The organism is Streptomyces sp. NPDC005496, from assembly GCF_042872045.1.
GTDB lineage: Bacteria > Actinomycetota > Actinomycetes > Streptomycetales > Streptomycetaceae > Streptomyces.
Map to the genome: position 1 here is coordinate 169,604 of NZ_JBIAJQ010000001.1, position 107,608 is coordinate 277,211.

At 71.2% G+C, this 107,608-nt stretch carries 132 protein-coding genes and 2 pseudogenes (2 of these 134 cut by a window edge); 100 read left to right on the plus strand and 34 right to left on the minus strand.

Annotated features, from left to right (window positions below; translation table 11 throughout):
- The 3 genes from ACFYQQ_RS00760 to ACFYQQ_RS00770 form a co-directional block, all read right to left on the minus strand.
- Positions 1-308: the beginning of a phosphocholine-specific phospholipase C gene (locus tag ACFYQQ_RS00760; protein ID WP_355794195.1), read on the minus strand. 1,744 nt of this gene lie to the left of the window's left edge; only the first 308 of its 2,052 coding nucleotides appear in the window; it begins with the start codon at positions 306-308; the stop codon falls past the left edge of the window.
- Between the two features lie 666 nt (positions 309-974).
- Entirely contained in the window at positions 975-1,958 is a 984-nt protein-coding gene (locus tag ACFYQQ_RS00765) for a pyridoxal-phosphate dependent enzyme (RefSeq protein WP_355794565.1), read from the minus strand.
- A gap of 508 nt (positions 1,959-2,466) precedes the next feature.
- A complete protein-coding gene (locus ACFYQQ_RS00770) occupies positions 2,467-3,384 on the minus strand; it encodes a DUF6891 domain-containing protein (protein ID WP_388902715.1) in 918 nt (305 codons plus the stop codon).
- Positions 3,385-3,656: 272 nt separating this feature from the next.
- Here ACFYQQ_RS00770 and ACFYQQ_RS00775 point away from each other — a divergent pair, with 272 nt between their 5' ends.
- Genes ACFYQQ_RS00775 through ACFYQQ_RS00785 form a run of 3 tightly spaced genes read left to right on the plus strand, consistent with a single transcriptional unit; the run spans position 3,657 to position 5,823 of the window.
- Positions 3,657-4,721, plus strand: a complete 1,065-nt coding sequence (locus ACFYQQ_RS00775) for a Rieske 2Fe-2S domain-containing protein (protein ID WP_388902718.1) — start codon at positions 3,657-3,659, stop codon at positions 4,719-4,721.
- Entirely contained in the window at positions 4,718-4,888 is a 171-nt protein-coding gene (locus tag ACFYQQ_RS00780) for a hypothetical protein (RefSeq protein WP_355795378.1), read from the plus strand. Before ACFYQQ_RS00775 ends, ACFYQQ_RS00780 begins: the two co-directional genes overlap by 4 nt.
- Positions 4,885-5,823 (plus strand): PDR/VanB family oxidoreductase, encoded by a 939-nt coding sequence (locus ACFYQQ_RS00785; RefSeq protein WP_356166273.1) that lies wholly within the window; start codon positions 4,885-4,887, stop codon positions 5,821-5,823. The genes ACFYQQ_RS00780 and ACFYQQ_RS00785 overlap by 4 nt, the downstream gene beginning before the upstream one ends.
- A gap of 147 nt (positions 5,824-5,970) precedes the next feature.
- Here the strand turns inward: ACFYQQ_RS00785 and ACFYQQ_RS00790 are convergent, their stop codons facing one another.
- The 13 genes from ACFYQQ_RS00790 to ACFYQQ_RS00850 all read right to left on the minus strand — a co-directional run bounded on the left by ACFYQQ_RS00790 (position 5,971) and on the right by ACFYQQ_RS00850 (position 21,762).
- Positions 5,971-8,139, minus strand: a complete 2,169-nt coding sequence (locus ACFYQQ_RS00790) for a discoidin domain-containing protein (RefSeq protein ID WP_388902723.1) — start codon at positions 8,137-8,139, stop codon at positions 5,971-5,973.
- Between the two features lie 65 nt (positions 8,140-8,204).
- Positions 8,205-9,815, minus strand: a complete 1,611-nt coding sequence (locus ACFYQQ_RS00795) for a glycoside hydrolase family 13 protein (RefSeq protein ID WP_355788963.1) — start codon at positions 9,813-9,815, stop codon at positions 8,205-8,207.
- A gap of 39 nt (positions 9,816-9,854) precedes the next feature.
- Positions 9,855-10,730 (minus strand): carbohydrate ABC transporter permease, encoded by an 876-nt coding sequence (locus ACFYQQ_RS00800; protein ID WP_355788966.1) that lies wholly within the window; start codon positions 10,728-10,730, stop codon positions 9,855-9,857.
- The gene (locus ACFYQQ_RS00805; RefSeq protein WP_355788969.1) at positions 10,727-11,695 is read right to left on the minus strand and encodes a sugar ABC transporter permease; all 969 of its coding nucleotides are present in this window, start codon (positions 11,693-11,695) and stop codon (positions 10,727-10,729) included. The genes ACFYQQ_RS00800 and ACFYQQ_RS00805 overlap by 4 nt, the downstream gene beginning before the upstream one ends.
- An 8-nt stretch (positions 11,696-11,703) precedes the next feature.
- On the minus strand, positions 11,704-13,056 hold the full coding sequence (locus ACFYQQ_RS00810; RefSeq protein ID WP_355788972.1) for an extracellular solute-binding protein: 1,353 nt from the start codon (positions 13,054-13,056) through the stop codon (positions 11,704-11,706).
- A 694-nt stretch (positions 13,057-13,750) separates the two neighbouring features.
- Entirely contained in the window at positions 13,751-14,749 is a 999-nt protein-coding gene (locus ACFYQQ_RS00815) for a LacI family DNA-binding transcriptional regulator (RefSeq protein WP_355787902.1), read from the minus strand.
- A gap of 147 nt (positions 14,750-14,896) precedes the next feature.
- A complete protein-coding gene (locus tag ACFYQQ_RS00820) occupies positions 14,897-15,619 on the minus strand; it encodes a GntR family transcriptional regulator (RefSeq protein WP_355787905.1) in 723 nt (240 codons plus the stop codon).
- 291 nt (positions 15,620-15,910) lie between these two features.
- The gene (locus ACFYQQ_RS00825) at positions 15,911-16,912 is read right to left on the minus strand and encodes a proline racemase family protein (RefSeq protein WP_355787908.1); all 1,002 of its coding nucleotides are present in this window, start codon (positions 16,910-16,912) and stop codon (positions 15,911-15,913) included.
- A gap of 54 nt (positions 16,913-16,966) precedes the next feature.
- Positions 16,967-17,881: a dihydrodipicolinate synthase family protein gene (locus tag ACFYQQ_RS00830; protein WP_356237913.1), complete on the minus strand. Its 915-nt coding sequence runs from the start codon at positions 17,879-17,881 to the stop codon at positions 16,967-16,969.
- Between the two features lie 77 nt (positions 17,882-17,958).
- Complete coding sequence (locus ACFYQQ_RS00835) at positions 17,959-19,407, minus strand: FAD-dependent oxidoreductase (RefSeq protein WP_356237912.1); 1,449 nt, start codon at positions 19,405-19,407, stop codon at positions 17,959-17,961.
- The gene (locus tag ACFYQQ_RS00840) at positions 19,400-19,699 is read right to left on the minus strand and encodes a (2Fe-2S)-binding protein (RefSeq protein WP_355795876.1); all 300 of its coding nucleotides are present in this window, start codon (positions 19,697-19,699) and stop codon (positions 19,400-19,402) included. Before ACFYQQ_RS00840 ends, ACFYQQ_RS00835 begins: the two co-directional genes overlap by 8 nt.
- Complete coding sequence (locus ACFYQQ_RS00845; protein ID WP_356237911.1) at positions 19,696-20,847, minus strand: FAD-dependent oxidoreductase; 1,152 nt, start codon at positions 20,845-20,847, stop codon at positions 19,696-19,698. Before ACFYQQ_RS00845 ends, ACFYQQ_RS00840 begins: the two co-directional genes overlap by 4 nt.
- A 258-nt stretch (positions 20,848-21,105) precedes the next feature.
- The gene (locus ACFYQQ_RS00850; protein ID WP_355792815.1) at positions 21,106-21,762 is read right to left on the minus strand and encodes a hypothetical protein; all 657 of its coding nucleotides are present in this window, start codon (positions 21,760-21,762) and stop codon (positions 21,106-21,108) included.
- A gap of 221 nt (positions 21,763-21,983) precedes the next feature.
- On the opposite strand from ACFYQQ_RS00850, the gene ACFYQQ_RS00855 reads away from it, so the two are divergent.
- The 3 genes from ACFYQQ_RS00855 to ACFYQQ_RS00865 are packed head-to-tail and all read left to right on the plus strand — an operon-like array spanning position 21,984 to position 24,430.
- Positions 21,984-22,640, plus strand: coding sequence for a helix-turn-helix transcriptional regulator (locus ACFYQQ_RS00855; RefSeq protein ID WP_355792812.1), 657 nt, complete (start codon positions 21,984-21,986; stop codon positions 22,638-22,640).
- Between the two features lie 32 nt (positions 22,641-22,672).
- Complete coding sequence (locus tag ACFYQQ_RS00860; RefSeq protein ID WP_355792809.1) at positions 22,673-23,203, plus strand: toxin-antitoxin system, toxin component; 531 nt, start codon at positions 22,673-22,675, stop codon at positions 23,201-23,203.
- A 24-nt stretch (positions 23,204-23,227) separates the two neighbouring features.
- On the plus strand, positions 23,228-24,430 hold the full coding sequence (locus ACFYQQ_RS00865) for an MAB_1171c family putative transporter (RefSeq protein WP_356166298.1): 1,203 nt from the start codon (positions 23,228-23,230) through the stop codon (positions 24,428-24,430).
- A 36-nt stretch (positions 24,431-24,466) separates the two neighbouring features.
- Here the strand turns inward: ACFYQQ_RS00865 and ACFYQQ_RS00870 are convergent, their stop codons facing one another.
- Entirely contained in the window at positions 24,467-25,510 is a 1,044-nt protein-coding gene (locus ACFYQQ_RS00870) for an alpha/beta fold hydrolase (RefSeq protein ID WP_388902734.1), read from the minus strand.
- Positions 25,511-25,718: 208 nt separating this feature from the next.
- Here ACFYQQ_RS00870 and ACFYQQ_RS00875 point away from each other — a divergent pair, with 208 nt between their 5' ends.
- Complete coding sequence (locus ACFYQQ_RS00875) at positions 25,719-25,949, plus strand: hypothetical protein (protein ID WP_356166304.1); 231 nt, start codon at positions 25,719-25,721, stop codon at positions 25,947-25,949.
- A 45-nt stretch (positions 25,950-25,994) separates the two neighbouring features.
- Here the strand turns inward: ACFYQQ_RS00875 and ACFYQQ_RS00880 are convergent, their stop codons facing one another.
- Positions 25,995-26,687: a 4'-phosphopantetheinyl transferase superfamily protein gene (locus ACFYQQ_RS00880; protein WP_355780073.1), complete on the minus strand. Its 693-nt coding sequence runs from the start codon at positions 26,685-26,687 to the stop codon at positions 25,995-25,997.
- A complete protein-coding gene (locus tag ACFYQQ_RS00885) occupies positions 26,635-27,543 on the minus strand; it encodes a metallophosphoesterase (RefSeq protein ID WP_355780076.1) in 909 nt (302 codons plus the stop codon). The genes ACFYQQ_RS00880 and ACFYQQ_RS00885 overlap by 53 nt, the downstream gene beginning before the upstream one ends.
- A gap of 285 nt (positions 27,544-27,828) precedes the next feature.
- Between ACFYQQ_RS00885 and ACFYQQ_RS00890 the strand changes: the two genes are divergently transcribed.
- The 3 genes from ACFYQQ_RS00890 to ACFYQQ_RS00900 all read left to right on the plus strand — a co-directional run bounded on the left by ACFYQQ_RS00890 (position 27,829) and on the right by ACFYQQ_RS00900 (position 32,389).
- The gene (locus ACFYQQ_RS00890) at positions 27,829-28,977 is read left to right on the plus strand and encodes an ATP-grasp domain-containing protein (protein ID WP_355780079.1); all 1,149 of its coding nucleotides are present in this window, start codon (positions 27,829-27,831) and stop codon (positions 28,975-28,977) included.
- Positions 28,978-29,178: 201 nt separating this feature from the next.
- On the plus strand, positions 29,179-30,720 hold the full coding sequence (locus ACFYQQ_RS00895) for a carbohydrate binding domain-containing protein (protein ID WP_355780082.1): 1,542 nt from the start codon (positions 29,179-29,181) through the stop codon (positions 30,718-30,720).
- Between the two features lie 28 nt (positions 30,721-30,748).
- Positions 30,749-32,389 (plus strand): recombinase family protein, encoded by a 1,641-nt coding sequence (locus tag ACFYQQ_RS00900; protein ID WP_355780086.1) that lies wholly within the window; start codon positions 30,749-30,751, stop codon positions 32,387-32,389.
- Here the strand turns inward: ACFYQQ_RS00900 and ACFYQQ_RS00905 are convergent.
- Positions 32,316-32,861 carry a hypothetical protein gene (locus tag ACFYQQ_RS00905; protein WP_388902740.1) on the minus strand — a complete coding sequence of 182 codons (546 nt, stop codon included), beginning with the start codon at positions 32,859-32,861 and terminating at the stop codon, positions 32,316-32,318. The two genes, ACFYQQ_RS00900 and ACFYQQ_RS00905, sit on opposite strands and share 74 nt — an antisense overlap.
- Positions 32,862-32,873: 12 nt before the next feature.
- Positions 32,874-33,329 carry a hypothetical protein gene (locus ACFYQQ_RS00910; protein WP_355780093.1) on the minus strand — a complete coding sequence of 152 codons (456 nt, stop codon included), beginning with the start codon at positions 33,327-33,329 and terminating at the stop codon, positions 32,874-32,876.
- Between the two features lie 249 nt (positions 33,330-33,578).
- Here ACFYQQ_RS00910 and ACFYQQ_RS00915 point away from each other — a divergent pair, with 249 nt between their 5' ends.
- From ACFYQQ_RS00915 to ACFYQQ_RS01100, 38 genes and pseudogenes are all read left to right on the plus strand, one after another.
- Complete coding sequence (locus tag ACFYQQ_RS00915) at positions 33,579-33,803, plus strand: helix-turn-helix transcriptional regulator (protein ID WP_355780096.1); 225 nt, start codon at positions 33,579-33,581, stop codon at positions 33,801-33,803.
- Positions 33,800-33,991, plus strand: coding sequence for a hypothetical protein (locus ACFYQQ_RS00920; protein WP_355780099.1), 192 nt, complete (start codon positions 33,800-33,802; stop codon positions 33,989-33,991). Before ACFYQQ_RS00915 ends, ACFYQQ_RS00920 begins: the two co-directional genes overlap by 4 nt.
- A gap of 86 nt (positions 33,992-34,077) precedes the next feature.
- Positions 34,078-34,389, plus strand: coding sequence for a hypothetical protein (locus tag ACFYQQ_RS00925; RefSeq protein ID WP_355780102.1), 312 nt, complete (start codon positions 34,078-34,080; stop codon positions 34,387-34,389).
- Entirely contained in the window at positions 34,386-35,024 is a 639-nt protein-coding gene (locus ACFYQQ_RS00930; RefSeq protein WP_355780105.1) for a hypothetical protein, read from the plus strand. The genes ACFYQQ_RS00925 and ACFYQQ_RS00930 overlap by 4 nt, the downstream gene beginning before the upstream one ends.
- Positions 35,021-35,248: a hypothetical protein gene (locus ACFYQQ_RS00935; protein WP_355780108.1), complete on the plus strand. Its 228-nt coding sequence runs from the start codon at positions 35,021-35,023 to the stop codon at positions 35,246-35,248. The genes ACFYQQ_RS00930 and ACFYQQ_RS00935 overlap by 4 nt, the downstream gene beginning before the upstream one ends.
- Entirely contained in the window at positions 35,245-35,622 is a 378-nt protein-coding gene (locus ACFYQQ_RS00940) for a hypothetical protein (RefSeq protein WP_355780112.1), read from the plus strand. The genes ACFYQQ_RS00935 and ACFYQQ_RS00940 overlap by 4 nt, the downstream gene beginning before the upstream one ends.
- Complete coding sequence (locus tag ACFYQQ_RS00945; protein ID WP_355780115.1) at positions 35,619-36,401, plus strand: hypothetical protein; 783 nt, start codon at positions 35,619-35,621, stop codon at positions 36,399-36,401. The genes ACFYQQ_RS00940 and ACFYQQ_RS00945 overlap by 4 nt, the downstream gene beginning before the upstream one ends.
- Positions 36,398-36,964 (plus strand): hypothetical protein, encoded by a 567-nt coding sequence (locus tag ACFYQQ_RS00950; protein WP_355780118.1) that lies wholly within the window; start codon positions 36,398-36,400, stop codon positions 36,962-36,964. The genes ACFYQQ_RS00945 and ACFYQQ_RS00950 overlap by 4 nt, the downstream gene beginning before the upstream one ends.
- Positions 36,957-37,196 carry a hypothetical protein gene (locus ACFYQQ_RS00955; RefSeq protein WP_355780121.1) on the plus strand — a complete coding sequence of 80 codons (240 nt, stop codon included), beginning with the start codon at positions 36,957-36,959 and terminating at the stop codon, positions 37,194-37,196. The genes ACFYQQ_RS00950 and ACFYQQ_RS00955 overlap by 8 nt, the downstream gene beginning before the upstream one ends.
- Positions 37,193-38,101: a lambda-exonuclease family protein gene (locus ACFYQQ_RS00960; RefSeq protein ID WP_355780124.1), complete on the plus strand. Its 909-nt coding sequence runs from the start codon at positions 37,193-37,195 to the stop codon at positions 38,099-38,101. The genes ACFYQQ_RS00955 and ACFYQQ_RS00960 overlap by 4 nt, the downstream gene beginning before the upstream one ends.
- Positions 38,098-38,988, plus strand: a complete 891-nt coding sequence (locus tag ACFYQQ_RS00965; protein WP_355780128.1) for a recombinase RecT — start codon at positions 38,098-38,100, stop codon at positions 38,986-38,988. The genes ACFYQQ_RS00960 and ACFYQQ_RS00965 overlap by 4 nt, the downstream gene beginning before the upstream one ends.
- Positions 38,985-39,608 carry a hypothetical protein gene (locus ACFYQQ_RS00970; RefSeq protein ID WP_355780131.1) on the plus strand — a complete coding sequence of 208 codons (624 nt, stop codon included), beginning with the start codon at positions 38,985-38,987 and terminating at the stop codon, positions 39,606-39,608. Before ACFYQQ_RS00965 ends, ACFYQQ_RS00970 begins: the two co-directional genes overlap by 4 nt.
- The gene (locus tag ACFYQQ_RS00975) at positions 39,608-39,925 is read left to right on the plus strand and encodes a hypothetical protein (RefSeq protein ID WP_355780134.1); all 318 of its coding nucleotides are present in this window, start codon (positions 39,608-39,610) and stop codon (positions 39,923-39,925) included. Before ACFYQQ_RS00970 ends, ACFYQQ_RS00975 begins: the two co-directional genes overlap by 1 nt.
- A complete protein-coding gene (locus ACFYQQ_RS00980) occupies positions 39,922-40,137 on the plus strand; it encodes a hypothetical protein (protein WP_355780137.1) in 216 nt (71 codons plus the stop codon). The genes ACFYQQ_RS00975 and ACFYQQ_RS00980 overlap by 4 nt, the downstream gene beginning before the upstream one ends.
- Positions 40,138-40,139: 2 nt before the next feature.
- Positions 40,140-40,550, plus strand: a complete 411-nt coding sequence (locus ACFYQQ_RS00985; RefSeq protein WP_355780140.1) for a DUF6205 family protein — start codon at positions 40,140-40,142, stop codon at positions 40,548-40,550.
- Positions 40,547-41,170, plus strand: a complete 624-nt coding sequence (locus ACFYQQ_RS00990) for a hypothetical protein (protein WP_355780143.1) — start codon at positions 40,547-40,549, stop codon at positions 41,168-41,170. The genes ACFYQQ_RS00985 and ACFYQQ_RS00990 overlap by 4 nt, the downstream gene beginning before the upstream one ends.
- Positions 41,167-42,852: a DNA cytosine methyltransferase gene (locus ACFYQQ_RS00995; RefSeq protein ID WP_355780145.1), complete on the plus strand. Its 1,686-nt coding sequence runs from the start codon at positions 41,167-41,169 to the stop codon at positions 42,850-42,852. Before ACFYQQ_RS00990 ends, ACFYQQ_RS00995 begins: the two co-directional genes overlap by 4 nt.
- Positions 42,849-43,118 (plus strand): annotated as a pseudogene (locus tag ACFYQQ_RS01000) (WhiB family transcriptional regulator); the annotation flags it as partial. The gene ACFYQQ_RS00995 and the pseudogene ACFYQQ_RS01000, both read left to right, overlap by 4 nt.
- Before the next feature lie 314 nt (positions 43,119-43,432).
- Positions 43,433-43,693 (plus strand): hypothetical protein, encoded by a 261-nt coding sequence (locus ACFYQQ_RS01005; protein WP_388902753.1) that lies wholly within the window; start codon positions 43,433-43,435, stop codon positions 43,691-43,693.
- Positions 43,690-44,064: a hypothetical protein gene (locus ACFYQQ_RS01010; RefSeq protein ID WP_388902755.1), complete on the plus strand. Its 375-nt coding sequence runs from the start codon at positions 43,690-43,692 to the stop codon at positions 44,062-44,064. The genes ACFYQQ_RS01005 and ACFYQQ_RS01010 overlap by 4 nt, the downstream gene beginning before the upstream one ends.
- Entirely contained in the window at positions 44,064-44,363 is a 300-nt protein-coding gene (locus ACFYQQ_RS01015) for a hypothetical protein (protein ID WP_388902758.1), read from the plus strand. Before ACFYQQ_RS01010 ends, ACFYQQ_RS01015 begins: the two co-directional genes overlap by 1 nt.
- A 12-nt stretch (positions 44,364-44,375) precedes the next feature.
- Positions 44,376-46,151: an AAA family ATPase gene (locus ACFYQQ_RS01020; protein WP_355784900.1), complete on the plus strand. Its 1,776-nt coding sequence runs from the start codon at positions 44,376-44,378 to the stop codon at positions 46,149-46,151.
- 42 nt (positions 46,152-46,193) lie between these two features.
- Positions 46,194-46,568: a hypothetical protein gene (locus ACFYQQ_RS01025; protein WP_355784903.1), complete on the plus strand. Its 375-nt coding sequence runs from the start codon at positions 46,194-46,196 to the stop codon at positions 46,566-46,568.
- 89 nt (positions 46,569-46,657) lie between these two features.
- The gene (locus ACFYQQ_RS01030) at positions 46,658-47,245 is read left to right on the plus strand and encodes a hypothetical protein (protein WP_388902761.1); all 588 of its coding nucleotides are present in this window, start codon (positions 46,658-46,660) and stop codon (positions 47,243-47,245) included.
- Complete coding sequence (locus ACFYQQ_RS01035; RefSeq protein WP_355781191.1) at positions 47,242-47,454, plus strand: hypothetical protein; 213 nt, start codon at positions 47,242-47,244, stop codon at positions 47,452-47,454. The genes ACFYQQ_RS01030 and ACFYQQ_RS01035 overlap by 4 nt, the downstream gene beginning before the upstream one ends.
- Positions 47,455-47,498: 44 nt before the next feature.
- Complete coding sequence (locus ACFYQQ_RS01040) at positions 47,499-48,047, plus strand: hypothetical protein (protein ID WP_355781193.1); 549 nt, start codon at positions 47,499-47,501, stop codon at positions 48,045-48,047.
- Entirely contained in the window at positions 48,044-48,511 is a 468-nt protein-coding gene (locus ACFYQQ_RS01045; RefSeq protein ID WP_355781196.1) for a hypothetical protein, read from the plus strand. The genes ACFYQQ_RS01040 and ACFYQQ_RS01045 overlap by 4 nt, the downstream gene beginning before the upstream one ends.
- Before the next feature lie 69 nt (positions 48,512-48,580).
- Positions 48,581-49,549 (plus strand): hypothetical protein, encoded by a 969-nt coding sequence (locus ACFYQQ_RS01050; RefSeq protein WP_355781199.1) that lies wholly within the window; start codon positions 48,581-48,583, stop codon positions 49,547-49,549.
- The gene (locus ACFYQQ_RS01055; RefSeq protein WP_355781202.1) at positions 49,546-49,770 is read left to right on the plus strand and encodes a hypothetical protein; all 225 of its coding nucleotides are present in this window, start codon (positions 49,546-49,548) and stop codon (positions 49,768-49,770) included. Before ACFYQQ_RS01050 ends, ACFYQQ_RS01055 begins: the two co-directional genes overlap by 4 nt.
- A gap of 35 nt (positions 49,771-49,805) precedes the next feature.
- Complete coding sequence (locus ACFYQQ_RS01060) at positions 49,806-50,009, plus strand: hypothetical protein (protein WP_355781205.1); 204 nt, start codon at positions 49,806-49,808, stop codon at positions 50,007-50,009.
- Positions 50,006-50,395 (plus strand): hypothetical protein, encoded by a 390-nt coding sequence (locus ACFYQQ_RS01065; RefSeq protein WP_355781208.1) that lies wholly within the window; start codon positions 50,006-50,008, stop codon positions 50,393-50,395. The genes ACFYQQ_RS01060 and ACFYQQ_RS01065 overlap by 4 nt, the downstream gene beginning before the upstream one ends.
- Complete coding sequence (locus tag ACFYQQ_RS01070) at positions 50,392-50,625, plus strand: hypothetical protein (protein ID WP_355781211.1); 234 nt, start codon at positions 50,392-50,394, stop codon at positions 50,623-50,625. Before ACFYQQ_RS01065 ends, ACFYQQ_RS01070 begins: the two co-directional genes overlap by 4 nt.
- Complete coding sequence (locus tag ACFYQQ_RS01075; protein ID WP_355781214.1) at positions 50,622-50,792, plus strand: hypothetical protein; 171 nt, start codon at positions 50,622-50,624, stop codon at positions 50,790-50,792. The genes ACFYQQ_RS01070 and ACFYQQ_RS01075 overlap by 4 nt, the downstream gene beginning before the upstream one ends.
- Positions 50,789-51,316 (plus strand): DUF6085 family protein, encoded by a 528-nt coding sequence (locus ACFYQQ_RS01080; protein ID WP_355781217.1) that lies wholly within the window; start codon positions 50,789-50,791, stop codon positions 51,314-51,316. Before ACFYQQ_RS01075 ends, ACFYQQ_RS01080 begins: the two co-directional genes overlap by 4 nt.
- Entirely contained in the window at positions 51,316-51,753 is a 438-nt protein-coding gene (locus ACFYQQ_RS01085) for a hypothetical protein (RefSeq protein WP_355781220.1), read from the plus strand. The genes ACFYQQ_RS01080 and ACFYQQ_RS01085 overlap by 1 nt, the downstream gene beginning before the upstream one ends.
- Positions 51,750-51,974, plus strand: coding sequence for a hypothetical protein (locus tag ACFYQQ_RS01090; protein ID WP_355781222.1), 225 nt, complete (start codon positions 51,750-51,752; stop codon positions 51,972-51,974). Before ACFYQQ_RS01085 ends, ACFYQQ_RS01090 begins: the two co-directional genes overlap by 4 nt.
- A complete protein-coding gene (locus ACFYQQ_RS01095; protein WP_355781225.1) occupies positions 51,971-52,312 on the plus strand; it encodes a hypothetical protein in 342 nt (113 codons plus the stop codon). The genes ACFYQQ_RS01090 and ACFYQQ_RS01095 overlap by 4 nt, the downstream gene beginning before the upstream one ends.
- Positions 52,305-52,907 carry a DUF6221 family protein gene (locus ACFYQQ_RS01100; RefSeq protein WP_355781229.1) on the plus strand — a complete coding sequence of 201 codons (603 nt, stop codon included), beginning with the start codon at positions 52,305-52,307 and terminating at the stop codon, positions 52,905-52,907. Before ACFYQQ_RS01095 ends, ACFYQQ_RS01100 begins: the two co-directional genes overlap by 8 nt.
- A 142-nt stretch (positions 52,908-53,049) precedes the next feature.
- On the opposite strand, the gene ACFYQQ_RS01105 is transcribed toward ACFYQQ_RS01100, so the two are convergent.
- Genes ACFYQQ_RS01105 through ACFYQQ_RS01115 form a run of 3 tightly spaced genes read right to left on the minus strand, consistent with a single transcriptional unit; the run spans position 53,050 to position 53,978 of the window.
- Positions 53,050-53,214, minus strand: a complete 165-nt coding sequence (locus ACFYQQ_RS01105; RefSeq protein WP_355781232.1) for a hypothetical protein — start codon at positions 53,212-53,214, stop codon at positions 53,050-53,052.
- A gap of 31 nt (positions 53,215-53,245) precedes the next feature.
- A complete protein-coding gene (locus ACFYQQ_RS01110; protein ID WP_355781234.1) occupies positions 53,246-53,686 on the minus strand; it encodes a DUF6221 family protein in 441 nt (146 codons plus the stop codon).
- Positions 53,679-53,978, minus strand: coding sequence for a helix-turn-helix domain-containing protein (locus ACFYQQ_RS01115; protein ID WP_355781237.1), 300 nt, complete (start codon positions 53,976-53,978; stop codon positions 53,679-53,681). Before ACFYQQ_RS01115 ends, ACFYQQ_RS01110 begins: the two co-directional genes overlap by 8 nt.
- A 164-nt stretch (positions 53,979-54,142) precedes the next feature.
- Between ACFYQQ_RS01115 and ACFYQQ_RS01120 the strand changes: the two genes are divergently transcribed.
- The 8 genes from ACFYQQ_RS01120 to ACFYQQ_RS01155 all read left to right on the plus strand — a co-directional run bounded on the left by ACFYQQ_RS01120 (position 54,143) and on the right by ACFYQQ_RS01155 (position 59,259).
- Positions 54,143-54,298 carry a hypothetical protein gene (locus ACFYQQ_RS01120; protein ID WP_355781240.1) on the plus strand — a complete coding sequence of 52 codons (156 nt, stop codon included), beginning with the start codon at positions 54,143-54,145 and terminating at the stop codon, positions 54,296-54,298.
- On the plus strand, positions 54,295-54,627 hold the full coding sequence (locus ACFYQQ_RS01125; RefSeq protein WP_355781242.1) for a hypothetical protein: 333 nt from the start codon (positions 54,295-54,297) through the stop codon (positions 54,625-54,627). Before ACFYQQ_RS01120 ends, ACFYQQ_RS01125 begins: the two co-directional genes overlap by 4 nt.
- A gap of 216 nt (positions 54,628-54,843) precedes the next feature.
- A complete protein-coding gene (locus ACFYQQ_RS01130) occupies positions 54,844-55,062 on the plus strand; it encodes a hypothetical protein (protein WP_355781244.1) in 219 nt (72 codons plus the stop codon).
- Between the two features lie 82 nt (positions 55,063-55,144).
- The gene (locus ACFYQQ_RS01135) at positions 55,145-55,321 is read left to right on the plus strand and encodes a hypothetical protein (RefSeq protein ID WP_355781246.1); all 177 of its coding nucleotides are present in this window, start codon (positions 55,145-55,147) and stop codon (positions 55,319-55,321) included.
- 83 nt (positions 55,322-55,404) lie between these two features.
- A complete protein-coding gene (locus tag ACFYQQ_RS01140; protein ID WP_355781248.1) occupies positions 55,405-55,623 on the plus strand; it encodes a hypothetical protein in 219 nt (72 codons plus the stop codon).
- A gap of 22 nt (positions 55,624-55,645) precedes the next feature.
- Positions 55,646-56,572, plus strand: a complete 927-nt coding sequence (locus ACFYQQ_RS01145; protein WP_355781249.1) for a hypothetical protein — start codon at positions 55,646-55,648, stop codon at positions 56,570-56,572.
- Between the two features lie 60 nt (positions 56,573-56,632).
- Positions 56,633-58,396, plus strand: a complete 1,764-nt coding sequence (locus tag ACFYQQ_RS01150) for an FtsK/SpoIIIE domain-containing protein (protein WP_355781251.1) — start codon at positions 56,633-56,635, stop codon at positions 58,394-58,396.
- Positions 58,397-58,695: 299 nt separating this feature from the next.
- On the plus strand, positions 58,696-59,259 hold the full coding sequence (locus ACFYQQ_RS01155) for a hypothetical protein (RefSeq protein WP_355781253.1): 564 nt from the start codon (positions 58,696-58,698) through the stop codon (positions 59,257-59,259).
- A gap of 248 nt (positions 59,260-59,507) precedes the next feature.
- Here ACFYQQ_RS01155 and ACFYQQ_RS01160 read toward each other — a convergent pair whose 3' ends face one another.
- Both ACFYQQ_RS01160 and ACFYQQ_RS01165 read right to left on the minus strand, forming a co-directional pair.
- Positions 59,508-59,846: a helix-turn-helix transcriptional regulator gene (locus ACFYQQ_RS01160; RefSeq protein ID WP_355783342.1), complete on the minus strand. Its 339-nt coding sequence runs from the start codon at positions 59,844-59,846 to the stop codon at positions 59,508-59,510.
- Positions 59,843-60,094, minus strand: coding sequence for a hypothetical protein (locus tag ACFYQQ_RS01165; protein ID WP_355783345.1), 252 nt, complete (start codon positions 60,092-60,094; stop codon positions 59,843-59,845). Before ACFYQQ_RS01165 ends, ACFYQQ_RS01160 begins: the two co-directional genes overlap by 4 nt.
- Before the next feature lie 102 nt (positions 60,095-60,196).
- On the opposite strand from ACFYQQ_RS01165, the gene ACFYQQ_RS01170 reads away from it, so the two are divergent.
- The 29 genes from ACFYQQ_RS01170 to ACFYQQ_RS01310 all read left to right on the plus strand — a co-directional run bounded on the left by ACFYQQ_RS01170 (position 60,197) and on the right by ACFYQQ_RS01310 (position 83,997).
- Positions 60,197-60,586 carry a WYL domain-containing protein gene (locus tag ACFYQQ_RS01170; RefSeq protein WP_355783348.1) on the plus strand — a complete coding sequence of 130 codons (390 nt, stop codon included), beginning with the start codon at positions 60,197-60,199 and terminating at the stop codon, positions 60,584-60,586.
- A gap of 16 nt (positions 60,587-60,602) precedes the next feature.
- Positions 60,603-60,776, plus strand: coding sequence for a hypothetical protein (locus ACFYQQ_RS01175; RefSeq protein WP_355783350.1), 174 nt, complete (start codon positions 60,603-60,605; stop codon positions 60,774-60,776).
- A gap of 100 nt (positions 60,777-60,876) precedes the next feature.
- The gene (locus ACFYQQ_RS01180) at positions 60,877-61,452 is read left to right on the plus strand and encodes a hypothetical protein (RefSeq protein ID WP_355783353.1); all 576 of its coding nucleotides are present in this window, start codon (positions 60,877-60,879) and stop codon (positions 61,450-61,452) included.
- Positions 61,449-62,798, plus strand: a complete 1,350-nt coding sequence (locus tag ACFYQQ_RS01185; protein WP_355783356.1) for a phage terminase large subunit — start codon at positions 61,449-61,451, stop codon at positions 62,796-62,798. The genes ACFYQQ_RS01180 and ACFYQQ_RS01185 overlap by 4 nt, the downstream gene beginning before the upstream one ends.
- Positions 62,795-63,013, plus strand: coding sequence for a hypothetical protein (locus ACFYQQ_RS01190; protein WP_355783359.1), 219 nt, complete (start codon positions 62,795-62,797; stop codon positions 63,011-63,013). The genes ACFYQQ_RS01185 and ACFYQQ_RS01190 overlap by 4 nt, the downstream gene beginning before the upstream one ends.
- Positions 63,014-63,203: 190 nt before the next feature.
- Positions 63,204-64,709, plus strand: a complete 1,506-nt coding sequence (locus ACFYQQ_RS01195; RefSeq protein ID WP_355783362.1) for a phage portal protein — start codon at positions 63,204-63,206, stop codon at positions 64,707-64,709.
- Positions 64,706-65,722 carry a head maturation protease, ClpP-related gene (locus ACFYQQ_RS01200; RefSeq protein WP_355783365.1) on the plus strand — a complete coding sequence of 339 codons (1,017 nt, stop codon included), beginning with the start codon at positions 64,706-64,708 and terminating at the stop codon, positions 65,720-65,722. Before ACFYQQ_RS01195 ends, ACFYQQ_RS01200 begins: the two co-directional genes overlap by 4 nt.
- Positions 65,723-65,733: 11 nt before the next feature.
- Positions 65,734-67,110: a phage major capsid protein gene (locus ACFYQQ_RS01205; RefSeq protein WP_355783368.1), complete on the plus strand. Its 1,377-nt coding sequence runs from the start codon at positions 65,734-65,736 to the stop codon at positions 67,108-67,110.
- Positions 67,111-67,206: 96 nt separating this feature from the next.
- Positions 67,207-67,647, plus strand: coding sequence for a hypothetical protein (locus ACFYQQ_RS01210; RefSeq protein WP_355783371.1), 441 nt, complete (start codon positions 67,207-67,209; stop codon positions 67,645-67,647).
- A gap of 104 nt (positions 67,648-67,751) precedes the next feature.
- Positions 67,752-68,012 carry a hypothetical protein gene (locus tag ACFYQQ_RS01215; protein ID WP_355783373.1) on the plus strand — a complete coding sequence of 87 codons (261 nt, stop codon included), beginning with the start codon at positions 67,752-67,754 and terminating at the stop codon, positions 68,010-68,012.
- 24 nt (positions 68,013-68,036) lie between these two features.
- The gene (locus ACFYQQ_RS01220; RefSeq protein WP_355783376.1) at positions 68,037-68,441 is read left to right on the plus strand and encodes a hypothetical protein; all 405 of its coding nucleotides are present in this window, start codon (positions 68,037-68,039) and stop codon (positions 68,439-68,441) included.
- The gene (locus tag ACFYQQ_RS01225; protein ID WP_388902784.1) at positions 68,438-69,502 is read left to right on the plus strand and encodes a hypothetical protein; all 1,065 of its coding nucleotides are present in this window, start codon (positions 68,438-68,440) and stop codon (positions 69,500-69,502) included. Before ACFYQQ_RS01220 ends, ACFYQQ_RS01225 begins: the two co-directional genes overlap by 4 nt.
- 1 nt (position 69,503) lies before the next feature.
- On the plus strand, positions 69,504-69,890 hold the full coding sequence (locus tag ACFYQQ_RS01230) for a hypothetical protein (RefSeq protein WP_355792388.1): 387 nt from the start codon (positions 69,504-69,506) through the stop codon (positions 69,888-69,890).
- A gap of 3 nt (positions 69,891-69,893) precedes the next feature.
- Complete coding sequence (locus ACFYQQ_RS01235) at positions 69,894-70,352, plus strand: hypothetical protein (protein ID WP_355792386.1); 459 nt, start codon at positions 69,894-69,896, stop codon at positions 70,350-70,352.
- 3 nt (positions 70,353-70,355) lie between these two features.
- Positions 70,356-71,111, plus strand: coding sequence for a hypothetical protein (locus ACFYQQ_RS01240; protein ID WP_355792383.1), 756 nt, complete (start codon positions 70,356-70,358; stop codon positions 71,109-71,111).
- Positions 71,111-71,557, plus strand: coding sequence for a hypothetical protein (locus ACFYQQ_RS01245; protein ID WP_355792380.1), 447 nt, complete (start codon positions 71,111-71,113; stop codon positions 71,555-71,557). The genes ACFYQQ_RS01240 and ACFYQQ_RS01245 overlap by 1 nt, the downstream gene beginning before the upstream one ends.
- Positions 71,558-71,563: 6 nt before the next feature.
- Entirely contained in the window at positions 71,564-71,965 is a 402-nt protein-coding gene (locus ACFYQQ_RS01250; RefSeq protein ID WP_355792377.1) for a hypothetical protein, read from the plus strand.
- Between the two features lie 12 nt (positions 71,966-71,977).
- On the plus strand, positions 71,978-72,424 hold the full coding sequence (locus ACFYQQ_RS01255) for a hypothetical protein (RefSeq protein WP_355792374.1): 447 nt from the start codon (positions 71,978-71,980) through the stop codon (positions 72,422-72,424).
- Between the two features lie 129 nt (positions 72,425-72,553).
- A complete protein-coding gene (locus ACFYQQ_RS01260; protein WP_355783708.1) occupies positions 72,554-76,591 on the plus strand; it encodes a phage tail protein in 4,038 nt (1,345 codons plus the stop codon).
- 8 nt (positions 76,592-76,599) lie between these two features.
- Positions 76,600-77,106, plus strand: a complete 507-nt coding sequence (locus tag ACFYQQ_RS01265) for a hypothetical protein (RefSeq protein ID WP_355783705.1) — start codon at positions 76,600-76,602, stop codon at positions 77,104-77,106.
- A gap of 4 nt (positions 77,107-77,110) precedes the next feature.
- The gene (locus ACFYQQ_RS01270; RefSeq protein WP_355783702.1) at positions 77,111-79,975 is read left to right on the plus strand and encodes a hypothetical protein; all 2,865 of its coding nucleotides are present in this window, start codon (positions 77,111-77,113) and stop codon (positions 79,973-79,975) included.
- Between the two features lie 9 nt (positions 79,976-79,984).
- Entirely contained in the window at positions 79,985-80,503 is a 519-nt protein-coding gene (locus tag ACFYQQ_RS01275; RefSeq protein WP_355783699.1) for a hypothetical protein, read from the plus strand.
- An 8-nt stretch (positions 80,504-80,511) separates the two neighbouring features.
- Positions 80,512-81,006 carry a hypothetical protein gene (locus ACFYQQ_RS01280; RefSeq protein ID WP_355783696.1) on the plus strand — a complete coding sequence of 165 codons (495 nt, stop codon included), beginning with the start codon at positions 80,512-80,514 and terminating at the stop codon, positions 81,004-81,006.
- A gap of 1 nt (position 81,007) precedes the next feature.
- A complete protein-coding gene (locus ACFYQQ_RS01285; RefSeq protein WP_355783693.1) occupies positions 81,008-81,241 on the plus strand; it encodes a hypothetical protein in 234 nt (77 codons plus the stop codon).
- 1 nt (position 81,242) lies between these two features.
- Complete coding sequence (locus ACFYQQ_RS01290) at positions 81,243-82,085, plus strand: N-acetylmuramoyl-L-alanine amidase (RefSeq protein WP_388902793.1); 843 nt, start codon at positions 81,243-81,245, stop codon at positions 82,083-82,085.
- 2 nt (positions 82,086-82,087) lie between these two features.
- Entirely contained in the window at positions 82,088-82,471 is a 384-nt protein-coding gene (locus ACFYQQ_RS01295) for a hypothetical protein (protein ID WP_355794270.1), read from the plus strand.
- Positions 82,472-82,906 carry a hypothetical protein gene (locus ACFYQQ_RS01300; RefSeq protein ID WP_355794269.1) on the plus strand — a complete coding sequence of 145 codons (435 nt, stop codon included), beginning with the start codon at positions 82,472-82,474 and terminating at the stop codon, positions 82,904-82,906.
- On the plus strand, positions 82,896-83,273 hold the full coding sequence (locus ACFYQQ_RS01305) for a hypothetical protein (RefSeq protein ID WP_355794268.1): 378 nt from the start codon (positions 82,896-82,898) through the stop codon (positions 83,271-83,273). The genes ACFYQQ_RS01300 and ACFYQQ_RS01305 overlap by 11 nt, the downstream gene beginning before the upstream one ends.
- 61 nt (positions 83,274-83,334) lie before the next feature.
- Entirely contained in the window at positions 83,335-83,997 is a 663-nt protein-coding gene (locus ACFYQQ_RS01310; RefSeq protein ID WP_355794267.1) for an HAD family hydrolase, read from the plus strand.
- Here ACFYQQ_RS01310 and ACFYQQ_RS01315 read toward each other — a convergent pair.
- Positions 83,978-85,195: a transcriptional regulator gene (locus ACFYQQ_RS01315; RefSeq protein ID WP_388902799.1), complete on the minus strand. Its 1,218-nt coding sequence runs from the start codon at positions 85,193-85,195 to the stop codon at positions 83,978-83,980. The two genes, ACFYQQ_RS01310 and ACFYQQ_RS01315, sit on opposite strands and share 20 nt — an antisense overlap.
- Positions 85,196-85,387: 192 nt before the next feature.
- On the opposite strand from ACFYQQ_RS01315, the gene ACFYQQ_RS01320 reads away from it, so the two are divergent.
- On the plus strand, positions 85,388-85,780 hold the full coding sequence (locus tag ACFYQQ_RS01320; protein ID WP_355793813.1) for a hypothetical protein: 393 nt from the start codon (positions 85,388-85,390) through the stop codon (positions 85,778-85,780).
- A gap of 183 nt (positions 85,781-85,963) precedes the next feature.
- Here ACFYQQ_RS01320 and ACFYQQ_RS01325 read toward each other — a convergent pair whose 3' ends face one another.
- The gene (locus ACFYQQ_RS01325) at positions 85,964-86,131 is read right to left on the minus strand and encodes a hypothetical protein (RefSeq protein WP_355793811.1); all 168 of its coding nucleotides are present in this window, start codon (positions 86,129-86,131) and stop codon (positions 85,964-85,966) included.
- Between the two features lie 15 nt (positions 86,132-86,146).
- Complete coding sequence (locus ACFYQQ_RS01330) at positions 86,147-86,386, minus strand: helix-turn-helix transcriptional regulator (RefSeq protein WP_355793809.1); 240 nt, start codon at positions 86,384-86,386, stop codon at positions 86,147-86,149.
- A 227-nt stretch (positions 86,387-86,613) separates the two neighbouring features.
- Here ACFYQQ_RS01330 and ACFYQQ_RS01335 point away from each other — a divergent pair, with 227 nt between their 5' ends.
- Both ACFYQQ_RS01335 and ACFYQQ_RS01340 read left to right on the plus strand, forming a co-directional pair.
- The gene (locus ACFYQQ_RS01335) at positions 86,614-86,868 is read left to right on the plus strand and encodes a hypothetical protein (RefSeq protein ID WP_355793807.1); all 255 of its coding nucleotides are present in this window, start codon (positions 86,614-86,616) and stop codon (positions 86,866-86,868) included.
- A 6-nt stretch (positions 86,869-86,874) separates the two neighbouring features.
- A pseudogene (locus ACFYQQ_RS01340) lies at positions 86,875-87,045 on the plus strand (chitinase); the annotation flags it as partial.
- A 106-nt stretch (positions 87,046-87,151) separates the two neighbouring features.
- Here the strand turns inward: ACFYQQ_RS01340 and ACFYQQ_RS01345 are convergent.
- The gene (locus ACFYQQ_RS01345) at positions 87,152-88,489 is read right to left on the minus strand and encodes a 6-phospho-beta-glucosidase (protein WP_356166316.1); all 1,338 of its coding nucleotides are present in this window, start codon (positions 88,487-88,489) and stop codon (positions 87,152-87,154) included.
- 34 nt (positions 88,490-88,523) lie between these two features.
- Entirely contained in the window at positions 88,524-88,649 is a 126-nt protein-coding gene (locus ACFYQQ_RS01350) for a hypothetical protein (RefSeq protein WP_355784189.1), read from the minus strand.
- A gap of 260 nt (positions 88,650-88,909) precedes the next feature.
- Between ACFYQQ_RS01350 and ACFYQQ_RS01355 the strand changes: the two genes are divergently transcribed.
- The 3 genes from ACFYQQ_RS01355 to ACFYQQ_RS01365 all read left to right on the plus strand — a co-directional run bounded on the left by ACFYQQ_RS01355 (position 88,910) and on the right by ACFYQQ_RS01365 (position 93,415).
- A complete protein-coding gene (locus ACFYQQ_RS01355) occupies positions 88,910-89,698 on the plus strand; it encodes an IclR family transcriptional regulator (protein WP_388902805.1) in 789 nt (262 codons plus the stop codon).
- 148 nt (positions 89,699-89,846) lie between these two features.
- Complete coding sequence (locus tag ACFYQQ_RS01360) at positions 89,847-91,667, plus strand: long-chain fatty acid--CoA ligase (RefSeq protein WP_355784192.1); 1,821 nt, start codon at positions 89,847-89,849, stop codon at positions 91,665-91,667.
- Between the two features lie 341 nt (positions 91,668-92,008).
- Positions 92,009-93,415, plus strand: a complete 1,407-nt coding sequence (locus tag ACFYQQ_RS01365) for a glycoside hydrolase family 16 protein (RefSeq protein WP_388902808.1) — start codon at positions 92,009-92,011, stop codon at positions 93,413-93,415.
- Positions 93,416-93,466: 51 nt separating this feature from the next.
- On the opposite strand, the gene ACFYQQ_RS01370 is transcribed toward ACFYQQ_RS01365, so the two are convergent.
- A complete protein-coding gene (locus ACFYQQ_RS01370) occupies positions 93,467-94,366 on the minus strand; it encodes an AraC family transcriptional regulator (protein ID WP_355794181.1) in 900 nt (299 codons plus the stop codon).
- Between the two features lie 146 nt (positions 94,367-94,512).
- Here ACFYQQ_RS01370 and tkt point away from each other — a divergent pair, with 146 nt between their 5' ends.
- From tkt to ACFYQQ_RS01410, 8 genes are all read left to right on the plus strand, one after another.
- Positions 94,513-96,588: a transketolase gene (gene tkt, locus ACFYQQ_RS01375; protein WP_356166326.1), complete on the plus strand. Its 2,076-nt coding sequence runs from the start codon at positions 94,513-94,515 to the stop codon at positions 96,586-96,588.
- A gap of 19 nt (positions 96,589-96,607) precedes the next feature.
- A complete protein-coding gene (gene tal, locus ACFYQQ_RS01380; RefSeq protein ID WP_355788693.1) occupies positions 96,608-97,753 on the plus strand; it encodes a transaldolase in 1,146 nt (381 codons plus the stop codon).
- Entirely contained in the window at positions 97,750-99,483 is a 1,734-nt protein-coding gene (zwf, locus tag ACFYQQ_RS01385; RefSeq protein WP_355788695.1) for a glucose-6-phosphate dehydrogenase, read from the plus strand. Before tal ends, zwf begins: the two co-directional genes overlap by 4 nt.
- Complete coding sequence (gene opcA / locus ACFYQQ_RS01390; protein WP_355788698.1) at positions 99,480-100,415, plus strand: glucose-6-phosphate dehydrogenase assembly protein OpcA; 936 nt, start codon at positions 99,480-99,482, stop codon at positions 100,413-100,415. Before zwf ends, opcA begins: the two co-directional genes overlap by 4 nt.
- Positions 100,408-102,057 carry a glucose-6-phosphate isomerase gene (pgi, locus tag ACFYQQ_RS01395; RefSeq protein ID WP_388902813.1) on the plus strand — a complete coding sequence of 550 codons (1,650 nt, stop codon included), beginning with the start codon at positions 100,408-100,410 and terminating at the stop codon, positions 102,055-102,057. The genes opcA and pgi overlap by 8 nt, the downstream gene beginning before the upstream one ends.
- Before the next feature lie 15 nt (positions 102,058-102,072).
- Positions 102,073-102,951 (plus strand): phosphogluconate dehydrogenase (NAD(+)-dependent, decarboxylating), encoded by an 879-nt coding sequence (gnd, locus tag ACFYQQ_RS01400; protein WP_356171585.1) that lies wholly within the window; start codon positions 102,073-102,075, stop codon positions 102,949-102,951.
- Between the two features lie 5 nt (positions 102,952-102,956).
- A complete protein-coding gene (locus tag ACFYQQ_RS01405) occupies positions 102,957-103,562 on the plus strand; it encodes a histidine phosphatase family protein (RefSeq protein ID WP_355795347.1) in 606 nt (201 codons plus the stop codon).
- Positions 103,563-103,643: 81 nt separating this feature from the next.
- On the plus strand, positions 103,644-104,099 hold the full coding sequence (locus tag ACFYQQ_RS01410; RefSeq protein WP_355795345.1) for a TerB family tellurite resistance protein: 456 nt from the start codon (positions 103,644-103,646) through the stop codon (positions 104,097-104,099).
- A gap of 133 nt (positions 104,100-104,232) precedes the next feature.
- On the opposite strand, the gene ACFYQQ_RS01415 is transcribed toward ACFYQQ_RS01410, so the two are convergent.
- Together ACFYQQ_RS01415 and ACFYQQ_RS01420 are read right to left on the minus strand one after the other, a co-directional pair.
- Entirely contained in the window at positions 104,233-106,050 is a 1,818-nt protein-coding gene (locus tag ACFYQQ_RS01415) for a bifunctional sugar phosphate isomerase/epimerase/4-hydroxyphenylpyruvate dioxygenase family protein (protein WP_388902816.1), read from the minus strand.
- Positions 106,051-106,134: 84 nt separating this feature from the next.
- Positions 106,135-107,010 carry a shikimate dehydrogenase gene (locus tag ACFYQQ_RS01420; protein ID WP_356171569.1) on the minus strand — a complete coding sequence of 292 codons (876 nt, stop codon included), beginning with the start codon at positions 107,008-107,010 and terminating at the stop codon, positions 106,135-106,137.
- Positions 107,011-107,288: 278 nt separating this feature from the next.
- Between ACFYQQ_RS01420 and ACFYQQ_RS01425 the strand changes: the two genes are divergently transcribed.
- Positions 107,289-107,608, plus strand: partial view of a TetR/AcrR family transcriptional regulator gene (locus ACFYQQ_RS01425; protein WP_355794116.1) — the beginning only. It continues 346 nt past the right edge of the window; 320 of the gene's 666 nt are visible here — the first part of the coding sequence; the start codon lies at positions 107,289-107,291; its stop codon lies off the right edge, out of view.

The window sequence follows — 107,608 nt, forward strand, 5'->3', positions numbered from 1 at the left end:
TCGTCGGCGTCGGGGCGGAAGGGCAGGACGTCCTTGGTGCCGTCCGACTGGTACCAGACCGGCTTCTTGCCCGACGTGGTGGCCACCCGCGGGTCCCCGAAGCCGCGGACCCCTCGCAGCGAGCCGAAGTAGTGGTCGAAGGAACGGTTCTCCTGCATCAGCACGACGATGTGCTCGACGTCGGCGATCGTGCCGCTGCGATGCCCGGCGGGTATCGAGGCGGCCTTGGCGATGCTGTCGGACAACGCGGTGAACGCCGCTGTGCCGCCCGCGAGTTGGAGAAAGCGACGCCGGTTCACTGGGGGCATGTGTGGGTGACCTCTGTCCTGACGGGGCGCGGATGGCCGGATGCTGAGGGAACGTGCGCGAATGGAGTGTTCCAAGAGCACCAAACGTCAGGGAAGGGTCGCGTGGCATCCATGTGAAAGACAGCGGTACGTGCGGCCAACGCTTTCGGCCACCGTGGCTGGGGGCCGCGCACGGGGGTCACTCCGGACGCCGTGAGCGTCCCCTGGGGTGTGCCGCGAGCCCTTCGGGAGGCCCGAGGTGACCGACCGCAGGAACGCCGACGCGGCCGAAGTGGTGGGCCACTGAGACGCCGGGGTCGGCGGGGTGGCCGACGCCTCACACACCCTGCCGGGCGCGGTGAGTTGCCGCTGGAACGCCGGGGGCGGCGAAGTGGGCGACGACTGCAACGCCGGGGTCGGAGGGGTCCCCTCCGGAGCGCCTGGACTCGCGAAGCGACCGACCGCCGGCCCACCGAGCCGGCTGGCCGGGACGGTCCCGGTGACCACGTCTCGACCGGCGAGGTCACCGCCCCCTCACACGTCGACGCCGCACGATCGCCGCGGTGTCGGCCGTCCCGGCGCCGACGTGCGCGTGCGGGCCCTGGGTACGGCCGCTCGGTCAGCCGGGTCGCCGGGATGACGGGGTGGCGGGCTCGCCCGCCGTGCCGCGTGTGCCGCGGGCGTCGGTCATGCCGTCCGGTGCGCCAGCTCCGCGGCGATGTCGTGCCCGAACAGGCCCGGCAGTCCCCCGGTGTGGACGAACACGGTGCGCCGGCCCGGCCGGATGTCGCCGTCCGCGACGGCAGCCGCGAGACCGGCCATGGCCTTGGCCGTGTAGACCGGGTCCAGGATGACCCCCTCGCTCCGCGCCGCCGCCTCCAGCGCGGACGAGGCCGCGGGAGTGAGAACCCCGTATCCGTCGCCCACCTGGTCGTGGCGAAGGCGCAGCGCCGACGGTCCGACGGCGCCGTCCGACACCTCGCCCACCAGGGCGGCGACGCGCGCGCCGAGGTCCTGGACGGCGCCGACGTCCACGCCGAGGACCCGGTCCGCGCCCAGTGCGGCGACCAGCCCGGCCATGGTGCCGCCGGAGCCGCCCGCGACGACCACGTGTTCCACGTCCGGCAGTTGCCCGCGCAGCTCACGTCCGCCTTCGAGGTAGCCGAGCGCCCCGTTCCGGTCGCTCCCGCCGAAGGGCAGCACCTCGACCCGCTCGCCCTGTGCGGTCAGTTCGGCGGCGGTCTCGGCCACGGCCCGGTCCAGGCCGGCGGCGTCGACGTCACCGGCCCACACGACCCGTGCGCCCAGCAGACCTTCGAGGCTGAGGTTCCCGGTCCTGCCCTGGGGGCCGTTCCCCCGCAGGACCAGCACCGCCTTCAGCCCCAGCCGGCTGCTCGCCGCCGCCGTCAGCCGCGCGTAGTTGCTCTGCGCGCCGCCGCTCGCCACGAGGACGGTCGCCCCGCGGTCGACGGCCTGGCCGCAGCTGAACTCCAGCTTGCGCACCTTGTTGCCACCGCCCCCCAGTCCGCTGAGGTCGTCGCGCTTGAGCCAGAGGTCCTCGGGACCGAGCCCGAGGTGCGCGGCCAGTCGCGGTGCCGCCTCCAAGGGGGTCGGCCAGGTGCCGAGAAGCACCCGGGGAGCGGTGATCGGTCCACTGTCGTTGGCGGTCATGGCCGGCCTTTCACTGTGCTTGGCCTCAACAGGCCGTCTGAGGTCGGGATTTGGGTCCCGGTTGAGCAAGCCGCCGACACGGCCCGGCGAGCAGGTCGCCGACGTGGGCCGGAGTCCCGGGAGCGCGTGTCCCGCGCGGCCTGCGGTCGCCGGCGGCCCGGGGCCCAGGGAGCGGGACGGGCCGATGGCGGGTCTTCGCGACGAACCGACGTACCGGCGCGGGTCTTCGCGATGGACCCAAGCATCGACGGCTTCCGGCGGGCGTGCCGCTCGACGCCCCGGCGAGGCCGCCGTCAGGCCCCGCGCGCACGCACCCGCGGGTGGCCGGCCGGTGCGGCCTCGCGGCGGGGAAGATCGGGACACCGCCCCATCATGCCGCTCCGCCCTTCCACTCCGCGAAAGCAGCGCCGTCCCGTGCCACCCGGACACCGCCGGACCGGGAGCGGTGTCGGGACAGGTCCCGGACCCGGGTGACCGGCACGCGCCGGACCGCCCGGGGCGAAAGGCGTCAACCGACCAGACGGCGGCGCCAGTCGAGGGGCGTGACGGTGATGGCGCGGCTCGGGTCACGGTCCCAGTCGGTGCGCAGACCCACGGACTCCAGGGCCGCCACGATCTCGTGGCCGACGGCCCGGGTGGTCTCCGGCGATCCGTCGAAGCCGCCGTAGAGGAGCATCAGGCCCTGGCCGGCCGCCGCGGAGTCCGTGCACTGGGAGTGGAAGTAGACGAACCCACGGGCGTCGCCCGGGCCCTCGGCACCGATCTCGGACTGGCCGCAGGTGCGGCAGCACGTGAAGTTCTCGCGGGCGGTGATGCCGGCGTCCTGGAGGGCGCCGAAGGCACGTGTGAGCCGCTCGGGGTCGGTCTCCCCTTCCCAGGCCGCCTGCTCGGCCACCCGCTCCAGCCACATCCGGTCGGCCAGCGCCTCGGCCTGCACGCGCGACACGGGCCGGCGGTCGGCGCCGGCCAGGTACTCCTCGGCGGTCTCCGCCACCTCGGCGCGGGTGGCGTAGCCGCCGACCAGCACCTCGCGGACGCGCCGCTCCAGTTCCGCGCGCTCGTCCGTGTCCAGGTCGAGCGGCGGCACCTCGCGGACGGGTCCCATGTCCAGCGGCGACCACGCCGGACCGGCGTCCCATCCGGGCTCCTGCCGGGCCCAGCCGGTCAGCACCGCGATCACGTCCTCCCGACGGCCGACGGCCGCCTGGAAGTGCCGGTCGGCGGCGCCGTCGCGGTGCTCGACCGTGTAGTCGCCGCCGTCCTCGTGCCAGACCTGGGCGAAGACGTCCGGCAGGTCGGGTATGCGCTGGAGCACCAGGAACCGGTCGCCGCCCCCGCCGATGCGCCGGACGAGTCCGGTCAGTTCCTCCGCGGACACGCGGACATGCCGCCGCGCGCCCTCCGTCCTCACCACGATCTCGAGCATGCCCAGACTCTGGCACACCGCACTGACAACCGGACTCCCGGCATCCGGCACACGCCAGTCGCGGCGGCTGCGGCTGCGGGGAGACGCAGCGCGCCCCGGGCCTCGGGCACACGGCCCTTCTGGGCCGCCGGGCAAAACGCGCCCCGCACCGGGCTCGCGCACGCCCTGACCAATCGGTCCCCGGAACGCCTTCCGCGAGACGGAAGCGCCGTTGCGGCCCCGCGACGCGCTCCCCGACGATGCCACCACCACGAGAGACGGGAGCCGCATCCATGCCGCACATGACCGCCTTCGCCAGGAACCAGTGGTACGTCGCCGCCTACTCCGAGGAGGTCGGGCGGGAGTTGCTCGCGCGGACGGTCCTGGGCGAGCCGCTCGTCCTCTACCGCACCGAGGACGAGAGGACGGCCGTCGCGCTGGGCGACCGGTGCGTGCACCGCCGCTTCCCGCTCTCGGAGAGCCGCCTCGACGGCGACAGGATCGTGTGCGGCTACCACGGCTTCACCTACGACACGACGGGCGCCTGCGTGTACGTGCCGGGGCAGAAACGCATCCCTCGCACCGCCCGGGTCGCCGCCTACCCGCTGGTCGAGCAGGATTCCCTGGTGTGGGTCTGGATCGGCGACCCGGCCCTCGCCGACCCGCTCACGATCCCCCGGGCGACGCATCTCGCCGACCCGGGCTGGGTCACCGTCCGCGGCATGGAGCCGATCGACGCCGACTACGGCCTCCTCGTCGACAACCTGCTCGACCTCTCCCACGAGACCTATCTGCACGGCGGCTACATCGGCACCCCCGAGGTCGCGGAGACGCCCATCACCACCGAGGTCGACGAGGGCGCCGGGATCGTCCGGGTCAGCCGGCACATGGACGACGCCGAGTGCCCGCCGTTCTACGCCCGCTCGACCGGCATCGAGGGCCGGATCACCCGCTGGCAGGACATCGAGTACCACGCGCCCTGCCTGTATCTGCTGCACAGCCGGATCGCGCCGGTCGGGGTGCTGCCCGAGGCGGACGGCAGCGACCCGAACGGCTTCCACACCGAGATCACGTACGCGATCACGCCGTCGGGCGACGGTCACGTCTACGACTTCTGGGCGGTGTCCCGGGACTTCGCGCGCGACGACCACGAAGTCAGCGTGTTCCTGCGGGACTTCAACCACAAGGTCGTCATGCAGGACGTGGACGCGCTCAACCTGCTGCAGAAGGCGCTGGGTTCGGAGCGCGCGGGCTACCAGGAACTCAGCATCAACATCGACACCGGCGGTCTCGCCGCCCGCCGTATCCTCGCCCGGCTGGCCGAGGAGGGCGACAAGCCCGTGGAGAGGGTCCAGTGACGTCCCCGGCCGGCGAGGTCTACCGCGTCGACTGGCTTCCCGGCACCGACCTGCTGCACGGCACCTGCCACTGCGGCGCCGAGCACACCTCCCAGGACCCCGTCGAGATGTGGGAGTGGATGCTCTCCCACCCCGAAGGACACGCGCCCCGAGGAAACGGCCGATGACCCCGTACGAGACCGAAGTCGTCGTCGCCCGGCGGGAGTCCGTGGCCGACGGCGTCCTCGCCCTGACCCTGCGCCGGCCGGACGGCGCGGAACTCCCCGCCTGGGAGCCGGGCGCCCACATCGACGTGGTGCTCGGCCCCGGGCTGGAGCGGCAGTACTCGCTGTGCGGCGATCCGGCGGACCGGCACGGCTGGCGGATCGCGGTGCTGCGTGAGCCGGCCGGGCGCGGCGGCTCCGACCATGTGCACGCCCGGCTCGGCGAGGGGGACGGGGTGCGGGTACGCGGCCCGCGCAACCACTTCCCCCTCGAACCGGCGCCCCGCTACCGCTTCGTCGCCGGCGGCATCGGCATCACCCCGATCCTCCCGATGCTGGCCGCCGCCGAGAGGGCGGGCGCCGAATGGACCCTGCTGTACGGCGGCCGCACGCACGCCTCCATGGCGTTCACCGGCGAACTGGCCCGGTACGGGGACCGGGTCCGGATCGTCCCGCAGGACGAGTCGGGGCTGCTCGACCTCGCCGGCGGGCTCGCCGGTCCGCCCGACGGGACCCTCGTCTACTGCTGCGGGCCGGGTCCGCTGCTGGACGCGGTCGAGGAGCTGTGCCCGGCCGAGCGACTGCGCGTGGAACGCTTCAGCCCCAAAACCCCGGAAGTGGCGGGCGAGGACGGTCCGTTCGAGGTCGTCCTGGAGCGCAGCGGCCGTACCCTGACCGTCGCCGCGGGCGTCTCCGTCCTGGACACCGTGCGGGCCGCCGGGGTCGAGGTGCTCTACTCCTGCGCCGAGGGCACCTGCGGGACCTGCGAGACGGACGTCCTGGAGGGCGTCCCCGACCACCGCGACTCGGTTCTCACGGAGGAGGAGCGGGCGGCGGGCGAGACCATGCTCATCTGCGTGTCCCGGTGTCGCGGGAAGCGGCTCGTCCTCGACCTGTGACGTGCGGGTCCGCCGCCACCCGGCCACAGTTCCCGGTCGACGACGGCGTACCCCCGGCGCCGCCACGGGTCGCCCCGCGCTTCGCCGAGCCGCGGACCCGGGTGTACGAGCGGATCCGGGTGGCGAAGCGCGGGGCGACGGCGACGGTCATGACAGGTACGCCTCCACCTCACCGAACTGGGCGGCGGGCCAGCCGGTGTTGGCGGTGACGTGCAGCCGCAGGTACCGCAGGTTCGTGCCGCTCGGCAGGCTCACGGTCACCGTGTTCCCGCTCGCGGGGTCGAAGCGGTAGTCCTTGGACGCGACCACGGTCGAGTAGGCGGAGCCGTCGGTGCTGCCCTGGACGGAGAGGGTCTGGGTCCGCGCCTGCCAGGCCGCCGCCGGCGGCAGCTTCAGCACCACCCGGCGGGCGGGCTGCGCCGAGCCGAGGTCGACCGTCCAGTCCTGCGGGAAGGCGTTGTTGGCGGACTCCCAGTAGGTGGTGGCGTCACCGTCGACGGCCTTGCCGGGTGTGTAGACGTCCTGGGAGCCGCTGGCGGTGGCCGGGCGCCCCTTGGCGAGGTTGCGGGCCGGGTCGGGGTCCGGGTTCCCGGAACCGGGCTGCGGCCAGGCGGAGCAGTTCGACCAGGTGCTGCTCCAGCCGGAGTTGCCGCCGTCGTCGGTGAGGGTGAACGTGCCCGAGCCGCTCGGGTAGGGGCAGTTGTAGACGCCCGCCGCACCGACCCCGGAAGCCTGCACGTTGCTGAACCTGGCCGCGCCGGGTGTCTCCGCCTGGACCACCACCGTGCCGACCTTGTTCACGGTGGCGCCGTCGACCGTGATGTTCCTGGTGGCGAGACCCCGGCCGCCGCCCGACACGAACTCGAAGGCGCTGTAGGGGCTGTCGGTGACGGTGGTCCCCGTGATGTTGACGTTCGCCTCGATCGCGCTGTCGTAGGAGTCGACGCGCAGCGCACCCATCGGGTGGCCCCAGTTGGGGTTCATCGCCCCGGTGCGCACGAGGGTGTTCCCGGAGACGGTGATGGTTCCGGCGAGCGGGGAGAAGGGGTCGAGGAACTTCTGGTTGGAGATCGCGATACCGCTGCCGAGGGCGTTGGTGTCGGCGACCAGGTTGTTCTTGACGGCGATGTCGGTGCCGCCGTAGACGGCGATGCCGTTGGCGAGGTTCGGCTGGGTGATGGTGTTGTTCTCGAAGCTGCTGTCGGTGTCCGGCGCGTAGAGGGACCACATGGCGAGCGCGTCGTCGCCGTTGTTGCGCAGGAAGTTGTTGCGGACGCGGACGCCGCGGGCGTTCCCGTTGAGGTTGAGGCCGTCGGCCGTGGTGTCGAGGATGCGGTTGTTCTCGACGACGAGGTTGTCGTTGTTGCCGGTCAGCCAGAGCCCGACTTTGAGGTGCTGGATCCACATCCCGGAGACGCTGGAGTTCGGCCCGAGGGAGCCGTTGACGAAGTTGTCCGGGTTGGAGTCGACGCGCTCGGTGACCTCGCCGACGACGGCGAAGTCCTTGAGGCGGACGCCTCCGGAGGAGCTCGTCTGGTCGATGAAGCGGGAGGTGTGCACGATCGAGTGCCAGTTGCCCGCCCCCTGGAGGGTGACGTTCGCGACGCCGCTGAGGGAGGACGTGATCCGGTAGTCGCCCGGCGGGATCCAGACGACTCCGCCCCGGGCGGCGGAGATCGCGTCCCGGAAGGCCTGGGTCGAGTCGCCCTGGCCGCTGGGGTCGGCGCCCTTGTCGGTGACGGACACCGATCCGGCGGGTCTGCCGCCCGCCGCGGCCACCTGCTCGAAGTCGGCGACGTCGACGGTGACCTGCGTGGAGACGGCCTGGAAGGCGATCTTGTCACCGGCGGCCACGCTGCGCCCGAGGAGCATCCGGGCGTTGTCGTAGAAGTGGTGGGTCTTGGCGCCCGCGATCCAGGACGTGTCGACGTAGGAGTACTTGGAGGTGACGGTGAGCGGCTTGGCGAGCTTGGTGCCGTTCACGTAGACGTCGAGGGTGCCGGACTGGCCGTCGGGCACGCTGTACGCGACGTTCACGGCGTTGGCCGCGCGCGGCACGGTGAACTCGACGCGCTGCCCCGCGGCCAGCCGGACAACCTGGCGCCCGGACGCCTCGGAGGCGAGGGTGCCCTGCGTGTAGTCGGGGCCGATGCGGGTGCCGGTGGAGGTGGCGGACTCGGCCTCCACCGAGGTGAAGGGCAGGTCGGCCCCAGCGGCGGAGGCGGCCGGGTGCGCCGGGCCGGCGCCGAGCATGCCGGCGGCGAGGGCGACGGCGACGGCCGCCGTGGTCGACATGCGCCTGACGGATCTGGACATGTGCTGATCCCTTTCGTGGTGGGGGTGCCGGGATAGCGGGGTGGTGCGGCGGCCGGGCTGCGGTGTCAGGCGCGCAGCCAGGCCGCCGTGTCGCGGGGCAGGCGCCCTTCGGGGTCCAGGGCGTCGCTGGCGAGCAGCAGCTCGCTGTGCGGGGGGAGTCGGGCCGGCTGGTCCGAGAGGTTGACCACGCAGAGCGTGTCGTCCCCGCGGGCGAAGGCGAGGACGCCGTCGGGTGCGGGCAGCCAGGTGAGCGGGCCGTCGCCGAAGCCGGGCCGGGTGCGGCGGACGCGGAGCGCCTCGCGGTAGAGACTCAGCATGGAGTCCGGGTCCTGGGCCTGGCGGTCGGCCGCGTACGCGGGCCAGTCCGCGGGCTGCGGGAGCCAGGGCTCGCCGCCGAATCCCGCGTACGGCGCGTCGGCCTGCCAGGGCAGCGGTACCCGGCAGCCGTCGCGGCCCGGGTCGGTCCCGCCGGAGCGGTGGTGCATCGGGTCCTGGATGTGCTCCCGCGGTATCTCCGCCTCGGGCAGGCCGAGTTCCTCTCCCTGGTAGACGTAGACGGCGCCGGGCAGGGCCAGCGAGAGCAGGGCGGCGGCGCGGGCGCGCCGGCTGCCGAGGGCGAGGTCGGTGGGCGTGCCGAAGGCCTTGGCCGTGAAGTCGAAGCCGGTGTCCGCGCGGCCGTAGCGGGTCACCGTGCGGGTCACGTCGTGGTTGCACAGTACCCAGGTGGCGGGTGCGCCGACCGGGGCGTGCTCGGCGAGCGTCTCGTCGATGGAGGTGCGCAGCCGGGCCGCGTCCCAGGGGCAGGACAGGAAGGAGAAGTTGAAGGCGGTGTGCAGTTCGTCGGGGCGCAGGTAGCGGGCGAAGCGCTCGGTGTCGGGCAGCCACACCTCGCCGACGAAGATGCCGTCGTAGGCGTCGGCGACGGCCCGCCAGGAGCGGTAGATGTCGTGGAGTTCGTCGCGGTCGACGTACGGGTGGGGGCCCTGGCCCTCGACGAAGTCGGGCAGCTCCGGGTCCTTGGCGAGCAGCGCCGCGGAGTCGATGCGGACGCCGGCCACACCGCGCTCGAACCAGAAGCGCAGCACGTCCTCGTGCTCCTGCCGGACGGCCGGGTGCGCCCAGTTGAGGTCGGGCTGCTCGGGGGTGAACAGGTGGAGGTACCAGTCGCCGTCGGGCAGCCTGGTCCACACGGGTTCGGCCGAGCCCGCGAACTGCGACGGCCAGTCGTTGGGCGGGAGTTCGCCGTGCTCGCCGCGTCCGGGCCGGAAGTGGAACAGCTCCCGCTCCGGGCTGCCGGGGCCCGCCGCGAGGGCGGCGCGGAACCAGGGGTGCTGGTCGGAGACGTGGTTGGGCACGATGTCGACGAGGGTGCGGATGCCCAGTTCGCGTGCCTCGGCGATGAGTTTCTCCGCCTCGGCGAGGGTGCCGAAGGCGGGGTCGATGACCCGGTAGTCGGCGACGTCGTAGCCGCCGTCGGCCAGGGGTGACAGGTACCAGGGGTTGAACCACAGGGCGTCCACGCCGAGTTCCGCGAGGTACGGGAGTCTGGCGCGGACGCCCGCGAGGTCGCCGGTGCCGTCGCCGTCGCCGTCCGCGAAGCTGCGGACGTACACCTGGTAGATGACGGCGGAGCGCCACCACTCGTCCTGCGTGCGGGCAGGGGAAGGCTGTCCCACTGTGCCTACCTTTCTGTGAAGCCGTTCAGGGGGGTGGCGTCAGCCCTTGGTGCTGCCCGCGCTGATACCGGCGATGATGTGCCGCTGGAATACCAGGAACATCAGGACCATGGGGATGCTGGCGATCACCATGGAGGCGATGAGCACGGTCAGCGGGATGTTCTGCGACAGCTGGACGAGGGCCACGCTGATGGGCTGCTTGTCGGTGTCGGAGAAGACCATCAGCGGCCAGAGGAAGTCCTGCCAGACCGCCACGAGCGCGAAGATCGACACGACTCCCAGCACCGGCCGGGACATGGGCAGCACGATCGACCACAGGGTGCGCAGCCGGCCGGCGCCGTCGATCTCGGCGGCCTCCAGGACGTCGCGCGGGATCTGGTCGAAGAAGCGCTTGAGGAGGTAGAGGTTGAAGGCGTTGGCCACGGCGGGCAGCCAGATGCCGAGCGGGTCGTTGAGCAGGCTGGTGTGGATCAGCGGCAGGTCGGCGACCGTGAGGTACTTCGGTACGACCAGGGCCTGGGCCGGGACCATCAGGGTGGCCAGCATGCCGCCGAGGATCACGTTGCCGAACGCCGGCTTCAGTTTGGACAGCGCGTAGGCGGCGGCCGTGCAGAACACGAGTTGCAGGATCCAGGCGCCGGTGGCCTGGACGACCGTGTTCCACAGGTGTGTGGGCAGGTCCATCAGGTCCCAGGCGTCGGTGTAGCCGCTCAGGCTCCAGTGCTCGGGCACGAGGGTGGGCGGGGTGCGCACCACCTCGTCCGGCGACTTCATCGCGCCGGAGACCATCCAGTAGACGGGGAAGAGGAAGGCGAGCGCGAACAGCAGGACCACGCCGGTGAAGACGGTCCAGTAGACGGCCCGGCCGCGGGGGCGGGCGAGGGTGAGGGGCGAGACCAGTGTGCGGGTGCTCATGAGTCGTCGCCTCCCGAGCGGGTCAGCCTCAGGTACCCGGCGGAGAACACGCTGAGCAGCACGAGCAGCATGACGCTGAGCGCGCAGGCGCCGCCGAAGTCGTTGTAGAGGAACGCGTACTTGTAGATCAGGTACAGCACGGTGACGGTGGCGTTCTCGGGGCCGCCGCCCGTGATCACGAAGGGTTCGGTGAAGACCTGCATCGTGGCGATGATCTGAAGCAGCATCAGCATGAGGATGATGAAGCGGGTCTGCGGGATCGTCACGTGCCGAATGCGCTGGAGCAGGCTCGCGCCGTCCAGTTCGGCGGCCTCGTACAGCTCTCCCGGGATGCCCTGGAGCGCGGCCAGGTAGATCAGGACGGTGCCGCCCATGTTGGCCCAGGTGGCGACGATCACGAGGGAGACGAGCGCGGTGTCGGCGCCGTTGGACCAGTTCGAGGTCGGCAGGTGCAGGAAGCGCAGCGCCTCGTTGGCGAGGCCCGCTCCGGGATCGTAGAACCACTTCCACAGCAGCGCGCTGACCACCGGCGGGATCATCACCGGCAGGTAGACGACGACTCTGAAGAAGGCCTTGGCGTGCCGGAGTTCGTTCAGGACGAGTGCCATCACGAAGGGGACGGCGAAGCCGACGAGGAGGGCGAGCAGGGTGAAGGTGAGGGTGTTGCGCCAGGCGGCCGAGAACTCGGGGTCGTGGAAAACCCGGGTGAAGTTGGCGGTGCCGACCCACTCCGCGCCTGTTCCCGGCGTGTACTTCTGGAAGGCGATCACGACGGCGCGGATCGCCGGGTACCAGGAGAACAGCGCGAAGCAGAGCAGCCCGCCGATCAGGAAGGCGTACGCGCGCGACTGGTCGGCCAGGCGCCGGCGCCACGGACTCCCCGTCCGGCGCCCGGCCGGCCGCGCCACCTCCGGCACGCCGAGGGCGGCCGGAGGTGAGACGGGGGGCTTCGATGCGGTCTTCATGAACGGTGTCAGCCTCGGGCCAGAATGGAGTCGATCTTGCCGGAGGCGTCCTTCAGCAGCTTGTCGACGTCGGCGTCCTTCTTGGTGAGCACCGCGGAGACGGCGCCGTCCAGGACGGAGTAGATCTGCTGGGCCTGCGGCGGCTCGATCTTCATCTCCAGGCTCTGGTTGCCGTCGAGGAAGGCCTGGTAGTTCTCCACCGGCACGTTGGCGTTGGCCTTCTTGACCTCCTGGTCCTTGGCGTCGGCGGCGCCGGTGAACAGCCGCGGCTCGGGCAGGCCGACCGGGGCGTCGTTCTTCTTGGCGCGGGCGTAGTCGCCGAGGAAGCCGTCTCCGGGCGTCAGGAACATGTGGTCGAGCCACTTGAGGCCGGCCTTGATCTGCGCCGGGGTGTCCTTCTTGTTGAACATGTAGCCGTCGCCACCGATGAGCGTGCCCTTGCCGCCGGGCATCGGGGCGAGCGCCAGGTCCTTGTAGTTGCCGCCCTTCTCCTTCACCAGGATCGGGATGTTGTCCGGCGCGGAGAGGTACATGCCGAGCTTGCCCGAACCCATCAGCTGCTGCACGTCGTTGATGACGAGGAGCTGCTTGCTGCCCATCGAGTTGTCGGACCAGCGCATGTCCTTGAGGTTCTGCAGGACGGCCTTGCCCTCGGGGGTGTCGACGGTGGCCTTCTTGCCGTCCTCGCTGACCACGTTCCCGCCCTGGGAGTACATCTCGGCGGTGAAGTGCCAGCCGCCCTGGTTCTGGGCGCTGTAGTCGGCGTAGCCCACGGTGCCGTCGCCGAGCCCGGCTATCTTCTTGGCGGCGGCGCGCAGCTCCTCCCAGGTCGCCGGGGGCTTGTCGGGGTCGAGGCCCGCCTTCTCGAAGAGCTTCCTGTTGTAGATGAGGCCCATCGAGTAGCCGGTGCGCGGGATGCCGTAGACCTTGCCGTCGACGGTGTAGATGTCGCGCAGCTGCTGCTGGATGGTGTCGTAGCTCTTGAGGTCCTTCACGTACGGCGTCAGGTCGGCGGCCTGGTTGATGTCGACGACGTGCCGGGCGTCGGTGAAGTACGTGTAGAAGACGTCCTCCATCTGACCGCCGGCGAGCTTGGCGTCGAAGGTCTTGGGGTCCTGGCACGGGAAGGCGTCGTGGGCGACGACGTCGATGTCCGGGTTCTGCTTCTCGAAGGCCTTGATGTCGGCCTCGAAGAACGAGCGGTCGACCTTGGCGCTCTTGGGCGGCATGCAGTTGACGGTGATGCGGGTCTTGCCGCCCGCGGCGTTGTCGTCGTCGGAACCGCAGGCGCTCACGGCGGTGAGCGTGAGGGCCGAGGCCACGAGTGCGGTACAGGTACGGCGGAACCCGGTGCTTCTCATCGGTGGACCCCTTTGGGCAGGCGCGTGGAAGGCCCACGGCGGCACACCGGGCGGTGTGCGGCCGTGTCTGGCGCCGCAAACTCAAGCACCACCGACATCGGTCCGCAATATCTCGCGCAGAATCCGTAATTATTTGACAGCGACGTGGATCTCCACGGCGTTCCGCTTGCACGTAGGACGCCCAGGCCGGTACGGCGTTTGCGCGGCGCGCGCACCCGCGCTGCCGGGCGCCGCAAAGCGCCACGGCTGCGGGCGCGGCCGTGGGCGCGGGACACCGGCCGACTCGTGGGCGGGCCGGCATGCGCGCACCGCGACGGTGGTGGTGTGCGGCCGCGAGTGCCGACTCCGGTCGCGGTCGGCTGCGCGACCGGCCTGCGGATCGGCCCGTCAGCCGCGGGGCGGCCACACGGCGGACCCCGGTCACTCCCTGGAAAGCGGGACGTAGGCCCCGGCCACTCCCAAAGAAGCCGACGCCGGCCTCCCGGCCACTCCCGAGGAAGCCGGACGCCGGCCTCCCCGCCACTCCTTGGGCAGCCGCGTGCCGGCCTCCAGGTGTGCGCGGAGACCCCCATCGACTGTCATTAGCCCACGAGTCGGCCGCACGGCGGGGCGTCGTGTCCGTCGCGAGCGGGGCACACGTGGGCCTGCGCGGGCCTCGCGGGTCAGCCTCACGCTCGGCCCGCGTGTCTCCCCGTCAGTCGCGCGGCGGCTGCGCGGTCGAGCCGCGGACCACCAACTCCGGTTCGAACAGCAGCTCTTCGGCGGGGACGGAACTGCCGCCGATCTGGGCGTTCAGCAGCTCTACGGCCGCCCGTCCCATGGCCTCGATGGGCTGGCGCACGGTGGTCAGCGGCGGCTCCGTGCAGTTCATGAACGCGGAGTCGTCGTAGCCGACCACGGAGACCTGCGAGGGGACGGCGAGTCCCTTGCGGCGCGCCGCCCGCACGGCTCCCAGCGCGAGCGGGTCGCTGGCGCAGATGATGCCGGTGACCCCGCGGTCCAGCAGCCTCGCGGCCGCCGCCTGTCCGCCCTCCAGGGAGAACATGGCGCGGGCGATGTGCTCGTCGGGCAGGTCGGCGCCGAACGCCCGGGCCGCCGCCAGCTTGCGCTGCGAGGGCATGTGGTCGGCGGGGCCCAGCACCAGGCCGATCCGCTCGTGCCCCAGTGAGGCCAGGTGGCGCCAGGCCTGTTCGGTGGCGACGGCGTCGTCGCAGGAGACGCCGGGGAAACCGAGGTGCTCGATGGAGGCGTTGACCAGGACGACGGGGATCTTGCGGTCCGCGAGCCGCCGGTAGTGGTCGTGCGGCGCGTCCGCCTGCGCGTAGAGACCGCCCGCGAAGACCACGCCGGACACCTGTTGCTGGAGCAGCAACTCGACGTAGTCGGCCTCGGAGACGCCGCCCTTGGTCTGCGTGCACAGCACCGGGGTAAGGCCGAGCTGCGCGAGTGCCCCGCCGATGACCTCGGCGAAGGCCGGGAAGATCGGGTTCTGGAGTTCGGGCAGGACGAGGCCCACCAGTCGCGCCCGTTCCCCGCGCAGCTGCGTGGGCCTCTCGTAGCCGAGCACGTCGAGCGCGGAGAGCACCGCCTGCCGGGTGGCGTCGGAGACACCCGGCTTGCCGTTGAGCACCCGGCTGACCGTCGCCTCGCTGACCCCGACCTTCTTCGCCACCTGAGCAAGTCGTCGCGTCATGCGCGCAAGAATAGCGCAAGTTATGCAAACAACTTGCGTTACTCGGCGAAGTCGTCGCGGCCCGGCCGCGATGCCGGTCCCGCCCCGTCGGACGGCTTGCGTCGGGCCGGCAGGGACGCCGGTCCGGCACCGCTCACGAGCGGGCGGTCACCGGCGGGAGGGCCGCGCGCCCGCCTCGGCTCCGGGCTCGGCCCACAGCCCCCGTACGTGTCCGAGGTGACGGGTCATCACCGCGCGGACGGCCGTCTCGTCGCGGGCGAGGAGCGCGTCGAGCAGTTCCAGGTGCTCCTGGGCCGACTCCTCCAGCCGGCCCGCCTCGACGAGGGCGTGGAGTCCGTAGAGCCGGGAGCGCTTGCGCAGGTCGCCGACGACCTCGACCAGATGCGCGTTCCCGGCCAGGGCGAGCAGGCCCAGATGGAAGCGGATGTCCGCCTCGACGTACGCGATGAGGTCGCCGGCCCGCGCCGCAGTCACGATCTCGCGGGCGGCCGGACGCAGCGCCTCCAGCGAGACGGCGTCCGCCGTGCCGGCCAGCTCCACCACGGTCGGGATCTCGATCAGCGAACGGATGTGGGTGTACTCGTCCAGCTGCCGCTCGGACACGGCGGTGACCCGGAAGCCCTTGTTCGGCACCGTGTCGACCAGCCCTTCCTTGGCCAGGTCGAGCATGGCCTCACGGACCGGGGTCGCCGAGACGCCGAAGCGGGCGGCGAGCGTCGGCGCGGAGTAGACCTCGCCCGCCCGCAGTTCTCCGGCGATCAGCGCGGCCCGCAGCGCGTCGGCCACCCGCTCGCGGTAGCTGCTCTTCTTCCCGCCGAGCGTCGGCAGGGCGGGAGCGGCAGAGGGAGCGCTGCTGCGCTGGGCGGCCATGGAAGGTCTCCTCGTACTGACGGGCTCGGTGCGCTGCCACGTGGGGTGCGGCCACGCGCGGTGCGAGGCCGCGTTCGCGGCGGGTCTCGTGCCGTGTGCGGCCACGTGCGGTGCGCTGCCACACGGGGTGCAATGTCACGTGCCACCAGTATCCACGGCCCCGGACCCGCTCCGGAACCGCCGGAGCCGCGACGCGACTCACCCCGGCCCGTGCACGGCTCCTCCCCCGTTCCGCCGGCCGCGGCAGGACCGCCGAACGCCGCGCACCCGGCCACCGACGACGGCCCGCCGCTACAGGACGAAGCCGGCCGGGAACGGGTCCGAGGGGTCGAGCAGGTACTGCGCGGTGCCGGTCACCCAGGCGCGGCCCGTGAAGCTCGGCAGCACGGCCGGGATCCCGGCGACCTCGGTGGTGCCGAGCAGCCGTCCCGTGAACCGTGTCCCGATGAACGACTCGTTCACGAACTCGGTGTGGAGCGGGAGTTCACCGCGCGTGTGCAGCTGGGCCATCCGCGCGCTGGTGCCCGTGCCACAGGGCGAGCGGTCGAACCAGCCGGGGTGGATCACCATGGCGTGCCGGGAGCTGCGGGCGGTGGCGTCCGGCGCGTACAGGTGGACGTGGTGGCAGCCGCGGATCGACGGGTCCTCGGGGTGCACCGGCTCCCCCTCGGCGTTGATCGCCTCCATGAGGGACAGTCCGGCCGCGACGATGTCGTCCTTGCGGGCCCGGTCGAAGGGCAGGCCGAGCTCCGCCAACGGGAGGATGGCGTAGAAGTTGCCGCCGTAGGCGAGGTCGTACGTCACCGTTCTCCCGTCGGGGAGCGTGACGGTGCGGTCCAGGCCGACGGTGAAGGAGGGCACGTTCCGCAGGGTCACCGACCTCGCGGCGCCGTCCTCGACCGCGACCTCGGCGACGACTACTCCGGCGGGGGTGTCGAGCCGGATGGTGGTGACGGGTTCGACGACCTCGACCATGCCCGTCTCCACGAGCACGGTCGCGACGCCGATCGTGCCGTGCCCGCACATCGGGAGGTAGCCGGAGACCTCGATGTAGACGACCCCGTAGTCGCAGTCGGGGCGCGTCGGCGGCTGGAGGACGGCCCCGCTCATCGCCGCGTGACCGCGCGGTTCGTTCATCAACAGCTGTCTGATGTCGTCCCGGTGCTCCCGGAAGTACAGCCGGCGCTCGTTCATGGTGGCGCCGGGGAGGGTGCCGATCCCGCCGGTGATCACGCGGGTGGGCATGCCCTCGGTGTGCGAGTCGACGGCGTGCAGGACGAGTGTGCTGCGCATGGGACTCCTGACGGTCGGCGAAACTGCGGGAAACACGGTGGTGGTGACGGTGCGTCAGGCCAGGCCGGCCGCCACGGCCTCCTCGGTGGCGGTGCGCACCGCGGCCTCCTGCTCGGGCAGCAGCGGTACGCGCGGTGGCCGGACCGGACCGCCGTGGCGCCCGACGACGTCCATCGACAGTTTGATCGCCTGCACGAACTCGACCCGGGAGTCCCAGCGCAGCAGCGGATGCAGTCGCCGGTAGAGCCGGCCCGCCGTGTCGAGGTCACCGGCGAGGGCGGCGCGGTACAGCCGCACGCTCGCGGCGGGCAGTGCGTTCGGGTAACCCGCCACCCAGCCCTTCGCGCCGGCCACGGCGAGCTCCAGCAGGACGTCGTCGGCGCCGGCCAACAGGTCCAGTTCCGGTGCGAGTTCGGCGATCCGGTAGGCCCGCCGCACGTCGCCCGAGAACTCCTTGACGGCGTGGACGAACCCCTCGGCGTGCAGCTTCGCCAGCAGTTCGGGCACCAGGTCGACCTTGGTGTCGACGGGGTTGTTGTACGCGACGACCGGGACGCCCGCCTCGGCGACCGCCGCGTAGTGGGCGAGGACGGAACGCTCGTCGGCACGATAGGCGTTCGGGGGCAGCAGCATCACCGCCCGGCAGCCCGCGTCACGCGCCTGCTCGGCCCAGCGGCGGGCCTCGGCGGAGCCGTACGCGGCGACGCCCGGCATCACCCGGGAGCCGCCCACGGCGGCGACGGCCGTCTCCACGACCTTGGCGCGCTCCTCGGGCGTGAGGACCTGGTACTCACCGAGCGAGCCGTTGGGCACGACGCCGTCGCAGCCGTTCTCCACGAGCCAGGCGCAGTGCTCGGCGTACGCGTCGTAATCGACGGACAGATCGTCGTGCAGCGGGAGTGCGGTGGCGACGAGGACGCCGCGCCAGGGCCGGTCCCCGGTGGAGGTGGTGGCGGTCGCGGTGGTCATGGCAGCCCCTCTCGATACGGTGTGACATTTCACTGGCGGACGCGGGCGGCCTCCGTACGGCCGCCGTCTCCGGAAGGTCAGGTCGGGTCCGGGCCGGCCTCCCCCGGTTCCCCGGCACGGGCGAGGACGCCGAGTGGCACGGGCCGGGCGAACGACGCGCGGGACGGCGTGAGTTCGCAGCCGGCGAGGCCCGCCACCGCCGGACCGCACATCCGGCCCTGGCACCAGCCCATCCCGGCGCGGGTGAGGAGCTTGACGGTCCGGACGTCGCCGGCGCCGAGCCCGTCGACCGCTTCCCGGATCGCGCCGCCGGTGACCTCCTCGCAGCGGCAGACGACCGTGTCGTCCGTGACGAGGTCCGGCCAGTGCGCGGGCGGCGCGCAGACGGAGTCGAGCGCGGTGAAGAACTCCCGTTGTGCGGTACGGGACTTGGCGGCCGCCCGCCACAGTCGCGGATCGGGTTCGCGTCCGGTGAGGCGGGCGGCGGCGGAGCGTCCGGCGATGTGGCCCTCGGCCAGCGCGAGTGCCGCGCCGCCGATTCCGGTGCTCTCCCCCGCCGCCCAGACGCCGGGCACGTCCGTGCGCTGCTCGTCGTCCACATGGACCCGCGTGGCGTCGCAGCGGCAGCCGAGCGCCTCGGCCAGGTCGGTGTGCGGGAGCATGCCGTGCCCGACGGCGAGGGTGTCGCACAGGATGCGCCGTCCGCTGCCGGGCCGTACACGGCCGTCGGCGTCGAGGGCCGCGACCGTCACCGCGGCGAGCCGGTCGGCGCCGTGCGCCTCGACGACGGTGTGCCGGGTGAGCAGGGGCGTGCGGTGCCGCAGCAGCCGAACGGCGTGCCCGGCGCCCTCGGCGAGCTTGGCCGGGTGCGCGGCGAACGCGCGTGCCCGCCGGGCGAACGCGCCGGGACCGGCGGACTCGACGAGCGCGGCGACACCGACCCCCGCCGCGGCGAGCCCGGTGGCCACGGGCAGCAGCAGCGGGCCGGTACCGGCGACCACGGCGGTCCTGCCCGGCACCACGAGAGCGCCCTTGAGCATGGCCTGCGCCCCGCCCGCGGTCACCACACCGGGCAGTGTCCAGCCCGGGAACGGCAGCACCCTCTCGTACCCGCCGGTGGCGAGCAGGACGGCGTCGGCGCGCACGGCAACGGACTCCTCCTGGCCTGGGCCGAGCAGGGCGTGGACGCGGAAGGACCGCGGGCGGCGCACACCGGGCCTCCCCGTCCCGCCGGGCACGGCCCGCTCGACCAGCCATACGTGGTGGTCCCGCAGGAACGTGATCGCGCCCGTCCTCTGGTACGCGGCGAGTCCCCGCGCCAGTCTCCGCCAGGTGCGCCGGTGCTGCCGCGGTGCCCCGGAGCGGTGCGCTTCCAGGCCCGGCTCCGGCCGGCGGAAGAACTGGCCGCCCGCCTCCCGCGCCGAGTCCACGAGGGTCACGTCGACGCCGTGCGCCGCCGCGGCGAGCGCGGCGGCCAGACCGGCCGGACCCGCGCCGATCACCGCGAGCCGCGGTCGCTCAGTCATCGTGGCCCGTCCCTTCCTGGGTGCGGATGCTGTCGCCCGGCCGGACCGGCAGGAGACACGCGCGTTGGTTGGGGCGGCCGTTGACGGTCACCAGGCAGTCGAAGCAGACGCCGATGCCGCAGAAGACACCGCGCGGCCGGCCGCGCCCGCGGGTGCCGCGCCAGGAGGTGACGCCCGCGTTCCACAAGGCGGCGGCGACCGTCTGGCCGGGCCGCGCCTCGATCCCGCGGCCGTCCAGGTCGACGGTGAACGGGGGTCCGGGCCGGGCCTCGGCCGGGTCCACGGGATTCACGCGGCCTCCTCGGGAAAGCGGTCGGGCCGGAAGGGATCCAGACGCGGTCCGGGTGCCTCTCCGGTGAGGACCCGGGCGATCAACTGCCCGGTGCCGGTGGCCAGTCCGATGCCCGCGCCCTCGTGCCCGCAGGCGTGCAGGAGACCGGGAACGCGGGCGTCGGGGCCGATCGCGGGCAGGTGGTCGGGCAGGTACGGGCGGAAGCCCTGGTAGGCGCGCAGGGCCCGTACGTCCGACAGGAAGGGGAAGAGCCGGACGGCGCCCGCGGCGAGGGCGCGTACGGCCGGGAGCGAGAAGGAGCGGTCGAAGCCGACGCGTTCACGGCTCGCGCCGATGAGGACGGGTCCGGCGGCCGTACCCTCGACGACCGGTGAGGTCCGCAGTCCGGCCGTGTCGCTGGCCACGTCGGCGACGTAGTCCGCCGCGTACACCTTGTGCCGGACGCGGCGCGGCAGCGGCTCGGTCACCAGGACGAAGCCGCGCCGGGGCAGGACGGGCAGGGTGACGCCCGCCAGCGCTGCCACGTCGGCGCCCCAGGTCCCGGCGGCGTTCACCACCGCCGGCGCGTGGATGTCACCGTGGTCGGTGCGTACGCCCCGCACGGCGCCGTCCGGCGTGCGGAGCACCCCGGTCACGGTGTGCCCGGTGCGGAGCCGGGCCCCCGACGCCCGCAGCAGGTGTGCGGCGGCCAGGGCTGGCATCACCTGGGCGTCCCCGGGGTAGTGCACACCGCCCGCCATGCCTGGCGCCAAGTACGGTTCCAGCGACGGGAGTTCGTCCTCACCGACGGGAGCGGCGGTGACGCCGGCGGCTCGCTGGGCCGCCGCGAAGGCGTGCAGGGCGCTCAGCGCCTCGGGGGTACCGGCGACGACCAGGCCGCCCTTGGCCTCGTACTCGATCGCCGGTCCCAGCTCGTCGGCCAGCTCGGCCCACAAACGCCGGGACAGCAGGGCGAGTTCGAGTTCCGGGCCCGGTTCCTTGTCGGAGACGAGCAGGTTGCCCTCGCCCGCGCCGGTGGTGCCGCCGCCGACCGGACCCCGGTCCACCACGACGACGTCCAGCCCGGCCCGCGCGGCGTAGAGGGCGCAGGCGGCACCGACCATTCCGGCCCCGACGACCACGACATCGCAGGTCAGTCGCTCACTCACGCCAGTACTATGTCACATGGCGCACTCGCGCGGAATGGGGCGTGCGGACGCCGGATTCAACGGGCGTGACCACGACAGGCACCGTGGCGCGACCGGGGAAGCGGTGCCGGGGCACGGCACGTCCGCGTTTCGATCCGACTGGGCGCAGGACTACGAGCCGGGCACCCCGGCGGCCCGGCCGAGCACGAAGCGGCCGATGTCACGGCCACCCCAGTTACCGGGGAACCGGTACGCCTCGCCCGGCGGGGACGGGTGCCGCTAGACGACCCGCAGGTGTGCGGCTCCGTGGCGGGCCTGGCGGGTCCTGCGCGGGGCCACCGGCGGGCGGCGCGTCTCGCGCAGGACGAGGGTCATACGCGTGTAGCCCATGTCCTGAAGGGTCTTGGGGGTCTCGCCGATGATCCGGCAGTCCGTACGGCCCCAGCGCGGGTCGGGGTGCACGAGCGGACGCACGGCACCGTCCTGCTCCACGCCCTCCGGGCCCACCGCGCGGATCCAGTGCGGCAGCCCCTGCCGGTAGGCGGCCTCCATGATGGGGTCCTGGGCGATGTCCCTGCGGATCGACTGGAGACCGCGGTCCTGCCCGTGCTGCTCCACGGCGGACGCGAAGTGCGCCAGCATCGGCAGGCACCAGCTCGACTCGTGCTCGCCGAGCACCGCGCCCGCGTCGGGGTGGAACAGGACGAACCGCAGGAAGTTGTCACCCGGCATGGCCGTCGGATGCGGGCCGACCTCGTTGAAAAGTGTCTCGAACGCGGCGTTGGACAGGACGACGTCCCACCGGTGGTCGAACACGACCGACGGGAAGGGGAGCGCCTCGAGCAGCGTCGCGTAGTCCTGGAGATACGCCTGAGCCTCGAGACTCTCGGGGACGGGCCGCGGCTGTGACCGCTGCCCTCCTGCCTGGTACGCCATCGGGAGGTCACCCCTCTTGCCTATGCGGCCTTCACGCGGCGCCCTGATCCTGCTGCCCGGAGCGGAGTCGTGTCAACTATCGTGGCATTTGGCGCCTGTTGACGGCTGAATCTCGCCACAGTTGTGGCGAGACCTGGATGCGGGTTCGAACAAGCGGCTACTCTCCGGTTGGTTCCTGAGTATCTTGTGAACGACCTGAGAGAGACGTAGGAGATCTGTCGGTGACGGATGGCTTCGAGGTTCCGGGCGCCACGGCGACGGTTCTGCTGCCGGCCGTCGTGGCCAGGGTCACCGCACTCGCCGACCGGCTCGGGGTGCCGCACGGCGAGATCTTCGACGTGCGCCGTCTGTCGGCCGAGTCCGGCGTCTCCGAACCGGTGGTCAAGGCGCTGCTGAGCGGCCGGCCCGCCGGGGAGCCCGATCTGCAGACGCGTTTCCTCCAGCGCTTCGACCTGCTGCGCCGCACCCGCCTCAAGCCCAACGGACGCAAGTACACCCAGCAGGAGATCGCCGACGGCGCCGGGATGTCGCGCCAGCAGGCGGGAGCCCTGATCAACGGCGACCGGCGCCCCACCATGGAGCACTGCGACGCGATCCAGCGCTTCTTCCGCGTGCACGCCGGCTTCCTGACGGCCGAGGACCCCGAGGCGCTCGCGAGCGCCCTGCAGCGCTGTGAGCAGGAACTCCTCCAGCAGTTGGCCGATCGGGAGCGCGCGGCGGCCCTCGCGGCCCACGACCCGCTGGAGCGTCTGCTGCAGGACCACGGCGTCCGCGGGATCGCCTGGCGGGCCGCACAACTGCCCACGGACCAGCACCGGGACAAGGTCGCGGAATGGCTGGACATGCTCCTGGAAAGCGTCAAGCGGCCCGAGTCGTGATCCGGGGGACGAGAGTGGGCATTGGCAGGGAGATGCGCCGCCTGTGCGGCGAGCTGGTCGCGGAACTCTCGCTCCCGGCCCCGGCGGAGCCCGCCGATCTGTACGCCGCCCTGTGCGACGCGATGAGCCGGCGCCGCGGCCGGCCCGTCCAGTACCGCACGGCCGCCTTCCCGCCCGGCACCGCCAGCGGACTGTGGCTCGACATGGCCGACCAGGACCTCGTCGTCATCGAGCAACGCACGGCACCCGACCACCAGTTGGTCATCCTCGGACACGAGCTGTGGCACATGAAGGCCGGGCACTGCAGTCACCACGTCGAGGGTGCCGCCGTCGCCGCCCGGCTGCTCTCGGACGACGCGGACCTCCAGGACACGGTGCTCAAGGTGGCCGCCCGCACGCGGTTCGACCTCGGCGACGAGAAGGACGCCGAGAGCTTCGGCCTGCTGCTCGCCAGCAAGTGCCGCCGCTGGCTGGCCGGTTCGTCCCTGCGCGGCCCAGTGCGGCGCGACGACCTGGCGGGCCGGATCGAAGCCTCGCTCGGCTATCGCGGGCCACAGGGCTGACCGCGCCGGAAGCCGCCGACGACCATGGACGGAACCAGCTACTACATCCCGGCCGTCGCCATGGGCATCGCCCTCGCCGTGAAGGCGCCCGCGCTGCTGCGGGGCTGGCGCGACCCGCTGCTGCGGTCGGTGGGCGTGCTCCTCGCCCTGGCCTCCCTGGTCTTCCTCTTCGCCGCGCCGCCGACCATCGCCGAGGTCAACGAGATCACCGGCGTGCCGAACATCTCGGCGCCGCTCGTCTACTGCCTGCTGAGCGCGTTCAGCGCCTCCTGCCTCGTGCTGATCGTCAACTGGCGTGGCGGGCCCGCCGAAGCGACCCGCCGTGTCTCCCGGCGCTGGACCGGCGGCTACACGGTGGTGAGCGTCGCCCTCGTCGTCCTGTTCGCGCTCGGGGACACCCCCGAGGAGCGGCTGCGGGACTTCGACACCCACTACGCGAACACGCCCTTCGCCCGCGAGATGATCGTGCTCTACCTGGTGGCGCTGACCGTCGCGGGCGTCGCGATGAACGTCATGTGCTGGCGCTGGGCGCTCCAGGTGCACGGCTGGCTGCGGGCCGGACTGCTCACGATCGCCGCCGGGTTCCTGTGCAACGTGCCGTACGCGGCCGCCAAGCTGACCGCCGTGATCGCCCGCTGGAACGGCGGCGACCTGGACTCCCTGAGCACGTACGTGGCCCCGGTGCTGGCCTCCTTCGGGGCGCAGCTGAGCGCGGTCGGCTTCTGCCTGCCGCTGGCCGGACGGCGCGTCGGGGACATGTGGAGCACCTGGTCGACGTACCGGCGGCTCGGGCCGCTGTGGCGCGAGCTGAACTCGGTGGCGGCGCACGGGGACCGCTCGGTGCGGATCGCCTGGTGGTCCCCCGCCGAACTCCAGGTCACGCAGCGGGAGTCGGACATCCACGACGGCATGCTCGGGCTGTACCCCTACTTCGACCCCGAGGTGCGTTCCTCCGCCTACGCGGCTGCCCTGGCGGCGGGCGCGGAGCCCGCGCAGGCGCGGGCCGAGGCCGACGCGGCGATGGTGACGGCGGCCGTCCGGGCCCGGGCGGCCGACCCCGAGGGCAGGGTGATCAGCTCGGCCGCGGCCTCTGACGGCGAGCCGACGGCCGCGGGGACCGAGGGTCCCCGCGACCTGGTGCGGATGTCCGTCGCGCTGCGCCGCTCCCCCGTCGTCGCGGCCGCCCGGGAGCGGGCCGCGGCGAGACGGGAGCCGGACACGGCCTAGCAGGACTCCCGGTTCGTGCGGAACCGGCGACGGGGTTCAGGTCGCGCTGCGTTCGCTCGCGTCCTTGAGGCCGCGTTCCACCATGCGGTTGCGGGCGGTGTCGGGGTGGCCCGCGGCGGTGCCGGGACGCCCCGCGCGCAGCAGCTCCCGCCAGTGCTCACGGCTCCAGTCGGCCGGGCGGGTCGTGCCGGTGAACTCCTCGACGAGGGCGACGAAGCGGGCCGGATCGCTGTGGAAGGGGAAGTGGCCGGCGCCCTCGAAGATCTCCAGCCGGCTGCCCGGCATCGCCTCGTGCGCGCCGTACGCGTGCCACACCGGCACCACGCTGTCCCGGTCGCCCCACAGCAGCATCGTCGGCATGCCCTCGGTCAGATAGCAGCGGTCGAGCATGGTGACCGCCTGCCCGCGCCAGTCGACCACGGCGCGCAGCGTGCGGATGAAGGCGCTGCGGGAGGTAGCGTCGGGGAGCGCGTCGACGAGCGTCAGCAACTCGGGCGCGTCCTGGCCCAGATCGGTGTCGAGCAGCTTCATCAGCTGTGCGAACAGACCCACTTGGAGCCGCATGCCGGGCAGCCGCAGCGCGGCGAGCGCGAGATGGGCGCCCGGCAGCGAGACCGCCCGCAGCACGGGGTTCACCTCCCGGCCGACCCCGCCCGCGCTGACCAGGATCAGCCGTTCGGTGCGCTCGGGGAACTGGTAGGCGAACTGCATGGCGACCCCGCCGCCCAGCGAGTGCCCCATCAGCGTGGCGGACTCGATGTCGAGGGAGGTGAGCAGATCCCGTACGCCGTTCGCGTAGGCGGCCACCGAGTAGTCGGCCCGCGGCTTGTCCGAGGAGCCGTGGCCCAGCAGGTCGGGTGCGACGACGGTGTGGGTGCGCGCGAGGTCGGGGATCAGCTCCGCCCAGGTCGCCGACGAGTCGCCGATGCCGTGGATCAGGACGAGCGCCGGGCCCTGTCCGGCCATCCGGTAGGCGCGGCGGTAGCCGTGCACGACCTTGTGGCGCAGTCGCAGGTCCGCGTCGCCCACCGAGCGCAGCCGGTGGCTGCGGCGCGGGCGCCGGGGCGGTACGTCGGCCACGGCTCGCCTCCCGTTCTCCGGGGCCGTCCGGCAGGCGGCCCCGAGCTCCGTCCTCCAGCCTAGGGCCCTTGTCCGACAAGGGGTTTCGGGCAGGTTTCACCTCGGCTAAGCGGGCGAACCCCCGCGGACCGAGACGGGATTGTCAGTGGTGGACGGCAAGCTTGAGTCACGTACCGCTTCGACAAGCCGACCCGGGGAGAGCCGTCCGATGCCGACCGCCGTACTGACCGACCACGAGCGTGCCGCCGTGCAGGCCTATCTGCGCCTCCTCCAGACCGTACGCGCCGCGTTCGACGGCCCGTCGAGCGGACGGCGGCCACCCGTGGTGCCGCCGTCCGCGCTCGCCGAGGCGGAGCGCGCGCTGGCGGCGGCCGGACTCGCGGGCAACGAGGAGGAGTTCTTCCGTCTGCTGCACAGCTGGTGCCCGGAGCCCGGCTGAGGACCGGCCCAGCTCAGGAGTCGAGTACCGATACGGCCGGGGACGCTACGGGTGCGGCACGGTGAACGACGTCGCCAGATGGCCCCCCTGGACCGTCCAGCGCCCCTCGAAGGCGCCGACGCGTACACCGCCCACGAGCGGGCCGGGCACGAGGAGTTCGGCGCGCAGACGGCCGGAGCGGGCCTCCGCCACGGGGACGCCCGGATCCGGGCGGATGTCGATGTCCGCCCCGGAGAAGTCCAGCCACCGGCCGGTCAGCGGGAACCACGCCTTGTAGACGGACTCCTTGGCGCTGAACAGCAGGCGGTCCCAGTGGACGGCGGGGCCGGCCGACGCCAGCCGGCTCAGCCGCTCCAGCTCCGCGGGCAGGGCGACGGCGCCGAGGACGCCCTCGGGCAGCTCCAGATGGGGTTCGGCGTCGATGCCGAGGGAGGCCAGGTCGGTGACGCGGACCAGCGCGGCGGCGCAGTAGTCCTCGCAGTGCGTCATGCTGCCGGTGAGTCCTTCCGGCCAGCGGGGGGCTCCGCGCTCGCCGGTCAGGACGGCCTGCGGGGGCACCCCGAGTTTGGCCATGGCTCGGCGGGCGCAGGCGCGTACGGCGGTGAACTCGCGGCGCCGCTTGGGCACCGCGCGCGCTATCAGCGCCTCTTCCCCGGGGTACAGCGCCGTGTGCCCGGACCCGTCGTCACCGTGTGCCTCCACGGCCACGACCGACTCCGGGAGCAGCTCCTCGATCACCTGCTCCGACCTCCATCGGCAGAATGCGGCGGAGCGTGGCCGGGGGTCCCTGGCGCTTGCTCCACTCGCGGGGGTAGCCCACCGACACCTCCTCGAAGCGGACGCCCTGGTGCCAGGTGGTCCGCGGGATGTGCAGGTGGCCGTAGACCATGACGGTCGTGCGGTATCTGTGGTGCCAGTCGGCGGTCAGCCGGGTGCCGCACCACATCGCGAACTCGGGGTAGTGGAGGATGTCGGTCGGGTGCCGGTCCAGCGGGTAGTGGTTGACCAGCACCGTCGGCAGGTCCCCGGGCAGTTCCGCGAGTCTGCGCTCGGTCTCGGCGACGCGGGCCCGGCACCAGGCGTCGGCGCTCGGGTACGGGTCGGGGTGCAGGACGTACTCGTCGGTGCAGACGATGCCGGTCGATTCGGCGTAGGCCATGCCCTCAGCCTTGGTCGCGCAGCCCGGCGGCAGGAACGAGTAGTCGTAGAGCAGGAAGAGCGGCGCGACGACCGCGGGCCCGCCCCGGCCCTCCCAAACCGGGTAGGGGTCCTCGGGGGTGACGACGCCGAGTTCGCGGCAGAGGGCGACGAGGTGCTCGTAGCGGGCCACGCCCCGCAGGGTGACGGTGTCCTTCGGGTGGGTCCACAGCTCGTGGTTGCCAGGGGTCCAGATCACCTTGCGGAAGCGTCCGGCGAGGGTTTCGAGGGCCCAGCGGATGTCGGCCACGGTCTCCGCGACGTCTCCGGCCACCAGCAGCCAGTCGTCGTCGGTGGTGGGGCGCAGTCCGTCGATCAGGGCGCGGTTCTCGCTGTAGCCGACGTGCAGGTCGCTGATGGCCAGCAGGTGCCCCGGACGGCCGTCCGTCGACTCCACACCCGCTCCCTCCGCGAACCGAATGGGAACACAAGAACACACGCTCCCGGGCAGCGACAAGGCGGCTCGACCAGGTCACGAGTGCGGCGCCGGGCGGCTCCGCGCGGGCGCCGGGTCAATCCGTAACACGCCCGTAGCGTCACAAGGGTCGCGCGCCCCCTATGATCGGGCCAACACGGCTGTCACGAACCTTCTTCGGCGTACGGCGGCTCGGTGTACCTCCCTCCCCCCTGGCCGGGCACGGCCTGCTTCGCCGTGCCCGCGAACCGTGAAAAGGTGGCCTGCATGGTCTCTCGCGTACGCGTCTGGCTCAACCGCACGTACGCGGAGAACGTGTTCTTCATGGATCAGCTGCGGTCCAATCCGCACGACCGGCCGGTCGAGATCCATGCCACGCACGGTGACGCCGACTCGCCCGTGCTGGCGGCGGCCGACACCGCGGCCCTGGAACCGCAGGGCCTCTCCCGGGCCGCGTACGTCGAGTACGCGCTGGACCAGTGCGCGCGGCACGGCATCGACGTCTTCGTGCCCGTGCTGCACCAGGCGGCGATCGTGGCGCACCGCGCGGAGTTCGCCGCGCTCGGTACGGCTCTGCTCGCGCCGCCGGGCGAGGCCGTGGCCGTCTTCCACGACAAGGTGACGGCGTACGAGGCGCTGCGGGAGCAGGGCGTGCCGGTGCCGCCGTGGTGCCGGGTGCGGACGGCGGAGGAACTGCTCGCGGCGGTCGAGTCGCTGGAGGCCGACGGCCACGAGGCGTGCTTCAAGCCCGCTTCCGGCGCCGGCGGGGTGGGCTTCCGCAAGATCACGCGCGCGCCTTTCTCACTGACGCACCTCGCGGGGTTCCCCAGCCCGTACGTGCCGCTCGACATGGCCGTGGAGGCGGTACGGCGGGCCGAGGAGCCCGTCGACTGGCTGGTGATGCCGGTCCTGGAGCAGCCAGAGGTGTCCGTGGACTGCCTCACCGGTCCCGACGGCCGGGTGCGGATGGCGGTGGGCCGTACCAAGAACGGCCGGCGTCGCGGCTTCACGCTCCACCCGTCGTGGATCGAGCCGGCGCGGCGCATCGCGGAGGCGTTCGATCTGCACTACCTGACGAACATTCAGTTCCGGATGCTGAGGGACGAGCCCGTCCTGATGGACGTCAACACGCGCCCGGCGGGCGGGCTGCACCAGCTCGCCCTGTGCGGTGTCAACGCGCCTTACGCGGCGGTGCAGTTGGCGCTCGGCGAGGAGCCGGGTGAGTTGGTTCCCGCACGGCTGGGCCAGGACTACACCGTGGTCGCGGGGCCGCGTCCGCTGCGCCCGGTCTCCCTGCCGTCGCAGCGTACGGAGATCCCGGCCACGGCGCTGCCCGCGGTGCCCTCGCCGGCGTCACCGGCGGCCGTCGAGGAAACCACCAGCGGCGTGGCGACGGCGGCCAACGCGCCCGCCTAGCTCACACGGCTTCTCCGCCCTGCCTCGAGAACACCGATTCCCTCCGTTCCGGCCCGCCCTGTGCCGCGTCGGCCGGACACACCGGTCTGGACCAATTCGCACCGAACCCTTGACAGCCGCATTGGTCCATACCAACTTGGTTGCGCACTCCCCTGCACTTCCCTGCACTCCCGAACACCCCCATTTCCCCAGGGAGATCGCGTGCGCATCCACCTGTTCGGACGTTCCAGACGTCGCCTCCTCGCCCTGCTGGGCACCGCCGCCCTGGCCTTCACCGGAGCGGTCGCCCTGCCCGGTACGGCCCAGGCGGCCAACATCCTCACCAACCCCGGCTTCGAGTCGGGCGCTCTCTCCCCCTGGTCCTGCACCGGCAACCTCGGCTCGGTCGTCTCCAGTCCCGTGCACGGCGGCTCCAAGGCCCTTGCCGGGGACGCCAGTTCGAGCGACAACGCCAAGTGCACCCAGAGCGTCTCCGTCCAGCCGAACACCACGTACACCCTCTCGGCCTGGGTGCGCGGCAGCTACGTCTACCTCGGGGTCGACGGCGGCGCCTCGACGTGGACGACCTCCACCTCCGCCTACAGCCAGCTCACCCTGACCTTCACCACCGGAGCCTCGCAGACCAGCGCCAAGGTCTACACCCACGGCTGGTACGGCCAGGGCACCTACTACGCCGACGACGTCAGCCTGGACGGTCCCGGCGGCGGCGGTGGCTCGGACACGCAGGCGCCGACGGCCCCGGCGAGCCTGCGCTCCACCGCGAAGACCTCGTCGAGCGTGTCCCTCGCGTGGAACGCGTCGACGGACAACGTCGGCGTCAGCGGATACGACGTCTACAGCGGCTCGAACCAGGTGCTGACCGTCTCCGGTACGAGCGCCACGGTCAGCGGGCTGTCGCCCAGCACGGCCTACACCTTCACCGTCAAGGCACGCGACGCGGCCGGGAACACCTCGGGCGCCTCCAACGCGGTGAGCGTGACGACCGACGCGGGCGGCGGCGGTGGCACCGGCTTCAAGCAGGCGGCGCCCTACCTCTACCTCGGCTGGGGCGACCCGCCCAGCGCGACGTCCGTGATGAGCTCGACCGGCGTCAAGTGGTACACGATGGCGTTCATGCTCGACCAGGGCGGCTGCAACCCCGCCTGGGACGGCAGCCGACCGCTGACCGGCGGCAACGACCAGAGCGTCATCAACTCCATCCGCTCCGCGGGCGGTGACATCGTCCCCTCCTTCGGCGGCTGGTCGGGCAGCAAGCTCGGCGCCAACTGCTCCTCCGCGAGCGCGCTGGCCGCGGCACTGCAGAAGGTGATCGACGCCTACAGCCTCAAGGCGATCGACATGGACATCGAGAACACCGACGAGTTCGAGAACGCCGCCGTCCAGGACCGCATCCTGACCGCGCTGAAGACCGTCAAGGCCAACAACCCGGGCCTGCGCACGATCGTCACGTTCGGTACGACGACGACCGGTCCCACGTACTGGGGCAACCGGCTCATCGAGCAGGCGCAGGCGCTCAACGCCGGCATCGACGTCTTCACGATCATGCCGTTCGACTTCGGCGGCGGTTCCGACATGTACGGCAACACGGTCGGCGCCACCGAGGGCCTGAAGACCAAGCTCAAGTCGACCTTCGGGTGGGACGACGCCACGGCGTACTCCCACATCGGCATCTCGGGCATGAACGGCCTGAGCGACCAGCAGGAGAACACGACTCCGGCGATCTGGACCCACAAATCTGTTTAGGGATGCTGTAGTTCGCTAGCATTCCCCCATGCCCTACGCGCCCGAATACCTGCACCTCGTCCTCCCGAACACCCGGTTCGAGGCGATGCTGTACGGCCGCAACTCGGATGACGCTATCGGCTCCGGAAGCAGTGTCGACGACCAACTCGTCAACGGCCGAGCCCTGTGCGCCCGATACGACTGGCCCATCGGCCGCGAGTTCAAAGACACGGACATCTCCGCCAGCCGCCACAGCCGCAAGTCCCGCGACGACTTCGAAGCGCTGATCCACACCCTGACCACCGAGCCCGCGCCGCCCGGCGTCACCCGCATCGTGGTCGCCTTCGAAGCCTCCCGCTACTACCGCGACCTTGAGGCCTACGTCCGCCTCCGCGCCGCATGCATCGCGTCCAACACCCTGCTCTGCTACAACGGCCAGGTCTACGACCTCTCCCGCAGGGACGACCGCAAGGCCACCGCGCAGCACGCCATCGACGCCGAGGACGAAGCCGAAGGCATCCGCGACCGGAACCTCCGCACCACCGGATTGCAGGCGCAGGCCGGCATGCCGCACGGGAAGCTCCTCTTCGGCTACGTCCGCACGTACCAGACCGTCGCCGGACGCAAGCGCTGCACCGGACAGATGGAGGACCCCGACCGCGGGAAGTGCGTCCTCCAGGCGATGCAGCGCATCGACAACCGCCACTCCCTGCGCGCCGTCACACGCTGGCTCAACTCAGTGCCGGAGGCGGCCCGCCCAGACGGCAAGCCCTGGACCGAGGCGTACGCCCGGTCGATGCTCCTCAACCGCGCCTACCTCGGTGAACGCATCCACAAGGGCACCTACGTGAAAGCCGTGTGGGCGCCGATCAAGGGGCTGGAAACACCCGACGGACGCGCCATGTTCAACCGCGTCACCGCGCTCCTCACCAGCCCGACCCGGCTGATGCAGCGCGGATCCGAGGTCGCACACCTGCTGTCCTACCTCGCCCTGTGCGGCGAGTGCGGGGACCACGCCGTCCTGCGCTGGCTCACCGGCACCGGCCAGAGGAAGCCCACACTGTGCTGCTCAGAGAAGAACGACACGAGCATCGCGGAGGCCCGGCTGGACGCCTACGTCGAGGAGGCGATCCTCGCGTGGTTCAGCAACACAGAGGAGGCGCGGGCCGCGCTGGTGCCGGCGGACGACAAGGTGAAGGAGGCGGCAGCATCCGCGCAGCGGCTGGTCACCGCGTACGAGGAGCAGCTGCGGGAAGCACGCGCTCTGGCCGAAACTTTTGACGAGACCACGGGCCGCTTCAAGCTGTCGGCCCAGTCGCTGGCGGCGATGGAGGCCAAGCTGGTGCCGAAGCTGGAGGCCGCGCAGAAGACGCTGCAGACGTCCACGGGCCTGTCGCCGCTGCTGCTGCGCCTGCTGGAGTCCGACGACCCGGGCCTGGTGTGGGACGGCCGGCCGGAGTCGGAGGGGCAGCCAATGGTGCGGGGCCTCACGCTGGATCAGAAGCGTGAGGTGATCCGGTCGGTCGTGACGGTGCGCCTCTTCAAGGCGAAGGCGTCGGGGCGCCGTCCGCTGGACGAGGGCAGGATCCGGCTGTCGTTCTTCGGCGAGCCCGCGTTCAGGGACCGACGACTCCGTGTTCCCGCGAGCGTTCCCGCTGCTGGTGCGGCAGGCTCTGCGGGAACTGGATGAGCTTGGCGCTGGCCACCTGCGTCGGGTCGAGCTTCTTCCCGACGATCAGCCGGACCGCGACTTCCATCGCTTCCGCCATGTACTCGCCGCGCTTCGCCTCGAACTCGGTGGTCAGCGCTGCACGCTCGGCCGTGAGACGGACCGCGAGGGCATGATGCTCGGCGGCCACGTCCTGGCGCAGACGGCCCTGCTCGTTCTCCAGGGCCGCCTGCGCTGCTACGTACCGGCTCCGCTCGACTTCAGCCGCGCGCTGCGTGGCACCGAGGATCCGGCGCTCGTCGCGGGTGTCGAGGATCCATTTCCGGATGAACACCAGCGCGCACACGGTGAGTGTGACCAACGTGAGGCACGTTCCGGCCACAACGTGTGCGAGGTTGCCGCGGTAGGCGCCGTACGCCACGACCGAAAGCCCGGCGAGCATTCCCGCGCCGGCCGCCACGATCGTGGCTCGTGCACTGCCTTCGAGCTCCATACAACCCCCGCTTCACATCTGTGCCGCTGTTCCTCCGTGGTCGTCGTCAGCGGCGTGATCGGAGGCGTCGTCTTGTAGACGCTTGAGACGCTCGATGGTTGCGTAGAAAAGCTCGCGTCCTACCTCGTCCCGAATGCCCAGCCGATCGGCTGCTTCTTCCACGGTGAGGGACGAGCCTACCTGCGATCGGTCAGTTTCGGACAGTGACTGAAGCGACTGATGCGATAGAACGCCACCCTCCACAAGGAGAGTTGCGAGGTCGAGGCCAGTGGCGGAGGCAATTGCCTCGTAGAAGCGCGCCTCAGGAAGGGCACTTCCTTGCCAGAGGCGCGTGACGCTGCTGTCCGTCATGCCGGTGTCTCGCGCGAAGCGGGCCTTGGCGCCGTGGCCGACGTAGCCGGCGCGTACGGCGGCTGGCACGACGATTGCGGCGAATCGCTGTGCGCGTGTGGGGGTGGCATCGGTCATGTCCCAAAACTTTACCTCCCTAGTTAGGGAGTAGCCAGAAGTTCCCTCGCGCGCAAGGGTCACGATCAGGCCACTGACCTGCGTTAACACTGGTCACTCCGGCACTCGAACGTGCGTACGACACAAAAATCACTCCTCCCTAGCCCGCAAGCTCCCTTGCGCGGGAGGGATGTTCGTGGCAGGGTCTCCCTCGTGAGCAAGGAACCCCCTGCTACCAGCACCCCAGCGAGCGAAGAGAGGAGTGACTACGTGTTCCGCCTCGACATCAAGAAGCTGCTCAACATCACCAGCTCCCACGGCGACCGCACCGGATACAAGATCTACCGGCGCACCGGGATCCCCGAATCGTCCGTGTACCGGTACCTCAGCGGCGAAGCCCAGCCTGACCTGAACTCGGCCATGCGACTCGCCGAGGCATATGACGTTGACCTGCGCGAGGTCATCAAGCGCGTGCCCGTCGAGGCCGTCGCATGACCCGCGAGGAGCGCCTCGCCATCCTCGGCCCGGCCACCGTCGCCGCGATCCACGCCCGCGTCGCCCTGGCCCCACCGCCGACCCCCGAACTGGTCGAGCACCTCCGCCGAATCATGACCAACCCCGGCGGCGAAGTTCCCCAGCCCCGGCCGGCGGACACCACGCGGCCCGCGGCTGACGCTGCCTGACCCATCACATGCCGAGAGGCCGTCCCGACTGCCAGGCCCGGACGACCCCACGACCGGCAACCCCACCACACAGAAGCGAGGTCCCCGTGACCAACAACCCTACCCAGATCAGCGCGGCCACCGCGCTGGTGCAACTCCTCACCGAGTTCCCCGAACTCCCCACCGCAAGCTGGACCATCGGCTCGGTCATCCCTGACCTGCACGGCAGCGTCTACGAGGGCGCGGACGCGCTGGCCGCGTACACCGCGGTGCTCGGCGGCAGCGTCCGGCCGGCGGACGACACGTTCATGCTGCGGGGGAAGCGGGTGCGGCGCCACGTCCTGAGCGCGGTGTGGCGTGACGTTCCGGTCGAGGTCGCGGCGCTGCTGCCGGTGGCCGCTGAGGCGGTGGCGGCATGAGCGCCCCGGTGACGCGTGACCCGCTGGTCGTGAACACGCAGGACGGTGCCGTGTGGATGCGGCGCGCGGTGACCCGTGAGGGCCGTGGCCTGTACGCGGTGGCGGATGCTCCGGCGTGCTGCCCGGAGTATGTGATGGCGACGATGGCGGAGTTGGCGGAGCACGGGTTGGCGTCGATGTCGGATGCCCTGCCGGTGCCGGTCGGCCCGGAGCGGCTTACCCCGCAGGAGCGGGACATGATCCTCGGTCTGATCGGGGACGTGAAGCCCGCCCGGTCGTCGCTGCTGGTGTCGTTCGGCGAGTCCGTGCGCAACCGGCGTGAGCACGAGCACCCGCAGTGGGAGGACTTCTACTGCCTCAACCTCTCGTCGTACATGGGCGAGCGGTCGGGGCCGGTGCTCCGTCGCCTGGTCGACGTCGAGGCCGAGAACGAGCGGCTGCGGGTTCGGGTCGCCGAGCTGGAGCAGCAGTTGGCTGATGCCCCGGTCGCGGTGACGCTCACGGCGGAGGCGCCGGACGCGCTGACGCGGACGTTCGCGCCGACGCAGATCCTCCGCGAGGACCCCCACGACGGACCGCTCGTACACCGCTACCAGGTAGGCCGGGACCTGCCCGAGACGGGCGGTGCCCGATGAGCTGCACGGCCTCCGCCCGCGACGTCACCGCTGCCGTGTTCCTCGCAGTCGGCCTCTTCGGCGCCTCGCTGGTCCCGTTCTTCCTTCTCGTCAACGCCGAGCACCTGCTCCCGCGCGCCGTCCGCCAGGCCCCGGCCGCCGGCCGTGCCTTCGCCGAGCGGGCCGCGCTGACGGCCGCCGCACTCCTCCTCATCCTCACCGCCCCGACGGGAGCCACCCGATGAACCGCTACCCCATTGACGGCCCTCTGCCGCTCACCCTCCGCGTCACCTCGGACGGCGCCGACCTCGACGTCTCCACGTTCCTCGTCCGGGCCGTGTTCACGGAGCTGTTCCAGCAGGCGGCCGAGGATCCGACCGGGTTCGGTGAGGAGTTCGCCGCGATGTACGAGCTGTCGCAGTCGGCGATCCACCAGGGCCGCGACTCGCACGCTCGGCACGAGTTCGACGAGCGCATGGACCAGCTGCTGAAGGAGTACGCGAACGAGGGCCGGATTCCTCTGTACGCGTCGGGGCTGGGGCAGTTGCGGGACGCGGCAGGGGAGATCACGGCGCCGCGTCAGATCCCGGGAGCGCGTGAGGGCGGTGCCGCCGCATGAGCACCGACCGCATCATCGAGCGGCTGCAAGCCGCCTGGCGAGAGCCTGACGCTGGACGGCGCCGCTTCGGCTCCAGTGCATCGCCCTTCCGCCCCATCGCCGGAAGCGACCAGGACCAGACAACCCCCGACGGAGTCGCCAACCCCCTGTGGGAGGCGGTCCGGTGGATGCCCGCCGAGCCGTACTGGAACACCGCGACGGAGCTTCAGCCGACCTTCGCCTCCGGGGCGTTCGGCAGGTCTACGTTCCTCGAACTCGAACAGGTCGGCGCCTCCCGCGAGCACCTGGCCACCACCTACGCGTGGTCGATCGTCTCACCCGGCGACGTCGACTGGATGGTGCAGCAGCTCGCCGGCCGCGCCGTCGTCGAGATCGGCGCGGGGACCGGCTACTGGGCCTGGCAGTTGGAGCAGGCCGGCGTCGATGTCGCCGCCTACGACCCGCACCCGCCGGCCGACGACAACTCGTACTGCAAGGCCGGTCCGTACACGACGGTCCTCCAGGACGACGCGACCGCGGTGAAGCACCACCAGGACCGCGCCCTGCTGATGGTGTGGCCGCCCTACGGTGGCGCCCACGCCGGGCACGCCCTGTCCCTGTACGAGGGTGACCTCCTCATCTACGCAGGCGAGGGGCACGGCGGCTGCACTGCCGACGACACCTTCTACGAGCTGCTCGACGCCGAGTGGGACGAGGCGTCGGTCGCGCCGCGGCATGTGTCGTGGTGGGGCATTCACTGCCGCCTCGCTGCCTACCAGCGCAAGGGCGGTGGCCAGTGAACGCCGACCAGCGCGCCGAGTACATCGTGCAGTGCGTCCGCGAGTCCGGGTCCATGTACGAGGACGACGCCCGGAAGTTCCTCGCCGAGCACGACGCACATGTCCGCGCCGAGGTGCTGGACGAGCAGGAGCCCGGGGATCAGGAGACCCTCGGTGAAGCCGCGCAGATGTACCGCATGCTGCGTGACGCGATCGTGGCGACTATGCCGGACCCGAACGAATGGGACGGCGACGGCGACGAGGGCTCCATCCTCGCCAACTACGTGGTCTGGCTGGCCAAGCAGCACCAGGAGCAGGCCCCCGTCCCTGCGCCGACGGGCGCTCCCGACTTCCTCCAGGTCGGCCGCACGTACCGGAGCCCCCACAGCGGATACACCGCACCCGAGCTCATCACCACCTTCCGCGTCGAGCACGTCACCCGACACCCGGACCGCGGCCACCTTCGCGCCATCGGCTGGGCCCGCACCGGTGAGCCGGGCGCGGGCTGGCACGGCGACTTCCTCGACGAACAGGACATCGACGGCTGGACCGAGGCCAACGAGGGCGAGGCCGCTGATGCCTGAGCTGATCACCCGCCGCGGCTACCTCGCCAACGCCATACAGGCCGACGGACGCCCCCTCACCACCCAGCACGCGGTCCGCATCCTCAAGCGCAGCCCGTGGCCCACCGCCGGCCGGAACACGGTCCGCAAGGACCTCCGGAACCTCGCCGCGCGGGGCCTGCTCGTCGCGGTCATCGACGACAAGGGCCGCCGCACGTACTACCTGAACAGCACGGAGGGCACCACCTCATGACGACCACCGCGCAGGCCGGGGCGCACGCCGCCCCGGCCGCCGGCCCGACCGTCCTCGGATGGTTCGAACCCGGCACCGACCAGTGGCACGCCGCCCGCGCCCACGGCATCGGCGGCAGCGAGATCGCCGCAGTCGTCGGCCTCTCCCCCTACGAGTCCCGGTTCTCCCTCTGGCACCGCAAGAAGGGCCTCATCGGGCCCGTCGAAGAGTCCGAGGAAATGTACTGGGGCAAAGAGCACGAGCCCGCAATCTGCCGACGCTTCGCCCGCGAGCACCCCGAACTCGACGTCACCCCGGCACCCACCTACTGCCACCCCGACCGGCCCTGGCAGGTCGCCAACCCCGACCGGCACGCCGGACCGGACCTCTTCGAAGCGAAGACCGCACGGGACGACACCGGCTGGGGCAAGGAAGGCACGTCGGAGATCCCCGTCCACTACCGGGCGCAGTGCCTGCACTACATGGACGTCACCAGCGCCCGCCGCTGCTGGGTTGGTGTCCTCATCGCCGGGTCGGAGTACCGCGAGTACGCCGTCGACTACGACGCGGACGAGGCCCGCATCCTCCGCGAGGCCGGCGCCCGCTTCATGGACGACCTGGCCCACGACGTCCGTCCGGACATCGACGGTCACTCCGCGACCTATCAGGCGATCCGTGAGATCCCCGACGGGCTGGACCCGGTCGACGTCGAGATCGACACCGTGCTGCGGGACCGCTTCTACGCCGCGCAGGACACCTTCTGGGCGGCCGAGGACGAACTCACCACGTGCAAGGGCCTGCTCCTCGACGCGATCGGTACCGGCCAGCGCGCCGTATGCGAACGCGCCCGAGTTGCCACCCGCACGGTCCGCAACGGGTCCACCTACTCCCTGATGCCTGCACGCACCCGAAGGAACGCCGCATGAGCGACAACGTGTCCACCGCCATCGCCACCCGCGACACCGGCCCGGCCGCCATGGTCGAGCAGTACCGCGAGGAGTACGCCGCCCTCGTCCCCTCCCACATCAACGCCGACCAGTGGATCCGCCTCGCCGTCGGCGCCATCCGCGGCAACCAGATGCTGGAGCGGGCCGCGAAGACCGACCCCGGCGTGTTCCTGCGGGAGCTGAAGACCGCCGCCCGCCTCGGCCTGGAGCCCGGGACCGAGCAGTTCTACCTCACCCCGCGGAAGTCGAAGGACCATAACTGGAACTTCATCATCAAGGGGATCGTCGGCTACCAGGGCATCGTCGAACTGATCTACCGGGCCGGTGCGGTGTCCTCCGTCGTCGTCGAGACCGTCCGTAAGAACGACTCCTTCCGGTACGTCATCGGCCGCGACGAGCGCCCGGTCCACGACGTCGACTGGTTCGGCGGCGAGCGCGGCGACCTGGTCGGTGTGTACGCCTACGCGGTCATGAAGGACGGCGCCACCTCCAAGGTCGTCATCCTCAACCGGCAGCAGGTCATGGACGCCAAGGCCAAGTCCGACAGCGCGTCGGGCAAGGGCGCGGACTACTCGCCGTGGAACACGAACGAGGAGGCGATGTGGCTGAAGACGGCCGCCCGTCGGCTCGCGAAGTGGGTGCCGACGTCGGCGGAGTACATGCGCGAGCAGTTGCGGGCGCAGGCCGAGGTGGCCGGGACTCCGACGGGATTCGCTCCGCAGTTGCCGCAGCCGGCGGCTGGGCTGCCCGAGGAGGGTGACGACGGGATCACGGAAGAGGGCCCGATCGAGGCGGAGTTCGTCGACGACGAGCCGTCCGGCGGCTGGCCGGCAGCCGCTGCTCCCGGATCGGGGGCCCGCGCATGAGCACCCCGATCGCGTTTGTCGACACCGAAACGACCCACCTGGACGCCGAGATCGGTGAGGCGTGGGAGGTGGCCGTCATCCTCCGCGAGGACGACGACCCAGCCACGGACACCGAGTACGTGTGGCAGTTCTCCATCAACCTGGAGACCGCCGACCCCGAGTCCCTGCGCATCGGCGGCTTCCACGAGCGCCGCCAGCTGGCCGTCGGCGCCGACCTGGCCGCGTTCACCGGCAGCACCCCGGCTGTCCTGATGAGCCGAGCCGAGGCGGTCGACGCCATCCTCAACATCCTCCGGGGCGCGGTCCTGGTCGGCTCGAACCCGGGGTTCGACGACCGGTTCCTCCGGAAGCTTCTCGGCCCCGGCAGCGCGCAGTGGCATTACCGGCCCGTCTGCATCGCGACGCTCGCCGCCGGCCAGAGGCTCGGCATGGCCAAGCTGGCCCGCCTTGCGGGGGCGAAGCCGCTGCCGTCGGACGAGGTGCGGTTCCCGTTCTCCTCGCGGGATCTGTCCCGGTGGACGGGTGTGGAGCCGCCGGGGCCCGGGGTCGCTCACACGGCGCTCGGTGACGCGCGCTGGGCCCGCGACGTCTTCGACGCTCTCCGGGGCGGTGAGGCGTGATGTTCGGACTCGTCTTCCGCCGCACCCACCTCGCCGAGCTGGCCGCCGCCCACGCCGAGACCAACCGCCTCCGCGCCGAGCGTAACCAGGCCGTCGAAGAACGCGAGGCATTCAAGGCCGCAAGCATCACCGCCGCCCGCCAGCTCTCGAAGGCGGACGCGCTGAAGGGCGAGCCCCGCATCGAGGGCGGCCTGCCCCGCCGTACCCCGCTTACAAAGCTCCTGCGGGAGTCACGCGCGCACGCCGCGGCCCTGGAGCAGCGGCTGGCCGAGGTGACCGCGGCGAACCAGCGCTGCACCTGCGGAGGTGCGTCGTGACGAGCCCGCTGCGGGTCCTCCGCCAGATCGTCGCCCCCGCCGGCCGCCACCGGCCCGGCGCCACCCAGCCCACCCCGCTGCTCCGCCCCGACGACCTCGTCGCCAACAAGGCCGCGTACTGCCCCGCCGAGCAGCGCACCACCTTCCACGGCATGCACCGCGACGGCTCCCGCCACTGCTGGACCTGCCGCACGAACACCCCGGGGGAATGACCATGGGATACATCACGCACGTGACCGGCGAGTTCTCCATCGAACCGCCCCTCACCTGGAACGAGATCAAGAACAGCCCGTTCGACAAAGCCGGGCGCGAAGGCCTCTGGTACGCACCGGAGATCGACCTCGGTCTGCGCGTCGCCGAGGACAGTGTCGACACCGACGAGGGCCCGCTGCTCCGGCGCACCGGCGCAGCGCTGGTAATGCCGTACATCGACGAGTACCGCGCTCGCCACCTTGTCGAGCAGGTCCAGCGCTGCATCGACCTCTTCCCCGGCCACACGTTCAGCGGCCGCCTGGAGTGCGAGGGCGAGGAGAACAAGGACCTGTGGCGGGTCGTCGTCCGCGACGGCCGGGCCGTGAAGGTCACGCCTCGCATCATCTGGCCGGACGAGGACGGTGGCCAGTGAGTACCGCACCCACCCTCTTCACCCCCGAGGCGCCGGCCGCCACCCCGGCGGCCGGGCCCCGGCCCCTCGTCATCGGCATCGACGCCAGCCTCAACAGCCTCGGTATCGCTGGCGCCGACTGGGCCGACGCCATCCGCCACCCCGGACTCACCGGCCACGCCCGCATCGACTACCTCCGCCGCGAAGTCGCCGACCGCACCAAGGCCGCCGACCTCGTCGTCATCGAGGACATCGCCCGCGGCGCCAAGGGCTCCGCCGTCCACCAACTCGCCGGCCTCTGGTGGGTCCTCACCACCGAACTCCACCGCCGCAGCATCCCCTTCGCCGTCGTCAACCCGCAGTCCCGCTACACCTACGCCACCGGCAAGGCCAACCCTGGACGCGAGCACCCGCGCGACAAGCGCGCCCGGATCTGCAAGGGCATGGTCTGCTCCTTCGTCGTCGAACAGCTCGGCATCTGGTGCGAGGGACCGGGCAAGTACGACGCCGCCGACGCAGCCGTGTTCGCGGCGATGGGCCTGGACTGGCTGGGCTACCCGCTGGTCGACCTCCCGCAGCAGCAGCGGCGGGCCCTGGAGGGCGTGCAGTGGCCCACGACCACCGTGGCGGTGGCCCGATGAGCAAGACGATCACCCGCACGGCCACACACCGGCCGGCCTTCCGCCGTCGCCGCTTCCGCCACGACGAGTACGTCGCCGTCGACCTGTTCTCCGGCTTCGGCGGCCTCACCGAAGGCATCAAGCGCGCCGGATTCACCACGATCATGGCCGCCAACCACAACGAGTACAAAGTCCAGGTCCACGAGGCGAACCACCCGGAAGCCGAGCACTGGATCGCCGACCTCGTCGACCCCGAGGCCGCCGACTACCACTCCGCCCGCGACCTCCCCGCAGCCGACCTCCTCGTCGCCGGAGTCTCCTGCGTCAACCACTCCTTCGCCAACACCAAGCGGGCCTACGCACACGGCCTGACCCTCTTCGGAATGGACGACCCCGACTACGAGGACAGGGTCACCCGCTCCGAACGAGACCGGGCCACCGCCAACTGCGTCCTGCACTACGCGCAGACCCACCGGCCGCGCATGATCCTCGTCGAGTGCACGACCGAACTCCAGTCGTGGGGACCGCTCCTGCCGGGCAGCAAGAAGATCGGCGACGGATCCACCTACCGGTGGTGGCTCAAGCAGTTCGACCTGCTCGACTACAACCACACGGTCCTGTTCCTCAACAGCCAGTTCTTCGGCGTCCCCCAGTCTCGGAACCGCGGCTACTGGGCGTTCGTCCACAAGTCACTGCCCATGCCCGACCTGGAGCACCGGCCAGTGTCCCGCTGCGGGAGCTGCGACCGGGACGTCGAAGCAGTGTGGACGTGGCGCACCGGGATCCCGCCGACCGGGAAGGTCGCCTACGGCGAGCAGTACGAGTACCGCTGCCCCTCCTGCCGGACCCGCGTCGAGCCGCCGGCCACTCCGTCCATTGCCGCACTCGACCTGACGGACCTCGGTACCCGCATCGGCGACCGGCCCGTGAAGGAGTTCAAGGACGGGCACCGCGGCCCGTTCGCCGCGTCCACGACCGCCCGCATCGAACGGTGCCGCCAGAAGTTCGCCGACTTCCCCGCGATCCTCATGCCCGCCAAGGGCGTTCACGGTTCCGAGCGGCTCCTCCTGCAACCGCTGGCGACACAGACCAGCCAGCAGGAGGCCGCCCTCCTGTCGACCGGACAGGGCCTGTGGGACGAGGCAGCGCTCTCGGTGGCCGTCGACAACTACCAGGGCGCACCACGCGGCCCGGCCGAGCCTCTGCCCACCCAGGTCGGGTCCGAGACTCTCGCCGTCGTCTCCTCCGGCGTCATCCCGTACCGGAAACACACCGTGCCAGCCGTGTACAGCGAGCCGATGTCCACGTTCACCGCCGAGCAGATTCCCGGGCTGCTCACCGCGGCCGGCTGGTTCAAGCAGAACGGAACGAGCCCCGGACACGGGACGGCGCCGCACCCGGTCACCGACCCGCTGGGCACGCTCACCGCCCACGACACGACGGCGCTTCTCACCGCGAACTGGGGTCCCGCACTGTCGCAGGTGCCGTTCAACGAGTGCTTCTACCGGATGATGGCCGCCCACGAGATCGGCCGCGGCTGCGGCTTCGACGTGAACTTCGGCGACTACACCGGGACCTTCCGGGTGTGGGGCACCGCTCGTGACCAGGTCGACGGGTTCGGGAACGCTGTCTCCCCGCAGGTCGGCACCTGGATCGGCACCCGGCTGCGGGCCGTCCTCCACGGGGCGGAGGTCGCAGCATGAGCCCCGTCCGCAACCCCCTCAGCGCCAAACGCACCGCCGACTGGCGCGACGAGGCCGCCTGCCGCACCGAAGACCCCGCCCTGTTCTTCCCCGTCGGCGACTCCGGCCCCCACCTCGTCACCATCGAGCAGGCCAAGGCCATCTGCCGCAACTGCCCCTCGGCAACGCCCTGCCTCACCTGGGCGCTCACCAACTCCATCGACGACGGAGTGTGGGGCGGCCTCACCTGGCGAGAGCGCGCCGCGCTCCGCCGCACCGCCACCCGCCGCAACCTCAGCCACGAGGAAGTCCTACGGCGCCGCGAGCAGGCCCAGCGCGCCACGCAGGTCCGCCAAGGGACAAGCCTCCGCTCCATCTTCGACGCCAACACCGAGCCCCTGCCCGGCGGTCACCTCGCATGGACCGGCAGCCGAAAGATCCACTACGGCGGCGAAGTCTTCACGATCAAGCAGGTCGCCTACCTCGTCGGGAAAGGCCGCCAGCCCAGCGGGCAGATCCGATCGACCTGCGGCATCAGCGAATGCGTCCTCGCCGACCACATCGCCGACACCGCGGACCGCGCCAGCCTCAAGGCCACCGGATGAACGGCCCCCTGGCGGTCGCTGACGCCCTGTTCGTCGACCTCGGCGACGGCCGCGAGATCAAGGAAGGCGCGCGCGCCGGCCAGATCACGTACAAGCGCCAGCCCCGCGCCCGCTACGAGTGCCTGCGCTGCGGCTACCACGCGCCGCCCGTCACCGGCGCCCCGGCTGTCCGCGACTTCGTGACCAACGAACCCCGAGACCACCGGGCGTCCTGCCCGGCCATCACCACCCACCAGCAAGGAGCACACGCCGCATGACTACCGCAGACATCAAGTTCGACAGCAAGGTCCTCGAAGACGTCAAGGAAGCCCTCGCCGACCACGCCGCCGACATGTTCCGCCAGCGCAAGGGCCGGTGGATGGCCGTCGTCGAGCTCGCCCACGTCGAGCGCGTCGAGCCCGGCCCGGAAGAGGACAAGTTCCCCACCGTCAAGCTCCGCATCGTCGGCATCGAAGTCGCCGACGGCGAGTACGACGACGAACGGCTCCGCGAACTCCAGCGCGGCCTGTACCGGCTCCGCACCAAGGGCGGCACCCTCGACGGCGAACTCGACCCCGACGTACAGAACGCCCGCGACGTCCTGCGCCACGGCTCCGGCATCCTGACCGGCTCGACGGCGGGCGCCTGATGGCCGGCCGCACGCGGGGCGGCGACTTCCCCCGCTGCCCCGCGTGCGGCACCCCCGTCCACAAGGAACTGGTGGGCCTCCGGGCCGCGCTCAACGTCACCGCGGACCTCACCCCGCTCACCCCCGCAGAGCAGGCAGCGGTACGCGAACCCAACCGCCTCATCTGGTGCCTGCGCACCAACAGCCTCGGCCACCGCCGCCTCACCTGGATGGAGCCCTGGCACCCGCCCGACTGCACCCGAGGCGACCACGTCACCGAACACCGCTGCCCGCCCGCCGAACCCACCACGCTCTTCTGAGGAGAACCGCCCGTGGACAACGTCCGCCACATGCCGCGCGACCAGGCGGACCAGGACGGCCTCAACCGCACATCCCCCCACGACGCGGAGGCCGAGAACTGGGTCGCCGGCGTCATCATGCACAGCCGCACCGCCTACCTGGAGTGCGCCGAGGTCATCGAGCGCGACGACATCTACCAGCCCGCCATCCGGCTCATCTGGGACGTCGTCGGTGGCATGGTCGCCGAACAGAAGCAGCTCCATCCCATCACCGTCCGCGCCGAGATCGAGAAGCAGAAGCAGCTCCGCACCGTCGACGACGGCCGCCTCCTCGACCGCCTCGGCGCCGAGACGATCAGCCCCACCATGGCGCAGGCCTTCGCCGAGCGGATCGCCGACGTGGCGAAGATCCGCCGCCACGACGAGCACGCCAACCGGGTCAAGGCGCAGATCCAGCTCGGCGCGACCGCCGAAGAACTCGACAAGCTCGACGACGACCACCGCCAGTACGAGCAGCGGCGCGCCGCCACCGGCCACGGCCCCTCCCACCTGACCTCCGCGTTCCTCGACTGGAACCCGTTCTTCGCCACCGACTTCAGCAGCGTCGAGCTGCTGCCCGGCAAGCTCATGGCGCCCGGCCAGCAGATCACCATCGTCGGCGACGGCAAGGCCGGCAAGTCCCTGTTCGTGCAGGAGTGGCTGTGGCGCATGGCCACCGGCCAGGCATTCCTCGGCGACCGCCCTCAGGCCCCCATCCCGCTGCTGTACGTCGACGCGGAGAACGGCCACGAGGACATTCAGGGCCGCTTCGTGTCCTACGGCGCCGGGCCCGGCCGCATGGGCCTGATGACCTACGCCAGCTTCCCTCCGATCCGGCCCCTCGACACCGCGGGCGGCGGTGCCGACCTCCTCGCCATGGTCAAGGAGTGCGAGGCCCAACTCGTCTGCCTCGACACCGTGTCCCGGTTCATCTCCGGCCCCGAGAACGACGCCGACACCTGGCTCAGCCTGTACCGGCACACCCTGCTGCCGTTGAAGCGCGCCGGCATCGCCTCCGTCCGCCTCGACCACATGGGCAAGGACGGCGACCGCGGCGCCCGCGGCAGCTCGGCCAAGACCCAGGACGTCGATCACGTATGGGAGTTGCGGGCCCAGGGCGGCGGCATCGTCACCCTCAAGCGCACCCACACCCGTACCGGCATCGGCCCCGACGCGTTCGTGCTGCTGCGCCAGGCCCGCAAGGACGGCGACCGCTACCTGCCCGGGCAGACCCGCCACGTACTCCACGAGTACGAGCACCTGGAGCCCGCCGAGGGCACCGTCGAATGGCTCATCGGTCAGCTCGACCGCCTCGGCCTGCCCGACGACGTCGGGAACCCGCGCACGAAGTCTGCTCTCGCGTCGGCCGGGATCCCCGCCCGGAAGGACAAGATCGAGGCCGCCGTCCGCGCGCGGAAGAACCGGGCAAATCGGGTTCCCCAAGAGGTTCCCCCGACGCTCCCCGAAACAGGTTCCCCGGGGGAATCCCCAAACGATCAAGGGGGAACCGCAAAACCCCAGGTCAAACATTCCCCGGGAACCCCGGGGGAACCCACGGGGAACCCAGGTTCCCCCTCCTTCCCCCCACCGAAGGTGGGGGAAGGGGGGATGGGCACCCCCGGCCCCACAGCCACACACACCACAACGGCAGCCCTCTGCACCGTCTGTGAAGAGCCCCTCACCGGCTTCCGACTCGACCGCGGATACGACACCCACCTCAGCTGCGACCCCACCACCGGCAGCCACCCCACCGCACCCGACGCCGCCTAACCCCGCACACACGCCCACCCACACACACCGAAAGGCACGCCCATGACAGACCACGCCCACCTCCAAGCCGCCGCCCAACGCGCCCTCGAAGCCCTCGGCGACCTCATCCTCAACAGCCGGGACCCAGGCGTCGAAGCCCTCGGGGCCCAGTACGAACTGAGGCAGGCACTCCTCGGCACCACACCCGAGATCCCCACCCGCCGCGAATGGCAAATCCAGTCACTCCGCCACAGCGGCATCTGGACCGGCTGGAGCGTCCCGACCGACGACGCCGAACACGCACGCCGGGACTATGCCGAGACCGTCGCCACACACGGCCAGCAGCGCGCACACCGCCTCATCTGCGGCACCACCACCCACGTCATCGAGGCACACGACGAGCCGGACCCCGACGACAGCGACGACGACACCGCCTGACCGCGCGCACTCGGTTACAGCGCCCACCACGCGCCCTACTGACACCCACGTCAGCAACGAAACCCCGAACCAACCCCGAGGAGAACCCGATGACCTCCGACCGCCACCTCGCCCTCATGGCCCTCATGACCGAGATCAAGGACCCGGCGAAGGCGTACTACCGCAGCGTCGGCCAAGCCAGCCGCGCCTACTCGGAGAGCGCCGAGTGGGAGCGGGCCGTCGCCCGCGGGAACGCCGCCCTGGACGCGGTCGAGACCGCGGTCCGAGCGTGGGTCGCCTCGCACCCGACCGTCGAGAAGCAGCCGGCCGGTGACCCGCTCGCCTACGGGCCCACCGGCATCCAGTGCGGCTGCGGCAAGACTGCGCACTCCAACCTCGTCCCCTGCCAGCCCGAGGAGCAGCAAGGCGAGGAGCAGGCAGCCGAGTTGCTCGCCCTCGCGACCGTGCTGGAGATCCCCCGCGCCGACACCGGGATCCCGCTGCAACTCCGGCGCAGCTACGGCCACGCGGACCGGTGGGCGATCTGTGACCGTGAGGGCCGCCGCTGGCACCGCGAGAACGGGTGGGTGTACGAGGCGCAGGGCATCCGGGACGAGGCGCAGCGGGACGGGACGCGGTACACGCTCGCCGAGGCCGTGCCGCTCGCGCGCCAGCTGGCCGAAGGGGCGCAGCGATGACGGCCCGCCCGATCGGCGTCGAGGTGTCCTGCGACGGGCCCGACGAGGACACCGACTGCCCGGACAGCGCGGCGATCCCGGCCGCCTTCGTGTCGGTGACGGCCCCGCAGGTCCGCGCGGATGGCCGCCGCGCCGGGTGGACGATCCGCCGCAGGTGCGGCCGGCGCCGCGACGTGTGCCCCGCCTGCCGGAACCAGCCGACCCCGTGACCCCGCACACCGGCCGCCCGGCCACCAATCCGAAGGAGCACCCGATGACCGACCTCAGTCCCGCCTCGCAGAAGCTGCTGCGAGAACTCGCCCGACGCGACAAGGGCGATGGCGTCTCCGTCCGCTACGCCAGCCGCGGACGCTGGTACCTCGACGGCGTCAGCAGCAGCCCCTCGTTCAACACCCGCACCTTCCACCCGCTGTACGAGGCCGGTCTCGCCATTGGCTGGGACGAGCACGACGACGACGGCCCGATGCGCATCACGGAGGTCGGACGCAAGCTCGCCGAGGGATTGGAGGCGCAGGCCGCGGTCCGCGAGGCGGCGAAGAAGGCGCGCCCGAAGACCGCGGCGAGCGGCCGGACCGCGCAGCGCCTGCTTCGAGAGATCGCCAACCGTGAGCAGCCCGCGCGGGTCTATGGCGACATGCGCCGGCGCCGAGTCTGGCACCTCGACTCGCACGAAGGCTTCAGCGCGATGGCCGATACCTGGCTCGCTCTCAGCGGCGCCGACTTGATCCACATCGAGTACGGATTCGCCGGTGGCAAGCGCGTGTCGGTCACCGATGCCGGCCGAAAGCGCCTCGCTCAGTGACCACCGCCAACAGCACGGCCGGCCCGCGCGCTGATATCGCGCGGGCCAGCCGCAACCCGAAGCACACCACAACCCACCTGGAGACGACCATGCCCGACCGCCCGTACACCGACCCCCGCATCCTCGCCCTGGCCAAGGCCCGCCAGCAGATCGGCAACGAGCCCGGCGCCTTCGCCTGGGACGACCTCAATGGGATCGAGCAGGACAACGCCTGCGCGGTTGCCGCCGCCTGGCTGTCTGCCGCGGTCGCCGCCGGAATCGCCCCGCCCGCCGACCGGCCGTCCGACGACCACGCTGCGGTGTGGGTGGACGACGAGGGGTTCCTGTACGGCGAGTACCAGACCAGCCCGTCCTCGCACGGCGACGCGATCCTCCGGCTCGTCTGGGAGCCCGAGGTGTGCTCCTCGAAGCGCGAGATGGAGGAGCAGGGCGCCGAGTTCCGGCTCCTCGGCTGGAGCAAGTGACCTCCGCCTGACCCTGCCCGCCCTGTGGGGCCGTCACCGGCGGCCCCACCCCACCACCGGAGCCACACCATGACCGAGCCGTACCGCTACCTCGACGAAGACCAGTTCTGCCTGTCCGCCCGCCTCCTCCCCGACCTCAACAACGGCGGCAACACCGACACGCTGTCCATCACCATCGAGGGCAGCGACGAACCCCAGTCCGTCCACGTCCCCGCTGCCGAAGCGCCGGCGGTCGCCGCTGGGATCGTGGCCGCCGCTGGCCTCGCCGCCGAGCCGACCCCGACCGCCGTGTCCGTCGGTGCCCTCGCCCGCATCCTCCACGAGACCGCCGTGGCGACGACCCTCGGCGATGACGGCCCGGACTGGGACCAGCTCACCGGGCAGGCCATCGACCGCTACCGGACGATGGCCGGGCTCGTGATCGAACGGCTGCCGCTCGCCGCGCCCCCGCCGGCCGCCTACCAGGCCGACCTCCGCGACCGCGTTGCTGCCGCGATCTGGGCACGGACCCCCGAAGCGGAGCCGTCCCGGAACGGGCTCGTCATGGGTAACCCACACGGCATCGCCGACGCGGTGCTGGCCGCCCTCCTCGGCCCGATCCCCGCTGACATCGACACCGCGTCATGGACTGCGATCCGTGCGATCCAGCTCATGAACGAGGCCGGAGAGCAGACCGAGGCGTACCGGCTCGCCCTCTCGCAGGCCCTCGGCCTCGGCACCGGAGCGCCCTGGGATGCGATCACGGAGCGGGCCAGCGAGCTGCGCCGCCTGGCCGACGAGGCGCAGCAGCCCGAGACGCAAGCCCCTGAGCCTCCTGTGGTGTGCGAGGGCTTCGTGTGGATCGGCCAGTCCTTCGCAACCTGCGACCGCTGCGCACAGCCTGCGTGGGAGCACGCCGGACGCGACGCACCGGTCCCGGACGCTGTGCTGTTCGACACCCGCCGCACCGTCATCCCCTGGGAGCCGGGTGAGGCCGACCGCATCCGCGCCAAGTGGGCGCCCGCCACTGCACCTCAGCCCGACGGAGACCCGTCGTGATCCTCCTGTTCGACGCGATCGACACCACGATCACCCTCGCCCACGCCTTCCTGTGGTGGCTCCTGGGGCTCGCCGCGGCCGGCACTGTCCTCGTCCTCGCCGTGTGGTGCACCCTCGCCGCCGTGTGGCGCGCCATCCGACGGCGCCTCACCCGCCCCTCCTGGGCCCACAGCAGGCGCGCCGCCCGCCAGTACGCACGCAACCTCCGCAAAGCCGCCTGACACCCGTCCCGCCCGATCCCAACCAGGAGCAGCCCATGCCCGACGACCTCGACCCCGGACCCCACCTCGTCTACCGCGCCACCCGCGACAACGACATGCGCGTCCACGCCCTGGTCGACCGTGAAGCACTCACCGATCCGCGTGAACGGGCCATCTGCCGGGCGCTGCTGCTCCACGCGCTCGCGCTCCTCGAAGACACCGAACCGACCCGGCTCGTGACGATCGGCGGACCCCGATGACGACCACCCCGAAGCCCCGCGACACCGCCCGCTTCGGCGTCGGCATGCCCGCCGCCATCCACCTCAACTCCTGGGCCCGCGACCTCATCGACGCCTACGACCACGTGCCCTACCTCGTCGGCACCGCCGCCCGCATGAAGCAGTGGCGCGACGTCGACGTCCGTCTCCTGCTCCCGGACGACGAGTTCGACGCGCGCTTCCCCGGCTACGCCGCGCTCGGCCAGCTCGACCCGCTGTGGTCCCTGCTGTCCGCCGCGATCAGCGAGCACGGGAAGCTGCGGACCGGCCTGCCCATCGACTTCCAGTTCCAGCGGATGACCAACGCCAACGCCGCCTACGACGGGCCCCGTCACCCGCTCGGCTTCCGACTGGGGGTCACCGAATGATCACCATCCTCGCCGCAGTCCTCGCCCTCGCCGCCGGCTGGACCATCGGCATCTGCCACCGGCTGTTCATTCTGCCCCCACCCGGCTGCCGCTGCGAGGACGACGCCGCGTTCATGGCCCACCAGCGCGCCCGCTTCGAGGACCTGGCGGCGCAGCTCAACGAGCCGTCCCACCTCGACGCCCGCCAGTCCCCGTTCGGCTGGCTCGACAACCCGAAGGACCACCCGTGACCCGCCCGACGTCCACACCCCGGGGCGAGCACACGCCCCGCCCCGGGGCCCTGTGGGAGCAGCACCTCGTCCGCGTCGAGACCGCCATCGACGACGACAGCACCCCGCCCCGCCCGAACCGCGCCACCCGCCGCGCCCTCGCCCGCGCAACACGGAGGAAGAAGTGACCGAGCAGACCAGCACCGGACCCGAGCGGCAGGGCAGCACCAAGCGCTGCACCTGCGGCCACACCAAGCGCGACCACTCCGGCCGCCGCGACCACGAGACGAGAATCCCCGGCATCCCGCTCCGCCCGTGGTGCCACGCCTGTGAGGCGGAGTGCATCTACTGCCCGCCCGAAGCACTCAAGACCGAGGACCACCCCGCATCCACCGCGCCGCTCGCCGCTGGCCTGCCCCAAGTGCAAGGCCGCTGCCCCGCCTGCGGACGCGCATCCCTGTTCCTCGGCCACGGCGGGCACGTCACCTGCTCGATCATCGACTGCCCCAACCCCAGCGCCGCCGACGACCTGCTGCACGGCGAGCAGCCCGCCACGGCAGCGACCCAAGCAACCGACCACGACAACGAAGGCGGCCCGCCCGTCCAGTGCTGGCACACCGAAGCCGACACGCCCTGCGACTCGACCGTCTGCCGCCAACCCGAACGTCTCGCCGCGGGCGACTACGGCACCGACCCCAGGGAGCAGCACTGATGCCGAAGCACAACCTCACCGAAGGCCGACGCGCCGAGCTCTGCGAGTGGCTCACCGCCAACGGGATCACCCCCGGCGACGTCCCCATTGACGCCGACATGACCATCGACAAGGGGCCGACCGGCCGGTTCCTGCGCTGCGAGGTATTCGACCGCAGCCCGGACGGCCGCCTGCAAGCCGACGAGCGGTGCCAGAAGGCCGCCGTCGTCGTGGTCAATGTCCCGTTGCGGCACGAACCGCCGGACTGGTGGCAGCCGTACCTGAAGCCGACACGCGATCAGCTCCTGGCCGTCGTTGAGCAGGTGCGGAGGCTGCACCAGCCAGCCGGTGTGGTTGCCGCGGCTGAGGCGGGGGTTGCACCGGACTGCGCGGTGTGCGGGCCGAACGTGTGGCCGTGCCCGACGGTGCGCGCCCTCGACGGACAGGAGCAGTTGTGACCCCCGCCGAAGAACTACGCCACGCCGCGTTCCTCCTCCTCAACCCACTCCGCCAGCCCGGACTCTGCGCCGTCGTCAACCTCGACTTCACCGAGCCGCTCATCCAACTGCTGGAGACCGCGGCTGAGTACGTCCACGTCGGCGACACCCCGACGCACCCCACCCACGTCGTCCGCGCTCTCGCCGTGGCACGCGCCATCAACACGCAGGAGCAGCCGTGACCACCCTTCACCTCGTCGCCTACGCCATCACCTGGGCTGCCGCCATCGCCTCGATGACGGGGGCAGCGCTGGCGTGGCGCGCACAGCAGCAGGCCCGGAACACCCTGATCGCGTGCCGGGTCGAGCGGCGCACGTTCTCCATCCCCAGTGGGGGTGAAGTCACCGTGACCGCGCCCATGTCGCAGTCCGACTACGAGGCGCTGAAGGCGCACTTCCTGCGGCACGGGCCCGGGGTGGCGTGTCAGGCGTTCCGGCCGTCAGCCACATCGGAGGACAGCGGGCTGTGCGCCCGGTGCGGCATGTACGACTACAAGCACGTGGAGCCGTCCGGTGCCTGACCTGCATGGCTGGATCACCCAGCAGATCGACCGCCGCGAAGACCTCGCCAAGCGGGCCGCCCACTACGGCCGCCTCAACTGGCCACAACCCGCCACAGCCGTCGTCGACGTCGGCGACAGTTGGCCGATCACTACCGAGGCCGGACCGATCGCTGAGCACATCAGCGTCCACGACCCGGCCACGGTGCTGCACCGCTGCGAGGCCGACCGGAAGATCCTCAAGATCCATGCCCCACAAGGCGGCGACTGGGAACCATACGCCTGCGAAGGCTGCGGATCCGACAGCGAGTACGGAGTCCTCGTCGACCACACCAACGACTGCGAGACCCTGATCGCCCTTGCCGAGGGCTACGGCCTGACGGAGGAGCAGCGGACCGCCCTCGACCGGCCCGAGCCCGCACCCCGGCAGCAACGCATGAGCGGGTTCCTCGGCAGCGGGCTCGCCGAGGCGATGTACGGCAACCTGATCGCCCACTACATCGGCACCCAACGAGTAGAGCCGCGCCCGGAGGTGAAGGCGCTGAAGATCCTGGAGCCGGAACTGAAGAAGATCCCCGGCTACGTGCCCATCCCGAACGACCCACCACCGGCTTGACGCCCGTGCCATCCTGAACCCGGAGCCTCGCGACTCCTGCCCCGCGCCCCGCCCTCACCCCGAAGGCGGGGCGCTCGCACGTTCAGGGCAGCACAGAGCCCCCGACCCGGCATGCGGGCAGGGGGCTCAGGTGCGACGCGGGTCAGACCGAGGAGTTGAACGCGGCGACCGCGACCCGACCGACCGGGCTCGACGGCGGGCGGACGATGCGGGCGAGCGTCGAGCTCGGTGCTGCGGACGCGGCGAGCCGGACGAGCGGCACACGCGGGGCCGGGTCGGGCGGGGTGATCGTGTTGGGCTGGATCATGGTCTCGCTCTCGTTGTAGGTGGTGGCGCGCCTACGGTTTCCACTCGTTGCGGTAGCCCGGCCGGTCGGCGTAGGCCAGGGCGAACAGGCGCAGCGTCCCGTCCAGTCGGGCCGAGACGCCTGTCGTGAATGTCTCATGGTGGTCGTGAACGCCAGCGGCGAAGCGGAGCAGGTCCCGCTTGGCGTCGATCTCGCGCAGCACCCGGGCCGGATCGTGCTCGGCGATGAAGGCGGCGTCCTTCATGCCCTGCATGTTGCTCGCCGGTCCGGTACTGGCTACGGCCCCGGTGAACGGATGCGGGCCGCCATAGCCGACGAACTCCTCGCCCTGTCGCAGGTCGTATGTCTCGAACGCTTCCGGGCCGAGCCACTGCTTGCCCGGGTTGTGCCACCACGGGCCGGGCGTGGCCTCCCGCGCAATCCGCTCGTCTTCGTCGAGCTGCTCGCCGAGCCACCGCACCAGCTCATCCATCCGACGTCTCCTCCGCCCTCTTTGCGCGGTCCTTCCCCGAGCGCGAGTAGCCCGCGGTGAGGTCCTGGATTGTTGTCGGCGACACGCCCAACTCCTTCGCGATCTTCCGCACGGAGGCGTCCTCGGGGGCGAGCAGCTCCATCACCGCCTGCCGGCGAACCTCGCGCAGCGCCTTGCTGTGCTCCGGCCACTCCTTCAGCACCCTCGCCACAGCGAGCGCACGCGTCTTCGGGTCGTCGATCTCGGAGAGACCTGCGAGAGCGTCCAGCACGCGCTGCACCTCCTTCTCCATGCCCCGTCCCTTCCGTGGGCGGGTCTGCGTTGCCACTGTACGGGATATCCCGTACGCTCGGCATCAGGCAGCCCACGCTGCTCGTGAATGAGTACGGCCCCGGTCGGTGTGTGAGAGCCCGGCCGGGGCCAGCCAGATCCCCTGAGCGACCAGGAGAAATGACTGTGGAACACCGTACAGATCAGCCCGCCCCGAAGCACGACCCCCGCACCTGCAACCCGTGCAGCAGCCTCCGCCACCCCGGACTCGCCAAGCAGGGCCGCGCCCTCACCAAGCACCTCGCCGAGCACCCGCTGCCCCGACAGGCGGTAGGCGCATGATCGGCCACAGCGACATCGCGCGCCTCGCCGAGTACGAACGCCGCGCCGCGCAGCAGGCCGAAGCCAAGGCATGGCCCGAGGGCGTCATCGCCCGCTACCTCACCGTCGGCGGCGCCACCGTCGACATCACGTACTCCACCAAGAGTGGATTGCTGACGAACGCCTGTACTGGTTGCAGCATCGCCGAGCACACCAACACCAACGGCGCCGTCACCGACTCGCCGGAGGAGGAGCAGGCCCGCGTTGAGGAGTGTCTGCCCATTGCCCGCCGCTGGGCCCAGGAGCACGCCGAGACCTGCCGCGCCCTGCCCCGCCCGGCGGTGACGTGATGGGCGAGCACTTCTGGTACGGCCTCGGCATCATCGCCAGCTTCTCCACCGCAGTCTTCGCCGTCGTCTGGATCACCAGCCACTAACCCCCTGATCGGCCGCCCTCTCGCGCACCCCGTTCCCCCACGGCCGCGAGAGGGCGGTCCCCGCCCCGGCATCCCGCCGCGAGGGCGCCGGTTCGAAGCCGGCCCGGGGCGCTTGGGACACCGACCCGCGGTGCCCCCCACCTGGAAGGACTACGCCATGTTCGGCAAGAGCAAGCGCACGGCCGCAAGCACCCCCACTGCACCGTCCGACCAGTACCGCCTCAAGTCCAACGGCCGACGGGTCACCCTCCTCGGGCACCTCGGCAACGGTGACGTCCGTATCGCCATGGACAGCGGCCACGTCACACGGGACGACATCGTCAGCGCCCGCGACATCACCCCCGCCTGAACCTCCCAGTCCGCCACCGCGTCGGTTCGAAGCCAGCCCAGGGCACGCACCGCCACCCGCCACCGAATCGAAGGAGCAACCCATGTTCGGACGTAAGGCCGCCGAGAAGCTCGACAACACCGCCGCCGCCCTCCACAAGGTCGGCGGGAAGGCCGGGGAGCGCCGTCGCCAACGCCGTCATCGCCCCCGTCCGCCGCCAGATCGACACCGACTGCACCCGCTGCGCGAACGGCAAGTGCAAGAAGCACTGACCCGCTGACCGGTAGCCCTCGGTCCGCGTCTCGCACGCGGGCCCTGGAGATCCGGCCAGCCCACACCACCCAACTCGCCCCGGAGACCGACATGCCGAAGTGCGCATGGATCCTCATCGCCGCCCTCGCCCTGATCCTCCACCACGCCATCGGTATCGCCGCGACCATCGCGTTCGCGTTCGACGTCCTCGCCTGGATTGCCGCCACCCCGGCCGCCCTCATCGCCGTCGCCGCACTCGCCGCATGGCATCTCCTCAACGCCCACGCCCCACACACCCGCCGCCGCGCCCCCGCCACCGCCCGCGCCTGATCCCAGCCCGGAGACGACCGCCATGCGTACCCCCTTCAGCCGGCCCACCCGCACCATCGCCGAGAACGTCAACGGCGTCCCCGTCGAGTACGACGTCCCCGACACCACCCCCGTCATCCGGCTCCCCTTCAACCTCGACGCCGCACTACGCCGCGCCCTCTTCACCTTCGCCGTCCTCATGACGATCGGCGCGATCATCTGGGGCACCGTCGCCATCGGCGGCATGCTCACCCGCATCGCCCCGCCGTGGGCCGCCTACCTCGTCGCCGGAGCCTTCGACGCCGGATGGGCCGCGTGCCTGATCGCCGAGTGGATCCTCCGCCACGACAGCACCCGCGCCACCGTCCCCCGCCGCGCCGGGATCGCCATGCTCGCCGTGTCGATGGCCGCGATCTGCGCCCACGGCTCCCTGTCCGGCTCGTGGGGCTGGATCGTCGGGATCGTCGGCGCGCTCGTCTCCGCCGCCGCGAAAGGCGTGTGGGCGATCGGCATGCACACCATCCGCATCAAGCTCGACCCGAAGTACGAGGCGTACCTGCGCACCCTGCAACAGCAGGCCGGCACGGAGCAGGCCCTCGCCCTCGGCGAACGGGACCGGCTCCTGACCCGTAACCGCACTGTGAACCTCAAGCTCGCCCTGGAGGCGCAGCGCGGCAACCAGACCACCGTGGACCAGCTCACGGACCGCACCGAGTCCACCCCGGTCCAGGCCCCTGACCAGGACGTAGACCAGTTCGAGACCGCGCCCGAACCGGTCACGGTCCAGCCCCTGGCCCAGCCCGCAGCCCGTCCGGCCCAGCCCGAGGACCAGGTCAACGAACTGCTGCGCCGCCTCAAGCTCGGCGAGCGGATCACCAAGCCGAAGGCCGCGGAGATCCTCGGCGTCCCCGAGTCCACCGCCTACCGGCGCCTGACCGCCGCGCAGGCGCTGCTGAACCAGTACCGCTGACCCGTCCGCCCGGCCCCCGCCCTCGCGTGGGGGCCGCCGCATCTTCGCCACGGAGCACCAGTGAAGATCACCCGCACCGACGTCCTCGCCGCGCTCACCGTGCCCAGCCTCGTATCCGGCGCAGCCCTGGCAGCAGACTGGCAGTACGGCACCACCGCGGCCGCAGCGGAGTTCGCCACGGCCCTGGCCGCCGGCAGCCTGTCGCTCAGCTCGTTCTCGAAGAAGTGGAGCCCCGCCCTGTCCTGGTCCGCGGGCGCGGCATCGGGGCTGCTGTGGCAGGCGTGGGTGACCGGAGCTGTCGGAGGCGGAGCCATCGCGTACGCGTGGCTCGCCGCAGTAGGTGCGAGCGCTGCCGCGCGGGGCGTGTACCGGCACCACACCCGCCACGACCAGATCAAGGTGGAGCAGGAGTCCGTGAAGCTCCAGACCGGACTGGTCCGCTTGCAGATGGCCCACCACACCCTGGTCCAGAAGACCACGCCCGAACCGGTCCAGGCCGGGCCGGACCTCACCGGGCGGACCGTGGAAGAGACCAGGCTGCGGACCGTGGTCCACGAACTGTTCGGGGTGGAACTGCCGGGCTGCACCGTGGAACGGACCAGTACCGGATGGACCGCAGTCCTCGACCTGCCGGTCTCTCTGGACCGGGCCAGGCTCCGGGCCGCGTGGCCCAAGGTCGCCTCCGGGATGGGCGTGGCCGGGGAGTTCGCCCTCGACGACGGCGCCCTGTCGAACCAGCTCGTGGCCCGGTTCATCGACGGTGACCCGCTCACCGCTGTGGTCCCGTACGCGCGGCCCACGCCCGGGGCCCGGTTCACGGAGCCGGTCCTCCTCGGCGTGGACCGGTTCCTGAACCCGGTCTGGCTCGACCTGGCCTACAACCACACCCTCGTCGCGGGCTCATCGAAGTTCGGGAAGTCCACCCTGGTCCGGTCCATCGCGGTCCAGCTCGCGGACCGTCCCGACACCGTGCTGTACGGCATCGACCTGAAGCCGGGCGCACCCGAACTCACGCCGATGCTGCCGATCCTGCAAGACCTCGCCACCACACCAGAGCAAGCCCACGCCCTCCTCGACTGGCTGCGCCAGGAACTCGACGAGCGCGGCGAGATCCTCGCCCGCTTCGGCGACCAGGAATGGGACCCCGAGAAGCACGGCCGGCCCGCGATCTGGGTCATCGAGGACGAGCTCGCCGAGCTGGTCCGCCAGGGCGACGGCGGCCGGTGGAAGAAGAACCCCGCGTCGAAGAAACAGGAGTCGCTGCTCGCCCTGATGCGGTTCGCCGGCATGCACTTCCTGTCCGCAACGCAGCAGCCGTCCAGGAAGGTGTTCGGGGGTACTACGGACGCGCGCGGGAACTACGCCAACAGGCTCTCGACCAGGATGAACGACGCGGACCACCGCCGGTTCATCTTCGGGAACACCCCTGGCTGGGAGCCTGGGAAGTTGGACCAGCCGGGGAAGTTCCTGCTCCAGTCCCCGGTCCATCAGGTGCCGGCCCCGTACAAGGGGATGTGGCTGACCGGCGGCGAGTTCCGCGCCGAAGTCGCTCGGATCGGGGCGACGACGGTCCGGGCGCCCGTCGGGAAGCGGCTGATCCTGCCGGCCGCCGGGACCAGCAACCAGGAGCGGGTGCGGAACGCGCTGGCGAAGTACGGGAACTGCACCCGCCGGGAGTTGGAGCAGGCGACGGGGCTCGGGGAGAAGCAGGTCCTCGATGCTGCGCGGGCGCTGCGGCCGGATGTGGAGCGGTGCGAGGACACCGGGACGTGGCGGATCGTGCCGCAGGCCGCGTGGGAGGCGCAGGCCGTGGCTACGCCGTAAACGTGCAGGTCATGGCCGTGGTTGGCGGGTCGGTTAGGGGGTCGGGTGGTGGGCTGCGCGAGGTCGGCGGGGCGTGTTCGGGCGGGCGGTGATCCGACGGGCCGTCCGACCCGGTTCTGCCGCTGCGGGAACAGGCCGCCTGCCACACTGGAGGCTGCGCGTCGGGTAGCGCCCGGCACCCCACCCCCGTTGCGAGAGCCCCACCGGTCACCCCGTCCGGTGGGGCTCTCGCCGTTCCCAGGGCGCGCCGTCGGCGCCAGCCGCTACGATCCGCCCACCATCACGTCCTTGGGGGGACCATGAGCACCACACCGCCACCGCCCGAATTCCCGCCGCCCGCATCGCCCGAGCCGCCGGCACCGGCGAAGAGGAACCGCACGCACGCGATCATCATCGGGTCCGCTGCCGCCGTGATCGCCGCGGTCATCGCTACCGGCATCGTCGTCGTGCAGTCTGGAGACGACAGCGACAGCAAGCCGGCCGCCACAAGGAAGTCGAGCGCGAAGGCCGATGACGGCTTCGTGTCCGAGGCGACGGAGGAAGCGGAACCGACGTACGCCGACGTCACGGCGGACGACTTCACAATGAAGCTGAAGACGAAGGAGAAGCAATGCTTCGGGTCGGCGGGCTGCAACCTGACGGTGGAGCCGGACCTGGCGTACGACGGGGTCGAGGACATTGATCCGGCCGCGACGTATGAGATCACGTACGAGATCCGTGGCGGGGATTCGGGGCCGGTCATTGAGACGGCGGAGCTGTCGGACGAGACGACGCTGAACTACACGCCGACGGTGATCAGTACGACGTCGTCGAGTGCGAAGCTGACGGTGGAAATCACGGACGTGACCGAGCAGGGGACGTGACGTCGGGGCGTTCCGTCACCCGTTCGAGTGAATGACTCCCCAGAGGCCTAGGCGTACGGTCGAGGCCTGAGCAGTCGAGGGGGCTCTACGCGACCGCAGACCGCGTAGCGGGAAAGCCGCGCTGCGACGGCCTCCCGACTTCGACTGCACACGGCGGCGTCCTGGGCACTTCCCAAGGGTGTTGGGCGCCGCCACCAACGAAGGCTCCGCCCGTTCCACCCGGGCGGGGCCTTCGTCATGCGGCGGGCTCAGGCCCCGAGTGCGGGCAGCCCGCTGGTGTCGCACTCCATGCAGCGGAAGCCCGCCGGTGGCGCGCCGTGGCAGGTATCGCAGTCGGCGGGTGGCCGGAGTAGCTCCCCGCTGCCGACGTCGAAGACGGCCGCCAGGGCGACGAGGTCGTCTACGTCGATGTGCCGCTCACCGGCGTCGATGGCGCTGAGGTTGAGGGCGGGGATGATGCGGCCCGCGCTGGCGAGGCGTTCCTCCAGCTCGCGGTATGACCAGCGGTGTTGCTCGCGGAGCCGTCGGACGTTGCGCCGCGCGTTGTGGCCGGCGGGGCCGAGTGGGCTCCTCGCCGTCGCGCTCACGTGGCCGGCTCCTTCTTCGGTCGGCCGCCCTTGCGTGCGCGGCGCTCGGCCAGCTCCTGTTCGGCTGCTGCGAGTTCGGCGCGTTCGTGGTCGTTGCCGTGCTGCTCGATGAAGGTGCGGACGTGGTCGACGAGGTCGGCGCTGCGGTCGACTCCGGCGCGTGCTGCGGCTGTTCCGTAGGCGTCCCACATGCGGCGTGGGATGCGGAATCGGGTGGCGTAGGTGTGGTCTGTCGGGTCGGCTGCCATGCGTTCTATGTTCCCACACGGATTTCTTCGCGTCACCCCTTGTGTGGGTACACGGTTTCTGATTACTGTGTACCCACAAGGAAACGAACGAGGGGGCCACCGATGAAGCACACGGCGAACGAGACCAGCACCACCACCCTCACCCGACTCATCAAGGCCCTCGACAACCACCACCCCGTCACCATCACCTACACCAAGGCCGACGGCACCGAGACCATCCGCACCATCGAGATCGCCGACATCCTCGTCACCGCAGCCGGCGACATCGTCCTCCGCGCCGCCGACCGCGACACCCAGGAGATGCGCAGCTTCCGCCTCGACCGCATCCAGACCTACACGGTCCACCGCACCACCTACACGGTCGCCCGCCCGGCCGCCGACGAGCCGAAGTCCCGCCCCGCACACGGCCTTGCCACCGTCACCGTGCTGTACCCCGTCAACTGCCCCGCCACCGCCCGCGTCCAGCTCCTCGCCGACGCGCTCGCCGCCTAACCCGAAGGAACACGCCATGGCCCACACCATCCGCTGCGCCCACGACGACTGCGACGAGTACTCCCTGCGCGCCTCGTTCCGGCCCACCACACGCGAGAAGGAGGCCGCCGACCACCGCCGCTCCCTCGCCGGGGACGGCTGGAGCGACGTCGAAGGCCGGGACTACTGCCCCAACCACAGCCCCAGTTAGACCATCACCCGGTCACGCACAGCAGAGAGCCCGGTCCGCCACCTGGACCGGGCTCCCTGCTGCGCACCATCACCTTGCACACCCTCGTTACCATCAGACCATGGATACCGGTAACGAGCCACCCGTACCGGCCGAGCCACCCGCCACGGAGCCCGGCCCGGACCGCCGCGCACCCGGCGAACGCGACCACAGCACCGACGCCCGCAACGCCCGCGGCAACTTCGTCGCGACCGGCGCCGCCGACCAAAGGGCCGCCGCCGCAGCCCGCATGAAGGCCGAGAACCCCCGCCTGACGTACCAGCAGATCGCCGACGCCGTCGGCTACAGCAACAAAGGCGACGCCTGGCGCGCCATCGACAAGTGCCGCAAGGCCGTACTCCAGCAGGCCGGCGCTGAACTCGTCGCATCCGAAGCCAGGCTCCTCGATGACCAGTTCGTCGCCGCGATGGAGATCCTGGAGCGGGACCACGTCGTCGTCTCTCACGGCCGGGTCGTCACCGGGGAGGACGGCAAGCCGCTCCTCGACGACGGGCCGAAGCTGGCCGCGCTGCGGGAGATGCGGGCCGTGCGGGAGTCGTACCGCAAGCTGTACGGGGCTGACGCCGCGCAGAAGATCAGCGTCGACGGGGCCGTGCGCTACGAGGTCGTCGGAGTCGACCCGACGGATCTCACGTGACGACCGCTCTCGACCGCGACACCGTCGTCCGTTACGAGCCCCGCGGCGCCGCCCGCGACCTGTTCAAGACCCGGGACAGCGAAGTCGTCATGGCGGGCCCGGCCGGCACCGGCAAGAGCCTCGCCGCACTGTTCCGCGTCCACCTGGCCGCGCTCCACAACCCCGGCATCCGCTGCCTCATCGCCCGCAAGACCGCGGTGTCGCTCGGCTCGACGACGCTGGTGACGTACGAGAAGAAGGTCGCCGCGGACGCGATGGCGCGCGGCATCGTCACCTGGTTCGGCGGGTCGGCGCGCGAAGCGGCCTGCTACCGGTACACCAACGGCTCCGTCATCGTCGTGGGTGGCCTCGACAAGCCGGAGAAGATCCTCTCCGCCGAGTACGACCTGGTGTTCGTCGACGAGGCGACCGAGCTGACGGAGACGGACTGGGAGACCATCGGGACCCGCCTGCGTAACGGCGTGCTGTCGTGGCAGCAGCAGATCGCCGCGTGCAACCCGGCCCACCCGACGCACTGGATCAAGCAGCGGGCCGAGCGCGGGCAGATGCGGATGCTGGTCTCCCGCCACGTCGACAACCCCGCCTACGTGCGCGCGGACGGCACGTTCACGGAGAAGGGCCGCGACTACTTCGCGAAGCTCGACGCGCTCACTGGGGTCCGCAAGCTCCGCTTCAAGGACGGTATTTGGGCGGCCGCGGAGGGCCTGATCTACGAGGCGTGGGACGAGGCCCTGCACGTGATCGAGCCTTTCAAGATCCCTCACGAGTGGACGCGGTGGATGGCCGTGGACTTCGGCTACACGAACCCCATGGTGATGCAGTCGTGGGCGGAGGACGGCGACGGCCGCCTGTTCCTCTACCGGGAGACCTACCGGACGCAGCGCCTCGTTGAGGACCACGCGCGGACCGCGCTGTCGCTGATGCGGTACCCGTCCGGGCAGTGGCGTGAGCCGCAGCCTCGCGCGGTGATCTGCGACCACGACGCGGAGGACCGGGCCACGCTGGAGAAGCACCTGGGGCTGGGCACGGTCGCGGCGAAGAAGACGGTGTCCGACGGGATCCAGGCGGTGCAGTCCCGGCTGAAGGTCCAGGAGGACGGCCGGCCGCGGTTGTTCATCGTGCGGGGCGCGCTCGCGGAGCGCGATGGCGCGCTTGGTGAGCGGTCGCTGCCGACGTGCACGGCCGAGGAAGTCGCGGGCTACGTGTGGGCGGTGAAGCCCGGGACGGGCGGGGCGGGGCTGAAGGAGCAGCCGCTGAAGGAGAACGATCACGGGCTGGACGCCCTGCGGTACATGGTCGCGGAGCGGGATCTGGGCGGGCGACCGCAGATGAGGTGGGTGGGATGACGATGGATCCGTTGCTGGTCAGGTCCGGGGACACGCTGGTTGTGGCCCTTGCGCACGCGGAAACCGAGGCGACCTTGCGGGAGTTCACGAGCCGCTTGAAGGAGGCGCTGCCCGGCATTCGAGTGGTGGTCCTGGAAGGCGTTGCCGGGTTGGCCGCGTTCCGGCCCGGTCCTCCTGAGACGCCAGCCGTGGGGCGAGACGGCGGCACAGTATGAGGAGCCTTCGCGCGAACCCCAAGAAGCTGAAAGATTTGCGGCCAGCGACCATGTTGACAGGAGGATTTACACTCATCTCAGCAGGAGCGTGGAATATCTTCGGCACAGGCGTAGGCCTGATCGTCGGTGGATGCCTCACGTGCGTCCTGCAATGGGTGCTCGACAGCGACTGACGTGAAGGGGGTGCCGAGTGGGCAGAACCCTCTTCGGCTCCCTCGGCAAAGCCGCCGCCACCTTCAGCAACCGCGCCCCCATCGCCCTCGCCTCCACAGCCGGCCGCGCCGGGCTCTCCTCCCTCTTCGTCCGCCCCGCCGGACAAGAGGCGCAGATGCGCGCCATGGGCAGCGTCGGCACCCTCTTCGCGATCGTCGAACGGATCACCACCGCCTACTCGCAGGTGGAGTGGCACCTCTACCGGTCGGCGAAGTCGGGCCGCCCCGAGGACCGCGTTGAGGTCACCTCGCATGCGGCGCTCGACCTGTGGCAGCAGCCCAACAGCTTCATGACCGGGCCGATGTGGCGCGAGGCCACCCAGCAGCACGAGGAACTGACCGGGGAGCAGTGGTGGGTGATCTCCCGCCACGAGCGGAGCAGCATCCCGCTGGAGTTGTGGTTCGCCCGCCCCGACCGCATGACCCCGATCCCGGACCGCGACGACTTCCTGTCCGGGTACGTGTACTCGTCGCCGACCGGCGAGCAGGTCCCCCTCGGTGTCGACGACGTCATCATGCTGCGCCGCCCCAACCCGCTCGACCCGTACCGCGGGTGGGGGCCTGTGCAGACGATCCTCGCCGACCTCGACTCCAGCCGCGCCAGCGCCGAGTGGAACGCGAACTTCTTCCGCAACTCGGCGCAGCCCGGCGGCATCGTTGAGGTCGAGAAGAGGCTGTCCGACGAGGAGTTCAACGAGTTCCGCGACCGGTGGAACGAGCAGCACAAGGGCGTCGCCAACGCGCACCGCATCGCCGTCCTGGAGAACGGGCTGAAGTGGCAGGACCGCTCTTTCTCGATGACGGACATGCAGTTCGTCGAGCTCCGCGACGTCACCCGCGAGATCATCCGCGAGGCGTTCGGGTTCCCGAAGCCGATGCTGGGCACGGTCGATGACGCGAACCGGGCCAACATGGAAGCCGCGGAGGACATCTTCGCGAAGTGGCTGGTGCGCACCCGCCTGCGCCGTACCCGCCAGGCCCTGAACACGCGGCTCCTGCCCATGTACGGATCGCTCGGTGAGGGCCTGGAGTTCGACTTCGACGACCCGGTCACCGGTGACGTCGAGATGGAAGCCAAGCAGCTCACCGCGCAGTCCAACGCTGCGGCCGCCCTAGTGACGGCCGGCTTCGACCCGGCGGGCGTCCTGAGTGCGGTCGGCCTGCCGGAGATCGCATTCCGCGGCGCCCCGGCCGCCGGGCGTGCCCTGCCGCCGGCGCCTGCCGACTCCTGGGCGGACGACCTCGCCGGGCTCCTCGGCCCCGAGGTGGAAGCAGCGATGCGGTGGGAGGCCGTCGCCGTCATCGACGACGACACCTGCGACCCGTGCCGTGAGAACGACGGCCAGGTGTACCGCAACCGGCGGGCCGCCTACGCGGACTACCCGGGCGGCAAGGGCTACAAGCACTGCGTCGGCGCCGAGTACGGCAACGAGTGCCGCTGCCACGTGGTGAAGCGCCGGAAGACGACGGAGGACGACGAATGACGCTGATCAAGGCTGTCGCCCGGCCCGAGCGTCTGACCGCTCGCGCGCAGGTTCGGGATGCCTCCCGGTCCTGGTGCGAGATCCGCAACGCCGACTCGCCTGACGAGGCGGAGATGCTGATCTACGACGAGATCGGCGGCTGGTGGGGAAACACCCCGGAGTCCGTCATCGACGAGCTGCGGCAGGTGACGGCACCGAACCTCCGCGTGCGCATCAACAGCCCCGGCGGCAGCGTCTTCGACGGCGTCGCGATCGCCAACGCGATCCGCCTGCACCCCGCGAACGTGACCGTGCAGATCGACGGGATTGCCGCTTCGATCGCCTCCGTCATTGCGATGGCCGGGGACCGGGTCGTCATGACCCCGCAGTCGCAGATGATGATCCACGACGCGTCCGGGCTCTGCTACGGCAACGCCGCCGAGATGGAAGAGATGGCGGAGCTGCTCGACCTCCAGTCCGACAACGTGGCCGACGCCTACGCCGAGCGCGCGGGCGGGACCCGCGAGGAGTGGCGGGCCCGCATGCAGGCGGAGACCTGGTACCTCGCGGCTGAGGCGGTCGAGGCGGGCCTGGCCGACGAGGTGCTTCCCGCGCGGAAGCAGGCCGAGGAGCCGGAGCCAGTCCTGGCCAACAGCTGGGACCTGAGCGTGTTCCGGTACGCGGGCCGCGAGCAGGCACCCGACCCGCAGCCCGTCGCGGCAACGCCCGTGCTGACGGCCTCGGTCGCTGAGGGGCTGAGCGCGGAGACCGTGGCGAAGCTCCTCGCGCTCGCCGAGTCTGCGCCCGAGCCGGCCACCCCGGCCGAGCCGGAGCCCGCACCCGAGCCCGAGGTCGAGCCCGCCCCGGCCGAGCCGGAAGCCCCCGCCGACCCCACACCCGACCCCGAGCCGGCCCCCGACGACTGGGCAGCCGACGTCGCCCACCTCACCACCGCCCCGGCCGACGACTGGGCGGCCGACCTCTCCCATCTTGTCGACCCCGACTCGTCGTCCAGCGCGGCGACGTCTGCCTGAAGGAGGCACCAGTGGCAACACCCATCAAGACTGTCCCGCGCAACAGCGACGAGCTGGCGGAGATGCTCGCCGACCCGGCCAAGCGCAAGGAGATCTTCGCGTCCGCGGAGACCACCCAGAAGTTCATGGACGACTACGCCCAGGCTCAGCAGGGCGAAGGCACCGACATGAACCGGCAGATCCGCGAGGAGACGCAGCGCCAGTTCGCCGAGATGCTCCGCGACAACGGCATCGACGCGAAGGAGAAGGACGCGGCCCGCGCGATCCGCCGCCTGAACCTCGACCCGCAGGCCAAGCGCGGCGGGGCGAACATGCTCACCTCGCACCGGCAGGGCACCGCCTACAACGCGGACGCCCCGGGCGCCGCTGTCGACGCGCACTTCGCCAACGGCATCGAGTACATCCGCAACATCTGGCACAAGAACACGAGCCCCGACGCGGAGAAGCTCGACGCGCTCCGCAACGCCGCGGGCTCGGTGTCGCCGGCGGACGGCGGGTTCCTCGTCCCGGAGACGCTCCGCGCGAACCTGATGGAGCTGGCGCTGGAGGAGTCGGTCGTGCGGCCGCTCGCGACGGTCGTTCCGATGGAGTCGGCGCGGGTTCCGTTCCCGATGATCGACTCGACGACGAACTCCGGTTCCGTGTTCGGCGGCATGATCGCGTACTGGGGTGAGGAAGGCGCAGCCCTCCAGGACGCCAACCCGAAGTTCGGCCGGGTCACCCTCGACGCGAAGAAGCTCACTGGCCTCTCCGCTGTCCCGAACGAGCTGCTCCAGGACTCCCCGATCTCGTTCGCGGCGCTGCTGGAGCGGCTGTGGCCGCAGGCCCTCGCATTCGAGGAGGACGCGAAGTTCATGGCCGGGTCCGGCACCGGGGAGCCCCTCGGCTTCCGCGGCTCCGGCAACCCCGCCGCCGTCACCACGACCCGCACCACGGCCAGCACCATCAAGTACGACGACGTCGTCAACATGTACGCCCGGATGCTGCCGTCGTCGCTGTCGCGCGCGGTGTGGACGTGCTCGCCGGACGCCCTGCCCGCGCTGCTGAAGATGTCCCTCACCGTCGGCACCGGCGGCAACAGCGTCTTCGTCGTCAACGCCACCGGCCCCGTGCCGATGTCCATCTTCGGCCGCCCGCTGATCATCACCGAGAAGGGCGGCACCCTCGGCGCCCGCGGCGACCTCGCGTTCACCGACCTGTCGTACTACCTCGTCGGCGACCGCCAGACCATGACCGCCGACTCCTCGACGGACTACAACTTCGGCTCCGACAAGACCACGTTCCGCATCATCCAGCGCGTCGACGGCCGCCCGTGGCTCCAGTCCGCCATCACCCCCCAGAACGGCAGCAGCAACACCCTGTCGCCGTTCGTCGAGCTCGCCGCATAACCCGCTCGGCCGCCGCCGGCATTCACACCCCGGCGGCGGCTTCCACCGGGCCGGCAGTGTCGCCCCGGCACGACCCCCAGACGAGAGGAACACCCCATGTCTCAGAAGGCACTTGGCCGACTGATCAACGTCACGCCCGCGGCCGACGGCGTGTGGATCGCGCTGAAGGGCGCGGCGGCCGGCGTCACGTTCTCCTGCTTCCTCACCGGCGCGGCAGGCGACACGTACACGCTCCAGGAGGCGAAGGACTCCTCCGGCACCGGCGCGCAGAACCTCGCGATCATCACCGAGTACCACACGAACACCGGCAACGGCTCCGACGCGTGGACCCGCCGCACGCAGGCCGCCGCCGCCACGATGGTCACCGCGGCCGCGGCGACTCAGAACGCTGCCGTCCTGGAGGTCGAGGGCACGTCGCTGTCCGACACCTACAAGTACGTGAAGCTCACGTCGACTGGCGCCGGAGCGGTCACCGCGATCACCCGCGACCTCACCGCCGGGCGCGCCCCGGCCAACCTGCCCGCGACGGGCGCCTGATGGCTCTCCTGGTCTGCACCGGCTGCACCACCCGCTATGCGGTCGGTGCCCCCCGGTGCCCCCAGTGCCAAGGAACCGAGTACGTCGAGGAAGGAGCAGACGACATGCCGAAGGTCACCGTTCACGGCGGCGCCTCCAATGCGGCCGCCGAAGAGGCGGAGAGGAGTGAGGAGTCATCGGCTGGGAGCAGCTCGCAGACATCCTCCGAGAAGCCGGAGAACTCGCCCGAGCCGAGCGCTCCGAACCGCCAGCAGCGTGCCCGCGGTGCGGGGAGCCGCTCGAAGCAGGACCCCACGGAGGAGGAGTCCTCCACTGCCGGTTCGACGGCTACCAGTGGCCCCAAGACGGCCGCTGCTGAGAAGTAGCACCAGGAAGGAGGGACGACGGGCATGCCCCAACGAGACAACCTGATCTTCAAGGCGTCCGGTTTGACGCTGAACTCCAGCACGAACCACATCAGCGCCGCGGTGCCGAACTCGGTGACCAACCGCACCGAGGCGATCGACATCTCGGCGGTCTCCAGCGGCCTGCTCGTCGTCCACGTCGCCAACGCCCCGACCGGCACCTCCCCGACCCTCGCCGTGTTCTTCGAGGTCGGTGACGAGTTCGGGAACTGGGTGCAGACCTCGTCCGCGACGTCGATCGGCGGCGCCCTGCTGACGTCCGCCGGCTACACGTACGGGCAGATCAGCAGCGGCTACAGCCTCGGTAACCAGGGCCGGATCCGCTGGGCGCTGACCGGCACGAGCCCCGTGTTCACCGGGGTCGGCTTCTCCCTGTACGGGAGGGCGTGACGATGCCGCCGTGGTACGCGACTCGTGAGGACGTCACGCGTGCGCTGGACTCCAAGCTCACTGCCCGCAACGCCGGGCAGATCGACCGTGCTCTGGAGTCCTGCTCGCGTGACGTCGAGTCGCTGTGCCACCGCACCTTCCACCCGGTGCTGGACACCCGCTACTTCGACTGGCCGTCCCGCCAGGGCGGCACGTCGGGTGTGCTGCGCCTGGACCAGAACGACCTCATCTCCGTCACCGCCCTCACCTCCGGCGGCACGGCTATCGCCCCAGGTGACTACTTCCTGGAGCCCGCGAACGACGGCCCCCCGTACACCCGAGTCGAGATCGACCGCGCGAGCAGCGCAGCGTTCGGCGGCGGCGACACCTACCAGCGCGACGTCACCATTACCGGCCTGTGGGGCTACCGCGACGACGAGGGCCCGGCCGGCGCGTTGGCGGCCGCGGTCGCCACTACGACGGGCACCACCGTCACCGTGAACGCGGCGGGCAGCGCGGCGCTGGGTGTCGGCAGCGTGCTCCGCGTGGACACCGAACGCATGACCGTCACGGGCCGCCGGATGGCACTGACCGGTCAGACGACCGCGACCGCCCTCACCGCGCAAGCGAACTCCGTGATCGTCGAGGTTGCTGACGGCAGCCTCTTCGCGGTCGATGAGACGATCCTCATCGACGGCGAGCGCATGCTGATCGTCGACATCGCAGGCACCAACCTCATCGTCAAGCGGGCATGGGACGGTACCGTCCTCGCCGCACACAGCCAGGCTGCTGCGATCTACGCCCCGCGTGCCCTGACGGTGACGCGCGGCGCGCTCGGTACGACCGCCGCCGTCCACGCCGACGCCGCGACCGTGACCCGGTGGGACCCGCCCGGCCTCGTCCACGACCTCACCATCGCCGAGGCCATCTCCCGCCTCACCTCCGAAACGTCCGGGTACACGCGGGCACTGCGCTCCGGCGAGGGCTCCAGCGAACGCAACCGCGACCAGGGCGCGCTGAAGAGCCTGCGCGAGGCGACGTACGACGCGTGCGGCCGCAAGGCCCGGATGCGGAGCGTGTGACGTGAGCATCGACATCGACTTCCAGGGCCCCCTCTTCGACGGCCGCGCCATGAACGCGATCCAGGACGCGTGCGAGGACGCGCGCGACGACATTGCTGCGTACGCCGAGGAGCGCGTCCTGATGGGCACGTCCGCGAACTTCCGGACCCGCACTCCCTACTACGAGACGATGGTCACTACCACCAACGTGGGCGGCGACACGGCTCTCGTCCACGACCAGGGCGTCATCTACGGGCCCTGGCTCGAAGGCGTCGGCTCCCGCAACGCCCCGGTCACCAGGTTCGGTGGCTACCACTTCTGGCGGGCCGCCAAGGGCGCCGTCGCCGCGCGTGGCCCGCAGATCGCCGAGGCCGCCGTGCAGCGCCACCTCCCCGAGATGGGGGGCTGACCTGTGGCCCTCAATATCTCCGGCCTCCTCGACGCGGCGATCAGCCACGCCTCCGCGTCCGGGCACTTCGACCTGGTCAACGGACACGAACCCGTCCACCCCGCGGCAACCGGCGGGATCACGGGCGCGGTGTGGGTCGACCGCATCGTCCCGGTCCGCTCCTCCGGCCTGGACTCCACGACGTGCCTCGTCGTTCTCAACGTGCGTCTCTACACCAGCGCGCAGCAGCTGCCGCTCGACGCGATCGACCCCAACGTGGTCGCCGCCGTCGACGCCCTATGCGCGGCCTACGTCGGTGACTTCACCCTCGGCGGACTCGTCCGGCAGATCGACGTCCGCGGCATCCACGGCCAGTCCCTCGAAGTCCGCGCCGGCTACCTCCAGCAGGACGGCTCCCCGCAGCGGGTCATGACGATCTGGCTGCCCTGCATCGTCAACGACCTATGGGAAGAGGAGGCGTAGCCCGTGGCCAAGTCAGGCGGGTTGGGCGACAACCTGTACATCCAAGGCTTCAACGCGTCCGGCGACATTCAGCAGCTCAACCGGATCGGCGGCGGGCCCGCGCTGCTCAACATGACCGGCATCGACAAGTCGGCCTACGAGCGCAAGGGCGGGCTGCGCGACGGCGGATTCGAGATGACGACGTTCTTCAACTCGGTCCCCGTCACCGGCGCCATCCACGAGAAGCTGTCCGCGCTGCCCCGCGCCGACGCGCTCCTCACGTACTGCCGCGGCACCGCGCTCGGCGACCCGGCCGCGAGCCTCGTCGGCAAGCAGGTCAACTACGACCCACAGAGGGCCGACGACGGCATGCTCACCTTCGGCGTCTCCGCGCAGCCCAACGGCTACGGCATCGAGTGGGGGCAGCAGCTCACCGCCGGTGTCCGGGCCGACGTCGCCGCGACGAACGGCGTGGGCATCGACACCACCGCGGCCGCATCGTTCGGCGGTCAGGCCTACTTGCAGGTGTTCGCGTTCACGGGTACGGACGCGACCGTGAAGATCCAGGACTCGGCGGACAACGTCACCTTCGCCGACGTCGCCGGATTCTCCTTCACCCAGATCACCGGCGGCGTGCCTCTCGCGGAGCGCATCGCCCTCGGCAACACGGCCACGCTGCGCCGCTACCTGCGCGCATCGACCGTCACCACCGGCGGGTTCACGGCGCTGTCCTTCGCCGTGAACGTGATCAAGAATGAGGCTGCGGGGGTCGTCTTCTAATGAACGCCAACCTGTTCCGACCCGAGCCGCTCATGGGCCCGGCCGCGTACAAGACGTACGCCGTCGTCGCCCCGCTCAGCAGCCACTTCCGCAAGGGCACCTGCGCGGAAGTTGGCTGCGGCCACTACCGCGACGGCTGGCGGGTCCGGGTCGAGGCACTCACGTCCGACCTGCTGCACGCAGCGAAGACGTCCGGCCGCCGATTCGTAGAGCAGCAGGTCGCTGAAGGCGAGACCTGGCTTCTCTTCGAAGCCGGACAGCCGTGCTTCCGAGCCGCCGAGCATCGGGTGCGCGTCGACCGACCGCCGCTGTACGTCGTCCGCGACGGCGACCACCGCGGCAACCCGCGCGGCACGAAAGCCCGGGTCCACCACACGCCGGCGAACTGGCTGGACGACTTCGCCACGCATCAGCAGGCGATTGCAGACGAGATCAAGAAGGGGTGATTGGCCATGGCGAAGGCTTCCGGCCTCGGCCAGACAACACTGTCGGTGGACACCAGCGCGGGCACACCGACGGACATCCGTAACGACGTCACCAACTGGCAGATGAGCACCCCCAGGGGCGTTCAGGACATCACCGGTGTCGACAAGTCCGCGAATGAGCGGCTGCTGCTGCTTGCGGACATGTCCGCGACCTACAACGGAGTCTTCAACGCCACCGGCTCCCACCTGGTGTTCCGCACGGTGCCGTCCACCAGCGTGAACCGGACCTGCACGAACACCGTCAACGGGGTCACCCTCGCGGGCGAACTCCTGTTCACCGACTACCAGCTGACCCGCTCCGACAGCGGCGAACTCACATGGTCTGCGCCCGGCTCGCTGGCCGACGGCGTCGTCCCGACCTGGGCCTGAGAGGCGACTGCTATGGGCTACCGCAAGACGTCCCGTCGCATCGAGGTGTCCCTCAAGGGCCACCTCCAGTACGGCCAGGACACCGAGTTCCCCGTCGCGTACGCGCGCGGCAAGACCCTCACGGAGTACCTCGCCCTCATGGGGTTCGCCGAGACCGGAGAGGACGACGAGCGGGCCGGGATCGTCCAGCAGCTGGAGGAGTTCGCGGACTCCCTCATCTCCTGGAACCTGGAAGACGAGAGCGGCCAGCCGCTGCCGTGCACGCGTGAGGCGTTCTTCGCCATCGACAACGACCTTGCGCTCGCGCTGGCTGCCGAGTGGATGGAGCGCCTCGGCGGCAAGGTCAGTGACAGCAGCCCTTTGCCGCAGAGCTCGCCGTCTGGCGAGCCGTCCCCGGTGGCGTCCATCCCGATGGAAGCACTGTCCGACCTCCCGCTGCCTACCAGCGTGCCCGCCTGATCCTCGGCCTCTGCGACCGCTTCCACAAGCTCCCCTCGGAAGTGCTCGCAGAGGACACCGACCTACTCAGGCTGATCGAAATCGAACGCCTCGGGACGCCCGAGTACGAGCAGGAGGGAGGGGACGGCGGTGGGGAATGACATCGAGATCCGGGTACGGGTCGCCAACCAGACCGCGACCGGACTCGCCGCCGTCAACGCCTCCCTCAACCGGCTCCGCGACGAGGCCCGCGACGCCGGCCGGAGCCTGGACGGGCTCGCCACCCGCGCCGCTGCGACAGCGGTCGCGCTGCGCTCGCTGAAGGACGCTGCGCAGGACGCCTCCCGGGCGCTCCGCAGCCTCAACCAGGCCTCCCGTACGACAGACACCCGGCTTGCAGGTCTGTCGGACCGGTCCCGCACGCTGCGCCGGGACAGCGACGACCTCGACGGCAGCCTCCGCAGTCTCACCACCACCATGGGCGGCCTGCGCGGGCGCCTCGGCACCATCAGCACGGCCGGGGGCAGCGCGGGCGGCGGCATGCAGCGGCTAAAGGCCGCCGCGCTCTCCCTGGCGCCGGCGCTGATCCCAATCGCCGCGGCCGCGGTACCGATCGCCGCGGGCCTCGGCGCTGCCGGAGTCGCGGTCGGCGTGTTCGGTGCCGCGATCGCTGGCCAGCTCGTCGCGGTGAAGGGCGCGGCCGACGCGCAGAAGAAGTACGAGGACGCCGTCAAGAAGCACGGCCAGGCTTCGGAGCAGGCCGCGCAGGCGGAAGCCGAGTACCTGTCGCAGGTCAAGCAGTTGGACCCGGCGAGCCGGCGCACGGCCGCGGCGCTGGGGGTGCTGAAGGACCAGTACAAGGACTGGTCGAAGTCGCTGGCCGGGGACACGATGCCCGTCGCGACGAAGGGCCTGGCCGTGTTCGGGGCGCTCCTACCGCGGCTGACGCCGATGGTGCGGGGCGCGTCCGGGGAGCTGGACCGCTTCATGACAATCCTGGCCGGAGGCATCAACAGCTCTGGCTTCGACCACTTCATGGAGTCCTTCGCGAAGTTCTCCACGGGCGCCCTGTCGAAGGCCAATGACGGCCTCGTCCGCTTCATGCGAACCATGTCCGGCGGCGCGGGCAGCTCGCAGCTCACCGAGTTCATGGAATACGCGCACCGGGTCGGCCCGCAGGTCGGCGAGACCCTGATGAACCTGGCCCAGGCGATGGTGCACCTGGTGGCGGCGGCGTCGGAGACCGGCGTCACCATGCTGACGCTGGTCAACTCCTTCGCGAAGCTCGTCAACGCGATCCCCACCGAGGCCCTTAGCACGCTGCTTCAGTTCGTCGTCGTCTTCAAGGCCGTGAAGATGGCCGCGGCCGGGCTCGGCGCTACGAGCGGTGGCATCGCGGCGTTCGGCGCCTCCCTCACGGCGATGCGGGCCGCGTCGACGGCGGCCGGCGGCGGCATGGCGGGCCTGGCTGCGGCGTTCGGGACGCTGTCGCGGGCAGCGAAGGTGGCTGTGATCGGTGCGGGTATCGGCATCCTGGTCATCGCGCTGACGAAGCTGTCGAGCATCGGGAAGCAGGCGCCGCCGGACGTCGACAAGCTGACGACGTCGCTGGGCAAGCTCGGCAACGGCGGCAAGGTGGCCGGCGAGGCGGCCCGCGTCTTCGGTAAGGATCTCGGCGGGCTGGCCGACAACCTGCGTACCTTGTCTCGCCCGTCCAACTTGGACAAAACCCAGCAGTTCCTCACCAGCCTCGTCGGCATGGACTCGACCCCCGTCAAGGAGGCCAAGGAGAACCTCGACGGCGCGGACAAGGCCCTCGCCAACTTGGTCAAGGGCGGGAAGGCGGACATCGCCGCGGCGGCCGTGGAGCGGCTGTCGAAGGGCATGCAGAAGAACGGCATGTCGTCGAAGGAGCTCCGTTCCCAGCTCGACGACTACCGGGCCGCGCTCGCCGACCAGGCGCTGGAGCAGCAGCTCGCCGCGCAGGCCATGGGCCTGTTCGGGGAGCAGTCCCTCGCGGTCGGCGAGAAGCTGAATGCGCAGAAGGCATCGGCGGACGGCCTCCGCCAGAGCCTGGAGGCGCTGAACGACGCCAACCGGTCGGCGTTGGGCGGGATGATCGGCTTCGAGGCCAGCATCGACGCGGCAGCGAAGGCAGCGAAGGAGAACGCCGGCAGCCTGAACATGGTCAACGGGCAGCTCGACGTCAACAGCCCGAAGGCCCAGGCCGCCGCGACAGCGCTGAACGATTTGGCGTCCAAGACCAAGGACGCAGCGCTCAGCGCACGCGAGAACGGGCAGAGTTGGGAGTCCGTCAACGCGATCTACGAGCGTGGCCGGTCGCAGCTCATCAAGAACGCTCAGGCTATGGGCCTGACCAAGTCCGAGGCGCGGCAGCTCGCTGGCCAGATCATGAAGATCCCCAGCAAGTCCAGCCACAAGATCGAGATGCGCACCGAGGACGCCATCGCCGGTCTCAACCGCGTCGCCGCGGCGATGAAGAAGACGAAGTCGAAGAGCGTCACCGTCAAGGCGTTGACCTCGGATGCGAAAAGCGAACTGGAGCGCCTCGGCTTCACGGTCAAGCGGCTGAAGGACGGCCGGTTCAAGGTCACCGCCGCGACCGGCTCGGCGAAGAGCGCGATCGCCGCGGTCCAGCGGGCCCGGGACGCCCTCAAGTCCAAGAGCATCACGCTCACCGCCCGGGACCGGGCATCCGCTGCCGCCCGCGCGATCCAGGCCGCGATCAACAAGATCCGCGGCAAGACCGTCACGATCACCACGGTCCACCAGAGCCTCGGCGTGGAGGGCACCGCCGGCCGCAACGCGCGGAACTACAACGCGCACGGCGGTCTGCTGCGCCTCGCGAGCGGCGGCCAGACCCAGCAGCACTTCCCGGCCGGCGGCCAGGTGCAGGGCCCGGGCACGCCCACGTCGGACAGCATCTCCGCCACGTTCCCGTCGGGCGCCGAGGCGCAGGTGTCGAACACCGAGTACGTCGTCCAGGCGTCGGCGGTGCGGAAGTACGGCGTCGCGTTCATGGAGGCCCTGAACGCGGGCAAGCTCCGCCTCGCCAAGGGGCTTGCGCGCGGCGGCATGACGCAGTCGATGAAGGACGCCCGGAACACGCTCCGCGACAGCTTCGACATCAGCCACTTCGGCCGGAAGGCGGGCTACAGCCGCACCCCGTTCGAGAAGGCGCTTGGCGCGCCGTCCGACATGGCGGCCCTCACCTCCGCGCTGAACGCTGCCCGCGGCAACATCAAGCGCGCCACGTCGGGGAGTACGGAGCGGCGCCTGCTGCGCGCGCTGGACTCTGCGGGCAAGGGCCTCATCAAGTACGAGAAGCAGCTCACCAAGGTCAACGCGTCGCTGGAGAAGGCCAAGAGCAAGCTCGACGATTTGAAGGGCGCCGCCTCGCAGCTGCGGGACAGCGTCAAGTCGAACGTCCTCTCCTCGGCGAACGTGACCAAGGGTGCGGGCAGCGACAAGACCATCACCGTCGCCTCGATCATGGGCGGCCTCACCGAGTCCCGGGACAAGGCGACCGCGTTCGCGAGCGCGCTGAAGGGGCTGCGGTCTAAGGGCCTGTCCAAGAGCATGATCCAGCAGATCGGCGAGGCGGGCATCGACGGCGGTGGCCTCGATACGGCGGGTGCTCTGCTCGGCGCGTCGTCGTCGGAGATCAGCTCCCTGAACCGCCTGCAGTCGCAGATCGCCTCGGCCGCCTCGTCGGCCGGGAAGACCACCGCGGACGCCGTGTACGCGTCCGCGATCAAGGCGCAGACCGCCGTGGTCCACAAGCTTCAGAAGAGTCAAGACCGGCTGGAGAAGAGCATGTCCCGCCTCGCGAAGGCCCTGGAGAAGGCCATCTCGAAGGCGATCGGGAAGAAGGCCGCGGGCGGGATCGTCGGCGCTGCCGCCTCGGGCGGTGTCCGCGGCGGGATGACGTGGGTGGGCGAGCACGAGCCGGAGCTGCTGGACCTGCCGGTCGGCTCGCGGGTGCGCTCGGGTCCGGACTCCCGTCGTATCGCTGCGGGCGCCGGCGGTGGGGTGTCGCGGGTCGAGTTGGAGCTCCGCTCGTCCGGGTCCGAGGTCGATGACTTCCTCCTGATGATCCTGCGCCGCGCGATCAGGCAGCGCGGCAGCGACGTCCAGTTCGTCCTCACCGGACGACGCACCCCGTAGGGAGAGAGATGCACCGGTATCGCACCTGGAACGGCCCGGCGCCGACGACCGCAGCTCAGCAGTCGGTGACCACGGGCACGGCCATCAAGACCATGCTCCAGCTGGCCACCCCGGCGACTCGGCAGATCCAGCTCATCAGCTGGGGGTTCAGCCTCGACGACCCGCCGGGCGCGGACGCCGTCATCGAGCTGCTCCAGACTGACGTCGCGGCCACAGTGACCGCGCATGTTGCGGCCGGTGTGCAGCCGCTGGACCCGAACGCGCCCGCGTCGCTGCTCACGCTGAGCACCTCGGGCACGGGCTACACGGCGACCGCCGAGGGCACCACCACGGCCAGCCGGGTGTTCGACGCGGTGTCGCTCAGCTCGACGTCCGGTGAGTCCGGCCTCAGCTACGTCTACCAGTGGATGCCCGACGAGCGGCCCATCGTCGCCGTCAGCCGCTTCCTGCGAGTCCGGGCCACAACCCCGACCACAGCCACCGACCTCCGCTGCTGGGTCTGCTGGGACGAGTGACCGGATGCCGGGGAGTGTTGCAGCGCAGGCGATGGCCTGGCAGCGCCGCATGGGCGGCACGGCCGGGCCCCTCAGCGCGTCCGCCGAGACCAGCACCGGCCAGCCTGTCCAGGTCGAGCTGCTCGTCGCAGGCCAGTGGGTCGACATCACCTCATACGCGCTGGTCCGCGACGACTCCGGAGAGATCGGGCTGACGTGGGGGATCCGCGATGAGGGCAACAACGTCTCCGAGCTGTCCACCCTCCGTGCGCAGCTAAAAAACCAGGACGGACGGTTCACACCCCGCAACCCGTCCGGCCCGTACTTCGGGCTGATCGGCCGCAACCAGCCGGTCAGGGTCTCCGTCCCGGACGGCAACGGCGGCAAGAGCTACCGGTCGTGGGCCGAGATCTCGCGGTGGCCGACGTCGTGGGACCCGACCGGGACGGATGTGTGGGTCGACGTGGCGGGCGCCGGGCTGATGCAGCGCCTCGCGCAGGGCCCGGTCCCGGAGCGGTCCGTGATCTACAGCGCGTGGACGGACCCGATCCCGTCGACGCTGGTCGCGTACTGGCCGGGCGAGGACGCCGACGGGGCCACGACGCTGGCGTCGGCGCTGACGAACGGGTCCCCGATGACCATGTCCGGCAGCCCGACGCTCGCAAGCTATGACGGGTTCGGCGCCTCCGACCCGCTGCCGGACCTGTCGGCCGGCTACCTGTCCGGCGGCGTCATCAAGTACGCCGACCCCACCGCCCACCAGGTGCGGTTCCTGTGCTTCATCCCGCGGGCGGGCCTCACCGACGGCAAGGTCATCTGCTCCATCGACCAAGCCGACTACAGCGCCGGGTCCCCGCAGTTCTGGGAGCTGTACTACAGCACCAGCAGCAACAGCCTCGTCTTGCGGACGTTCGCCTCGGACAGCACGAGCCTCGGCGTCGACCTCGCCCACACCCTCGACGTCCGCGGCCGCCAGCTGTACGTGTCCATCGAGCAGGAGGAGTCCGGGACCGGCGTCACCCGGGCGATCCGTATCACCGACGTCCCCACCGGGCGGGTGTACTCGGTGACGGACACGGCGGCCCTGACGCAGTTGACCCGCGTCGTCCGCGTGCAGTTCGGGCCGGCGTCCCGCAGCGCTGTGGGCCCGATCGGCACCCAGTACCTGCCCGGTGTCGCTGTCGGCCACGTCACCGTCGAGACCGCGATCACCGCGACGACCGCGCTCGGGCGCCGCCTCAACCCCATCGGGGAGACCGCGGGCCGCCGCATTCAGCGGCTGTGCGGCGAGGAGGGCCTGCCCTTCGAGTGGATCGGCGACCTCGACGACACGACCCCGATGGGCGCGCAGGGCAAGGCCACCCCGATCGCGCTGATGCAGGAGTGCGCACTGGCAGACGGCGGGATGCTGTACGAGTCCACGGACTCCCTGGGCCTGGGGTATCGGACGCGGGCGTCGCTGTACAACCAGGACCCGGCGCTGGTGCTGGACTACACGGCGTTCAACCTGTCTGAGGTCCCGGTGCCCGTTGAGGACGACCAGCGCCTCGCGAACCGCGTCACGGTCACCGTCAACGGGGTGTCGGCCACGTATGAGGAGACGTCGGGCGCCCTGTCGACAGCGCCGCCCCCGGCCGGTGTCGGCGTGTACGGGCCGTCGGACTCCACCCTCAACCTCGCCTCCTCGGACCGGCCTACGCTCCTGGACCAGGCCGCGTGGCGCGTCCACCTCGGCACCGTCGACGAGCCGCGTTTCCCGCAGATCAGCGTCAACCTCGCCCACTCCAGCTTCGTCAACAACCCGGCGCTGAAGCGGGCCGTCCTCGCCCTGCGCCAGGGCGACCGCGTCCAGATCGTCAACCCGCCGATCTGGGCCTCCCCCGACACGATCGACCAGGTCATCCTCGGCGGCGACGAGTCCATCAACCATTTCCAGCACCGGCTGACGTTCGGCTGCGCGCCGGCCAGCCCGTACAGCGTCGGCTCCCTCGACACCACCACGGCCCGCATCGACACCAGCGGATCCCAACTGGCAACTGCAGCGACCTCGTCGGCGACCAGCCTGGTCGTCGCGCCCACAGCCGACCAGGACGGACTGTGGACCACCGACACCGCGGAGACCCCGTGGACGATCCGCGTCGGCGGCGAGATCATGACCGTCACCGCGGTCACCTCAGCCGCAAAGGACACGTTCACCCGGGCCACCGTCGACGCGTGGGGCACCGCAGACGTCGGCGGCACCTGGACCTGCTTCGGCGGCTCCGCCGTGGACTTCGACGTCACCGGGTCGGCCGGCACGCACACGATGACGTCGGTCGACGCCTCCCGCCGCAGCTTCCTCACCTCGCCCGCGGCCCGCTTCGACGTGTACGTGGACATCGCGACGAGCGCACTGGCCACCGGCAGCTTCATCTACGCCGGGTCGATGGGCCGCTACCTCGACATCGACAACTTCTACACCGCGAGGCTGGCCTTCTCGACCACGGCCACGATCACTCTGGCGATGCGGAAATGGTCCGCCGGTTCCGAATCCGCTGTCGGCACCCCCTATCTGTCACCGCTCACCCACGTCGCGGGCACGTTCTACCGACTGCGGTTCCAAGGGAACGGTTCGACGCTTCGCGCAAAAGTCTGGCAGGTCGGCGATATCGAACCCCCGGAATGGCACACGACAGCAACGGACTCCGATCTGCCCGCCGCCGGATCGGTGGGGGTGCGCTCCATTCTCGCCACGACGAATACGAACGTGAACCCCGTGATCTCCTACGACAATTTCGAGTTGGTGAATCCGCAGATCTTCACGGTCACCCGCTCCGTGAATGGCGTCTCGAAGGCGCAGACCGCGGGCACCGATGTCCGGCTCGCCAATCCCACCTATCTCGCTCTGTAAGGAGGCGTCATGCCTGAGGCGTACCCGACCCCGCTGGCGGGGCAACGGCTGGTCGCCAGCCTGCTGCGGTCGATGCTGACGCAGACCGTCCGCAAGACCGCAGACGAGTCCCGGAGTGCGACCACAACGTACGCCGACGACACGCACCTTGTTTTCGCGGCCGAGGCGAACGCGGTCTACACAATGATCGGCTGGGTCAAATACTTCGCCGACCCGACACCGGATATCAAAATGAAGGTGACGGTGCCGTCCGACGCGCTCGGCGAGTGGGCGTGGTTCATGCCCGGCCAGGGAACGGCTGCCGCGAACGTGCTCGGCTATTCCATCCGCACCGACACCACCGATATCAACGCGGGCCGTACTGGATACGGAACGAGCGACAGCCAGCACTACACCCCCCTCGGTGGCCTCATTCGCATGGGGCCGACCGCTGGGAACATCAGCCTGCAATGGGCGCAGAACACGTCGTCTGCGACCGCGACGATTCTTTACACCGACAGCTGGCTGCAATTCCAGCGCATCGCCTAGGAGTCTTTGTGACCGGAATCCGGATCTCCTCGCTGAAGACCGAGGTCGCCCAGTCCATCCCCGCCGACGGCGATTACCACGTGGTGCGGTTCCCCTACATGACCGAGTCCTACGACCCATGGGGCATGCACAACCCCATCCAGCCCGACGGGTACGGCGTGGCCAGCTGGTCCAAGGACGACCGGTCCGGGCTGATCTGGCCGACCTGCTCCGGGTGGGGCACGCTCACCTCCCTCATCTACTGGGAGGCCGGCGACTACGACGAGTTGCGCGACCGGTACGTGCGGGACCCGCTCCGGCTGACCGAGGACGGCTACGACTCGACGGCAACCGAGCACCGGCCCCCGTCGCCCGGGATGCAGTGCTTCCACAAGTCGCACCAGATGTTCGTCCGCCCGGACGTGCCGATCGCGCTGCTGGTTGCGCACGACGCCTCGTCTGCGCGGAGGGTCACCCTCGCCGAATTCAAGCTCTCGATCGACACGTCCGTAGAGGAGCCCTGACATGGCTGATCCGTACGCCGACCGGCACCCGGGCACGTCGCACGTCGCCCGCTACTTCGCCTACGCGCACCTGCCCGAGCAACTGCAGTCGGTGTCCCGCCCGTTCCAGGAGCTCGCCGACCAGATGATCCAGGCGCTGCCCGACGGGCCGGAGCTGACGGCTGGCCTCCGCAAGCTCCTGGAGGCGAAGGACTGCATGGTCCGCGCCGCCGTCGACACACAGAGAGGGGACTGACGTGGGCTGGTACCCCGGCGCCACCCGCATGGAACTGCAACCGGAGTCGGACGCACAACCCGCCATCCGCCCGACCCAGTTCATCGTCCACAGCATCGTCGCCCCGTGGACACCGAAGCGCACCTACGAGTACTGGCGCGACAGCACGAACCTGGAGTCCCACTTCGGGCTCGGCTACGACGGCAGCCTCGGCCAGTACATCGGCACCCACACCCGGGCCGATGCCACCGGCGCCGCGAACCGCCGCCCGGACGGCACTGGCGCCGTGTCCCTGGAGTCCGCCTCGAACCTGGAGGCTTCCGACCCATGGACCGCCGAGCAGGTCGAGACCCTCATCCAGCTCGGCGTGTGGCTGCACCAGACCGAGGGCATTCCGCTGCGGATCTGCCGTACCGCGGACGACCCGGGCTTCGGGTACCACCGCCAGTTCAGTGAGTGGAACCCGGACGGGCACTCCTGCCCGGGTGACGCGCGCGTGCGCCAGTTCAAGGAGGTCGTGTTCCCGGGCATCGTCGCCCGCGCGGCCGGTCAGATCCCCGAGGAGGACGACATGCCCACTGCTGCCGAGGTCGCGAGGGAAGTGCTGACCCTGGACGGGATCATCTCCGTCCCGGGCGCGCCCGCGACGAACCCAACCTGGACGCTGTCCTCGGTCCAGACGGAGATCCTCAAGCGGATCGACGCCGTCGCGAAGACGGAGGCCGCGCAGACCGCGGCCATCACCAAGCTCGCCGGGCTCGTGGGGTCCGGCGTCGACACGGCGGCGGTCGTCGCCGCTGTGCAGCAGGCCATCGCCGACGCGGTCGTGAATGTCCACGTCGACGTGACCGGACAGGAGTCCTGATCATGAAGGTATTCGGACGGGAGCCCGTCTACATCCTCGCCATCGTGGCCATCGGCCTGAAGCTCGGCGCGGCCTACGGCCTCGACGTGTCCAGCGAGGAGCAGGGCGCCATCATGGCCGTCCTGTCCCTCATCGTCGCTGTCGTCTCCGCGATCGTTCTGAAGACGGGCGCGGTCGGAGCGGCGATCGTGAACCTCGCGCAAGGCGCGCTGGCCCTGTTCCTGGCGTTCGGGCTGGAGATGCCGGCCGAGGTCCAGGCTCTGTGGATGATGGCCGTCGAGGGCGCCGTCGCGCTGGTCCTGCATCGCGAGGTGACAGCGCCCGTACCGGCGCTGCCGGTCGAGGAGAAGAGCCCCATCGGCCCGACCCCGGTTCAGGAGGCCTGAGTGCCGCGCCGGGCGGCTCGGCATCTCCGGCAGCGGCTGGGCCGCCGCGGCGCGATCCTCCTACTCAAGGGGACCATCGCCACCCTGTACGGGCTCGGCCAGCTGACAACCCCCACGGCAGACCAGCGGGGCCTGTGCCTGCTTCTCCGCCACGTCCCGCTCACCGCCTGGGCGTGGCTGTGGATCGCGGTCGGCGTCACCGCGCTGGTGTGCGCGTGGCTGCCCCCGCGGCGGGACTGGCCAGGATTCCTTGCGGTGTGGGCGATCACGGCCCCGTGGTCGATGGCCTACCTCGTCTCGTGGTGGCCGCTGCACGAGACCTCGTCCGGCTGGGTCCCCGCGGTGATTTTCGGCGCGTGGGGCGGCGTGTGCCTGGTTGTGGTCGGCTGGGACGAGTCGGCGCCCAGAGGAGTGGAGCCGCATCTTGAGCACTGAAATGCTGACCGCGTTCAGCGCCCTGACCGTAGCCCTGGTGACGGCGGTGGGCGGCATCGCTCAGGTGATTGTGGGCCGTCGGCAGCCCCGTCGGCCGCGCGGTGCTGAGCGGCGCGATGACTTCACCGCGGTGACCGACCGGCTGGAGAAGCACATCGCGCGCTTGGAGCACGAGGCGGAGCAGGATCGGCAGCAGGCGGAGCAGGACCGGGCGCGGATCGGCGCGCAGGATTTCGCGTTGCGCTACATCGCTGGGTGGGCGCGGTCGTTGGTGGCGTATATGCGGCAGGCGCAGTTGGAGCCGCCTCCTCCTCCACAGCCTGTGCCTGAGGAAGTGCGTCCGTACCTTCACGACATCGGCTCGTGACTGGCCCCCATCGCCTTCGGGCGGTGGGGGCCCTTTCGTCATGCCCGGGTACTCTGCCCGCATGATTCGCGCTGTGATCTTCGATGTCGGTGAATGCCTGGTAGACGAGACTCGCGAGTACGGCACGTGGGCCGACTGGCTCCGGGTCCCGCGGCATACGTTCCATGCGATGTTCGGCGCCGTCATCGCCCAAGGCCGCGACTACCGCGACGTGTTCCAGGAGTTCCAGCCGGGCTTCGACCTCTACGCCGAGCGCGATGCCCGCGCGGCGGCCGGCAAGCCGGAGACCTTCGGCGAGGACGACCTCTACCCGGACGTGCGCCCGATGCTGGCGCAGCTCCGCGCGGACGGATTGTGGCTGGGCATCGCCGGGAACCAGACCGTCCGGGCCGGCCGCATCCTCCGTGAGCTGTTCACGGACGACGTCGACCTCATCGGCACGTCCGATGACTGGGGCGCGAGCAAGCCGGACCCTGAGTTCTTCCGCCGCGTCGCCGAGGTCGTGCCTTTCGACGCGGATGAGATGCTGTACGTCGGGGACCGCGTCGACAACGACCTCCGCCCGGGCGCCGCCGCCGGCATGCACACTGCACTCGTGCACCGCGGCCCGTGGGCGACGATCCAGTGGCGGACCGAGGAAGCGGAGAAGCTCCCCACCTTCCGGGTGGAGAGCCTCCTCGAACTGTCGCCGCAGATCGCCGAGTTCAACGAGCGAGCGCGCTGACGGTCGTCGACCAGCCGTACAGCCGGTCATCGAGGTCCCGCACACACTGCTCGTGCTGGTGCGGCGCCAGCGCGCGCCGCACCTCCCGGACTCGGTCCATGCCCGTCGCGTACCAGGTGCGCTCCAGCTGCTCCAGCGCGCGCACTGCGTACCCGCACGCCGCCTCGGGGTCCCCGGCCGCAGCCTCGACTGCGGCCAGGTCTCCGAGGATCACGGTCGTTTGTTTCTCCCCGGTCGGAGCGAGCGCATCGAGGACACCGAGGAGCGTCTCCCGGGCTTGCGGCAGATGCCCGGCCCGCAGCTGGGTGTTGCCCTTGAACGCAGCGAGCCGAACAGCGCTGAACCAGTCGAGCCACTCCGGCACCGGCGCCTCGGAGCCCCCCGCGAGGATGTCCTCGGCGTGCCCGATCAGGTGCAGCGCGGTCCGGGTGTGCCCACACCTCGTCTCGCACTCCGCCTCAACCGCGTCCAGCCACGCCAGGAGCTCCGCCGGAGCCGCGCCACGCCGGGCGTAGGTCCGCGCGGCGACCATCCGCTCGACGGCCTCCTCCCGCCGGCCTTCCCACCCGGGGATGAACGCCGTGTGCGCGAGGACCGCGGACCCGAGTAGATGGTCGTCCGCCTCGCCCGCGGCCTGGAGCGCACGGAGCCACGTCTGCCCGGCCCGTTCGGGTTCCCGCATGTCGAAGAACTCGATGCGCCCGGCCAGCAGCCACGTCTCAGCGAGGGCGGCCGCGGTCCGCGCGCGGGTCTGGCCGGCCGTCTCGGGGAGGAGGGCGCAGCCGAGGGTTGCGTGGGCAAGGGCGGCCGGGTGCAACGTAGTCGGGGCGACCGACCAGTACAGGCGTCGGTGCGACCGGGTCACCACCTCGAAGTCGTCCGCGACCGTGGCAGGTTGGATGGTCGTGGACTTCGTGGGTACGACGGACAGCCCGACAGCCGCCGCGAGCGCGCTACGCCGACCCGGCACGGGCGCGCTGCCACCGGGTGGGGTGAATCCGAGAGATTCAAGATCCTGCCCGAGGAGCCGCGTGAGAGCCTGGCCTACCTCGGCCTGCGGCCACGGCGGGGTCGCGGATTCCCACCGTCGGACCTGCCGGACACCGACCTTCAGGGCCTCCGCGAGAGCCTCCTGATTGCGGTAACCGGCCGCGATCCGGGCTGCCTTGAGCCGCTGGTTCCCTGCGGGCGTGGACACTGCTGCACCTCCGTATGCGGGCCTGCGGCAAGTGTCCCCGCAGGCCCTGCATCTGGCTAGTTGTCACCCTCACGGCCGCAACAAAGTCCTGTTTGCTGACGGCAAGAGTCCTGTTCAAGTCCTCGGAAAGCGGAATCGCTGGGGCCACGCTGGTGGACACCTGATCGCGACGGCGCTTTCGAGGAGACATCCATGCCGACCACACGCCCCTTACGAACCTCCGCGGGGTGCACGCTGCACTCGGCCGGCCAGGAGTGGGACGCGGTCCGCGTGCCCCGCAGCATCGGGCTCGCCGCAGTCCAGATCCTCGGCACGCGGTGCGGCGCTGTCGTCGAGGACTCCCACAGCGCGGCGCTGTACTACTTCGTGACGCCCGGAAGCGCGGCGGCCTGGGACGCCGACAACGTGCGCGTCCTCGGCGACGGTGCGACGGTGACGATCCCCCCGGCACGCCGGACGCAGGGGCCGGGCCCGCACTGGCGGGTGTGCCCGGGCGACAGCAACTGGCTCACCGACGCCGCCGCACTGCGGGCCGCGATCGAGGACGCGTTCGGCCCCCGGTTCGGCGAGGAGCCCAGCGCATGACCGCCGCCATGCCCACGCCTGCTATCCGTAAGGTGCCGCCGGAAGTCGAGGCCGCGTACCGGCGCTTGCTGGATCACGCTGCGCGTTGCGGGCGGTGCAGCGAAGCGCCCCGCGAGTGCGTCGACGGGCGGACGATCCGCGCCCGACTGCGGGAGGCCCGCCGGTGATCTGCGCCCGTTGTGATCAGCCGATCCCGCCCGGCCAGGGCCGCACGTACTCCGTCGACTCGGCGTCGTCCGCGCGAGCCGACGTCACCATCCACGCCGAGTCGTGCCCGAACCCCATGAGACCCCCGCTGCCCGGCAGGGACCGGTCCAGGTAGCGGGAGCTGGCGGCCTGCCGCTTGCCCAATACGCGGCAGGCCGCTCAGCGCATGTCGTTCACCAGGTCCGCGAGCGGCACGTCGAGGACGTGCGAGATGCGAAGCAGAGTGTGCAGCGTCGGATTGTGGCGGCCCGCTTCGATGCGCTGGAGGACGTCGCGGCTGATGCCGGCGTCGAGGTAGACCTGCTCTTGCGTGTAGCCGAGCCGTTTGCGGTGGTCTCGGATGCGGTCGCCGAGGACGCGGCTGCGCTCGGCGAGCCAGTCGTCGTCGGGTGGGTGCACTCGACAAACAGTCGAGGGAAGATCATCATAAGTCAGCCTGATGTATCAGGCATTTGGTACCCGACTCCACATCCCGGAACAAAATAAAACACACGTTCGAGTGATCCTCAGTTTGACTATTGTCCAACCATGATCCGTCAGCGATCATTACGTGCGCAGTCAAACAACCCTCGAACCAGGCCCACCGCGGTACCCCACGCCCGCGGCCTCATTGCAAGGCGAACCACATGGACCCGCAGCAGCAGCCCCCCGCACCCCAGCGCCCCGCGCTCACGGCCCTGCAGCAAACACGCATCGAGTACGCCCGCAGAGACCTCGACTACGCCCGGTCCGAAGACCTCGCGCAGCTGGAAGCCGGCGGCCTCATCCTCATCATCGAGCGGCTCCGTGGTCGGCTCGACGACGTGCTGAACCTCGTGTGCGAGATCCACGCAGACGCGCCCGGCGCCGCTCCGGACGGGCCCACCATTCACCACCCGTAAACACGTTTGTGGACCCAGATCCGCGACTGGGCGAACTCGCACCACATCGCCCGCCTCGCGTTCTGGTCGGTCAACCGTGACCGCCCCTGCCCCGGCGGCGGCGTGACCAGCAACTGCTCCGGCATCAGCCAGAGCAACTGGCAGTTCACCTCCATCACGGCCGGGTTCACCGGCTGACGCACGGGACACGCGGGACGTGGGGGCATCCGGCCGGCGGCCGGGTGCCCCCACACGCGTGTCCGCGCCACCGGTGACCCGGATACCGCGGCGGCTCGGACCGCGGCTACTTCAGGTAGGCCAGGCCCGGATGGGCCTTCGTGTAGCCGTCGACGAGGCGGTGGGCCACGTTGACTGAGTCCACCAGGGGGTGCAGGGCGAAGGCCTTGACGGCGGTGGCGCGCGAGCCGGACTCGGCCGCGGCGAGGACCTCCCGCTCGACCGCCTTGACCGAGCAGACCAGACCCGTGGCGTGGTCCGGCAGCGGGTCGACGGCCACCGGGTGCGCCCCGTTGGCGTCGACCAGGCACGGCACCTCGACGACGGCCTCCGCGTCGAGGACGGCGAGGGTGCCGCGGTTGCGGACGTTGAGGATCAGCGTGGTCCGCTCGTCGCGGGCGATGGCCCGCATCAGGGCGAGGGCGACCTTCTCGTAGCCGCCCGACAGGTCGTCGGCGTCGCGCTCGCCGGCGCCCGCCGCGTCCCGGTTCTCGGCCATGTACGTGGCCTCGCGCTCGGCCCGCGTACGGTCCCAGGCCGCCAGTGCCGAGGCCTGCGGGCGCCGCATCTCCTCGTAGAACGCCGCCTGCTGGTCGCGCAGGAAGGCGCCGCGGGTCTTCTTCGCCTGCTGGTAGGCCCGTACGGTCTCGCGGTTGAAGTAGTAGTAGTGCAGGTACTCGTTCGGGATCGCGCCCAGGGACCGGAGCCAGTCCACGCCGAAGAGCTTGCCCTCCTCGAAGGAGCCGAGCAGCCCCGGATCGGCGAGCAGGCGCGGCAGTTCGTCCCGGCCCCCGACGCGCAGACCCCGTACCCAGCCCAGGTGGTTGAGGCCGACGTAGTCGATCCAGGCCTCCCCCGGGTTCGCGCCCAGCACGCGCGCGATGCGGCGGCCGAGGCCCACCGGGGAGTCGCAGATGCCGATCACCCGGTCGCCGAGGTGCCGTGACATGGCCTCGGTGACCAGGCCGGCGGGGTTGGTGAAGTTGATGACCCAGGCGTCGGGGGCGAGCCGGGCCACGCGGCGCGCGATGTCCACGGCGACCGGCACGGTCCGCAGCCCGTACGCGATGCCGCCGGCGCCCACGGTCTCCTGGCCGAGGACGTCCTCCGTGAGGGCGACCCGCTCGTCCGCCGCGCGCCCTTCGAGACCGCCGACGCGGATCGCGGAGAACACGAAGTCGGCACCGCGCAGCGCGTCGTCGAGATCGGTGGTGACCGTCACCACGGGGGCGTCCGCGCGTCCGGCCGCCTGCTCGGCCAGGACCCGGGCGACGGCCGACAGCCGCTCCGCGTCCAGGTCGTGCAGCACCACATGGGTGACCCGGCCCGCGGCCCGGTCGCCCAGGAGCGCCCCGTACACGAGCGGCACCCGGAATCCGCCGCCTCCCAGAATCGTCAGCTTCACACCACGCCCGCCTTTCCCGGCTCTCCCGCCACGATCACCCGTACGCCCGTTCCGCGGAGGGGAACCGCGTCGGCGCGTCGATCGCCGTGTCCGTCTCTACCACGTCGAGCCCTCCGACGCCGCAGACCTGCGCCGGAACGGCCGCGGGAGAGTGCGTCATGCTGGGTCCGTACACGTACCGCCGCGTGCCCGTCCGGCAGGGGTACGCGTCCGCACGACCGCCCCGGTCCCGGGTCACGCGAAGCCGCCCGGGCCATGACCAGGGAGCCCGCCATCGCCCGCCAGCCGCAGCCGCAGCCGACGAACTTTGTTCCCGTCGACCCCCGAGCCGTGCTTTCTCCGGGAGTCGGGGCCGTGCCCCGCCGCGAGCACACGCCGTCGCGGCGGGTCGCGGGGACCGGACTCGGCTGACCCGACGCCGTGACCGCCGACGCCGTGCCGCCCGCGTCCGCGCCCGGACGCCTCCTCGCCGTGCTGGCCGCCTTCGACCGCGAGCACCCGGCGCTGAGCCTCTCGGACATCAGCCGGCGGGCCGGGCTGACCCTCACCACGACGCACCGGCTCGTGGGCGCCCTCACCGAGTGGGGCGCCCTGGAACGCGACCCGGGCGGCGTCTACCACGTGGGCCTGCGGCTGTGGGAACTCGCCGCCCTCGCGCCGCGCGGACCGGCGCTGCGGCAGATCGCGCTGCCGTACCTGGAGGACCTGTACGAAGCGACGCACGAAAACGTCCAGTTGGCGGTCCGGGACGGCTCCGAGGTCGTCTACACCGAGTGGCTCTCGGGGCGTTCCGCGGTCGGGGTCCGCATCCAGGTGGGCGCCCGCTGGCCCCTGCACGCGACGGGGGTGGGCCTCGTGCTGCTCGCCCACGGGGACAGCGCGTCCCAGGAGGCGTACTGCGCGGGTCCGCTCGCCTCTTTCACGCCGTACACCCTCACCGACGCCGAGCGGCTGCGCCGGATGCTGGCCGAAGTGCGGCGCACGGGCGTCGCGGTGAGCAGCCGTCAGGTCACCGAGGACGCGTTGTCGGTGGCCGCTCCGGTGCGCGGACCTGGCGGGGCGGTCACGGCGGCGGTGTCGGTGGTGGTGCCCCAACAGGACGCGCAGGTGGCGGCGTTGATCCCGGCGGTACGGCTGGCCGCGCGCGGCATCTCCCGGGCCCTGGGCTGGCAGCCCGCCCCGGACACGGCGGACCGGACCTCGGAGTGACGGCGAGGAGTCCCGAACGAGCCAGCCTGACAACGGAGTTCGGCCGGTGCGGTGCCGGGCGTTGACCGGCCCGGACGCCGCTCCTACTGTCCGAGCGAGCGCCGACCAGCCTGCCGACGACCCCGCCGCAGCCCGCCAGGAGGCCGACATGACGCAAGCCCCGCGCATCGCCGAAGACCCGTCCGAGCCGTGGACCGTGCCCGAGCTCGTGGAGCGCAACGCCCGCCTCCACGCCGACCGGCCCGCGCTGTCCTGGCAGGAGCCCGGCACCGAGGAGTGGAGCACCCTGGACTGGGCCGGGGTACGGGACCGCACGACGCGGCTGGCGGCCGGGTTCGCGGCACTCGGCGTCGGCCGGGGCGACCACGTGCTGCTCATGATGGCCAACCGGCCCGAGCACTGGCTCTGCGACCTCGCGCTGGTCCGGCTGGGCGCGGTGCCGGTCAGCGTGTACGGGACCTCCGCGGTGCCGCAGATGACGCACATCGCCCGCAACTGCCGTGCCGAAGTGGCCGTGGTGGAGGGCGCCGCCGAGGTGGACCGGTGGACGGCGTTGCTGGACGACGCGGGCACCCCGCTCACCCGGCTCGTCGTGGTGGAACCCGGGAGCGAGGGCACCCACCTGCCGTACGCCGCCCTGCTGAACGAACCGGTACCGGAGGAGTTCGGCAAGTCGCTGGACGCGTCCCGCCCCGACGACCCGGTCACCGTCGTGTACACCTCCGGCACCACCGGCGAGCCCAAGGGCGTGGTGCTCACCCACCGGCAGGTGCTGGCGAACGCCCGCGCCATCGAGGGTATCGTCGAACTCCCCCCGCAGACCGAGCACATCAGCTATCTGCCGTTCGCCCACATCGCGGAGCGGATGCTGAGCCTGTACGTGCCCTGCCTGCGCCTCGCCCACGTGTACCTCTGCCCGGATCCGCAGCATGTCGCCGGGGCCGTGCGGACGGTGCGCCCGGCGCAGTTCTTCGGGGTGCCGAGGATCTGGGAGAAGCTGGCCGCGACCGTGCGGACCGGACTCGCCGCCCTGCCCGCGGAACAGCGGGAGGCCGTCGAGGAGGCCACCCGGGTGGCACGGGAGTACGTCGGCTTCCTGGAGCGCGGCGCGGAGCCGCCGCCCGACGTCGCCGCGGCCTACGACCGTGCGCGGGAGCGGGTCCTGGTACCGCTGCTGGCCGTCGGGGGGCTCGACCGGGTCACCTGGGCGGCCAGCGCCTCGGCGCCCATGCCGATCGACGTGGTGCGTTTCTGGGCAGGCTTCGGGATCGTCGTCATGGACGCCTGGGGGATGACGGAGACCGCCGGTGTGGCCACGGCGAACAGCCCGCGCAGCGGGTTCCGGCTGGGTTCCGTCGGGCGTCCCGTGCCGTCGGTGGAGATCCGGGTCGCCGAGGACGGCGAGCTGGAGGTGCGCGGCGAGTCGGTCTTCGCCGGCTACCTCCGGGAGGACGGCGAGGTGGTGCCCGCCGTGGACGAGGAGGGCTGGCTGCGCACCGGTGACGTCGGCCGGGTCGACGAGGACGGCTTCGTCTGGATCACGGACCGCAAGAAAGAGTTGATCATCACCTCGACGGGCAAGAACGTCTCCCCGGCGCTGGTGGAGAACGCCCTCAAGGAGCATCCGCTGATCGGGCAGGCCCTCGTGCACGGCGATCACCACTCGTACCTGGTCGCCCTGCTCGTGCTGGACCCGGAGACGGCTCCCGCGTGGGCGGCGGCGCACGGCGTCGAGGCGGGGCTCGGGCCGGACGCCCTGGCGCGGCATCCCGTCGTGCGGGCCGAGGCGGACCGGGCGGTCGCCGCCGCCAACTCCCGCCTGAACAGGACCGAGCAGGTCAAGCGGTACGAGCTGCTGGCCGAGGAGTGGGGCCCGGCCACCGGTGAGCTGACCCCGTCGCTGAAGATGCGGCGCCGTGTCATCCGCGAGAAGTACGCCGCAGCGCTGGCGGGCCTGTACGAGGACTGACCCGGCCGACGCGGGCGGCCGCACCGGACCTGCCGCCCGCCCCCACGCCGCCTACCCGCCCGCTTGGCCGCCAGCCCGCCGCCCGACCCGGAAACGGAGGACTCCGGCGCGGGAAACGGAGGCCGGTTCAGGTGCGGAGCCCGGCCCAACTCACGGGAGGCGACCGCGCGTTCCGGCCCGCGTCCCGCCTTCACACCTTGAACTCCCGCTCCCCGTAAGGGTTTTCTCGGCTTGACCTCTTGACGGTTGGACCACCGGAGAGCACATTGGCCGCGCAGCTCCTTGAGAGCGCTCTCAAAAACACCCGCGCACCTCACTCCGTACCTGAAGAGGGCACCCCCATGAGTGAAACGTCCGGCACACCCGGCAGACGCGCCCCACTGCGGCGCGTGCTCATCGCCGTGTTCAGCACGCTCAGCCTGGCGGCGGCGGCAGCCACGGCCGCCACCCTCCCCGCCAACGCCTCCGCTCCCCCGCCCCCCTCCGGCTGGTCCCAGGTCTTCGTCGACGACTTCACCGGCGCCGCCGGCACGGGCGTCAACACCACCAACTGGCAGTACACGACCGGCACCAGCTACCCCGGAGGTCCCGCCAACTTCGGTACCGGCGAGATCGAGACGATGACGAGCAGCACCGACAACGTCTCCCTCGACGGTTCCGGCAACCTGCGGATCACCCCGCGCCGCGACTCCTCGGGCAAGTGGACCTCCGGCCGCATCGAGACCCGGCGCACCGACTTCCAGCCCCCGTCGGGCGGCAAGCTGCGCGTCGAGGCCCGTATCCAGATGCCGAACGTGACCGGCCCCGCCGCCAAGGGCTACTGGCCCGCGTTCTGGATGCTCGGCGCGCCCTTCCGGGGCAACTACTGGAACTGGCCGGGCATCGGCGAGCTGGACATCATGGAGAACGTCCAGGGCCTCAACACCGAGTGGGCCACGATGCACTGCGGCACCTCCCCGGGCGGCCCGTGCAACGAGACGTCGGGCATCGGCGGCAACACCCCCTGTACGGGCACGACCTGCCAGGCCGGGTTCCACACGTACGCCGTGGAGTGGGACAAGTCCACGAGCGTGGAGGAGATGCGCTTCTACCTCGACGGCGTCAACTTCCACACGGTCAAGGCCAACCAGGTCGACGCGACCACGTGGACGAACGCCACGAACCACGGCTACTTCATCATCCTGAACGTGGCGATGGGCGGCGGCTTCCCGGACGCGTTCGGCGGCGGCCCCGACAGCGGCACCGAACCGGGCCACCCGATGGTCGTCGACTACGTGCAGGTGCTGCAGGCCGCCGGCGGCGGCGGTGGCGGCACCACCCCGCCCCCGTCCGGCAACCGGGACGCGTACAGCGCGATCCAGGCCGAGTCGTTCGACGGCCAGGGCGGCGTGAGCACCGAGACGACCACCGACTCCGGCGGCGGCCAGAACATCAGCGCGATCGGCAACGGCGACTGGGCGCTCTTCAAGGGCGTCAACTTCGGCTCCACGGCGGCCAGGCAGTTCTACGGCCGGGTCGCCAGCGGCGCGGCGGGCGGCGTCAGCGGTCTGGTCGAGGTCCGCCTGGACAGCCGTACGAACACGCCGGTCGGCAGCTTCGCCGTGGGCAACACCGGCGGCTGGCAGAGCTGGAAGACGGTCCCGGCGAACATCACCGGCGTCACCGGCACGCACGACGTCTATCTGACCTTCAGCAGCGGCCAGCCGGCCGACTTCGTGAACGTCAACTGGTTCGACTTCGGCCACTGACGGCGAAACGGCACGGGTACACGGGAGGGGCGGGCCACGCGGCCCGCCCCTTCAGCGCAGCTCCAGCCGGAACTGCGCCGGGGTCTGTTCCGTGTGCTGCTGGAAGAACTTGGAGAAATTGGCGGCGTCGGGGAAGCCGACGGCCGCGCCGACCCGGCCGATGGGCATCTCCGTGTGCGCGAGGAGCCGCTTGGCCTCCAGCGTGACCCGCTTGTCGATGAAGCCCTTGGGTGTCTCCCCGGTCGCCGCGCGCACCGCGCGGACCAGGGTCCGGCGGGAGTAACCGAGGGCGTCGGCGTAGGCGCTGACGCTGTGGTTGGTGGCGAAGCCCTCCTCGACCGCGTCCCGGAACCGGGTGAAGGTGGTGTCGCTCCGCCCCTGCGCCGCCTCGGCCGAACTGGCCGCCAGATGGGCCAGCCTGAGCAGGAACGCGGTCAGCGAGTGCCGCAGCACCGAGGTGTGCAGGCTGAGCGGCAGCGTGGCGGTGTCGACGTACTCGCGCTCCAGCTGGTCCAGGGAGTGCCGCAGGGCCGCGAGTTGTGCCGCGTCGGGCCGCAGCAGCGGCGGCTGGTCGTAGCGGTAGAGCCCGGTCGCCTCGACGGTGGCGCGCGGCAGGAAACCCGGTTGCATGGTGAGGGCGGTCCCGCGGTACCCGTTCGTACGGGAGAAGCGGTGGACCTGGCCGGGACGGATCCAGAGCAGCTCTCCCGCGGCGGCCTCGTACTCGGCGAAGTCGATCATGTGTCGGACGGGGCCCTCGTGGAACAGCATGACGACGTGGAAGTCGATGCGGTGCACGCGGTCCAGGGGTGCGTCCGCGTGCCAGGCGCGGCCGGTGCCCATGGGCCCGACCTGCATACCGACACCGGAGACGCTCAGGTCGACGGGGAAGGGAAAAGTCTTGATCCCGTCCTGCTCCCGGCTGCCGTCTCGGGTTGTTCTGTCCGCCATGTCCTTCTCGCGTCGGCTCGGTCCCGCACTCGCTGTCCCACTTTCACCGAAGGCTGACACAAGGGCACCTTCCCCGGCAAAAGTCAGACTTTTAAGTTTGAACACGTCCGAGCAGTAATCCCGCTCTCGCAGAGGACTTCTTGAAGATGAGCACGCAGACCTTCGACGGCTTCGAATGGACCGATCTCGACCGGCGTGCCGTCGACACCGCCCGCCTTCTGGCGGCCGATGCCGTGCAGCAGGTCGGAAACGGACACCCGGGCACCGCGATGGCGCTCGCCCCGGCGGCATACACCCTCTTTCAGAAGGTGATGCGACACGACCCCGCCGACCCGGAGTGGACGGGCCGCGACCGCTTCGTGCTGTCCCCCGGCCACACCTCGCTGACCCTCTACACCCAGCTCTTCCTGTCGGGCTACGAACTCGGGCTCGACGACCTGAAGGCGTTCCGCACGCACGGCTCGAAGACGCCCGGTCACCCCGAGTACGGGCACACCGCGGGCGTCGAGACCACCACCGGACCGCTCGGCCAGGGTGTCGCGAACGCCGTCGGCATGGCGATGGCCGCCCGCTACGAGCGCGGCCTGTTCGACCCCGAGGCCCCGGAGGGCGAGTCCCCCTTCGACCACACCGTCTGGGCGATCGTCTCGGACGGCGACCTCCAGGAAGGCATCTCCGCCGAGGCGTCCTCCCTGGCGGGCCACCAGAAGCTCGGCAACCTCGTCTTCGTCTACGACGACAACCACATCTCGATCGAGGGCGACACCGCGACCGCCTTCTCCGAGGACGTCCTGAAGCGCTACGAGGCCTACGGCTGGCACGTCCAGCGGATCGAGCCCGGCGCCGACGGCGACATCGACGTGCACGCGCTGCACACGGCGCTCCGGCAGGCACAGGCCGAGACCGGGCGCCCCTCGATCATCGCGATGCGCACGATCATCGCCTGGCCCGCGCCGAACGCCCAGAACACGGAGGCCGCGCACGGCTCGGCGCTCGGCGCGGACGAGGTCGCGGCCACCAAGCGCGTCCTCGGCTTCGACCCCGAGCGCACCTTCCAGGTGGAGCCGGAGGTTCTCTCCCACGCCCGCGAGGCCCTGGACCGGGGCGCCGAGGCGCACGCCGCCTGGGACAAGCGGATCGCGGAGTGGCGCCTCGCGCAGCCCGAGCGCGCGAAGCTCTTCGACCGCGTCGTGGCGGGGCAGCTCCCCGAGGGCTGGGAGAGCGCGCTGCCGGTCTTCGAGGAGGGCACCTCGGTGGCCACGCGTGCCGCCTCCGGCAAGGTGCTCCAGGCCCTCGGCGGTGTCATCCCCGAGCTGTGGGGCGGCTCCGCCGACCTCGCCGGCTCGAACAACACCACGATCGACAAGACCAGCTCCTTCCTGCCGAAGGGCAACCCGCTGCCCGAGGCCGACCCGTACGGCCGCACGATCCACTTCGGCATCCGCGAGCACTCCATGGCCGCGGAGATGAACGGCATCGCCCTGCACGGCAACACCCGCGTCTACGGCGGCACCTTCCTGGTGTTCTCCGACTACATGCGCAACGCCGTCCGCCTCTCCGCCCTCATGCAGCTCCCGGTGACGTACGTGTGGACGCACGACTCCATCGGCCTCGGCGAGGACGGCCCCACCCACCAGCCCGTCGAGCACCTCGCCTCGCTGCGCGCCATCCCCGGCCTCAACGTCGTCCGCCCCGCCGACGCCAACGAGACCGCGATCGCCTGGCGCGAGATCCTCCGCCGGCACGCCGCCGCCCCCGCCCCGCACGGCCTCGCGCTCACCCGCCAGGGTGTCCCGGTGTACGCGCCGAACGAGGACGCGGCCAAGGGCGGCTACGTGCTGCGGGAGTCCTCCACCGGCACGCCCGACGTGATCCTCGTCGCCACGGGCTCCGAGGTGCATGTGGCCGTCGAGGCGCGCGAGCGGCTCGAAGCCGAGGGGGTCGGCACCCGGGTGGTGTCGATGCCGTCGGTGGAGTGGTTCGAGGAGCAGTCCGCGGAGTACCGCGAGAGCGTCCTTCCGCCCTCGGTGAAGGCCCGCGTGGCGGTCGAGGCCGGCATCGGCCTGACTTGGTACCGGTATGCGGGTGACGCCGGACGCATCGTCTCCCTGGAGCACTTCGGCGCCTCCGCCGACGCCAAGACCCTCTTCGCCGAATACGGCTTCACCGCCGAGAACGTCGCCTCCGCCGCGCGGGAATCACTCGCCGCCGCGCGTGGTTGATCCCGTCGCCAGAAAGAAGATGATCACTGTGACCGAAGCAACCGCAGCCGCGGGAGCCCTGAAGCGCCTCTCCGACGAAGGCGTCTCCATCTGGCTGGACGACCTGTCGCGCAAGCGGATCACGTCCGGCAACCTCGCCGGACTCGTCGAGCACCAGCACGTGGTGGGCGTCACCACCAACCCCTCGATCTTCCAGGCCGCCATCGGCTCCGGCGAGGGCTACGAGGAGCAGCTCGCCGACCTCGCCGTACGCGGCGTCACGGTCGAAGAGGCCGTGCGCATGATGACCACGCAGGACGTCCGCGCCGCCGCCGACGTGCTGCGGCCCGTGTACGAGGCGACGGACGGCCGCGACGGACGGGTGTCCATCGAGGTCGACCCGCGTCTGGCGCACCGCACCGACGCGACGGTCGCCGAGGCCAAGCAGCTCGCCTGGCTGGTGGACCGGCCGAACGTCATGATCAAGATCCCGGCCACCGAGGCGGGCCTCCCGGCGATCACCGAGGTCATCGGCCTCGGCATCAGCGTGAACGTCACGCTGATCTTCTCGCTGGAGCGCTACCGCGCCGTGATGGACGCCTACCTGGCCGGTCTGGAGAAGGCCGGGGCCGCGGGCATCGACCTGTCCGGCATCCACTCCGTCGCCTCCTTCTTCGTCTCCCGCGTCGACAGCGAGATCGACAAGCGGCTGGCGAAGGTGGGCACCGACGAGGCGCTCGCGCTCAAGGGCCGCGCCGCGCTCGCCAACGCGCGCCTGGCCTACGAGGCGTACGAGGAGGTGTTCGGCGGTGACCGCTGGGCCGCCCTCGGCGCTGCCCGTGCCAACCGGCAGCGCCCCCTGTGGGCCTCGACCGGCGTCAAGGACCCGTCGTACAAGGACACGCTGTACGTCGACGAGCTGGTCGCGCCGGGCACGGTCAACACGATGCCGGAGACCACCCTCAGGGCCACCGGAGACCACGGAGACATCCGCGGCGACACGGTGACCGGCGGCTACGCGCAGGCGCGCGCCGACCTGGCGGCCGTCGAGGGCCTCGGCATCTCCTACGACGAGGTCGTCGCGCAGCTGGAGGACGAGGGCGTGGCGAAGTTCGAGGCCGCCTGGCAGGACCTGCTGGAGGCCGTGGCGACGTCGCTGGAGCACAAGGGAGTTGAGGGGGCATGAGCGGGACACCCACCGAGGACACGGCGGGGCGGGAGGCCGGCGGGACGCCGGCCTCCCCCGCCGGGGAATCGAGGAACAGCGCGGCGAAGGCGGCCCCGAAGCGGGCGAAGGCCGAGGCGGCGAAGCCGGAGGCGGACACCACCGGGGCCGCGGCCGAGGACGTCCCCGCGGACGTGGCGAAGGCCCTCGGCGTGACCGGCGCCGACGCCGACTGGCGGAACCCCCTGCGCCATCCCCAGGACCGCAGGCTGCCCCGGATCGCGGGCCCCTCCGGGCTCGTCATCTTCGGCGTCACCGGTGACCTCTCCCGCAAGAAGCTGATGCCGGCCGTCTACGACCTCGCCAACCGCGGTCTGCTGCCGCCGGGCTTCTCGCTCCTCGGGTTCGCCCGGCGCGAGTGGGAGGACCAGGACTTCGCGCAGGTGGTGCACGACTCCGTGCGTGAGCACGCCCGCACCGAGTTCCGCGAGGAGGTCTGGCAGCAGCTCGCCGAGGGCATGCGGTTCGTCCCGGGCGACTTCGACGACGACACGGCGTTCAAGCAGCTGCGCGCGGCCGTCGAGGAGCTGGACGCCTCGCGCGGCACCAGCGGCAACTACGCCTTCTACCTCTCCGTACCGCCGAAGTTCTTCCCGAAGGTCGTGCAGCAGCTCAAGCGGCACGGGCTCGCGGACGCGCCCGAGGGTTCCTGGCGGCGCGCGGTCATCGAGAAGCCGTTCGGCCACGACCTGGCGAGCGCGCGCGAGCTGAACGCGATCGTGCACGAGGTGTTCGACCCGGACCAGGTGTTCCGCATCGACCACTACCTCGGCAAGGAGACCGTCCAGAACATCCTGGCGCTCCGCTTCGCCAACCAGATGTACGAGCCGATCTGGAACCGGTCGTACGTGGACCACGTGCAGATCACGATGGCCGAGGACATCGGCATCGGTGGCCGGGCCGGCTACTACGACGGCATCGGTTCCGCCCGTGACGTCATCCAGAACCACCTGCTCCAGCTGATGGCCCTGACGGCCATGGAGGAGCCGGCCGCCTTCGACGCCGAATCGCTGCTCACCGAGAAGCTGAAGGTCCTCAGGGCGGTGAAGCTGCCGGAGAACCTGGGCGAGCACACCGTGCGCGGCCAGTACGCGGCGGGGTGGCAGGGCGGCGAGAAGGTCGTCGGCTACCTCCAGGAGGACGGCATCGACGCGAAGTCGAAGACCGACACCTTCGCCGCCGTCAAACTGCAGATCGACAACCGCCGTTGGGCGGGCGTCCCCTTCTACCTGAGGACCGGCAAGCGGCTCGGCCGGCGGGTGACGGAGATCGCGGTCGTCTTCCAGCGCGCCCCGCACTCCCCCTTCGACCACACGGCGACGGAGGAGCTCGGCTCGAACGCGATCGTCATCCGCGTCCAGCCCGACGAGGGCATGACCGTGCGCTTCGGATCGAAGGTGCCGGGTACGTCGATGGAGATCCGGGACGTGTCGATGGACTTCGCGTACGGCGAGTCGTTCACGGAGTCCAGCCCGGAGGCGTACGAACGGCTGATCCTGGACGTGCTGCTCGGCGACGCCAATCTCTTCCCCCGTCATCAGGAGGTGGAAGAGTCCTGGAAGATCCTCGACCCGATCGAGGTCCACTGGGACACCCACGGCAAGCCCGCGCAGTACGCCTCGGGCACCTGGGGCCCCAAGGAAGCCGACGAGATGCTCGCACGAGACGGACGGAGCTGGCGCAGGCCATGAAGATCGACCTGACCGACACCACGGCAAGCAAGATCAACAAGGCTCTTGTGAAGGGCCGCCGGGCCATCGGCACGCCGGCCGTGGGCATGGTCCTCACGATGGTCATCGTGACCGACGAGGAGAACGCCTACGACTCCATCAAGGCGGCCGAGGAGGCGTCGCGCGAGCACCCCTCGCGCACCCTGGTCGTCATCAAGCGCCACGCCAGGACCCCGCGCGACCGCACCAACTCGCGTCTGGACGCCGAGGTCCGGGTGGGCGCCGACGCCGGCACCGGCGAGACCATCGTGCTGCGCATGTACGGCGAGGTGTCCGACCACGCCGACTCCGTCGTCCTGCCGCTGCTGCTGCCCGACGCGCCGGTCGTCGTCTGGTGGCCGGTGGACGCGCCGCAGATCCCGGTCAAGGACCCGCTGGGCGCCCTCGCCGCGCGCCGTATCACCGACATGTACGCGGTCGAGACGCCGCTCGCCGCGCTGGAGGCCCGCGCCGCCGCGTACGCGCCCGGTGACACCGACCTGGCGTGGACCCGGCTGACGCCGTGGCGCTCGATGCTGGCCGCCGCGCTCGACCAGGCCCGGACGAAGGTGATCTCGGCCGCCGTGGAGAGCGAGGCCGAGAACCCGAGCGCCGAGCTGCTGGCCCGCTGGCTGGAGGCCCGCCTCGGGGTCGCCGTCGAGCGGGTCGTCACCGCGGGTCCCGTCGTCACCGCCGTCCGGCTGGGCACCGAGAACGGCGAGATCCGCATCGACCGCCCCGAGGGGCCGCTGGCCACCCTGGCCCTGCCGGGCCAGCCCTCGCGCACCCTGGCTCTGAAGGTGCGCAGCACCTCCGAGCTGATCGCCGAGGAGCTGCGGCGCCTCGACGCGGACGAGATGTACGCCGTCGCCCTGCGGGGCGAGGGCACCAAGGAGATTCCCACCGATGTCTGACACCCCCAAGCTCACGCACCGTCCCGAGTGGACGGCGCTGGAGGACCACCGCGCGCAGGAGATGCTGCACCCGCGGCTGCGTGAGCTGTTCGCCGCGGACCCCGGGCGCGCGGACCGCTACACCGTGCGCGTCGGCGATCTGCGCATCGACTACTCCAAGCACCTGATCACGGACGAGACCCTGGCGCTGCTCCAGGAACTGGCCACGGCCACCGGCGTGTTCGGGCAGCGGGACGCCATGTTCCGCGGCGAGAGGATCAACGTCACCGAGGACCGGGCCGTGCTGCACACGGCGCTGCGCGCCCCGCGCGACGCGGTGGTCGAGGTCGACGGGGAGAACGTCGTGCCGGGTGTGCACGCCGTGCTCGACCGGATGGCCGACTTCGCCGGGCGCGTCCGCTCGGGTGAGTGGACCGGGCACACCGGCAGGCGCATCAGGAACGTCGTCAACATCGGCATCGGCGGCTCCGACCTCGGTCCGGCGATGGCCTACGACGCGCTGCGGGCGTTCGCCGACCGCTCGCTGACGGTGCGGTTCGTGTCGAACGTGGACGGCGCCGACCTGCACGAGGCCGTCCGCGACCTGGACCCGGCGGAGACGCTGTTCGTCGTCGCGTCCAAGACCTTCACCACGATCGAGACGATCACCAACGCCACCTCGGCGCGGACCTGGCTGCTCGCCGGGTTCGACGGCGACGAGAAGGCGGTCGCGAAGCACTTCGTGGCGCTGTCGACGAACGCCGGCAAGGTCGCGGACTTCGGCATCGACACGGCCAACATGTTCGAGTTCTGGGACTGGGTCGGCGGCCGCTACTCCTTCGACTCCGCGATCGGCCTGTCCCTGATGATCGCGATCGGCCCCGACCGCTTCCGCGAACTGCTCGACGGGTTCAGGACCGTGGACGAGCACTTCCGCACCGCGCCCGCCGAGTCCAACGCCCCGCTGCTGCTGGGCCTGTTGGGCATCTGGTACGGGAACTTCTTCGACGCGCAGTCGCACGCGGTGCTCCCGTACTCGCACTACCTCTCCAGGTTCACCGCCTACCTCCAGCAGCTCGACATGGAGTCCAACGGCAAGTCGGTGGACCGCGAGGGACGCCCCGTGGAGTGGCAGACCGGCCCGGTCGTCTGGGGCACCCCCGGCACCAACGGCCAGCACGCCTACTACCAGTTGCTGCACCAGGGCACCAAGTTGATCCCGGCGGACCTGATCGGGTTCGTCAACCCGGTCGACGAACTGAGCGACGAACTCAAGGCGCAGCACGACCTGTTGATGGCCAACCTCTTCGCGCAGGGCCAGGCGCTGGCCTTCGGCAAGACGCCGGACGAGGTGCGCGCCGGGGGGGTGCCCGAGGAGCAGGTCCCGCACCGCACGTTCCGCGGCGACCACCCGACGACCACCGTCCTGGCGACCGAGCTGAGCCCCTCGGTCCTCGGCCAGCTGATCGCGCTCTACGAGCACAAGGTGTTCGTCCAGGGCGCGATCTGGAACATCGACTCCTTCGACCAGTGGGGCGTCGAACTCGGCAAGGTCCTCGCCAAGCGCGTCGAACCCGCGCTCACCGAGGGCGCCGACGTGCCCGGGCTCGACCCCTCCACCGCCGCCCTCGTGGCCGCCTACCGCACTCTCAGGAAGAAGTGAACTGACATGACCACGATGCAGCTCGGACTCATCGGCCTCGGCAGGATGGGCGGCAACATGCGCGAGCGGATACGCCGCGCCGGCCACACCGTCATCGGCTACGACCGCAATCCCGACCTCGCCGACGTGAACAGCCTCGCCGAACTCGTCGAGAAGCTCGAAGGCCCGCGTGTGGTGTGGGTGATGGTGCCCGCGGGCGGTCCGACCCAGTCCGTCGTCGACGAACTCGGCGATCTGCTGGAGGCCGGCGACACCATCGTGGACGGCGGCAACTCCCGCTGGACCGACGACGAGAAGCACGCCGAGCAGCTGGCGGCCAAGGGCATCGGCTTCGTCGACGCGGGCGTCTCGGGCGGCGTGTGGGGCCTGGAGAACGGCTACGCCCTCATGGTCGGCGGCGACGCGGAGAACGTCGCCAAGGTGCAGCCGATCTTCGACGCGCTCAAGCCCGAGGGCGACTTCGGGTTCGTGCACGCGGGCAAGGTCGGCGCCGGCCACTTCTCCAAGATGGTCCACAACGGCATCGAGTACGCCATGATGCAGGCCTACGCCGAGGGCTGGGAGCTGCTGGAGAAGGTCGACTCCGTCACCGACGTGCGCGAGGTCTTCCGGTCCTGGCAGGAGGGCACGGTCATCCGCTCCTGGCTGCTCGACCTCGCCGTCAACGCCCTGGACGACGACGAGCACCTGAACAAGCTGCGCGGCTACGCGGAGGACTCCGGTGAGGGCCGCTGGACCGTCGAGGCGGCCATCGACAACGCCGTCCCGCTGCCCGCGATCACCGCGTCGCTCTTCGCCCGCTTCGCCTCCCGGCAGGACGACTCGCCGCAGATGAAGATGATCGCCGCCCTGCGCAACCAGTTCGGCGGCCACGCCGTCGAATCGGCGAAGTAGGCGTCATGGGCGACCTGCTGCTGGTCCGCCACGGCGAGACCGAGTGGAGCGTGTCGGGGCAGCACACCAGCTGGACCGACCTGCCCCTGACGCGGCACGGCGAGGAACAGGCCGCGTCCCTCGCCCCGCTGCTCGCCGGCCGGACCTTCGCCCTCGCGCTCACCAGCCCGCTGGCCCGCGCGCTCCGCACGGCGGAACTCGCGGGCCTGTCCGGGGCCGTACCGGACCCGGACCTGCACGAGTGGGACTACGGCGCGTACGAGGGCGTCACGACCGTCGAGATCCACCGGACCCGGCCCGACTGGTTCCTCTGGGACGACGGGGTGCCGCCCGGTCCCGACGGTCATCCCGGCGAGTCCCCCGAGGAGGTGGGACGACGGGCCGACCGCGTGCTGGCCCGGGTGGCGCCCGCCCTTAGGGACGGGGACGTGGTGCTGGTCGCCCACGGACACTTCCTGCGTGTGCTCACCGCCCGCTACCTGGGGCTTCCGGCCTCCCACGGGCGGCTCTTCCAGCTCGCGACGGGCACGGTCGGGCGGCTCTCCACCGAGCACGAGCGCCCGGTCGTGGCCGAATGGAACAGCCCAGGAACTTCTGTGCCGGTCCACTAGTTCCCACGGTGCTGTAGCAACCGAAGAGGTCCCGGCCCGCCCCTCCCGGCGGGCCGGCCCTCGACAACGTATGGAGTTCTCATGGCCCTGTGGGACCGCATCAAGGAGTCCGCGTCGACGATGCAGACCCAGCTCGTGGCGAAGAAGAACGACCTCACGAGCGGTGCCTTCCGCGACGCGAGCATGGCGATGTGCGCGCTCGTCGCCGCCGCCGACGGCTCGATCGACGCATCCGAGCGGCAGCGGGTGAGCCAGCTGATCGCCACGAACGAGGTGCTGAGGAACTTCGACGCCGCCGACCTCCAGCGGCGCTTCGACGACAACCTGAACAAGCTGACGGCCGACTTCGCCCTGGGCAAGGTCAGCGTCCTCCAGGAGATCGCCAAGGCCAAGAAGAAGCCCGCCGAGGCCCGCGCCGTGATCCAGATCGGCATCGTCATCGGCGGAGCCGACGGCGACTTTGACAAGGACGAGCAGGCCATCGTGCGCGAGGCCTGCTTCACGCTGGACCTGCCGCCGCACGAGTTCGACCTGTAGCCGTACCGACGCCGCCCGCCCCGGCCCCGTCCGCCGAGGGAGCGGCCGCAGTTCCCGGCCCGGGTCACCGCAGCGCGCGGTGTCCCGGGCCTCTGCGCTGCCAAACGCGCCGTCCCGGCCTCCGGCGTCCTGGTCAGCGGACGGGACGCGAGGCGTGCTGCGCCGCGAGCCGCACCGGGGCGTTCACCGCTCCGTAGCCGCGGTAGCCGCCGTCGCGCTGGACGAGTTCGAAGAAGACGCGGCCGACGGTCTCGGTCCAGCAGTGGCGGAACTCCCCTTCCGCGTCACGGTCGTAGAGGATGCCGAGTTCACGGTACGTCGCCAGCTCGCCGTCCGTGAACTCGTACCGGGCCGCCAGGTCGTCGTAGTAGTTCGCCGGGATCGGCAGCAGGCGCCCGCCCGCGGCCCGGAAGCGGCGGGCGGCGGCCACCACGTCCGCCGTGGCCAGCGCGATGTGCTGGGAGCGGGCGCCGTCGTCGGCGGGGCCGGGGCCCACTCCCAGGGCGATGCGGACGCTGCCGCCGGCGTCGGTGACGGCGCGGCTGCGGTGCAGGCCGTAGGGGTCCGCCACGTCGACGCTCTCCTGCGCGGCGAGTCCGAGCACGCTGCGGTGGAAGAGGGCGGCCTCGTCGAACTGGTGCCAGGGCTGGGTGAGCGCCAGGTGGTCGATGCGCTCGACGGGCCCCGGCGCCGAACCACCGGTAGCGCCGGACGGGCCCGGTCGCTCGTCCGTCCGCTCGAAGTCCTGCGTCCAGCTGGGGAGTTCAGGGCGGTTGGTGGCACAGAAGAAGAGTTCGGTGCCGTCGGGGGCGGACACCGCGTCGAGCGGCGCGTCCTCGGGAGCCCGGCGGCGGGGCAGGACCGGCGCGAGGAGGGCCTCGGCGCGACGGGCGGCTCCCGCGGGGTCGGGCGACTCCAGGCCGACGGCGGCGAGAGCGGTGCCGTCACGGCGGGCCTGCGGTCCCGTGTTGAGCAGGACACGGGCCTCGCCCTGCTGCCAGAGGTCGACAGGCTTGCTGCGGTGCCGGGCGGTGCGGGTGAAGCCGAGGGCGCCCAGGACCGCCGAGACGGGTTCGGCGTCGGGGGTGACGAGTTCGGCGAAGGCCACGCCGGTGGGCACGACGGGTGCCGGCGGCGCGGCGAGACCGGCCGCCTCCTGGAGGACGAGCAGGGAGCGCTGGGCGTCGACGGCGGTCGGCCCGGCCTCCGCCTGGCGGAAGACGTCGTTGAACACCTCCAGGGAGAGCGGACCCCGGTATCCGGCGCGCATCACGTGGCCCAGCAGTCCGGCCAGGTCGAAGCCGCCCTGGCCGGGGAAGCAGCGGTAGTGGCGGCTCCACTGCAGGACGTCCATGGCCATCAGGGGGGCGTCGGCCAGCTGGAGGAAGAAGATCTTCTCGCCGGGGATGTCCTCGATGCCCTTCGGGTCGGAGCCCCGGGCGAGGATGTGGAAGCTGTCCAGGCAGGTGCCGAGGGCGGGGTGGCCGGCCGCCTCGACGATGCGCCACGCGTGGTCGTAGGTGTTCACGTGACGGCCCCACGCGAGGGCCTCGTACGCCACGCGGATGCCGAAGTCCCGTGCCACGTCGGCCAGAGCGCTCAGCTGCCCGGCGGCGAGCGCGTCGTCGTCGACGGCCAGGGGGGAGACGCTGGAGCACACCAGGACGGTGTCGGCGCCGAGCCGCTCCATGAGCGCGAACTTGTGCCGCGCCCGGCGCAGATTCCGCTCGAACTCGTCCTCCGGCACCGCCTCGATGTCGCGCATCGGCTGGTAGAGGTCGATGCCCAGACCGAGGTCGGCCGTGCGGGCGCGGATCTCCTCGGGGGTCAGCGGGCTCGCGAGCAGGTCGTTCTCGAAGATCTCGACGCCGTCGAAGCCCGCCCGGGCCGCGGCCGTGAGCTTCTCGGTCAGGGATCCGCTGAGCGAGACAGTGGCGATGGACGTACGCACGGGCTGCTCCTTCGTCGCTGGTGATTCGGTCCGGCCGGACGGGGGTCCGACACCGGGGGGCGCGTGCGGGCCCTGCCCGCGCGGTCAGCGCCGGGCTCCCGCCCCGTCCGCCAGTTCGGCGATGTCCGCCAGCATCCGGGCGGTGTCGGGTTCTCGCCCCGTGAACAGCCGGAACGCGTCCGCCGCCTGGAAGACGGCCATGCCGCCGCCGTCGAGGGTCGCGCAGCCGATCGCGCGGGCGGCGCGCAGCAGTTCGGTGTCCAGCGGCCGGTAGACCACCTCGGCGACCCACAGTTCGGGGCGCAGCAGCCCGGCAGGCAGGGGAAGGCCCGGGTGTGCGGCCATCCCGGTGGGGGTGGCGTGCACGACCCCGTCGGCCCGGGTCAGCAGCGGGGCCAGCGCGTCCGGCGTCGCGGCCCCGGCGCGCCCCTCGCCGAAGTGGCCGTTGAGCGCGGCGGCGAGCCCGGCGGCACGGTCACCGAGTGCGTCGACGACGCTCACGTGCCCCGCGCCCAGCGTGAGCAGGGCGTGGGCGACGGCAGCGCCCGCGCCTCCGGCCCCGAGCTGCACGACGCGCTCCAGCGGGGCGTCGGGCAGTCCTCGGGCGAAGGAGGCGGCGAATCCGGTGACGTCCGTGTTGTGTCCGACCGCGCGGCCGTCCTCGAAGACCACGGTGTTCACCGCGCCGAGCGCCTCGGCCTGCGGGGAGAGTGCGTCGAGGTGGGGGATGACGAGCTGCTTGCAGGGGTGGGTGACGTTGAGCCCGTCGAAGCCGAGGGCACGGGCGCTCCGCACGAGGTCGCCCACCGCCTCCGGTCCCCCGTCGAACCGGTCGACGTCGATGAGCCGGTACAGGTAGCGCAGCCCCTGCCGGTCGGCCTCCCGCTCGTGCAGCCCGGGGCTGAGGGAGGGGCCGATGCCGGAACCGACGAGGCCGACGAGATACGAGTCCTGGGTCACGGCGGCCTCCTGAGCGATGCCTTGCCTGGCGTACGACGGTGCGCGTCGGGTCCGCGCCCGCCGCTAATGTACGAACTAGTACGTTAGTAATAGCAGGATCTCGTGGCGGCGGGAACCCCCACCCGAGCCTCGTCCGGCAGCCGGCCCGGACGGAGGGCACCCCCCGGGTACCGCTCGACGCGTCCCGCCCCGGCCCCTCCACCCTCCGAGACCGGCGGCCGCGGGGCGGCGGCCTGCTTCTACAATCGCGAGCACTGGCCCCCGCCCGAAGGAACCCGATGACCAGCGTCGAAGAACCGGCACGACCCAACGGCCGTATTCGCGACGCCGCGCGTACCAGGGCCGAGATCCTCGACGTGGCCACCGAGGAGTTCGCGCGCGCCGGCTACACGGGCGCCCGCGTGGACGAGATCGCCGCCCGCACCCGCACCACGAAGCGGATGATCTACTACTACTTCGGCGGCAAGGAGCAGTTGTTCACGGCCGTCCTGGAGCGGGCGTACTCCGTGATCCGGCAGGCCGAGCAGGAGTTGGACGTCGAGCACCTGGACCCGGTCGCGGCCATCCGCCGCCTCGCCGAGGTCACGTTCGACCACCA

Coding starts and splice junctions, on each gene's coding strand:
- ACFYQQ_RS00945 (WP_355780115.1), top strand. CDS start 35,619: ATGAGCACCGACCGCATCATCGAGCGGCTGCAAGCCGCCTGGCGAGAG.
- ACFYQQ_RS01165 (WP_355783345.1), bottom strand. CDS start 60,094: ATGGCAGCCGACCCGACAGACCACACCTACGCCACCCGATTCCGCATC.
- ACFYQQ_RS01065 (WP_355781208.1), top strand. CDS start 50,006: ATGACGACCACCCCGAAGCCCCGCGACACCGCCCGCTTCGGCGTCGGC.
- ACFYQQ_RS00930 (WP_355780105.1), top strand. CDS start 34,386: ATGAGCGCCCCGGTGACGCGTGACCCGCTGGTCGTGAACACGCAGGAC.
- ACFYQQ_RS01215 (WP_355783373.1), top strand. CDS start 67,752: ATGCCGAAGGTCACCGTTCACGGCGGCGCCTCCAATGCGGCCGCCGAA.
- ACFYQQ_RS00860 (WP_355792809.1), top strand. CDS start 22,673: ATGCGCCGCCTGTGCGGCGAGCTGGTCGCGGAACTCTCGCTCCCGGCC.
- ACFYQQ_RS00810 (WP_355788972.1), bottom strand. CDS start 13,056: ATGAGAAGCACCGGGTTCCGCCGTACCTGTACCGCACTCGTGGCCTCG.
- ACFYQQ_RS01010 (WP_388902755.1), top strand. CDS start 43,690: ATGACTACCGCAGACATCAAGTTCGACAGCAAGGTCCTCGAAGACGTC.
- ACFYQQ_RS00765 (WP_355794565.1), bottom strand. CDS start 1,958: ATGACCGCCAACGACAGTGGACCGATCACCGCTCCCCGGGTGCTTCTC.
- ACFYQQ_RS00890 (WP_355780079.1), top strand. CDS start 27,829: ATGGTCTCTCGCGTACGCGTCTGGCTCAACCGCACGTACGCGGAGAAC.
- opcA (WP_355788698.1), top strand. CDS start 99,480: ATGAAGATCGACCTGACCGACACCACGGCAAGCAAGATCAACAAGGCT.
- ACFYQQ_RS01135 (WP_355781246.1), top strand. CDS start 55,145: ATGTTCGGACGTAAGGCCGCCGAGAAGCTCGACAACACCGCCGCCGCC.
- ACFYQQ_RS00900 (WP_355780086.1), top strand. CDS start 30,749: ATGCCCTACGCGCCCGAATACCTGCACCTCGTCCTCCCGAACACCCGG.
- ACFYQQ_RS00955 (WP_355780121.1), top strand. CDS start 36,957: ATGCCTGAGCTGATCACCCGCCGCGGCTACCTCGCCAACGCCATACAG.
- ACFYQQ_RS01270 (WP_355783702.1), top strand. CDS start 77,111: ATGCCGGGGAGTGTTGCAGCGCAGGCGATGGCCTGGCAGCGCCGCATG.
- ACFYQQ_RS01350 (WP_355784189.1), bottom strand. CDS start 88,649: ATGACGCACTCTCCCGCGGCCGTTCCGGCGCAGGTCTGCGGCGTCGGA.
- ACFYQQ_RS01070 (WP_355781211.1), top strand. CDS start 50,392: ATGATCACCATCCTCGCCGCAGTCCTCGCCCTCGCCGCCGGCTGGACC.
- ACFYQQ_RS00940 (WP_355780112.1), top strand. CDS start 35,245: ATGAACCGCTACCCCATTGACGGCCCTCTGCCGCTCACCCTCCGCGTC.
- ACFYQQ_RS01145 (WP_355781249.1), top strand. CDS start 55,646: ATGCGTACCCCCTTCAGCCGGCCCACCCGCACCATCGCCGAGAACGTC.
- ACFYQQ_RS01005 (WP_388902753.1), top strand. CDS start 43,433: ATGAACGGCCCCCTGGCGGTCGCTGACGCCCTGTTCGTCGACCTCGGC.
- ACFYQQ_RS01155 (WP_355781253.1), top strand. CDS start 58,696: ATGAGCACCACACCGCCACCGCCCGAATTCCCGCCGCCCGCATCGCCC.
- ACFYQQ_RS00820 (WP_355787905.1), bottom strand. CDS start 15,619: ATGGCCGCCCAGCGCAGCAGCGCTCCCTCTGCCGCTCCCGCCCTGCCG.
- ACFYQQ_RS01190 (WP_355783359.1), top strand. CDS start 62,795: ATGACGATGGATCCGTTGCTGGTCAGGTCCGGGGACACGCTGGTTGTG.
- ACFYQQ_RS01220 (WP_355783376.1), top strand. CDS start 68,037: ATGCCCCAACGAGACAACCTGATCTTCAAGGCGTCCGGTTTGACGCTG.
- ACFYQQ_RS01140 (WP_355781248.1), top strand. CDS start 55,405: ATGCCGAAGTGCGCATGGATCCTCATCGCCGCCCTCGCCCTGATCCTC.
- tkt (WP_356166326.1), top strand. CDS start 94,513: ATGAGCACGCAGACCTTCGACGGCTTCGAATGGACCGATCTCGACCGG.
- ACFYQQ_RS00785 (WP_356166273.1), top strand. CDS start 4,885: ATGACCCCGTACGAGACCGAAGTCGTCGTCGCCCGGCGGGAGTCCGTG.
- zwf (WP_355788695.1), top strand. CDS start 97,750: ATGAGCGGGACACCCACCGAGGACACGGCGGGGCGGGAGGCCGGCGGG.
- ACFYQQ_RS01015 (WP_388902758.1), top strand. CDS start 44,064: ATGGCCGGCCGCACGCGGGGCGGCGACTTCCCCCGCTGCCCCGCGTGC.
- ACFYQQ_RS00960 (WP_355780124.1), top strand. CDS start 37,193: ATGACGACCACCGCGCAGGCCGGGGCGCACGCCGCCCCGGCCGCCGGC.
- ACFYQQ_RS01050 (WP_355781199.1), top strand. CDS start 48,581: ATGACCGAGCCGTACCGCTACCTCGACGAAGACCAGTTCTGCCTGTCC.
- ACFYQQ_RS00965 (WP_355780128.1), top strand. CDS start 38,098: ATGAGCGACAACGTGTCCACCGCCATCGCCACCCGCGACACCGGCCCG.
- ACFYQQ_RS01335 (WP_355793807.1), top strand. CDS start 86,614: ATGGACCCGCAGCAGCAGCCCCCCGCACCCCAGCGCCCCGCGCTCACG.
- ACFYQQ_RS01370 (WP_355794181.1), bottom strand. CDS start 94,366: ATGGCGGACAGAACAACCCGAGACGGCAGCCGGGAGCAGGACGGGATC.
- tal (WP_355788693.1), top strand. CDS start 96,608: ATGATCACTGTGACCGAAGCAACCGCAGCCGCGGGAGCCCTGAAGCGC.
- ACFYQQ_RS01245 (WP_355792380.1), top strand. CDS start 71,111: ATGAACGCCAACCTGTTCCGACCCGAGCCGCTCATGGGCCCGGCCGCG.
- ACFYQQ_RS00905 (WP_388902740.1), bottom strand. CDS start 32,861: ATGGAGCTCGAAGGCAGTGCACGAGCCACGATCGTGGCGGCCGGCGCG.
- gnd (WP_356171585.1), top strand. CDS start 102,073: ATGCAGCTCGGACTCATCGGCCTCGGCAGGATGGGCGGCAACATGCGC.
- ACFYQQ_RS01275 (WP_355783699.1), top strand. CDS start 79,985: ATGCCTGAGGCGTACCCGACCCCGCTGGCGGGGCAACGGCTGGTCGCC.
- ACFYQQ_RS01105 (WP_355781232.1), bottom strand. CDS start 53,214: ATGATCCAGCCCAACACGATCACCCCGCCCGACCCGGCCCCGCGTGTG.
- ACFYQQ_RS01255 (WP_355792374.1), top strand. CDS start 71,978: ATGGGCTACCGCAAGACGTCCCGTCGCATCGAGGTGTCCCTCAAGGGC.
- ACFYQQ_RS01210 (WP_355783371.1), top strand. CDS start 67,207: ATGTCTCAGAAGGCACTTGGCCGACTGATCAACGTCACGCCCGCGGCC.
- ACFYQQ_RS01025 (WP_355784903.1), top strand. CDS start 46,194: ATGACAGACCACGCCCACCTCCAAGCCGCCGCCCAACGCGCCCTCGAA.
- ACFYQQ_RS00790 (WP_388902723.1), bottom strand. CDS start 8,139: ATGTCCAGATCCGTCAGGCGCATGTCGACCACGGCGGCCGTCGCCGTC.
- ACFYQQ_RS00935 (WP_355780108.1), top strand. CDS start 35,021: ATGAGCTGCACGGCCTCCGCCCGCGACGTCACCGCTGCCGTGTTCCTC.
- ACFYQQ_RS00985 (WP_355780140.1), top strand. CDS start 40,140: ATGGGATACATCACGCACGTGACCGGCGAGTTCTCCATCGAACCGCCC.
- pgi (WP_388902813.1), top strand. CDS start 100,408: ATGTCTGACACCCCCAAGCTCACGCACCGTCCCGAGTGGACGGCGCTG.
- ACFYQQ_RS01180 (WP_355783353.1), top strand. CDS start 60,877: ATGGATACCGGTAACGAGCCACCCGTACCGGCCGAGCCACCCGCCACG.
- ACFYQQ_RS00920 (WP_355780099.1), top strand. CDS start 33,800: ATGACCCGCGAGGAGCGCCTCGCCATCCTCGGCCCGGCCACCGTCGCC.
- ACFYQQ_RS00850 (WP_355792815.1), bottom strand. CDS start 21,762: ATGGCGTACCAGGCAGGAGGGCAGCGGTCACAGCCGCGGCCCGTCCCC.
- ACFYQQ_RS01200 (WP_355783365.1), top strand. CDS start 64,706: ATGACGCTGATCAAGGCTGTCGCCCGGCCCGAGCGTCTGACCGCTCGC.
- ACFYQQ_RS01365 (WP_388902808.1), top strand. CDS start 92,009: ATGAGTGAAACGTCCGGCACACCCGGCAGACGCGCCCCACTGCGGCGC.
- ACFYQQ_RS01285 (WP_355783693.1), top strand. CDS start 81,008: ATGGCTGATCCGTACGCCGACCGGCACCCGGGCACGTCGCACGTCGCC.
- ACFYQQ_RS00830 (WP_356237913.1), bottom strand. CDS start 17,881: ATGACCACCGCGACCGCCACCACCTCCACCGGGGACCGGCCCTGGCGC.
- ACFYQQ_RS00825 (WP_355787908.1), bottom strand. CDS start 16,912: ATGCGCAGCACACTCGTCCTGCACGCCGTCGACTCGCACACCGAGGGC.
- ACFYQQ_RS01310 (WP_355794267.1), top strand. CDS start 83,335: ATGATTCGCGCTGTGATCTTCGATGTCGGTGAATGCCTGGTAGACGAG.
- ACFYQQ_RS01320 (WP_355793813.1), top strand. CDS start 85,388: ATGCCGACCACACGCCCCTTACGAACCTCCGCGGGGTGCACGCTGCAC.
- ACFYQQ_RS01295 (WP_355794270.1), top strand. CDS start 82,088: ATGAAGGTATTCGGACGGGAGCCCGTCTACATCCTCGCCATCGTGGCC.
- ACFYQQ_RS01265 (WP_355783705.1), top strand. CDS start 76,600: ATGCACCGGTATCGCACCTGGAACGGCCCGGCGCCGACGACCGCAGCT.
- ACFYQQ_RS00770 (WP_388902715.1), bottom strand. CDS start 3,384: ATGCTCGAGATCGTGGTGAGGACGGAGGGCGCGCGGCGGCATGTCCGC.
- ACFYQQ_RS01170 (WP_355783348.1), top strand. CDS start 60,197: ATGAAGCACACGGCGAACGAGACCAGCACCACCACCCTCACCCGACTC.
- ACFYQQ_RS01115 (WP_355781237.1), bottom strand. CDS start 53,978: ATGGAGAAGGAGGTGCAGCGCGTGCTGGACGCTCTCGCAGGTCTCTCC.
- ACFYQQ_RS00910 (WP_355780093.1), bottom strand. CDS start 33,329: ATGACCGATGCCACCCCCACACGCGCACAGCGATTCGCCGCAATCGTC.
- ACFYQQ_RS01410 (WP_355795345.1), top strand. CDS start 103,644: ATGGCCCTGTGGGACCGCATCAAGGAGTCCGCGTCGACGATGCAGACC.
- ACFYQQ_RS01125 (WP_355781242.1), top strand. CDS start 54,295: ATGATCGGCCACAGCGACATCGCGCGCCTCGCCGAGTACGAACGCCGC.
- ACFYQQ_RS00875 (WP_356166304.1), top strand. CDS start 25,719: ATGCCGACCGCCGTACTGACCGACCACGAGCGTGCCGCCGTGCAGGCC.
- ACFYQQ_RS01035 (WP_355781191.1), top strand. CDS start 47,242: ATGACGGCCCGCCCGATCGGCGTCGAGGTGTCCTGCGACGGGCCCGAC.
- ACFYQQ_RS01110 (WP_355781234.1), bottom strand. CDS start 53,686: ATGGATGAGCTGGTGCGGTGGCTCGGCGAGCAGCTCGACGAAGACGAG.
- ACFYQQ_RS00800 (WP_355788966.1), bottom strand. CDS start 10,730: ATGAGCACCCGCACACTGGTCTCGCCCCTCACCCTCGCCCGCCCCCGC.
- ACFYQQ_RS00835 (WP_356237912.1), bottom strand. CDS start 19,407: ATGACTGAGCGACCGCGGCTCGCGGTGATCGGCGCGGGTCCGGCCGGT.
- ACFYQQ_RS01030 (WP_388902761.1), top strand. CDS start 46,658: ATGACCTCCGACCGCCACCTCGCCCTCATGGCCCTCATGACCGAGATC.
- ACFYQQ_RS00815 (WP_355787902.1), bottom strand. CDS start 14,749: ATGACGCGACGACTTGCTCAGGTGGCGAAGAAGGTCGGGGTCAGCGAG.
- ACFYQQ_RS01405 (WP_355795347.1), top strand. CDS start 102,957: ATGGGCGACCTGCTGCTGGTCCGCCACGGCGAGACCGAGTGGAGCGTG.
- ACFYQQ_RS01040 (WP_355781193.1), top strand. CDS start 47,499: ATGACCGACCTCAGTCCCGCCTCGCAGAAGCTGCTGCGAGAACTCGCC.
- ACFYQQ_RS01085 (WP_355781220.1), top strand. CDS start 51,316: ATGCCGAAGCACAACCTCACCGAAGGCCGACGCGCCGAGCTCTGCGAG.
- ACFYQQ_RS00970 (WP_355780131.1), top strand. CDS start 38,985: ATGAGCACCCCGATCGCGTTTGTCGACACCGAAACGACCCACCTGGAC.
- ACFYQQ_RS01360 (WP_355784192.1), top strand. CDS start 89,847: ATGACGCAAGCCCCGCGCATCGCCGAAGACCCGTCCGAGCCGTGGACC.
- ACFYQQ_RS00995 (WP_355780145.1), top strand. CDS start 41,167: ATGAGCAAGACGATCACCCGCACGGCCACACACCGGCCGGCCTTCCGC.
- ACFYQQ_RS00865 (WP_356166298.1), top strand. CDS start 23,228: ATGGACGGAACCAGCTACTACATCCCGGCCGTCGCCATGGGCATCGCC.
- ACFYQQ_RS00775 (WP_388902718.1), top strand. CDS start 3,657: ATGCCGCACATGACCGCCTTCGCCAGGAACCAGTGGTACGTCGCCGCC.
- ACFYQQ_RS01060 (WP_355781205.1), top strand. CDS start 49,806: ATGCCCGACGACCTCGACCCCGGACCCCACCTCGTCTACCGCGCCACC.
- ACFYQQ_RS00975 (WP_355780134.1), top strand. CDS start 39,608: ATGTTCGGACTCGTCTTCCGCCGCACCCACCTCGCCGAGCTGGCCGCC.
- ACFYQQ_RS00805 (WP_355788969.1), bottom strand. CDS start 11,695: ATGAAGACCGCATCGAAGCCCCCCGTCTCACCTCCGGCCGCCCTCGGC.
- ACFYQQ_RS01250 (WP_355792377.1), top strand. CDS start 71,564: ATGGCGAAGGCTTCCGGCCTCGGCCAGACAACACTGTCGGTGGACACC.
- ACFYQQ_RS01175 (WP_355783350.1), top strand. CDS start 60,603: ATGGCCCACACCATCCGCTGCGCCCACGACGACTGCGACGAGTACTCC.